The organism is Nitrosospira multiformis ATCC 25196 (genome assembly GCF_000196355.1).
Taxonomy (GTDB): domain Bacteria; phylum Pseudomonadota; class Gammaproteobacteria; order Burkholderiales; family Nitrosomonadaceae; genus Nitrosospira; species Nitrosospira multiformis.
The window spans coordinates 1-114,952 of sequence record NC_007614.1 but is presented as its reverse complement, the minus strand read 5'-3'; the positions used below and the strand labels follow the sequence as shown (position 1 = coordinate 114,952).

At 54.6% G+C, this 114,952-nt stretch carries 108 protein-coding genes, 2 tRNA genes and 2 pseudogenes (1 of these 112 cut by a window edge); 52 read left to right on the top strand and 60 right to left on the bottom strand.

Translation table 11 applies throughout. The features are described from left to right. Positions 1-1,390 carry the 5' portion of a recombinase family protein gene (locus NMUL_RS00560; protein ID WP_011379471.1) on the bottom strand. It extends 245 nt beyond the left edge of the window, so only the first 1,390 of its 1,635 coding nucleotides appear in the window; the start codon lies at positions 1,388-1,390; its stop codon lies beyond the left edge, outside the window. Between the two features lie 27 nt (positions 1,391-1,417). Here NMUL_RS00560 and NMUL_RS00555 point away from each other — a divergent pair. Then, positions 1,418-2,287 (top strand): annotated as a pseudogene (locus NMUL_RS00555) (YifB family Mg chelatase-like AAA ATPase); the annotation flags it as partial. A 107-nt stretch (positions 2,288-2,394) separates the two neighbouring features. Here the strand turns inward: NMUL_RS00555 and NMUL_RS00550 are convergent. The 3 genes from NMUL_RS00550 to NMUL_RS00540 all read right to left on the bottom strand — a co-directional run bounded on the left by NMUL_RS00550 (position 2,395) and on the right by NMUL_RS00540 (position 5,928). After that, positions 2,395-3,213 (bottom strand): DUF445 domain-containing protein, encoded by an 819-nt coding sequence (locus tag NMUL_RS00550; protein WP_011379469.1) that lies wholly within the window; start codon positions 3,211-3,213, stop codon positions 2,395-2,397. A gap of 543 nt (positions 3,214-3,756) precedes the next feature. Next, positions 3,757-5,229: an SEL1-like repeat protein gene (locus NMUL_RS00545; RefSeq protein ID WP_238529839.1), complete on the bottom strand. Its 1,473-nt coding sequence runs from the start codon at positions 5,227-5,229 to the stop codon at positions 3,757-3,759. 189 nt (positions 5,230-5,418) lie between these two features. Further along, entirely contained in the window at positions 5,419-5,928 is a 510-nt protein-coding gene (locus NMUL_RS00540) for a hypothetical protein (protein ID WP_011379467.1), read from the bottom strand. A 147-nt stretch (positions 5,929-6,075) separates the two neighbouring features. Between NMUL_RS00540 and NMUL_RS00535 the strand changes: the two genes are divergently transcribed. Further along, on the top strand, positions 6,076-6,861 hold the full coding sequence (locus NMUL_RS00535; protein WP_011379466.1) for a polyamine aminopropyltransferase: 786 nt from the start codon (positions 6,076-6,078) through the stop codon (positions 6,859-6,861). A gap of 156 nt (positions 6,862-7,017) precedes the next feature. Here NMUL_RS00535 and NMUL_RS00530 read toward each other — a convergent pair whose 3' ends face one another. Further along, a complete protein-coding gene (locus NMUL_RS00530; protein ID WP_011379465.1) occupies positions 7,018-7,836 on the bottom strand; it encodes an SDR family NAD(P)-dependent oxidoreductase in 819 nt (272 codons plus the stop codon). Between the two features lie 129 nt (positions 7,837-7,965). Between NMUL_RS00530 and NMUL_RS16440 the strand changes: the two genes are divergently transcribed. After that, positions 7,966-8,097, top strand: coding sequence for a hypothetical protein (locus NMUL_RS16440; RefSeq protein WP_256326994.1), 132 nt, complete (start codon positions 7,966-7,968; stop codon positions 8,095-8,097). Between the two features lie 84 nt (positions 8,098-8,181). Here the strand turns inward: NMUL_RS16440 and NMUL_RS00525 are convergent, their stop codons facing one another. Next, entirely contained in the window at positions 8,182-8,505 is a 324-nt protein-coding gene (locus NMUL_RS00525; protein ID WP_011379464.1) for a hypothetical protein, read from the bottom strand. Positions 8,506-9,179: 674 nt separating this feature from the next. Between NMUL_RS00525 and NMUL_RS00520 the strand changes: the two genes are divergently transcribed. Then, positions 9,180-9,368 carry a DUF3460 family protein gene (locus NMUL_RS00520; RefSeq protein ID WP_011379463.1) on the top strand — a complete coding sequence of 63 codons (189 nt, stop codon included), beginning with the start codon at positions 9,180-9,182 and terminating at the stop codon, positions 9,366-9,368. Positions 9,369-9,464: 96 nt separating this feature from the next. Here the strand turns inward: NMUL_RS00520 and NMUL_RS00515 are convergent, their stop codons facing one another. The 7 genes from NMUL_RS00515 to miaA form a co-directional block, all read right to left on the bottom strand. After that, on the bottom strand, positions 9,465-10,667 hold the full coding sequence (locus tag NMUL_RS00515; RefSeq protein ID WP_011379462.1) for an acetyl-CoA C-acyltransferase: 1,203 nt from the start codon (positions 10,665-10,667) through the stop codon (positions 9,465-9,467). A 160-nt stretch (positions 10,668-10,827) separates the two neighbouring features. Then, positions 10,828-13,380, bottom strand: coding sequence for a 3-hydroxyacyl-CoA dehydrogenase/enoyl-CoA hydratase family protein (locus NMUL_RS00510; protein WP_011379461.1), 2,553 nt, complete (start codon positions 13,378-13,380; stop codon positions 10,828-10,830). 27 nt (positions 13,381-13,407) lie between these two features. Next, on the bottom strand, positions 13,408-13,827 hold the full coding sequence (locus NMUL_RS00505; protein ID WP_011379460.1) for an acyl-CoA thioesterase: 420 nt from the start codon (positions 13,825-13,827) through the stop codon (positions 13,408-13,410). A gap of 65 nt (positions 13,828-13,892) precedes the next feature. Continuing rightward, the gene (locus NMUL_RS00500) at positions 13,893-15,884 is read right to left on the bottom strand and encodes an AMP-dependent synthetase/ligase (protein ID WP_011379459.1); all 1,992 of its coding nucleotides are present in this window, start codon (positions 15,882-15,884) and stop codon (positions 13,893-13,895) included. A gap of 7 nt (positions 15,885-15,891) precedes the next feature. Next, the gene (locus tag NMUL_RS00495; RefSeq protein WP_011379458.1) at positions 15,892-18,231 is read right to left on the bottom strand and encodes an acyl-CoA dehydrogenase; all 2,340 of its coding nucleotides are present in this window, start codon (positions 18,229-18,231) and stop codon (positions 15,892-15,894) included. Between the two features lie 65 nt (positions 18,232-18,296). After that, positions 18,297-18,656, bottom strand: coding sequence for a BON domain-containing protein (locus NMUL_RS00490; RefSeq protein ID WP_011379457.1), 360 nt, complete (start codon positions 18,654-18,656; stop codon positions 18,297-18,299). Positions 18,657-18,715: 59 nt separating this feature from the next. Then, positions 18,716-19,687: a tRNA (adenosine(37)-N6)-dimethylallyltransferase MiaA gene (gene miaA, locus NMUL_RS00485; protein WP_011379456.1), complete on the bottom strand. Its 972-nt coding sequence runs from the start codon at positions 19,685-19,687 to the stop codon at positions 18,716-18,718. 271 nt (positions 19,688-19,958) lie between these two features. On the opposite strand from miaA, the gene NMUL_RS00480 reads away from it, so the two are divergent. From NMUL_RS00480 to NMUL_RS00425, 12 genes are all read left to right on the top strand, one after another. Beyond that, a complete protein-coding gene (locus NMUL_RS00480) occupies positions 19,959-21,113 on the top strand; it encodes a 3-deoxy-7-phosphoheptulonate synthase (RefSeq protein WP_011379455.1) in 1,155 nt (384 codons plus the stop codon). A gap of 124 nt (positions 21,114-21,237) precedes the next feature. Then, the gene (locus tag NMUL_RS00475) at positions 21,238-22,233 is read left to right on the top strand and encodes a cobalamin-binding protein (RefSeq protein ID WP_011379454.1); all 996 of its coding nucleotides are present in this window, start codon (positions 21,238-21,240) and stop codon (positions 22,231-22,233) included. A 287-nt stretch (positions 22,234-22,520) separates the two neighbouring features. After that, the gene (gene ispH, locus NMUL_RS00470; protein ID WP_041352697.1) at positions 22,521-23,465 is read left to right on the top strand and encodes a 4-hydroxy-3-methylbut-2-enyl diphosphate reductase; all 945 of its coding nucleotides are present in this window, start codon (positions 22,521-22,523) and stop codon (positions 23,463-23,465) included. Between the two features lie 221 nt (positions 23,466-23,686). Continuing rightward, positions 23,687-24,211 carry a KdsC family phosphatase gene (locus NMUL_RS00465; protein WP_011379452.1) on the top strand — a complete coding sequence of 175 codons (525 nt, stop codon included), beginning with the start codon at positions 23,687-23,689 and terminating at the stop codon, positions 24,209-24,211. Continuing rightward, a complete protein-coding gene (gene lptC, locus NMUL_RS00460; protein WP_011379451.1) occupies positions 24,208-24,780 on the top strand; it encodes an LPS export ABC transporter periplasmic protein LptC in 573 nt (190 codons plus the stop codon). Before NMUL_RS00465 ends, lptC begins: the two co-directional genes overlap by 4 nt. Beyond that, the gene (lptA, locus tag NMUL_RS00455; protein ID WP_011379450.1) at positions 24,764-25,336 is read left to right on the top strand and encodes a lipopolysaccharide transport periplasmic protein LptA; all 573 of its coding nucleotides are present in this window, start codon (positions 24,764-24,766) and stop codon (positions 25,334-25,336) included. The genes lptC and lptA overlap by 17 nt, the downstream gene beginning before the upstream one ends. Positions 25,337-25,348: 12 nt before the next feature. Further along, positions 25,349-26,155: an LPS export ABC transporter ATP-binding protein gene (lptB, locus tag NMUL_RS00450; RefSeq protein ID WP_011379449.1), complete on the top strand. Its 807-nt coding sequence runs from the start codon at positions 25,349-25,351 to the stop codon at positions 26,153-26,155. A gap of 50 nt (positions 26,156-26,205) precedes the next feature. Next, the gene (locus NMUL_RS00445; protein ID WP_011379448.1) at positions 26,206-27,672 is read left to right on the top strand and encodes an RNA polymerase factor sigma-54; all 1,467 of its coding nucleotides are present in this window, start codon (positions 26,206-26,208) and stop codon (positions 27,670-27,672) included. Between the two features lie 26 nt (positions 27,673-27,698). After that, the gene (gene hpf / locus NMUL_RS00440) at positions 27,699-28,001 is read left to right on the top strand and encodes a ribosome hibernation-promoting factor, HPF/YfiA family (protein ID WP_011379447.1); all 303 of its coding nucleotides are present in this window, start codon (positions 27,699-27,701) and stop codon (positions 27,999-28,001) included. A 176-nt stretch (positions 28,002-28,177) separates the two neighbouring features. After that, positions 28,178-29,122, top strand: a complete 945-nt coding sequence (gene hprK, locus NMUL_RS00435; protein ID WP_011379446.1) for an HPr(Ser) kinase/phosphatase — start codon at positions 28,178-28,180, stop codon at positions 29,120-29,122. Positions 29,123-29,208: 86 nt separating this feature from the next. Beyond that, positions 29,209-30,048, top strand: coding sequence for an RNase adapter RapZ (gene rapZ, locus NMUL_RS00430; RefSeq protein WP_011379445.1), 840 nt, complete (start codon positions 29,209-29,211; stop codon positions 30,046-30,048). Positions 30,049-30,135: 87 nt separating this feature from the next. Then, entirely contained in the window at positions 30,136-30,771 is a 636-nt protein-coding gene (locus tag NMUL_RS00425) for a flavin prenyltransferase UbiX (protein ID WP_011379444.1), read from the top strand. A 31-nt stretch (positions 30,772-30,802) separates the two neighbouring features. On the opposite strand, the gene NMUL_RS00420 is transcribed toward NMUL_RS00425, so the two are convergent. From NMUL_RS00420 to NMUL_RS00400, 5 genes are all read right to left on the bottom strand, one after another. Then, positions 30,803-31,456 (bottom strand): 5-formyltetrahydrofolate cyclo-ligase, encoded by a 654-nt coding sequence (locus NMUL_RS00420; protein ID WP_011379443.1) that lies wholly within the window; start codon positions 31,454-31,456, stop codon positions 30,803-30,805. 23 nt (positions 31,457-31,479) lie between these two features. Beyond that, positions 31,480-32,631 (bottom strand): A/G-specific adenine glycosylase, encoded by a 1,152-nt coding sequence (gene mutY / locus NMUL_RS00415; RefSeq protein WP_011379442.1) that lies wholly within the window; start codon positions 32,629-32,631, stop codon positions 31,480-31,482. Beyond that, complete coding sequence (locus NMUL_RS00410) at positions 32,631-34,151, bottom strand: AsmA family protein (protein WP_011379441.1); 1,521 nt, start codon at positions 34,149-34,151, stop codon at positions 32,631-32,633. The genes mutY and NMUL_RS00410 overlap by 1 nt, the downstream gene beginning before the upstream one ends. 13 nt (positions 34,152-34,164) lie before the next feature. Beyond that, positions 34,165-34,238, bottom strand: a tRNA-Gly gene (locus tag NMUL_RS00405). Positions 34,239-34,515: 277 nt separating this feature from the next. After that, positions 34,516-35,427, bottom strand: a complete 912-nt coding sequence (locus tag NMUL_RS00400) for an ion transporter (RefSeq protein WP_011379440.1) — start codon at positions 35,425-35,427, stop codon at positions 34,516-34,518. Between the two features lie 121 nt (positions 35,428-35,548). On the opposite strand from NMUL_RS00400, the gene NMUL_RS00395 reads away from it, so the two are divergent. Then, positions 35,549-35,884: an ion channel gene (locus NMUL_RS00395; protein WP_011379439.1), complete on the top strand. Its 336-nt coding sequence runs from the start codon at positions 35,549-35,551 to the stop codon at positions 35,882-35,884. A 165-nt stretch (positions 35,885-36,049) separates the two neighbouring features. Here NMUL_RS00395 and NMUL_RS16655 read toward each other — a convergent pair whose 3' ends face one another. Beyond that, complete coding sequence (locus tag NMUL_RS16655; RefSeq protein ID WP_473229997.1) at positions 36,050-36,358, bottom strand: four-helix bundle copper-binding protein; 309 nt, start codon at positions 36,356-36,358, stop codon at positions 36,050-36,052. A 374-nt stretch (positions 36,359-36,732) separates the two neighbouring features. Between NMUL_RS16655 and NMUL_RS00385 the strand changes: the two genes are divergently transcribed. Further along, a complete protein-coding gene (locus tag NMUL_RS00385; protein WP_011379437.1) occupies positions 36,733-37,245 on the top strand; it encodes an HPP family protein in 513 nt (170 codons plus the stop codon). A 232-nt stretch (positions 37,246-37,477) separates the two neighbouring features. Here the strand turns inward: NMUL_RS00385 and NMUL_RS00380 are convergent, their stop codons facing one another. Next, positions 37,478-37,873 (bottom strand): hypothetical protein, encoded by a 396-nt coding sequence (locus NMUL_RS00380; protein ID WP_041352692.1) that lies wholly within the window; start codon positions 37,871-37,873, stop codon positions 37,478-37,480. 422 nt (positions 37,874-38,295) lie between these two features. Between NMUL_RS00380 and thiS the strand changes: the two genes are divergently transcribed. The 3 genes from thiS to trmB are packed head-to-tail and all read left to right on the top strand — an operon-like array spanning position 38,296 to position 40,077. Next, a complete protein-coding gene (gene thiS, locus NMUL_RS15115; RefSeq protein WP_041352691.1) occupies positions 38,296-38,538 on the top strand; it encodes a sulfur carrier protein ThiS in 243 nt (80 codons plus the stop codon). Positions 38,539-38,541: 3 nt separating this feature from the next. Next, positions 38,542-39,336, top strand: coding sequence for a thiazole synthase (locus NMUL_RS00370; RefSeq protein ID WP_011379434.1), 795 nt, complete (start codon positions 38,542-38,544; stop codon positions 39,334-39,336). A 51-nt stretch (positions 39,337-39,387) separates the two neighbouring features. Continuing rightward, positions 39,388-40,077: a tRNA (guanosine(46)-N7)-methyltransferase TrmB gene (gene trmB, locus NMUL_RS00365; RefSeq protein WP_011379433.1), complete on the top strand. Its 690-nt coding sequence runs from the start codon at positions 39,388-39,390 to the stop codon at positions 40,075-40,077. 6 nt (positions 40,078-40,083) lie between these two features. On the opposite strand, the gene hemW is transcribed toward trmB, so the two are convergent. The 3 genes from hemW to rph all read right to left on the bottom strand — a co-directional run bounded on the left by hemW (position 40,084) and on the right by rph (position 42,733). Continuing rightward, a complete protein-coding gene (gene hemW / locus NMUL_RS00360) occupies positions 40,084-41,310 on the bottom strand; it encodes a radical SAM family heme chaperone HemW (RefSeq protein WP_011379432.1) in 1,227 nt (408 codons plus the stop codon). Positions 41,311-41,414: 104 nt separating this feature from the next. After that, positions 41,415-42,008 carry an RdgB/HAM1 family non-canonical purine NTP pyrophosphatase gene (gene rdgB, locus NMUL_RS00355; RefSeq protein ID WP_011379431.1) on the bottom strand — a complete coding sequence of 198 codons (594 nt, stop codon included), beginning with the start codon at positions 42,006-42,008 and terminating at the stop codon, positions 41,415-41,417. An 8-nt stretch (positions 42,009-42,016) separates the two neighbouring features. Next, a complete protein-coding gene (gene rph, locus NMUL_RS00350) occupies positions 42,017-42,733 on the bottom strand; it encodes a ribonuclease PH (protein ID WP_011379430.1) in 717 nt (238 codons plus the stop codon). A 210-nt stretch (positions 42,734-42,943) separates the two neighbouring features. Between rph and NMUL_RS00345 the strand changes: the two genes are divergently transcribed. From NMUL_RS00345 to NMUL_RS00285, 13 genes are all read left to right on the top strand, one after another. Beyond that, positions 42,944-43,798, top strand: coding sequence for a YicC/YloC family endoribonuclease (locus NMUL_RS00345; RefSeq protein WP_041352690.1), 855 nt, complete (start codon positions 42,944-42,946; stop codon positions 43,796-43,798). 252 nt (positions 43,799-44,050) lie between these two features. After that, positions 44,051-45,313 (top strand): tyrosine-type recombinase/integrase, encoded by a 1,263-nt coding sequence (locus tag NMUL_RS00340; protein ID WP_011379428.1) that lies wholly within the window; start codon positions 44,051-44,053, stop codon positions 45,311-45,313. A 100-nt stretch (positions 45,314-45,413) separates the two neighbouring features. Continuing rightward, on the top strand, positions 45,414-46,037 hold the full coding sequence (locus tag NMUL_RS00335) for a hypothetical protein (RefSeq protein ID WP_011379427.1): 624 nt from the start codon (positions 45,414-45,416) through the stop codon (positions 46,035-46,037). A 112-nt stretch (positions 46,038-46,149) separates the two neighbouring features. Then, on the top strand, positions 46,150-46,404 hold the full coding sequence (locus NMUL_RS00330) for a helix-turn-helix transcriptional regulator (RefSeq protein WP_011379426.1): 255 nt from the start codon (positions 46,150-46,152) through the stop codon (positions 46,402-46,404). Beyond that, entirely contained in the window at positions 46,401-46,634 is a 234-nt protein-coding gene (locus NMUL_RS00325) for a hypothetical protein (RefSeq protein WP_041352301.1), read from the top strand. Before NMUL_RS00330 ends, NMUL_RS00325 begins: the two co-directional genes overlap by 4 nt. A 287-nt stretch (positions 46,635-46,921) precedes the next feature. Further along, the gene (locus tag NMUL_RS00320; protein WP_041352300.1) at positions 46,922-47,353 is read left to right on the top strand and encodes a hypothetical protein; all 432 of its coding nucleotides are present in this window, start codon (positions 46,922-46,924) and stop codon (positions 47,351-47,353) included. After that, positions 47,346-47,621 (top strand): hypothetical protein, encoded by a 276-nt coding sequence (locus tag NMUL_RS00315; protein ID WP_011379425.1) that lies wholly within the window; start codon positions 47,346-47,348, stop codon positions 47,619-47,621. Before NMUL_RS00320 ends, NMUL_RS00315 begins: the two co-directional genes overlap by 8 nt. Continuing rightward, complete coding sequence (locus NMUL_RS00310; RefSeq protein ID WP_011379424.1) at positions 47,618-48,043, top strand: hypothetical protein; 426 nt, start codon at positions 47,618-47,620, stop codon at positions 48,041-48,043. Before NMUL_RS00315 ends, NMUL_RS00310 begins: the two co-directional genes overlap by 4 nt. Then, on the top strand, positions 48,030-49,424 hold the full coding sequence (locus NMUL_RS00305; RefSeq protein ID WP_011379423.1) for a DUF3987 domain-containing protein: 1,395 nt from the start codon (positions 48,030-48,032) through the stop codon (positions 49,422-49,424). Before NMUL_RS00310 ends, NMUL_RS00305 begins: the two co-directional genes overlap by 14 nt. Before the next feature lie 523 nt (positions 49,425-49,947). Continuing rightward, positions 49,948-50,688 carry a hypothetical protein gene (locus tag NMUL_RS00300; protein WP_041352299.1) on the top strand — a complete coding sequence of 247 codons (741 nt, stop codon included), beginning with the start codon at positions 49,948-49,950 and terminating at the stop codon, positions 50,686-50,688. Beyond that, positions 50,685-51,650 carry a S49 family peptidase gene (locus NMUL_RS00295; protein ID WP_011379421.1) on the top strand — a complete coding sequence of 322 codons (966 nt, stop codon included), beginning with the start codon at positions 50,685-50,687 and terminating at the stop codon, positions 51,648-51,650. Before NMUL_RS00300 ends, NMUL_RS00295 begins: the two co-directional genes overlap by 4 nt. A gap of 42 nt (positions 51,651-51,692) precedes the next feature. Beyond that, complete coding sequence (locus NMUL_RS00290; RefSeq protein WP_011379420.1) at positions 51,693-52,298, top strand: hypothetical protein; 606 nt, start codon at positions 51,693-51,695, stop codon at positions 52,296-52,298. Positions 52,299-52,500: 202 nt separating this feature from the next. Next, complete coding sequence (locus tag NMUL_RS00285) at positions 52,501-52,842, top strand: hypothetical protein (RefSeq protein WP_041352298.1); 342 nt, start codon at positions 52,501-52,503, stop codon at positions 52,840-52,842. Here the strand turns inward: NMUL_RS00285 and NMUL_RS00280 are convergent. Then, a protein-coding gene (locus NMUL_RS00280) for an IS3-like element ISNmu3 family transposase (RefSeq protein WP_148235530.1) occupies positions 52,802-54,054 on the bottom strand; the annotation gives its coding sequence in 2 pieces (ribosomal slippage) (positions 52,802-53,700 and positions 53,700-54,054; 1,254 coding nt in all). The two genes, NMUL_RS00285 and NMUL_RS00280, sit on opposite strands and share 41 nt — an antisense overlap. 444 nt (positions 54,055-54,498) lie before the next feature. Between NMUL_RS00280 and trxC the strand changes: the two genes are divergently transcribed. The 5 genes from trxC (at position 54,499) to NMUL_RS00250 (ending at position 59,284) form a co-directional block, all read left to right on the top strand. Further along, entirely contained in the window at positions 54,499-54,939 is a 441-nt protein-coding gene (gene trxC, locus NMUL_RS00270) for a thioredoxin TrxC (protein WP_011379417.1), read from the top strand. Between the two features lie 172 nt (positions 54,940-55,111). After that, positions 55,112-55,744, top strand: a complete 633-nt coding sequence (gene gmk / locus NMUL_RS00265; protein ID WP_011379416.1) for a guanylate kinase — start codon at positions 55,112-55,114, stop codon at positions 55,742-55,744. 182 nt (positions 55,745-55,926) lie between these two features. Next, positions 55,927-56,133: a DNA-directed RNA polymerase subunit omega gene (rpoZ, locus tag NMUL_RS00260; protein WP_011379415.1), complete on the top strand. Its 207-nt coding sequence runs from the start codon at positions 55,927-55,929 to the stop codon at positions 56,131-56,133. 133 nt (positions 56,134-56,266) lie between these two features. Continuing rightward, on the top strand, positions 56,267-58,414 hold the full coding sequence (locus tag NMUL_RS00255; RefSeq protein WP_011379414.1) for a RelA/SpoT family protein: 2,148 nt from the start codon (positions 56,267-56,269) through the stop codon (positions 58,412-58,414). Between the two features lie 171 nt (positions 58,415-58,585). Beyond that, positions 58,586-59,284 carry an SOS response-associated peptidase gene (locus tag NMUL_RS00250; protein WP_011379413.1) on the top strand — a complete coding sequence of 233 codons (699 nt, stop codon included), beginning with the start codon at positions 58,586-58,588 and terminating at the stop codon, positions 59,282-59,284. A 17-nt stretch (positions 59,285-59,301) separates the two neighbouring features. Here the strand turns inward: NMUL_RS00250 and NMUL_RS00245 are convergent, their stop codons facing one another. From NMUL_RS00245 to metH, 3 genes and pseudogenes are all read right to left on the bottom strand, one after another. After that, positions 59,302-60,111, bottom strand: coding sequence for a hypothetical protein (locus NMUL_RS00245; RefSeq protein WP_011379412.1), 810 nt, complete (start codon positions 60,109-60,111; stop codon positions 59,302-59,304). A gap of 96 nt (positions 60,112-60,207) precedes the next feature. Beyond that, a pseudogene (locus tag NMUL_RS15110) lies at positions 60,208-60,950 on the bottom strand (IS5 family transposase). Between the two features lie 135 nt (positions 60,951-61,085). Next, positions 61,086-64,856, bottom strand: a complete 3,771-nt coding sequence (metH, locus tag NMUL_RS00230) for a methionine synthase (protein ID WP_419185219.1) — start codon at positions 64,854-64,856, stop codon at positions 61,086-61,088. A 267-nt stretch (positions 64,857-65,123) separates the two neighbouring features. On the opposite strand from metH, the gene NMUL_RS00225 reads away from it, so the two are divergent. Next, positions 65,124-65,810 (top strand): PEP-CTERM sorting domain-containing protein, encoded by a 687-nt coding sequence (locus tag NMUL_RS00225; RefSeq protein ID WP_011379408.1) that lies wholly within the window; start codon positions 65,124-65,126, stop codon positions 65,808-65,810. A 212-nt stretch (positions 65,811-66,022) separates the two neighbouring features. Here NMUL_RS00225 and NMUL_RS00220 read toward each other — a convergent pair whose 3' ends face one another. The 3 genes from NMUL_RS00220 to NMUL_RS00210 all read right to left on the bottom strand — a co-directional run bounded on the left by NMUL_RS00220 (position 66,023) and on the right by NMUL_RS00210 (position 71,082). Next, positions 66,023-69,151, bottom strand: a complete 3,129-nt coding sequence (locus NMUL_RS00220) for an efflux RND transporter permease subunit (protein ID WP_011379407.1) — start codon at positions 69,149-69,151, stop codon at positions 66,023-66,025. A 9-nt stretch (positions 69,152-69,160) separates the two neighbouring features. Next, complete coding sequence (locus NMUL_RS00215; protein WP_011379406.1) at positions 69,161-70,336, bottom strand: efflux RND transporter periplasmic adaptor subunit; 1,176 nt, start codon at positions 70,334-70,336, stop codon at positions 69,161-69,163. A 167-nt stretch (positions 70,337-70,503) separates the two neighbouring features. Beyond that, complete coding sequence (locus NMUL_RS00210) at positions 70,504-71,082, bottom strand: TetR/AcrR family transcriptional regulator (protein ID WP_011379405.1); 579 nt, start codon at positions 71,080-71,082, stop codon at positions 70,504-70,506. A gap of 197 nt (positions 71,083-71,279) precedes the next feature. Here NMUL_RS00210 and NMUL_RS00205 point away from each other — a divergent pair, with 197 nt between their 5' ends. Both NMUL_RS00205 and NMUL_RS00200 read left to right on the top strand, forming a co-directional pair. Beyond that, entirely contained in the window at positions 71,280-71,633 is a 354-nt protein-coding gene (locus tag NMUL_RS00205) for a bleomycin resistance protein (protein ID WP_041352297.1), read from the top strand. A 315-nt stretch (positions 71,634-71,948) separates the two neighbouring features. Continuing rightward, positions 71,949-73,034: a DNA topoisomerase IB gene (locus NMUL_RS00200; RefSeq protein ID WP_011379403.1), complete on the top strand. Its 1,086-nt coding sequence runs from the start codon at positions 71,949-71,951 to the stop codon at positions 73,032-73,034. A gap of 4 nt (positions 73,035-73,038) precedes the next feature. Here the strand turns inward: NMUL_RS00200 and NMUL_RS00195 are convergent, their stop codons facing one another. After that, positions 73,039-75,039, bottom strand: coding sequence for an FAD-dependent oxidoreductase (locus tag NMUL_RS00195; RefSeq protein ID WP_238529837.1), 2,001 nt, complete (start codon positions 75,037-75,039; stop codon positions 73,039-73,041). Between the two features lie 374 nt (positions 75,040-75,413). Here NMUL_RS00195 and NMUL_RS00190 point away from each other — a divergent pair, with 374 nt between their 5' ends. Continuing rightward, positions 75,414-78,536, top strand: coding sequence for a cation-translocating P-type ATPase (locus NMUL_RS00190; protein WP_011379401.1), 3,123 nt, complete (start codon positions 75,414-75,416; stop codon positions 78,534-78,536). Further along, positions 78,533-79,723, top strand: coding sequence for a methionine adenosyltransferase (gene metK, locus NMUL_RS00185; RefSeq protein ID WP_011379400.1), 1,191 nt, complete (start codon positions 78,533-78,535; stop codon positions 79,721-79,723). The genes NMUL_RS00190 and metK overlap by 4 nt, the downstream gene beginning before the upstream one ends. A gap of 45 nt (positions 79,724-79,768) precedes the next feature. Here metK and NMUL_RS00180 read toward each other — a convergent pair whose 3' ends face one another. The 4 genes from NMUL_RS00180 to NMUL_RS15105 form a co-directional block, all read right to left on the bottom strand. Then, positions 79,769-80,128, bottom strand: a complete 360-nt coding sequence (locus NMUL_RS00180; RefSeq protein ID WP_011379399.1) for an HMA2 domain-containing protein — start codon at positions 80,126-80,128, stop codon at positions 79,769-79,771. A 273-nt stretch (positions 80,129-80,401) separates the two neighbouring features. Continuing rightward, entirely contained in the window at positions 80,402-81,238 is an 837-nt protein-coding gene (locus NMUL_RS00175; RefSeq protein WP_011379398.1) for a hypothetical protein, read from the bottom strand. A gap of 192 nt (positions 81,239-81,430) precedes the next feature. Beyond that, positions 81,431-81,943, bottom strand: a complete 513-nt coding sequence (locus NMUL_RS00170) for an HMA2 domain-containing protein (protein WP_011379397.1) — start codon at positions 81,941-81,943, stop codon at positions 81,431-81,433. Beyond that, positions 81,940-82,425, bottom strand: a complete 486-nt coding sequence (locus tag NMUL_RS15105; RefSeq protein ID WP_011379396.1) for a DUF5132 domain-containing protein — start codon at positions 82,423-82,425, stop codon at positions 81,940-81,942. Before NMUL_RS15105 ends, NMUL_RS00170 begins: the two co-directional genes overlap by 4 nt. Positions 82,426-82,828: 403 nt before the next feature. Here NMUL_RS15105 and NMUL_RS00160 point away from each other — a divergent pair, with 403 nt between their 5' ends. After that, positions 82,829-84,106 carry a DUF445 domain-containing protein gene (locus NMUL_RS00160; protein WP_011379394.1) on the top strand — a complete coding sequence of 426 codons (1,278 nt, stop codon included), beginning with the start codon at positions 82,829-82,831 and terminating at the stop codon, positions 84,104-84,106. 125 nt (positions 84,107-84,231) lie between these two features. Here the strand turns inward: NMUL_RS00160 and NMUL_RS00155 are convergent, their stop codons facing one another. Next, positions 84,232-84,411 carry a hypothetical protein gene (locus NMUL_RS00155; RefSeq protein WP_041352677.1) on the bottom strand — a complete coding sequence of 60 codons (180 nt, stop codon included), beginning with the start codon at positions 84,409-84,411 and terminating at the stop codon, positions 84,232-84,234. A 205-nt stretch (positions 84,412-84,616) separates the two neighbouring features. Here NMUL_RS00155 and NMUL_RS00150 point away from each other — a divergent pair, with 205 nt between their 5' ends. Next, positions 84,617-85,075 carry a surface antigen protein gene (locus tag NMUL_RS00150; protein WP_011379392.1) on the top strand — a complete coding sequence of 153 codons (459 nt, stop codon included), beginning with the start codon at positions 84,617-84,619 and terminating at the stop codon, positions 85,073-85,075. Between the two features lie 1,011 nt (positions 85,076-86,086). Here the strand turns inward: NMUL_RS00150 and NMUL_RS00140 are convergent. Both NMUL_RS00140 and NMUL_RS00135 read right to left on the bottom strand, forming a co-directional pair. Continuing rightward, on the bottom strand, positions 86,087-86,713 hold the full coding sequence (locus tag NMUL_RS00140; RefSeq protein ID WP_146063211.1) for a hypothetical protein: 627 nt from the start codon (positions 86,711-86,713) through the stop codon (positions 86,087-86,089). Between the two features lie 793 nt (positions 86,714-87,506). Further along, positions 87,507-87,582, bottom strand: a tRNA-Arg gene (locus NMUL_RS00135). Positions 87,583-87,614: 32 nt separating this feature from the next. Between NMUL_RS00135 and NMUL_RS00130 the strand changes: the two genes are divergently transcribed. The 3 genes from NMUL_RS00130 to NMUL_RS00125 all read left to right on the top strand — a co-directional run bounded on the left by NMUL_RS00130 (position 87,615) and on the right by NMUL_RS00125 (position 90,029). Next, positions 87,615-88,850: an MFS transporter gene (locus NMUL_RS00130; RefSeq protein WP_011379390.1), complete on the top strand. Its 1,236-nt coding sequence runs from the start codon at positions 87,615-87,617 to the stop codon at positions 88,848-88,850. A 473-nt stretch (positions 88,851-89,323) separates the two neighbouring features. Continuing rightward, positions 89,324-89,485 carry a hypothetical protein gene (locus NMUL_RS15860; RefSeq protein ID WP_167535539.1) on the top strand — a complete coding sequence of 54 codons (162 nt, stop codon included), beginning with the start codon at positions 89,324-89,326 and terminating at the stop codon, positions 89,483-89,485. 148 nt (positions 89,486-89,633) lie between these two features. Further along, entirely contained in the window at positions 89,634-90,029 is a 396-nt protein-coding gene (locus NMUL_RS00125) for a TraR/DksA family transcriptional regulator (RefSeq protein WP_011379389.1), read from the top strand. A 30-nt stretch (positions 90,030-90,059) separates the two neighbouring features. Here the strand turns inward: NMUL_RS00125 and NMUL_RS00120 are convergent, their stop codons facing one another. The 8 genes from NMUL_RS00120 to NMUL_RS00085 form a co-directional block, all read right to left on the bottom strand. Beyond that, positions 90,060-90,695: a Smr/MutS family protein gene (locus NMUL_RS00120; protein WP_011379388.1), complete on the bottom strand. Its 636-nt coding sequence runs from the start codon at positions 90,693-90,695 to the stop codon at positions 90,060-90,062. A 154-nt stretch (positions 90,696-90,849) separates the two neighbouring features. Beyond that, positions 90,850-91,800, bottom strand: a complete 951-nt coding sequence (trxB, locus tag NMUL_RS00115; protein WP_011379387.1) for a thioredoxin-disulfide reductase — start codon at positions 91,798-91,800, stop codon at positions 90,850-90,852. A 40-nt stretch (positions 91,801-91,840) separates the two neighbouring features. After that, positions 91,841-94,429, bottom strand: a complete 2,589-nt coding sequence (alaS, locus tag NMUL_RS00110; RefSeq protein WP_011379386.1) for an alanine--tRNA ligase — start codon at positions 94,427-94,429, stop codon at positions 91,841-91,843. Positions 94,430-94,435: 6 nt separating this feature from the next. Then, entirely contained in the window at positions 94,436-94,876 is a 441-nt protein-coding gene (locus NMUL_RS00105) for a hypothetical protein (protein WP_181020110.1), read from the bottom strand. Between the two features lie 8 nt (positions 94,877-94,884). Beyond that, entirely contained in the window at positions 94,885-95,337 is a 453-nt protein-coding gene (gene recX, locus NMUL_RS00100; protein WP_011379384.1) for a recombination regulator RecX, read from the bottom strand. 67 nt (positions 95,338-95,404) lie between these two features. Then, positions 95,405-96,424: a recombinase RecA gene (gene recA, locus NMUL_RS00095; RefSeq protein WP_011379383.1), complete on the bottom strand. Its 1,020-nt coding sequence runs from the start codon at positions 96,422-96,424 to the stop codon at positions 95,405-95,407. 142 nt (positions 96,425-96,566) lie between these two features. Next, positions 96,567-96,797 (bottom strand): tetratricopeptide repeat protein, encoded by a 231-nt coding sequence (locus tag NMUL_RS00090; RefSeq protein WP_041352295.1) that lies wholly within the window; start codon positions 96,795-96,797, stop codon positions 96,567-96,569. Then, complete coding sequence (locus tag NMUL_RS00085; protein ID WP_011379381.1) at positions 96,779-98,002, bottom strand: tetratricopeptide repeat-containing S1 family peptidase; 1,224 nt, start codon at positions 98,000-98,002, stop codon at positions 96,779-96,781. The genes NMUL_RS00090 and NMUL_RS00085 overlap by 19 nt, the downstream gene beginning before the upstream one ends. 152 nt (positions 98,003-98,154) lie before the next feature. Here NMUL_RS00085 and NMUL_RS00080 point away from each other — a divergent pair, with 152 nt between their 5' ends. Further along, on the top strand, positions 98,155-98,802 hold the full coding sequence (locus tag NMUL_RS00080) for a TIGR00645 family protein (protein ID WP_011379380.1): 648 nt from the start codon (positions 98,155-98,157) through the stop codon (positions 98,800-98,802). 11 nt (positions 98,803-98,813) lie between these two features. Here NMUL_RS00080 and NMUL_RS00075 read toward each other — a convergent pair whose 3' ends face one another. The 7 genes from NMUL_RS00075 to NMUL_RS00045 all read right to left on the bottom strand — a co-directional run bounded on the left by NMUL_RS00075 (position 98,814) and on the right by NMUL_RS00045 (position 104,041). Further along, positions 98,814-99,323 carry a CinA family protein gene (locus NMUL_RS00075; RefSeq protein WP_011379379.1) on the bottom strand — a complete coding sequence of 170 codons (510 nt, stop codon included), beginning with the start codon at positions 99,321-99,323 and terminating at the stop codon, positions 98,814-98,816. Positions 99,324-99,398: 75 nt separating this feature from the next. Continuing rightward, the gene (locus tag NMUL_RS00070) at positions 99,399-100,031 is read right to left on the bottom strand and encodes a phosphatidylglycerophosphatase A family protein (RefSeq protein WP_011379378.1); all 633 of its coding nucleotides are present in this window, start codon (positions 100,029-100,031) and stop codon (positions 99,399-99,401) included. Further along, a complete protein-coding gene (thiL, locus tag NMUL_RS00065) occupies positions 100,012-101,037 on the bottom strand; it encodes a thiamine-phosphate kinase (protein ID WP_011379377.1) in 1,026 nt (341 codons plus the stop codon). The genes NMUL_RS00070 and thiL overlap by 20 nt, the downstream gene beginning before the upstream one ends. Positions 101,038-101,098: 61 nt before the next feature. Further along, entirely contained in the window at positions 101,099-101,575 is a 477-nt protein-coding gene (gene nusB / locus NMUL_RS00060) for a transcription antitermination factor NusB (protein WP_011379376.1), read from the bottom strand. 110 nt (positions 101,576-101,685) lie between these two features. Continuing rightward, a complete protein-coding gene (gene ribH / locus NMUL_RS00055) occupies positions 101,686-102,168 on the bottom strand; it encodes a 6,7-dimethyl-8-ribityllumazine synthase (protein WP_011379375.1) in 483 nt (160 codons plus the stop codon). 116 nt (positions 102,169-102,284) lie between these two features. Next, positions 102,285-103,418 carry a bifunctional 3,4-dihydroxy-2-butanone-4-phosphate synthase/GTP cyclohydrolase II gene (gene ribBA, locus NMUL_RS00050; protein WP_011379374.1) on the bottom strand — a complete coding sequence of 378 codons (1,134 nt, stop codon included), beginning with the start codon at positions 103,416-103,418 and terminating at the stop codon, positions 102,285-102,287. Next, positions 103,415-104,041, bottom strand: coding sequence for a riboflavin synthase (locus NMUL_RS00045; RefSeq protein ID WP_011379373.1), 627 nt, complete (start codon positions 104,039-104,041; stop codon positions 103,415-103,417). The genes ribBA and NMUL_RS00045 overlap by 4 nt, the downstream gene beginning before the upstream one ends. Positions 104,042-104,236: 195 nt before the next feature. Here NMUL_RS00045 and NMUL_RS00040 point away from each other — a divergent pair, with 195 nt between their 5' ends. Continuing rightward, on the top strand, positions 104,237-105,502 hold the full coding sequence (locus tag NMUL_RS00040; protein WP_011379372.1) for an ATP-binding protein: 1,266 nt from the start codon (positions 104,237-104,239) through the stop codon (positions 105,500-105,502). After that, positions 105,499-106,062: a response regulator transcription factor gene (locus NMUL_RS00035; protein ID WP_011379371.1), complete on the top strand. Its 564-nt coding sequence runs from the start codon at positions 105,499-105,501 to the stop codon at positions 106,060-106,062. The genes NMUL_RS00040 and NMUL_RS00035 overlap by 4 nt, the downstream gene beginning before the upstream one ends. A gap of 86 nt (positions 106,063-106,148) precedes the next feature. On the opposite strand, the gene ribD is transcribed toward NMUL_RS00035, so the two are convergent. The 7 genes from ribD to dnaA all read right to left on the bottom strand — a co-directional run bounded on the left by ribD (position 106,149) and on the right by dnaA (position 114,884). Next, entirely contained in the window at positions 106,149-107,249 is a 1,101-nt protein-coding gene (gene ribD / locus NMUL_RS00030) for a bifunctional diaminohydroxyphosphoribosylaminopyrimidine deaminase/5-amino-6-(5-phosphoribosylamino)uracil reductase RibD (protein WP_011379370.1), read from the bottom strand. Between the two features lie 114 nt (positions 107,250-107,363). Further along, entirely contained in the window at positions 107,364-107,843 is a 480-nt protein-coding gene (gene nrdR / locus NMUL_RS00025; protein ID WP_011379369.1) for a transcriptional regulator NrdR, read from the bottom strand. Further along, complete coding sequence (locus NMUL_RS15855) at positions 107,840-108,001, bottom strand: hypothetical protein (protein WP_167535538.1); 162 nt, start codon at positions 107,999-108,001, stop codon at positions 107,840-107,842. The genes nrdR and NMUL_RS15855 overlap by 4 nt, the downstream gene beginning before the upstream one ends. Further along, a complete protein-coding gene (gene glyA, locus NMUL_RS00020) occupies positions 107,973-109,223 on the bottom strand; it encodes a serine hydroxymethyltransferase (protein ID WP_011379368.1) in 1,251 nt (416 codons plus the stop codon). Before glyA ends, NMUL_RS15855 begins: the two co-directional genes overlap by 29 nt. Before the next feature lie 140 nt (positions 109,224-109,363). Next, positions 109,364-111,796, bottom strand: coding sequence for a DNA topoisomerase (ATP-hydrolyzing) subunit B (gene gyrB, locus NMUL_RS00015; RefSeq protein WP_011379367.1), 2,433 nt, complete (start codon positions 111,794-111,796; stop codon positions 109,364-109,366). Positions 111,797-112,124: 328 nt separating this feature from the next. Further along, the gene (dnaN, locus tag NMUL_RS00010) at positions 112,125-113,234 is read right to left on the bottom strand and encodes a DNA polymerase III subunit beta (RefSeq protein WP_011379366.1); all 1,110 of its coding nucleotides are present in this window, start codon (positions 113,232-113,234) and stop codon (positions 112,125-112,127) included. A gap of 219 nt (positions 113,235-113,453) precedes the next feature. Then, a complete protein-coding gene (gene dnaA, locus NMUL_RS00005) occupies positions 113,454-114,884 on the bottom strand; it encodes a chromosomal replication initiator protein DnaA (protein WP_011379365.1) in 1,431 nt (476 codons plus the stop codon). Positions 114,885-114,952 lie beyond the last annotated feature (68 nt).

Below are 114,952 nucleotides of genomic sequence, written 5' to 3'. Positions count from 1 at the left end.
GAGTCTCCTTTAATTCTTTTGTATGAAGGAGGCTTTGCTGACTTTTGAATACTTCTAATTCCTTCTCTTTGCTTGAAATACATTTTTTTTTCTCGTTAATATCACTCTCAAGCTGATTGATCAGCTTCACATACCTGAATCGAGATTGTTCATTCAACTCTTGAGCCGCTGACATTTCAATAGCTTGATCCATTTTTGACTCAAGCTCTTTTTGCTCTACCTGTAATGCAAATAGCTCTTTCTCGATGTCAAAACCTGCAGATTTGTTGCCCAGTAATTCGCTGAAATCAACCTCGTATAAATGCTTGAATATCGCATCTTCTACTAGAGGGAGTTTCCATTCGCGCATTTCACACCCAGCCCCTGCCAAATGATTTTGGCAAACAAGCCATTTACCACCTTTTGGCGGTACACCCCGATTTCTAACGCTCATTTTTGAACCGCAGTTACCGCAATAAACCAGACCGGAGAATAGATTTGAAAAATTTATCCCCTTTCTGCCGCTGCCAGTCTTATTTCTTCTGTCACGCGCGGCCCAAGCTAAGTGGAACTCAGTAGCCGAAATTATGGCCGGATAGTAATTTTCGATCACTTTTCCTACTGGTATACGTTGACCGCTCTCCCGTGAATTAGGCTGAAATTCCCCCAACACCGCTCTGTTCGATAAAATTTTGTTCACGTACGACTTCTGCCAAAATTGAGCATCACCAAAAACAGGGATATTGTGACGATTAAGGTATCTCGAAATCGACCATGTTCCGCTTGTCTTTGCGCAGAGCTCAAAAATGAGTCTAACTACCCTTGCACGCTCTTCGATTACCTCAAATTTTTCACTCTCTGAAGAGTAAGTTAACCAAGCTGGACAACGTGATGTTATCGGCTTCTTCTGCGCGTTGTCTCTTTTATTGTTCCAAACTGATAGACCTCGTTTAGACTTAGTTACAGATTCCTCATTTGCTCTGGTCATTATTCCAATAGTTAGAAAAAGCTGCCCAGGGTTTACCCTTACTGAATCTCTCGTATACCGCTGATTGTCAGACAGCGTTATGATCTCGATACCCTTGTTTAAAATATTGGTAAACAACGAGAATGCATCAAGGACGTCCGCACGGGATAACCGATCGAAGCTTTCGATTAAGAGAATGCTATTAGCGTCAATCTTCCCATCGTTAAGATGCTCAAGAAAAACTGAAAGAACCCCCCTTCTAGAGTTAGCACCTTTGAATCCGGACACGCCGATATCTCTCAAATCTTTCCCATCTAACGTCTCGATCAACTCTAGACCGTGAGCCTTGGCGTATTTTTCTGAGGCTTCACGTTGTCTCCGAAGACTATCTCCACTGAGCTGTTTATCTGTGGACATTCGAATGTATGAATAGGCTTTTCGCATGGCTCATCAATTATATAATAGATAATAGGACACAATGTCCTGATGGTCGGCCCTCCCGGTACCGGTAAGTCCATGCTGGCGGCACGTCTCCCCGGCATCCTGCCTGCCATGTCCGAAGAGGAAGCACTCGAATCGGCAGCAATGCAGTCCCTCGGAAGTAGCGGGTTCAGCGTTGCCAACTGGAAGCGGCGTCCCTATCGTTCCCCGCACCACACGGCTTCGGGCGTTGCTCTTGTCGGAGGCGGCAGCAATCCCCGTCCCGGGGAGATTTCACTGGCAGCGAACGGGGTATTGTTTCTGGATGAATTGCCCGAGTTCGATCGCAAGGTATTGGAGGTATTGCGCGAACCTCTGGAATCGGGACGCATCACGATTTCGCGGGCGGCACGACAGGCGGAATTTCCCGCACGCTTCCAACTGGTTGCAGCCATGAACCCCTGTCTTTGCGGCTACCTCGGACATTTCAGCGGAAAATGCCGCTGCACGTCTGACCAAGTGGCGCGCTACCGTGGAAAGATCTCCGGCCCCCTCCTGGACCGAATCGATATACAGATCGAAGTGCCCGCTCCGCCTCAAGAGGACCTGATGCGGCAGGCGCAGGGGGAATCCAGCGAAATCATCCAGAGGCGCGTGCAGGCCGCTTATCAGCGGCAACTGGAGCGCCAGGGAAGGGCGAATGCCTATCTGGCGGTAAAGGATATCGACAAATACTGTATTCCGGACAAGCCGGGGGAGAACCTGCTCGGACAGGCTATCAGCCGTCTAAATCTTTCCCCCCGGGCTTACCATCGCATTCTGAAAGTCGCGCGCACGATTGCTGATTTAGCCGCAAGCCCAGGAATTACCGGCGCCCACATTGCTGAAGCGGTGCAGTACCGGAAAATGGATCGGAACTAGAATCGCTCGTGACTGCTCTGCATCTGCTCGTCGCGCCTTTCTGCACGCGCAGGACCGGTCGGGACAGCAGGATGAGCCGGAGGAAGGATGTTTGTAGCGGCTGGAGATCAAGCGAACAGGTGGGCGATGGTGTAGATCGCCAGGCCTGCCAGTCCGCCTATCAGCGTGCCATTGATGCGGATGTACTGCAGGTCCTCGCCCACCTGCCGCTCGATGCGGTGCGTCACTGTCTGCGTGTCCCACTCCCGCACGGTGTCGGCAATCAGCCTGCCCACATCGCGCTGGTGAGACTGCACCGCTTCCACCAGCACCTCCCGCATCCAGTTATTGAGCCGCTCCCGCAAACCACGGTCCTCAAGTACAGTATCGGTGCCCGACTGTATGAGGCCCCGCATCCACCCCCTGATTGCCGAGTCCTCGCTGTCGATGTCCTCGCGCATCCCGTTGCGGAGGTCGCGCCAGACTCCGTCCGCGTAGTCCCGCAAGGCCGGATGCTCCAGCAGCTTGCGGGTGTGGGCGGCAACCTGCTCGCGATACTCGGGTGAAGTAGCCAGGTCGGAGGCAAGCTTGCCGATGGCAGCATCCAGTCGCAAGCGCAGGGGGTGGGCAGGGTCGCGCGCGATCTCCGCCACCACCTCGCGCAGGGCTGCCACCACGCTTTCCCCCACCTTCTCATCCATCGAAAGCCGCTGCCAGAACCAGGCTGTGTTTTCGCGCACCCGCTGACGGATACGGGATTCGTTCGCGGTCACATATTCATCAGCCTCGCGCAACAGCTTGTCCAGCAGCCGCTGGTGCCGCTTTTCCGCAGTGAGCATCCTCACCGCCTCCCCGAGCAAAGGGCCAAGATCGATGCGCCCCGCTTTTTCCAGCACCCCGGCCGAAACGAAATGCTGCACATGGCGCTCGTCCACCGAATCCAGCAAAGCAGCGCCGTCGCCAGACGCCCCATCCGGTTATCGGCCACGACTGGCTCTACAGGCCGCACTTCCCGATTCCTGGCTGGCGATTCCAACGGAGGCACCCGCTCGATGACTGGAGATATTATAAAAGTCTTGGTTTCAAAGCGCTTTCTGAGTCGGCTTGAGTCGTTCTGAATCCAAAGTACACTTTACCGATTGCAGTGGTCAAGACGTTTTTGCCACACCGGTGAGAGCGGCGGTAAGCGCAGCCGCACGAGGAGGTCGATATCGGCACGACTCCGTCAGCAGCGTGCGCGGCGTCCTCCCCGCGTGCAGAAGGAGTGAAGGATGTCAGTGCTCCTGTCCGCCCTTGCTCCTATCCTGCCTCCCGCTCCTCCTGTGACAGCTGATCGGGGGGCCTCCAGAGCAAAGGGAACCGAGGACGGAGAGCTGAAAACGAGCAGGAAGCGAAGGCGGGAATGATTATTCAATACGAGCAGAAAACTGTTCGTTCCGCGGGGAAGCAGCTGATGGAAGCGGAAAGGAGAGGGAGTAACGGTAACAGAATTACCGTTGGTGTGCTCTTGCCCATTCATCCGCCTCCCGTCGCGCATCGGCGATTTGCATCGGTGTCATCAGCTTTTCCATCAGTTCGCGATTCTCTTTGGCATCCTCGTAGCCGCCGGCGCTGGCGATGCTGAACCACTTGTCGGCTTCCACATAATCCTGCTTCACGCCATTGCCGTTGTAATACAGCACGCCGAGATTGGTCTGGGCGCCCGCATGCCCCTGCTCCGCGGCCTTCAGGTACCAGGCTAGCGCCTGCGCGTAATCTTGCGGCACTCCCTGCCCGCTGTCATACTTCACGCCCACGCTGTATTGTGCCCGTGCATAGCCTTGCTCTGCCGCCTTGCGATACCAGGCTACTGCCTGTTGTGGATCCTTTTCGATGCCCCGTCCCGTGTCATACCTTACCCCCAGGTTATATTGCGCATCCGGGTCTCCTTGCTCGGCCGCCTGTCGATACCATGATACCGCCTGCCGCTCATCCCTAATGACGCCTTTACCCGTCGCATACATCACGCCCAGATTGAACTGGGCAGGAGCATAGCCCTGCTCGGCCGCCTTGCGGTACCATGCCGCTGCTTCGTAAGCGTCCTCCGGAATACCGAGCCCTTTGGCATTTGCCACCCCGAGTTTGAACTGGGCCCGCGCATATCCCTGATCGGCCGCCTGGCGATACAAGGACGCTGCCTGCCGATAATCCTGCGTGACTCCTTCTCCCGTGGCGAACATCATGCCGAGATTGAACTGTGCATCCGTGTTCCCCTGCTCAGCAGCCTTGCGGTACCAGGAGGCGGCTTCCTGGTTGCTCTGCGCTACTCCCCGGCCCTTGGCGTAGAGCACGCCAAGAGCATATTGCGCTTCGCCATACCCTTGCTCGGCTGCCTTGCGATACCAGGATACAGCCTGATGGTCATCCTGCTCGACCCCCTGCCCCTTGAGATACATGAATCCCATGATTGCCTGCGCAGGTGCGTGTCCCTGCTCCGCAGCTTTCAGATACCAGGAGAGGGCGTGCCGATAATCCTTTTCCACGCCCTGGCCTTTTGCATACATTACCCCGAGATTGTATTGCGCCACCGCATATCCGCTGTCGGCTGCTCGGAAATACCAGAACATTGCCTGTTGATAATCCTGCGGGACGCCCTGGCCTTTCAGATACATATACCCCAGCATGGATTGTGCCGGTGCGTCCCCTTGCTCCGCCGCCCTGCGATACCACTTGGCGGCTTGCTCATGATCCTGTGGCACGCCGCGGCCCCGTGAATACAGCACGCCCAGATTGAACTGGGCGTCAGCATTTCCTGCATTGGCCGCTTTCCGGAAAGATTGCATTGCCTTGGTATAGTCCTTGCTGAGGACGAACTTCATCCCATCCTCGAAATCCCCCGCGATAGCCAGGGAGGCGAACAACATCAATACCGGGGCAGCCGTTACGAACCCGGATGTTGCCACTGATTTGGATAGATGCATCATTTTCACTTTCAATTCCCGATTCCATATTGCCCGCGCATTCTACCCGGCGCGCCCCTGAAGTTACAGGTGTTGCGGCATCCGCAATTTTCATTCGCGAGGTTGTTTTTTTCTTATGCGCGTTTCGAGGGAAAAATCAAAAAAGCCGGTTTATGTTTTTATGCAGCCATCCTCCAGCTTTTTCAGCAGGAGTTATTCGGGACCCGCGCAGGCTTCCAGCGTCTCCCACGCAATCCGGCTTTCATATTTCCTCCCACTGACGGTGGCAAATGCCGTAGCATTATCCGTTCGTTTCAAGGTGAGGACGAAAGAATAATCGGGATCCACTTCCTTGTCAGCATTGCTGCCGGGTTTGCCGGGATGGATCAGGGGAGTGGGCGGGCCGTAGCTGATCACTGCATCGGGATTGGAAGGCGAGTTGCGCGCATAGGTGCCTGCGAGTGCACCTTCAGGATAGGCGTAGATTTCCATTGCAGCAATATCCCGGTAGCTGAAAACCTGATATTGCAGGGTGCGGATCATCCATCGACTATCGGATTGAAGCTGGTCGACGGTGCAGCGGGCAAGTGCAGCGAGATTTCCGCTGACCTTTCCTCCATGAGTAAACGCGGACTCTTCCCAGCCGAGGCCAGCGCACGCCGCCAGCAGGGTCCCGCCCAAAGAAAAAACCAGAACCGTGATCCGTTTGATGCCTGGCTGCAAAACTCCTCCCCTTCGACAGGAACCCCGGCTGAATTACATCATGCCAATATCCGCCCAATCTAAACCTAGGCCAAAAAGAACAGCTTGTAAAGCTTGTCCGTGGCAACGGCAGAGGCAACAGCAACGGGATAAGGAAAGGCTCCTTTCATGAATCGATTTCTGAAACGCGGACGGCAGGCAAACGCCAGCAGAAATCCAGCCCTCGCAGACCCGGCACTCGTTCACCTAAGTGAAGAGTACGGTATCCGCTCACTTCATCTGGGAAGCAGCATGGTCCAGAGCGCAATGCGCATCGCTGCCCCGAATGAATTGCAGCTTGCCTATACCCAATGCATGATGTGTTTTCTGCTGTTTTGCCCACGACCCAAAAATGTTCTCATGATCGGGTTGGGAGGGGGCTCGCTGACGAAATTTGTTTACTGGCAACTGCCAACGGTTAATACGACCGTGATCGAAATCAACCCCCAGGTGGTTGCGGTCGCGCGCAGTCAATTCTATGTGCCGGCTGACGACGAGCGCCTGGAGGTGCTGATCGCGGAAGGCAGTGAATACATTGCTGCCCATCCAGACAGCACGGACATTCTGATGGTCGATGGTTTCGACGATGGCAGGCAAGTAGCTTCTCTATGCACGCAGGCTTTTTATGATCAGGCAAGTGAAGCATTGACGAGAAATGGCGTGCTGGTTGTCAACCTGCTCAGCCGCGACGGAAGAGTTCATGAATATCTCGCGCGTCTTGAAAACAGTTTCGCTGGGCGTATAACCACCATACTGGCAGAGCCTTACGGCAATCTGATCGTGTTCGCTTTCAAGCATGCGCCGACAAGGGCCGCCTGGGAAGAACTGCCAGCAACGGCAAAGATGCTGGAAAAAGAATTTTCCCTGCCATTCTCAAAGTTCGCTCAAAAACTACCCCATCGCAGACCTTTTTAAACCTGGATGGCATTTCCTGATCCCCGGAGAGGCATGGATAAAGGACGGTTAAAGCATGGTCGCCATTCTTGATTGGTTGTAGTGACTGTTAGTGAGTAATAGGGATGCCTTCAACAACAATGAGCGTCCGGGACTTCCAGTTGTTAAAGCAGTTTCTTATCTCGAAAACTTCATCTGAAGCCTTACCGCCCAGGCGAAGATTCGCGCGCCTAATAGCCATCTCGCAATAACGGACATCTTGGAATCCAGGGGCAGCGCATGTCTTACAGGAGGGGACGCGGTGGCAGCGTCCAGTACGGCCTTTGCAATGAGCTCGGGCCCAGGCGCCTCGGGCTCGTCAGCTACGAGGTTTCGCATGCCTGAGAGAAGATTTTTGTACTCAGGAGGATGAGAGATGGTCTCCAGCAATCTGAACTCTTTGGGAACAAACTCCGTCTTAATCAAGCCAGGTGCAATCAGCACCACATCGATTCCAAACTCCATGACCTCTCCCCGGACTGCATCGGTTAGCGCTTCAATAGCATATTTTGACGCCGAATACCAACCAAAACCGGGTACGGATATCCTGCTCAACACCGAAACAATGTTGACGATACAGCCCGATTTTTGGTTTCTCATGTGCGGCAGCACTGCCTGCATAAACCGGGCATAGCCGAAAAGATTGACTTCGAGTTGATAGCGGGCAGCTTCCAGGGGAACGCACTCCACCGCCCCAAGTTGGCTAATCCCAGCATTATTTACCAGCAGGTCGATCCGGCTCTTGGTCGATATAACGTACCCTATGGCCTTTCGAACAGCTTCATCATCCGTAACATCCAGGATAATTGGTTCAATCCGCTCAGAGCGGATCTGTTCGAGTCTGTACTTCCGCCGCGCTATGGCAAATACATAATATCCATTTTGAGCAAGAAGCTCCGCTGTTGCTCTTCCGATACCGCTGGATGCGCCAGTTACCAATGCAATCCCCTGGTTCATGATTCGCTCCTATCGACTTCTTGGTATTCCTATGCGTGGCTCCGCACGGTTGTTTAGTTAAGCCTGCTTTAATCTTCGCGTCAGCTAAAACCGTAGAAATCGCCAACTACTATATATGAGTTTTCATTTATGAAGGAAAAGACGGGAATACGGGATTCCCAGGAAAGGAATGCCTTGCTGAGTGAAAGGGGTAATCTGAAAATGACCGGTCAGCACATGCGTATGTTCGTGGCAATACCGCTTGGTTTTACCAGTCCTTGAGTTCTTTGGGATTGCCTTTCCTTACCGGAAACACGATGGTCGAGGTATAGGCCGAAGGATAAGATTCATTCCGAAAATCCTGCGCTAAAAGCTGGCGGAAGTCGGCGTAATAAATATTTCCTTGTCATGCAGCTTGTCCGCGTCGCAGGGCAGTGCAAGAGCAGGAACGTCGAGACCCTGGAGCGTAACCCGCACGGGCTTGCCCGACTTATTCCTCGCCGGCTCAACCTTGATATTCAGGCCGACGTGGGCTTTCCAGCGGGAGGCAAAAGCATTCAATTCCTCATATAACTGCCCGGCAGCGCCGGCAGCAGGACGATCGGGGAAATTATTCAGAGTGGCGCAGGCAGCCAGGCTCACCAGCGCTATGAATATGCCCACAGCAAAACGGGAACTATCGGATGTCATTTTTCATTTCCTCCAAGTGACTCATAACGGGTCGAGCACAAATTGGTGCTTGTTCACCGCCTCTTCCATCAGAACGGGCAGGAATCGGCATTACCTGGCTGTAAGTCAAGTCGTTATCTAGGCAGCTTTTGCTCTAACACACCGATAAGGCGGAGGGCAGGGTACTACCAGAAGGGTGAGAATGAGGATCAAGGGGCTATGCCCACGCTTGGTCCGGTACTGTTTTCCCAAAGCACTACGAATTCAGGAAAACCGCGAGTTCTTCTTCGTGCACGTAAGGGGCTAAAGAACCGTAGGTTTCCCGAGGATCGGAGGCCAGATTGGAAATAGCTTTATCCCATGCGCGTGATGTAGCCCTCTTTGGCTCACATATACACGCGCATTCAAACATGGATCACTCCTATGTAATGAGACTTGCCTTGCATACAGTACCGGGGATTTGTTACAGCCTTTATATAAAGGCGGCAGCAGTTTCTGATCAGGGTTACGGGTATATCCTGTCCTGGCCTGTGAATAGCGAGAAAGGTAGGCGTAGCTGTAATAGCGATCCTGCCATTTATCATCGCATTTTCCCCGTCTCACATAGATCTTCCCTGATGCGAAGCAGCGGGATTTGTGGTAAAGTTTTCAGGGAGTTGTAACTGGAGAATGGAAGAAAAAAGTAAGGAAGGACCATGGCGAAATTTTACGAATCCGATCACACCCGGTTCATGCGTGAACTGTTCGAGAAAAATCCGAAATTGCCGGAGGACCAGAGGGAAGCGCGCGCAATCTGGTGGGACAAAAAGCTGGACCCGGAAGAGCGCCGGCGTTTCAAGGAATCCGCGGTGCCGCAAAAGGCTTACGTCTATTTCGGAAAATAGACATCCCGCCCGGGAGCCTGGAAGCTTTTCCGGGCACCCCCCGTCCGTAAATTTCCAGTACGGCGGGAAGAAGCGACCGAAAGCGGTTGAAACACGTTACATGGCTTCGAACACCCCTGCTGCACCCATTCCGGTGCCCACGCACATGGTCACCATGCCATACTTCTGATGGTGCCGGCGCAAGCCATGCAGCAGCGTCGCAACGCGAATGGCACCGGTGGCGCCCAACGGATGGCCGAGCGCAATGGCTCCCCCGAGTGGATTAACCTTCTGCCGGTCCAATCCGAGATCATTGATGACTGCAAGGCTTTGTGCGGCAAAAGCCTCGTTCAGCTCGATCCAGTCGAGATCGTCCTGTTTCAGGCCTACCTGCTTCAGTACCTTCGGTATTGCCTTCACTGGACCGATGCCCATGATTTCCGGGGGCACCCCCGCTACCGAATAGCCGAGAAAGCGCCCCATCGGGGTCAGGTTGAACCGCTTCAATGCGCCTTCGCTTGCCAGCACCACCGCACCTGCGCCATCGGACATCTGCGAACTGTTACCCGCTGTCACCGTACCATGGGCTGCAAACACCGGCTTGAGCCTGGAAAGAACTTCCGGGTTCGTACCCGGTCGGGGGCCTTCATCGGTATCCCGAACCACTGCCACATCGCGTATTTCATGGGAAGCAATATCGGGTCGCTTTTCCACTACGGTATAGGGGGCAATTTCCTGCTCGAATTCCCCCGTCTCGATTGCTTTCAGCGCCCTTGTGTGGCTCGTCGTCGCAAACTCGTCCTGAGCCTCGCGGCTGACTTGCCACCGCTGCGCGACTTTTTCCCCGGTAATACCCATGCCATAGGCGATCGCCACGTTTTCATCGCGCAGGAATATGGCCGGATCCAAAGCCGGCTTGTTGCCTGACATAGGTACCATGCTCATGCTCTCGGTGCCGGCCGCTATGATCACATCGGCCTCTCCCAACCGGATACGGTCGGCGGCAAGCGCCACGGTCTGCAATCCCGATGCACAGAAACGGTTCACTGTCATTCCGGGCACGCTGTTCGGCAACCCCGCCAGCAGGAGCGAGATGCGTGCGACGTTCAATCCCTGCTCCGCCTCCGGCATGGCGCAACCTGCTATCACATCCTCGATGGCAGCAGGGTCAAGGCCTTCGCACTGATTAACGGCAGTCTTCAATACGTGGGCGAGCATGTCGTCGGGGCGCACGGTCTTGAACATTCCGCGCGGCGCCTTGCCTACCGGTGTGCGGACGGCAGATACAATGTAAGCCTCGCTGGTTTGCTTCGTTGTCATGATGAATTTCCTTTACGCTGATTCACAATAAAAACGATGATGGCTTTGACCGCCCTCGGCTTCCCTGCCGCACTACTGAGAACTGCTTTCGTTGCCTTTTTCGTTCTTATCTGCGTTGTTCTTTTTGATCAGCTGTAAGTCGTTAAGTTGCGAGCTTTCCTCAGTTCCTGAGGGGTTTTCCTGTTTTCAAGGTATGCTCGATGCGTGCCTGGGTCTTTTCGGTTGCCAGCAGTTCGATAAACGCATCCCGTTCGAGTTCCAGGAACCATTCCTCATCGACCAGGCTTCCGGGAGTGAGTTCGCCCCCGCACATCACCGAGGCAATCTTGGTGCCAACCAGAAAGTCATGATCCGAGATGAAATTGCCTTCATGCATGTTAACCAGCATGCCTTTGATGTTCGCGATGCCGGTTGCGCCGGCAACCGGGATACGGCGCGCTCTCAGCGGAGGGCGATAGCCCGCCTCCGCCATTGCCACCGCAAGCGCCTTGGCAATATAAAGCAGTTCAAACCGGTTCATCACGATTTCGTCGGCACGCCGCAGATATCCCAGCTCCTTGGCTTCCTCCGCACTTTTCGACACTTGCGCCGTGGCCACGCTTTGAAAGTAATTTTTCAGTACGGGAAAAGGATCGCCGTCTTTCGCCTTCTGCGCTGCGCGCAGCGCCAGCTCCTTGCAGCCTCCTCCCGCTGGCAGCAATCCGACGCCCGCTTCCACCAGTCCGATATAACTCTCTAAGGTAGCGACCGCACGGTCACAATGCATGACGAATTCGCATCCGCCGCCCAGCGCAAGGCCATCCACGGCTGCAACCGTTGGAATCATCGAATAGCGCAACGCCTGCGAAGTCTGCTGGAATTGCGCAATCATCGCTTCCACTTCCGCCAGCTTTCCCGCCATCAGGGCATCCGCAAGATTGAGCTTGCGCGCAGCCTTGAGTACGGCGGATTGCGCCGTTTTCTTGAATTTCTTCGCCAGTACGTTGAGAGCTGAAGGAGGTTCTTCGTTCTTCAAGCGCTCGGTTGCCTTCTTCAGGTTGGCGCCAGCAGAAAAGGGGGGCTCGGTCTGCCAGATTATCAGGGCACGCCAGTTACGTTCAGCTTCGTCTATCGCCTGTTGAATTCCATCCAGCACGTCACTACCGATAGTGTGCATCTTGCTCTTGAAGCTGAGTATGGCAATGCCGTCGTCGCCCTTTTCCGTGCGACCCCCTGCTTCAGCCTTTTCCGGCATGCTCCACATCCGCACCGCCTGGGTTTCAAATACGGTCTGGCCGTATTGGGGTTCTTCGCTCAGCAGCCGGTCGGGAAACAGTTGCCGCCGGTATACCGGTAGCAAGGAGCGTAGCCGAAAACTCTTGCTCGAAGGCGCGTAAGAACCGGGCTTCCTGTGTACTCCCTGTATGTCCGGGTTGACTGCCTGCGCCGGACTTTGCCCCAATTCGTGTACCCACTCGGGCAGCGAAACATTGCTCATACTCTTTCCAGCAGCAATATCTTCGCTGATCCATCCGCTGATCTCGCCCCATCCGGCGGCCTGCCAGGTTTCAAACGGACCCTGGGTCCAGCCGAAGCCCCAGCGCATGGCAAAATCGAGGTCACGGGCATTGTCCGCTATTTCCTCGAGATGGACCGCACAGTAATGAAACAGGTCGCGAAACACCGCCCACAGGAACTGAGCTTGCGGATGAGGACTGGCGCGTAGGGCTCCCAGTTTACCGGCAGGGCTTTTGTCTTTGAGCAGCTCCGCTATGTCAGGGTCCGCCTTGCCCGCCGAGAGCACGTATTCGTTTCGCGCAATATCCAGCACGTGAATATCCTTGCCTGTTTTCTGATATACCCCTCGCTTCGTCTTCTGGCCGAGCGCGCCTTTGCCTATCAGGCCTTGCAACCAGGGGGGCACTGCATAGTATTCGTGCCAAGGGTCATCCGGCAGCATTTCGCGCATGGTATTGATCACGTGGGCAAGAATATCCAGTCCCACCAAGTCGGCAGTACGGAAAGTCGCACTTTTCGGACGCCCAATGAGGGAACCGGTCAAAGCGTCCACCACATCGAATCCAAGCCCGAACTCGCTTGCGTGATGCATGGTGGCAAGCATGGAAAATACACCAATCCGGTTGGCAATAAAATTGGGCGTATCTTTCGCGCGGACGACACCCTTGCCCAGGGAAGTGACCAGGAAAGCTTCCAGGTCGTCGAGCATGGCGCTATCACTGGTTGTACAGGGAATCAATTCCACCAGGTGCATGTAGCGCGGCGGATTGAAAAAATGGATACCGCAGAAACGGTGGCGCAGGGTTTCAGGAAACACCTGCGCCAGTTGATTGATGGACAGCCCCGATGTGTTGCTGGCGAAAATTGTGCGTTCCCCCAGATACGGCGCTATTTTTGCATACAGCCCCGTTTTCAGATCCATGCGCTCCGCAATTGCTTCGATTACAAGATCGCACTCCCCAAGCAGTTCAAGGTTCTGGTCGTAGTTCGCTGGCTGTATGAATGTCCCTCTGGCTGTGCTCGACAGCGGTTGGGGCTCCTGCTTTTTAAGATTTTCGATTGCCTTGACTACATTCGCATTGGGATCCTCTCCGGCGGAAAGCTCGAATAAGAGGGTTTCAACGTTCGCATTGATCAGATGGGCTGCAATCTGCGCTCCCATGACTCCTGCGCCGAGAACGGCGGCCTTGCGCACGGTGAATCCAGAATTATTCACTTTTGCCTCCAATACGATATGTCCACATCACCCGGGAGGAACCACGCGCGGCTTGCGATGCTCATCGACCGCAACATAGGTTAGCACCGCCTCCGTCACCCGATAGCATATTTCCTTGTCGCCCTGCCGTAATCCGCGCTGCGCATACACGACCACATCCACCGTGATGGAAGTCCGTCCAATCCGGACGATATCGGCATAGAAGCTTACGACATCGCCGACGAATACCGGTTGCTTGAATACGAAGGAATTCACGGCCACGGTTACGACGCGACCGCGAGCCCGGCGGATGGCGGGAAGGCTGCCGGCAATATCCACTTGCGCCATGATCCAGCCCCCGAATACGTCTCCCGCATAATTCGTATCCGTAGGCATCGGTACCAGCCGCAGCACCGGATCGGAACCCTCAGGCAGCGATACCTGAGATTCAGTGTCACTGTCTGTCATTTTTCATGATTTCAACTGTTCACTCTACCGTGAATTTTTCGGCATTGCAGGGAATGATCTGCTCATTACTTCGTGTAGAGCCTGTCCACCTCGCTTTTGTAGTGGTTCTGCACATAAGTGCGCCGCAGTTTCAACGTCGGGGTCAACATCTGATTCTCGACTGTCCACGGCTCGGCCACCACGGCAATGCGATATATTTTGGCATAACCCGGAAATCCTTTGATCTGATAAGCGATCCGTTCCAGCAGGATTTCTTCGAACTTCGGATCGCCCCCTAGACGGCGCCAGTTCCGGTCGAGATGGTATTCGTCAGCCATGCTTTCCCAATTTCCGGAGTTGAGAACTGCCAGCACCGCTAAATGAGGACGTCCCTCGCCAACCACCATGACCTGTTCAAATAACGGATCGCGTAGAATCGCCGCTTCCATGTTGGCAGGTGGAATCTTTTCCCCGGTCGACATGACAATGATTTCCTTTACCCGGCCGGTAATGGCGATATGCCCGGCCTCATCGATTTCCGCGATATCGCCCGAATTGAGCCACCCGTCCGGGGTCATTACCGCTCGCGTGGCCTCCTCATTGTTCCAGTAGCCGAGCATGACGTTGGGTCCGCGAATAAGCAAGGCATTCTGCTCGCCGAGCTTCACTTCCACCCCTGGAATAGGCCGTCCGACACTCGCCGGAACATTGTCCTCGATCGTATTGCAGCAAACCACCGGGCTGCTTTCCGTCATACCGTAGCCCTGGAGGATGGGCAGGCCCAGGCCGATAAATATGCGGGAAACCTCGCTCGATAATGCGGCTCCGCCGCTCATTGCTGCGCGCAGCCGCCCTCCCAGTTTGCTCATCACCTTCTTTGCCACCAGTATTTCCAGCAACGGCCACAGCGCATGGGAAAAATGCTTCTCGGCGCGCCCCTGCTGATACTCGAACCGGTTATACCCGATCTCGACTGCAAGGTCGAACAGCCTGCGGCTCAGCAGGGGCCCCTCCGCCAGCTTGGCGCGAATGCCGGCATATACGCGCTCATATATTCGGGGCACCGAAACGAGGATGGTCGGCCGGATGATCAGCAGATCCTCCTGCAACTGGGGAATCGAGCGCGCATACGCCACTGTCGAGCCCCGCATCATCGGCACGTAATAACCGGCAGTCCGTTCAAATGTGTGGGACAGCGGTAAAAAGGAGAGCAGCACGTCGCTTTCTTCGATCGGTACGACCTGCAGGCAGCTATGGGCATTGGTCAGTATATTATGATGGCTGAGCATCACGCCCTTGGGATGCCCGGATGTACCCGATGTATAAATGATGGTAGCCAGCTGGTGCGGGTCACGTGCGAGGACACGGCTGGGCGGGACTTCTTCCGGAGCCTGATGCTCCGGCTCCGCAGGAAGCTGATAGAGGGGTTCCACGCTTGGCAACGACTCGGTCGGTCTTTCGCCGGGGAACCACTCCGGCAGCCAGTCATGCAGCGCAAGCACGAGCTCGTTTCCTCTATGACCCTGCCTGACGCTGCCCTGGATAATGATGACGCGTACAAGCCCTGTCATCTGGTCACGCACTTCCGAGAAAGCAAGCCACTGCCCCAGTTCCTCCAGCAGAAGTACCTTGACGCCTGCATCCTGAAGGATATAAGCCGCATTATCCGGGCGATCAGTGGGATAGAGCGGCACTACCACCAGCCCAAGCCTCAGCGCAGCCTGTTCGAACATTACCCATTCCGGGCAGTTTCTTAACATTATCCCGACGCGGTCACCCGGTTTAAGCTTTTCCTTCGATAGCGCAATCACCCAGTGTGCAATGCGCTCATCCATTCGCGCCCAGGAAAGATCACGCCACTTGCCGCTCGATCGATCATAATCCCGATAGGCTATCGCTTCGGGCGTGCGGCGCACCCGCTCGCGGAACAATCCATCCAGAGTTCCCGCAGTTTCCACCGGAATGATGCCCGCCATGTCCTGTCTTCCAGATGTTGTAGGGATTTCCGCGTCGCTGGGCGTCGCTGCCGGAGATAATGCCGATCGAACCTGCTGCCGGCTGGCGGAGACATTATTCATATAGTGCTCATGCGTTGATTGGCGAAGCAGCTTCAGCTGCCGCGTCCGATCTCGAGCCGAAGTCAGAAGGAAAATCGTCCACCATGATCACGCGGCGGCGCAAGGCTCCCATTTTTTTCAATATTTCCAGTTCCGTAGACGTAATGACTCTTTGCTTCAGGGCAGCCGCGATACTCTCTTCTTCCTGCGCGGGAATCTGCCCGCTCTTTATCGCCGTACGCAGCTTGGCTTCCGTTGCCTCACAGGACACTGCATGCTGCAGTGCCTGTTCCAGAATATTCAGCGGCTCGTCTTTGGCTGTGGGTATGTAAATACCGGCAGTGAGGCGATCACGCGCGTCGCCGGGCGCCAGCATCAATGTCGCAATTTTTTGTTCCAGCTCGTCCGGGGGCGGAGAGAACGGTTTGCCCAGCGGAAACACCATGAATCGCAATACGCGTCGTGTGAATCCGGTAGCGGGAAAATTATCCAGTACCCCATCGAAGGCCTGTTGCACGCGATACAACGCATCCTGCATGGACCAATGCAGCAGCGGCAAGTCAGAAGGGGGTCGGCGATCATCGTTAAAGCGTTTCAGCACAGCGGAGCATAAATAGAGAAGGCTTAGAATATCGCCCAGGCGTGCGGATAAACGCTCCCTGCGTTTGAGCGACCCGCCCAGAACCAGAAGGGAGATATCAGCGAGAAAGGCGAAAGAGGCCGAGCAACGCGTCAGCTGGCTGTAGTAATCCTGTACTTCCGGATCCGTGTTCAACGGCGCCTTCGCAAACCTGCCGCCGGTAAGACCGTGCATGAGCGATCGCAAACCATTGCCGACCGTAAAGACAAAATGCCCGGCCAGAGCCTTGTCGAATTCCACCAGCCCCCGCTTCGTGTCCAAGTCTCCGGCGGCACGGATTTCCTTCAGCAGGTATGGATGGCAGCGTATCGCGCCCTGACCGAAAATGATCATGTTTCGCGTGAGGATGTTGGCGCCTTCCACAGTGATGCTGACCGGAATCTGCTGATAGTTGCGCCCCAGGTAGTTGCCCGGCCCCAGGCAGATGCCCTTGCCTCCATGCACATCCATTGCATCATTGATCACCTCGCGTCCCCGCTCAGTGAGATGGTATTTGACAATGGCGGAGATCACGGAAGGCTTTTGCCCGAGATCCACCGCTCCCGCAGTCATCATTCGCGCCGCATCCATCATGTAGGTATGACCCCCGATGCGTGCAAGCGCTTCTTCGACACCCTCAAAAAATCCGATAGGCTGTTTGAACTGCACCCGTACTCTGCTGTAAGCGCCCGTTGCGCGTGTGGCCAGCTTGGCTCCGCCAGTGCTGGTGGCGGGCAGGGAGATGGAGCGGCCGGCAGCAAGGCAGTTCATCAGCATGCGCCAGCCTCGTCCTACCCCCTCGATCCCCCCGATCACATACTCCATGGGGATGAAAACGTCCTTTCCAGAATTGGGGCCGTTCTGAAAGGCGGCATCGAGCGGAAAATGGCGGCGACCGATCTCCACACCCGGCGTATCAGTGGGAATCAGCGCCAGGGTGATGCCAAGATCCCTCTGCCCACCCAGGAGTCCATCCGGATCATGGAGCTTGAATGCAAGTCCAAGGAGGGTCGCGACCGGGCCGAGCGTGATGTAGCGCTTCTCCCAGGTCACGCGCATGCCCAGCACCTTCTCATTACCGTTGAACGTGCCATAACATACGATGGCCGAATCGGGAATGGCGCTTGCATCCGAACCTGCTTCAGGTCCCGTGAGCCCGAAACACGGCACCTCCAATCCCTTCGCCAGCCGCGGAAGATAGTAACTCTTCTGCTCTTCCGTGCCATATTGCAGCAGCAGTTCAGAGGGACCCAGCGAATTCGGCACCATTACGGTCACTGCAGCGGTACCACTGCGTGAACTGATTTTCAGGATGACCTCGGAGTGCGCGAACGCGGAAAAGCCGAGCCCCCCGTACTCCTTGGGAATAATCATGCCAAAAAAACCCTTGTCCTTGATGAACTGCCATACGTGGGGCGGCAGATCATGCAATTCCCGCGTGATCTGCCATTCATCCAGCATCGCGCACAGTTCTTCCACAGGACCGTCCAGAAAGGCTTTTTCTTCCGCCTGCAGCTTGGGCTTGGGGAATGCCAGCAGCTTGCTCCAGTCCGGTCTGCCGCTGAACAGCTCTGCCTCCCACCATACCGTGCCGGCATCCAGCGCTTCCTGCTCGGTTTGCGAGATATGGGGCAGAATCTTACGGAAGATTTTCAGCAGGCGGCTGGAAATGAGGATGCGGCGCACCTGCGGTACGAAAATGATGACGCCGGCAACTAAAATCAGCGTCAGAAGCAGAGATGAGATCAAGGCAATTTTCCTTGGTAGGTTTGTGACACCTGTAAAAAACCGGCTCCCTATACTCGTGCAGCTTCTCAGCCGTCACCCGGAGCGGGGGTACCGCGAACATTCATCTTGTTATCCACTTTCTTCACTCCTTCAACCATCCACGCGAGCATGTTGACACGATCCAGTTGAGCCTGGTTATCCGCAAAACCGCTCAGCATTACCGTTCCATTATGCGCTTCCACCCGGATGTCGAGATGCCGGACCTCCGGATCCAATTTCAAGGCGCCCTGTATCGAACTGTTGAGAGTGCTGTCATCCACAACCGCCTGGGGTTCCGGCGTCTTCCATGATTCATGCACCTTCTCTTCTTGTCCGCAACCCGCCAGGGAGAGGGCGCCTGCGAGGGCGACGGCTGCTAAGGCTATGGGTTTATATCTATCGATCATTTTATTTTTCCTGGTCAGAATAAAAAATACCAATCTCGCGCTGATTAAATAATTACCGATTATGAAACCTCTGTAAACTTCAATCCAGTGTTGAGGAGGTATGTTTTCACCTGTTCAGGCAGATTTTCTTGCAGGCAGTCGAATTCTCTGGTTTCTTTCATGGAACGAAGCCAGGTGAGTTGGCGTTTCGCCAATTGCCGGGTAGCGGCCAACGCCATTTCCCGCATTCGCAATGCGTCGGTTGCGTTTTCCAGATGCATCCACACCTGCCGGTAACCCACGCACCGCATCGAAGGGTTCTCATCACTGAGATAGAATTTATCACGGATTGCCCGCACCTCATCAATTAATCCATGCTTCAGCATTTGCTCGAAACGACATGCGATGCGCTGGTGCAGGGCCTGACGGTTGCCGGGAACGAGCGCAATCTTGACAACTTCGTAAGGTAGTGAAACATTTTTCGGCTTCCTCAGTGTTTCCGACATGGGTTTGCCGGTGAGATAGAACACTTCCAGCGCACGCTGTATGCGCTGGCTGTCGGTTGGTTTGATGCGTTCCGCGCTGACGGAGTCCAGCCGGAACAACTCCTGGTGCATCGCGGGCCAGCCGCTTTTTCGGGCTTTGGCTTCAATCGCAGCGCGCACGTCGCTGTCCGCGGAAGGAAGTTCCGAAAGCCCCTCAAGGAGCGTCTTGAAATAGAGCATCGTGCCGCCCGCCAGAAGCGGAATACTGCCCCGGTCCGCAATCTCCCGCATTGTGCGCAGCGCGTCAGTGCGGAACCGGGCAGCAGAATAATGCTCATGCGGATCGATCAGATCGATGAGATGATGAGGCGTGGCCGCCAGCGCTTCCGGGCCTGGTTTCGCGGTGCCGATATTCATGTGGCGATAGACCTGCGCGGAATCCACGCTGATGATCTCCACCGGAAGATAACGTGCGATATGCAGCGCGAGGGCGCTTTTCCCGCTTGCCGTCGGCCCCATCAGAAAAATTGCAGGCGGATAAGGGGAATAGCCCGTTTTTTTTTTCATTCCGGGTTCTTCTGCCCTGTTCGGTCACGATAGCCGGGAAAAGGCTATCCCTATGGTAATTGCCTGTGTCGTGGATCAACCTCTATATTTTCGCCAAAGCGCTTCGTACAGTTCCCGGTTTGCGTTGCGAGTGATTCGGGATTGAAATCTGTTTTATTCAAGGGATTAAACGCGATATTCGATTGAATGACAAGCATTGGTTTTTTCGGTTAGAATCCGTTCCTTGACTTGGCGCCCAAGCCCTCCCCGTTGCCCAAACCGATTCTATTTTATGATTCTTGTACTTAGCCCGGATACCGGACCTGAAAGTCCCGACTACAAGCAGTTATTGGCATATCTTGCCAATATGCCGGGAATATCCACTCGAGTGCGCACCGAGGTCGGCAGCGAGCAGACGCTCACCGAAGTGTACCTGATCGGGAACACCAAGGCGCTGTTGGTCGAGGATATGCAAAACCTGCCGTGTGTAGAGCAGGTTGTTCGGATCTCGGAGGAGTATCGTGTTCTTGGCCGGCACAAGGATGATCACCGGCCTACTTATTTCGATTATAACGGAGTGCGTTTCGGTCAGGATACCCTGAATGTTTTTGCCGGACTGTGCGCAGTAGATACGCTCGAGCACGTAGAACTGATGATGCAGGCGCTGCGGGACAACGGACAAGTGTGCACCCGCATGGGAGCCTACAAGCCCCGTACCAGCCCCTACTCGTTTCAGGGCCACGGCAAGGCCTGTTTACCCTACGTATTCGAACTGGCCGGAAAATATGGCATCCGGGTGATAGCCATGGAAATCACCCACGAATCTCACCTCGAGGAAATCTGTGATGCGCTTTATCGCACCGGCAATGCCACCGGGGTAATTCTGCAGATCGGCACGCGCAACACACAGAATTTCGAGTTGCTGAAAATAGTGGGACGCCAGCAGGATTTTCCGGTGCTGCTCAAGCGGGGTTTTGGTATTACCCTCGATGAATCTCTCAACGCTGCGGAATATCTGGCATCCGAGGGCAACCGTAAAGTCGTTTTCGGTCTGCGCGGCATGAAAACCAACATGGGGGATCCGCATCGCAATTTTGTCGATTTTGCCCATGTGCCAGTGGTCAAGCGACTGACGCGCATGCCGGTCTGCATTGATCCGTCGCATTCGGTCGGAATGAGAGCCGCGTCTCCGGATGGCATACTCGATATCATGCATGCAACGGTGCAGGGCGTCATCGCCGGCGCCAATATGATACTGGTGGATTTTCACCCCGCGCCGGGGAAAGCGTTGGTGGATGGACCCCAGGCGTTGCTGATGAGGGAATTGCCGCTTTTCCTGGAAGACGTGGCTATTGCACGGAAAGCTTATGAGCAGCGTGTTGCCCTTGCCCAGCGTTATCAGGAAGATACCGAGCCGGCGCTGCCTTCCTCGGTACAAAGCGCCTGAATTGCCAGTCTGAATTTCTTTTCGAATAGACACCAGGCACGCCGCGCCGCCAGCTGCCTCAGCTTCCCCTTTCTCATTCTTTCCAGTCCTTCTCCATGGACGTGCCGGAAGGGAGCAGCGTGACGTGATACGTCACGTCCTGATCCTGCTGTTCGCGTTGTTTACATCGGCTCTCATGGATTCCGGCAATGCTGGCGGCGTAATTCGACCGTCATCCTCCCCAGGTTTTGCCACTCCCGCAACAGGAACATGTTTATCGGGTTTTCCGACGACAGTGACGGACGATGACGGTCGCCGTGTTCGGATGACTCACGCTGCAATGCGCATCATTTCACTTTCACCCAACGTCACTGAACTGATATTTGCTGCTGGAGCTGGGAAAAAACTGGTTGGAGTCAGCAGGCACAGCAATTATCCGGATGCCGCAAAATCCATTCCCGACATAGGGGACTCATTCAGTCTGGATCTTGAGAGAATTGTCGCACTACAGCCCGATCTGCTGCTGGCCTGGCGCAGTGGCAATGCCAGAGCCGATATCGAGAAGCTGGAAAGACTTGGCCTGACTGTTTTTGCGACAGAAGCAGTCACGCTGGCCGATGTGTCGCGCCTGCTGCGAATTATCGGCACGCTGGCGGGAACATCAGGGCCGGCGGAACGGGCAGCGAAAGCCTATGAAGAGGAATTGCAGGGGATCCAGAGCAGCTACAGCAACCGGCCCAGGGTCAGCGTATTCCAGTTGATCTGGCATCAACCGCTGATGACGATAAACAACCAGCACCTCATCAGCGATGTCATCCAGATATGCGGTGGCACGAATGTGTTTGCGCGGGAATCTTCCCTGACGCCGGTGGTGTCCGGGGAAAACCTGCTGGAGGCGGACCCGGATGCCATCATCAGCAGCGTCTCACTGGAGCAGGACGAAAGCGCGCCCGCTGAAGTCAAGGCTTTCCTCCGACAGTTTTCGCCGCTCAGCGCGGTGAGGAATAACAATGTATTTTTTGTGCACCCCGATCTGATCCAACGGCAGACGACGCGTGTGTTGCGGGGCGCCCATCTGGTTTGCGAGCAGCTGGAATGCGTTCGTTCCCGCCGGAAAATCGTCCGCCTGCCTGATTCCTGATTTTCGTGCCCCCCCATGAGCCTGCACCGGCAGGCGCTCAGGAAAGCGGATTTGTCAATCAGGAGGATAAGAATTTCTCTTGAGAAAACAGATGAATGGTAAAATAAGTGTTTATGCTTTTGCCTTCCCCGGTCTGCATTAAATGCCTCACGATTTGTAGAATGACTGGCACTCGCAGGCATGCAGAGGTTATACAAAGGATTAAATTGAGGGTATAGGTCGAATGCTGACCGTACCGCCAGCGGTATTTGTGCTTGAATGAGGTGTATTTAATGGAAAACGGCGAAATGATCAAGGTATTGCTTGCAAACCCTCGCGGTTTCTGTGCAGGCGTGGACCGGGCAATCGAAATTGTCGAGCGTGCACTGAGCGTGCATGGCGCGCCGATCTATGTGCGCCACGAAGTGGTGCATAACCGTTTCGTAGTGGAGGATCTGGAAAAAAAGGGAGCAGTATTTGTCGAGAACCTCGATGAAGTTCCAGCCGGCAGCATTCTGATCTTCAGTGCTCACGGAGTTTCCCATGCGGTGCGACGCGAAGCCGAGGCGGGACAATTCAAGGTATTCGATGCCACCTGTCCGCTCGTGACCAAAGTCCACATTGAAGTGGCAAAGATGCGGGACCAGGGAAGAGAAATCATCATGATCGGCCATGCGGGACATCCGGAGGTGGAAGGTACCATGGGCCAGGCCGAGGGAGATGGTCCTTCCATGTATCTGGTGGAAACAGAAGAGGATGTCGAGAAACTGCAGGTGCAGGATCCGGCTCACCTGGCTTACGTGACCCAGACCACCTTGTCCGTGGATGATGCCAATCGGGTGATCCAGGCCCTGAAAGGCCGTTTCCCCAATATCCTCGGTCCCAAAAAGGATGATATCTGTTACGCCACCCAGAACCGGCAGGATGCGGTAAAAACGATGGTCAAGCAGTGCGATCTCGTGATTGTGGTGGGCTCGCCCAATAGCTCCAACTCCAACCGTCTGTGTGAAGTCGCGAGAAATGCCGGCGTGGACGCGTACATGCTGGACCGGGCGGAACAATTGCAGGAAGCCTGGCTGAAAGGCAAAATGCGGATCGGTATTACCGCGGGGGCATCGGCGCCGGAAGTGCTTGTACAGGAAGTCATCTCGCGACTCAGACAAATCGTGTCAGAGCAAGCGGAAAGGGAAGTGGTGGTGGAAGAGCTGAGAGGAGTGGTAGAGTCAGTGGTGTTCCCATTGCCAAGAAACTGATCACGGCTTTTCATCGGATAGTTTTACTTCCTTAGATCGGAAACACCTTGCTTCCGTCCATCAGTGCCCGCTCGGGCTGACGCGGCAACCTCACAACGACACAGCGGGTAGCTGCGGTATTCATCTCCTACTTCTCACCGAGTTTCGGCATTCATACGCATGCAGGGTGCTCCAGAGTTTTTACAAGTTCATTCGATCCGACTGTTTCAACCCATAGCAAAATGCAACACATATACGAAAAGGCAAGAAAGATCACGATGGTTATCTTCGATGTGGATGGCGTGCTCACGGACGGGAGCCTCTATCTCACGGACGGAGGTGAGGAAATCAAAGCGTTCAACAGCCAGGATGGCCATGGCCTGAAAATGCTCAAGGCCACGGGAGTCAAGGTGGCGCTTATCACTGGCCGTCAGTCCCGCTGTGTGGATTTGAAGGCAAAGGACTGGGGCGTTACCCTCGTCTATCAAGGCGCAAAAAACAAGCTTCCCGCATTCGAGGCCTTGCTTGAGGACCAGCACCTGGATGCCTCCGCCTGTGCATACGTGGGAGATGATCTGATCGATCTGCCGATCCTGCTGCGCTGCGGTCTTGCCATCTCTGTACCTGCCGCCCCTGCCCTCGTGAAAAAGCACGCGCACTATATCACCCGTCTGGAAGGAGGGCGAGGGGCGGCGCGCGAGATCTGCGAAATGATAATGCAGGCGCAGGACACGCTGGACGCGCATCTTGCGACTTATCTCACATGATGGGTCACCTTCGCTTCGGATTCCTTTTCGTTATAGTAGCCCTGTTTGCATCATTGCTAACCCTGCTGAATCAGGACGGGCCCACACCTTTGCTTGCGCCGGAGAGCATATCGGTACGGGCGCCTGACTATGTTGTGGAAGATTTTTCTGCCATTCGCACGGATGAGAACGACGCGGGATACAAAATGCTTCTCGGAAAAAAAATGGTGCATTATCCCGACGATGATTCGGCTGAGCTGGAACAACCCCGCTTAATTACTATCGAACCCGGTAAACCTTCAGTACAACTGCAGGCGGATAATGCGAAGATGTCTGCCGAGGGCGAAGACATTTATTTGAGTGGCAATGTGGTGATCGTCCGAAACGCGGGTAAAGGCCGCGGTGAAACAATCTTGACAACCAGTCTGCTGCATCTCATTCCGGACCAGGACATTGCGCGAACGGACAAGCCCGTGGAGATAACTGAAACAAACGCCACTATCAGAGCGATTGGAATGGAAATGAACAATCGTACGGGCCACACGGAATTGTTGTCGCAGGTAAAGGTCGTGCATGACAAGAAACGCTAGGTTCTCTTTTACTGCTCCCATGAAACCCCTATCTGTCGCTTTTCTCGCTGTAATGCTCTTCAGCGCACCGGTTCGGGCCGAGCGGGCCGACAGCGAGAAGCCTGTGCATCTGGAGGCCGACCGTGCCACCGTGCAGGATGCCAACAAGCTGGCTACCTTTATCGGCAATGTCGTACTGACACAGGGAACACTGATTATTCGCGCGGATAAGATGACAGTGAAGGAAGACGCCAACGGTTTTCAATATGCCACTGCATTCGGCAATCTTGCCAGTTTTCGCCAGAAGCGCGATGGCAAGGATGAATACGTGGAGGGCTGGAGCGAGCGTATGGAATACGATGGCAAGGCCGACAAGGTTCAGCTTTTCAAGAAAGCAAGGTTGAGGCGCGGAAAGGATGAAGTTCATGGGGATTATATTTCCTATGACGCAGTCAACGAATTCTTCCAGGTAAATGGCGAGGGTGGAACGAGCACCCAAACCCATTCGGAGGGCAGGGTGCGAGCGGTGATACAGCCCAAAAAGAAGGAGCCCAAACCCGAGGCAGACAATTCATAAACGAACATCATTATGGAACTTCCCCTCTCTTCAGCCCGCGGCCATGCCGATCATGCTTCCCAAGCCCCCGAAGCTCCCCTGGTTTCCTCAGGAAAGAGAAGTGAATTCAGGGCGGAAAATCTGAAAAAAAGCTACAAGTCGCGCACGGTGGTGCATGATGTTTCTCTTTCGGTTAAAAGCGGAGAGGTTGTCGGCTTGCTGGGTCCCAATGGCGCAGGCAAGACCACCTGTTTTTACATGATGGTGGGCCTTGTCCCGCTGGATGGGGGCAGCATCGTCCTCGATGAGCTTGACCTCAGCCAGATGCCCATGCATGAGCGCGCGCGCCTTGGTTTGAGTTATCTGCCACAGGAAGCTTCGATTTTCAGGCGACTCTCGGTAGCCGACAATATTCGCGCTGTACTGGAATTGAAAAACCATGGGGCTGACGAGATGCAGCAGCATCTCGACAATTTACTGCATGATCTGCATATCAGTCATATACGCAACAGTCCGGCCATCAGTTTATCGGGCGGGGAACGTCGGCGCGTCGAAATTGCCCGTGCGCTGGCGACAGGACCCCATTTCATCTTGCTGGACGAGCCGTTTGCCGGAGTGGATCCCATTGCCGTGCTGGACATCCAGAAAATTATCCGCTTTCTGAAGGAGCGGGGCATCGGTGTGCTGATCACCGACCATAATGTACGGGAAACATTAGGAATCTGTGACCATGCCTTTATCATAAGCGACGGCAGGGTGCTGGCGAGCGGCAGTCCAGACGAAATCATTTATAATGAAAACGTGAGAAAAGTCTATCTGGGAGAACATTTCCGCCTTTGAAAATAAAGCTTCGCCTTACCTGAAATCGGCTTTATCGTTGTTTTTCCAATATGAAACCAACTCTTCAAGTCAAGCTGTCGCAACATCTGGCGCTTACGCCGCAATTGCAGCAGTCCATCCGGTTATTGCAACTCTCCACGATAGAGTTGAACCAGGAAATAGAGCGCATCGTACAGGAGAATCCCCTTCTGGAACTTGATGACAGCCTCGGCAACGACAGTACCGATTATCATAGCCTCATACCGGAGGAGTTGGCCGCACCGTTGCCAAACGAGCTGGAGGTTGCCGAGGAAAGCCTCCCTATTCTCTCCGTCGAAGCAGAAACCGATGTGAAGCAACCGCTTGACGAGCGGGAGTGGCCGCCGGATGACAGCGTTTTTCGGCCCTACCGGGACGATGAGGACGAACGTGATATTCCACAGCAAGCGGTGGAACCTCCGAATCTCCGTGCCCACCTCAACTCGCAACTCAGCCTGAGCCAGATCTCCCAGCGGGATAGAAAGATCACCGGATTACTGATCGACAGCCTGGATGATGATGGCTATCTTGTCCAGGACCTGGAAGAATTGGTCGATCTGTTGCCCGCCGAGCTGTCAATAGATATCGACGACCTGCACATTGCCCTCGAACATTTGCAGCACTTGGATCCCCCCGGCATCGGTGCGCGCAACTTGAGAGAATGCCTCGTCATGCAACTGCAGGCGCTCCCACCCGATACGCCCTATCTGGAGCAGGCATTGGCGCTGGTGAACAACCATCTTGAAAGTCTGGCATCCCGGGACTTTGGCGCCATCAAGCGGGTGCTGCACTGCAACGACGACTGTCTTCGCTCTGTCCAGCAGATGATAACGCGACTGAATCCGAGACCGGCCACGGCCTTCAGCTCCACAGTCGCCTGCTACATCGTGCCCGACGTCATCGTGACCAAAGTCGGCGGTTCCTGGGTAGCCAGCCTTAATCCGGAAGCCATGCCGCGTCTCAGGATCAACCGGCTCTATGCGGAGATCCTGAAAGGATGCAATGACGACTCTACCCGTCGGCTGATCAGCCAATTGCAGGAAGCAAAATGGCTGGTAAAGAACGTACAACAGCGTTTCAACACCATCCTCAAGGCATCGGCAGCCATTGTGGAACGCCAGCAGCAGTTTTTCGAGCATGGAGCAGTTGCGATGCGTCCGATGATACTGCGGGAAATCGCCGACGTGCTGAATCTGCACGAGTCCACCATTTCGCGGGTTACCACGCAGAAATTCATGCGCACGCCGCGCGGCATTTTCGAATTGAAGTATTTTTTTGGGAGCCACGTATCAACGGATAGTGGTGGCGCTTGCTCCGCCACTGCCATTCGCGCGCTGATCAAGCAAATGATCAGTGAGGAAAACTCGAGGAAGCCGCTCAGCGACAGTCAGATCTCGGAGGTCCTGGGGCAGCAGGGTATCATGGTTGCTCGCCGTACCGTAGCAAAATATCGGGAGTCCTTGCAAATTCCTTCCGTCAATCTTCGGAAATCGTTTTAACCACAGTCATTTCATAGGAGCCACAAATGAACATCCATGTCACAGGTCGGCAGGTCGAAATCACCCCTCCATTGCGCGAGTATGTTGTTTCCAAATTGAGCCGCATCACTCAACGTTTCGACCAGATTGTGGATATCACTGTGACCCTTTCCGTGGAAAAGTTGGAGCACAAGGCGGAGGCGCTGGCGCGAGTCCCTGGCAACGATATTTTTGTCGAGGCGGACAGCACGGACATGTACGCTTCCATAGATGATCTCGTTGATAAACTCGAGCGCCAGCTGGTCCGCCGCAAGGAGAAAAATGAAAGCCAACGCACGGATACCGTTTAAGAAATTCCGGATCAGGGCAATTTGAACCAAAGATCAGGTGGAGCAACGATAAAGGGCTCTGCACCAATACGGGCTCAGCACCGCTTCTCGCTCCGAAACCGTGAATTTGTTTCGGCACTCCCGGGAAGAAGCTCATGATTTTTCCCAATCCTGATAATCAGGAGGCATTCAACCAGATGGTCGGAATCGACGCCAGACAGCTTTTCGAGGAAAAACGCCAGAAACTGGGTCTCACCTGGGAAGCAGGGCGGGATGGAGGCGACAGAAGTCTCGATAATGAAGCGATCGCGCGTTCGACGCAGGGGATGATCGGACACCTCAATTTCATCCATCCCAACTGGATTCAGGTATTGAGCGAAACCGAGGCCGAATATCTCAACGCGCTCGATCCTGCTTCCCTCGAACAACATATGCGCAGGCTTGCCGAAAGCGATATGCTATGCATCATTGTTACGGCGGGCGCATGTGTTCCGGATTCCATAAAGTCCCTGGCGGATTCCACGCGTACCCCTCTCTTCTGTACACCCTACTCCAGTCTCGAGATCCTCTGGATATTACGCCCCTATCTCGGACGGGTCCTTGCTCCTTCCTGCAGCAGGCATGGCGTATTGCTCGACGTTCTTGGGCTCGGCGTAATGATTACCGGCGAGAGCAGTGTCGGCAAGAGCGAATTGGCGCTGGAACTGGTGAGCCGCGGACATGGATTGGTGGCGGATGATGTGGTGGAGCTCTATCGCATTGCACCGGAAACGCTCGAAGGGCGCTGCCCACCCATGCTGCGCGATTTTCTCGAAGTGCGGGGACTGGGAATGCTGAATATTCGAACGATTTTTGGCGAAGCGGCGGTACGGCGCAAAAAAAACATGAAACTCATCGTTCACTTGCAGAAACCCAACAGCGCTGATCTCAATGCAATGGAACGGCTGCCGATCAATGATGTCACTGAGAATATCCTGGATGTCAACATCCGGAAAGTCATCATTCCGGTTGCCGCCGGCCGAAACCTCGCTGTCCTGGTAGAAGCGGCGGTACGAAACTATGTTTTGCAGTTACGCGGCATAGACAGCGGTCAGGAATTTTTCGCGCGCCATCAACAGGAACTCGAGAACGGGCAAACATAACACGTGGGCGAAAACAGAGTTAAAACCTTCTCGTCCCTCCCTGCCTTTCTGCTCACGGATATTCTCATCCGGTACGATTTGAATCTATGCAGGTGATCGTCATCAGCGGCCTGTCAGGCTCCGGCAAGAGCATCGCGCTTACCGTTCTGGAAGATAACGGCTACTATTGCGTTGACAACCTTCCGGCCAACCTGCTGCTGGAGGTGACGGTTTATTTGAAGCAATCCGGCCATGAGCGCGTCGCCGTCAGCATTGACGCCAGAAGCCGCGAAACCTTGCATCTCTTGCCACAACGGTTGGCCGACTTGAGGCGGCAGAAAATGGATATCCATCTGTTGTTTCTCGACACCAAAACGGATACGCTGTTGAAGCGTTTTTCCGAAACTCGCCGCCGTCACCCACTCAGTGACAATCAATCCACCCTGCCGGAATGCATAGAGATGGAACGCGAGATGTTGCGTGAAATTCATGATCTGGCGAACCGCATCGATACCAGTGACTTGAGCGCGAGCTCGCTGCGAGCCTGGATAAGGGATTTCATCGGGCTGGAACCCGGTCGCCTGACGCTGCTGTTCCAATCTTTTGGCTTCAAGCACGGCATCCCGCTGGATTCCGATATGGTGTTCGATGTTCGCTGCCTTCCCAATCCCCACTATGAGGCCCTTCTGCGACCTTTGACGGGAAAGGATGGCGCCGTGATCGAATACATGGACGCAAACAGCAGCGTGAATCGCATGTTCGAGGATATCCGCCGATTCGTCGATGACTGGTTGCCCTGTTTCATCCGCGATAACCGCAATTACCTCACGGTAGCGATCGGCTGCACTGGAGGACGGCATCGTTCCGTTTATTTCGTGGAGCGGTTGGCACGTTATTTTACGGAAAACAACCAGGTTCTGGTACGGCATCGGGAATTGAATGCATAAAAAGCCATTCTCCCCCTGTAACATTGCAACCCTTTCGGCGAACAGGGCATTCCCGGTCGGCGCCGATTCCTTATCTATTTCCAGACATTGAATTCCCGCGCCAGTACATCAAAAACTGTCACGCTTGCTTTTACCGGGGCATCCGGCATGCCCTATGGCATGCGTTTGCTGGAACTGTTGCTCGCAGCCGGCACTCGCGTCTACCTGATGTATTCCCAGGCAGCGCAGATCGTAGCTCATCAGGAAATGGAGCTGGTATTGCCTTCCCGTGCCAGGGAAGCGGAGGAGCTGTTGCGCCGGCGTTTCAGTACTGAACAGGGCCAGTTACGCGTGTTCGGACGGGAGGATTGGTTGGCTCCGGTTGCCTCCGGCTCCAACCCGGCTGACGCAATGGTGGTTTGCCCCTGCACCATGGGTACGCTTGCTGCAATTGCCGCAGGAATGAGTCAAAAGCTGATCGAACGTTCAGCGGACGTAATGCTGAAGGAAAACCGGAAGCTCATCCTCGTACCCCGGGAGACTCCCTTTTCCGCCATTCACCTCGAAAATATGCTGAAGCTGGCGCGTAGCGGCGCAATAATCCTGCCGCCCAATCCCGGCTTCTATCACCACCCGCGGGACATCCACGGCATGGTGGATTTTGTAGTGGCGCGTATCCTCGATCATGTGGGAGTCGCTCATACGCTCATGCCGCGCTGGGGCGAAGAAAGTACGGTGGATTGAATTCGACTCGGCGAATTTTCGTGCCGATGAACTATCCTTGGGTCTCCTTGATTTCTCCTGCCCTCGCGGTAAGAATATCGGGGCATTGGCCAGCAGAAACGGGTTTCAATCCCGTGCGGGTTGCATGATAAATTCCCGCCTCGGTGACAACGAAATCCATGGGAATATCATGTGCGTGAGGGTGCAAACTTTCCAGGCGAAGAATTTCGAACGCAACACCGATAGCGAGCGGACGGGGCTTCATGACGGCTAGCGTACGATCGAAATAACCGCTGCCGTACCCCAGGCGAAAGCCAAATTTGTCGAAACCGATCATGGGGATGATCAGGGCATCCACTGTTACCAGATCGGTATTGTCTGGTACCGGAATATCATAGGCGCCGATTTTCATGGGGGCTTCCTGCCACCACTTGCGGAAACGGAGGGGCTCATGTTTATTCACTACCTCGGGGAGTGCAAGCGTGGCGCCCCTGGTCTGGAAAAAAAACATGAGCGGACGGGGATCATATTCGCCTCGATGAGGCCAGCAAAACCCCACAGTACGTGTCCGTAGCGCGAGAAAGCCTTGTTTCAGCAGCTCGGTGATGGCAGCGCTCCAGCGAAGATGGTCGGCTTCGCCTATGCATTCCCTGGCCGCCATCAGTTCCGCGCGCTGGTGCCTTCTCCAGTCCTTCCAGTTATTCATCACTCTTTCGAATATATACCCGGTCAGTTATCTGTCATAGCCGGAATTTCAAGCGGCTCTGTCTGAGATGCATATTGTAGAAGCACTTTCCTCACGGGGGAGGGAATGGCAGCTTTCAGCGCATCCTCCGGCATCCTCCATACACAGGGACGCCGGGGCTGCGATAAGACCTCCGGTGTCAAATGATCCGGCGGGCGGGAAATGACCTGCAGGATGAGCGGATAAATCCGCAATCTGAAGTGGGTAAAGGTGTGAGTGAGCGCTTCCATCTGTGACATCGGCCGCACATTTATCCCGAAACGCAGGCAGTATTCAATCACATTCTCATTCATCCCCATCTCCGGCAAGCTCCATAGGGCGCCCCAGATCCCCGTGCTCGGCCGTTTTTCCAAGAGGATTTTGCCCTGTGCCACCGCCAGCAGCAGCACCGCTTCCCTTTCCGGCAATATCTTCCTCGGCCGAGGGGTGGGCAGGCTGCCGGCGCGGTTATCCCTGAATGCAACACACTCCAGCCGAAGCGGGCATGAGCCGCACATGGGACGAGCGCGGATGCAGATAGTCGCACCCAGGTCCATCAGCGCCTGGGTATAGCCCTCGATATCGCGTTCAATCGGGCTCTCATCTCCCTTTGGCAGCAATGCTTCCGCTTTTTGCCATAGCTGCGCTTCCACCTGCTTTTCACCCGGGTAACCCTCGATTCCGAAGCAACGCGAAAGAATGCGTTTTACATTGCCGTCGAGGATCGCGGCTCGCTTTCCGAATGCAAACACCGCAATTGCCGCAGCGGTGGAGCGGCCGATTCCCGGAAGCTGACGAATGATGGCAACCTCCTCGGGAAAAATCCCGCCATGCTCTCCCACAATCCGCTGCGCCGCTTTATGCAGATTCCTCGCACGCGAGTAGTAACCCAACCCGCTCCACTGTACCATTACCTCATCCAGCGGTGCAGAGGCAAGGCTTTGTATGTCGGGGAAGCATTGCAGAAATCGCCGGTAATAGGGAATAACTGTCCCCACCTGCGTTTGCTGCAGCATGATTTCCGAGAGCCAGATGGAATAGGCGTCACGCGTGTTCTGCCAAGGCAGATGGTGTCGGCCATGCTCGCGCTGCCAGCGGATGAGTCTGGTGGCGAAAGAATTCGCAATAGAATCCGAAATATCTCCTCCCGCGCTCATCAGGGCCGTATGTGCACTCTGACCCTTGATGCCGTGAAGTCACCCGCCTTCAATACGCCTACGCGAACCGACCCTTCCAGGTTCAAGCCCTCCAGATCATCCAGCACGTTTAATTCGAATGAGCGCTCCGGGTGGCCGGCTTTTTGTCGCTGCTGCCCATCTTGCTGTCGCGCCGAAAAACGGTCCAGGTTCAGCTCATCGATATCCGCTTCAAAAGCGAGGCGGGGCGGAATGAAGCCACTTGCCGAAAATATCACCGTGATATTGCTGTCTGCCAAGGTGCCGTTCAGCTTTGTCCACGCCTTGCCGGCCGAGCCGTCCAGGGAGGCGCTGCCGAAGAGGCTTCCTTGAATGCCATTCGCGGGAAGGCTTGCACCCTTCGCCTCGATTTCTGCTTTCAATTCTGGCAGCCCCAGCCAAGGCGCCTGGATATTGCCGCCAAGTGGCGAGGAAAAATGGGCCTTTATAATCCGGCCTTCGCTTTCTGATTCCAGATCGGCCGAGAACACCTCACTCCGGAACTCCGCCAGGGTACCCTGTATCGACGAAAGAGAAAACTTTCCGCGGGTCAGACTATGGGACCTGTTAATTTGTGCCACTCCCAAAACCTTATCCGCGATCACTTTCTGTCCCTTCAAGCCCAGATGGACGGCATTCACCCCAATATTAAAACTGCTGTCAACGTTCCTTATTCCGACATCGAAGGTGAATTCATCGGCACCCAATTCCCCTCCTTCCTCCAAAAAGCTGGCAGAAAAATTTCCGCGCGACTGGATGAGCAATCGGCCTGTACCCGGAAGCTGCGCCTCGGCAGCGAGATTCATCCCGTTGAGTGCGAAATACTGTCTTTCTGCGTTCAAAGTCAGGTGAAAACGTACACGGGTTGCTATATCGACTTCAGCATGTTCAGGAAGCGCTATGTTAAACGCCAATTCCACTTTGCTGCGAATTGCATCCTCCTCCGAATCTGCTCGTTCGTCCGCCCGGTCAGCTTCCAGTCCAATGTTCCTGAATACGAAATGCGTATCGCTGCCTTCGTCGCGGAAGGCGAGCAGAGTTTTTTCCATATGCACCCGCCCTATATCGAATCGGAAGCGTTCCCGTTGTTCCTCGCTCCTGATCAGATCATCGATGTTGGTGCTGCCATCGGAAAAACGGATCAGATTGGCCTTCAGCCCCGTAATGCTGATTTCATTCAGCACCAGCTCCTTTCGAAGCAATGGCAGGATTTCGAGAGAAACGTGAACCTTCTCTATGGTCGCGAATTCTTCGTCCCTGTTATGTTCACTAAGGAAAAGCCCGCTGAGTTTCAAGCCAGGACTGGGAAAGAACACAAGCGTAATGGGACCATCGAGCCTGAGCATCCGCTCCTTTTTCTCTTTCACGAGGCGGATGATCTCCGGTTTGTATGCATTGGGATCAAAAATGACAAAAATATAAATGATGCCGCCCAGCAGCAGAATCGTTAACCCGGCAAAGAGGAAGAAGGCCCATCTGGTACAGTGGGGGTAGCGGTTCATAGGCGGGAAGAAATGGAGCGGGTGAAGGGAATCGAACCCTCGTCGTAAGCTTGGGAAGCTTCTGCTCTGCCATTGAGCTACACCCGCCGCATAGGTGCGGATTATACGGAAACTAAGCCATAAATGGCAGTGGCGGCTCCTTATTCGAAACCAGGTTCTTCATTGGGACACACCGGCTCCTGCCCGTTGGCTGCCTTGACGGCCTCGCGTTAGTCTTTTGCATCCTCTTCACATACAGCACAGTCACCCATCATGCCGTTTATCCGGTCAACGTTCGAGTACAGAAAGCACACCTACGTAAGAAGTCAAGCCGCTTCATCATGGCTGAACCCCCTCTGACTACCATCGCTGGCGCGCTAACCCTCTATTGATCGCGAGCGAACAAGGGAAGTTTCGCTCCACAATTGCGGCAAAACCTTGCGTTCTCTTCCAGGCCTGTTGTCAGGCAGACAGGGCAGGTCCGGGTGTTTGGCGGTCTTTTCATCGCGAACCGTTGAGCGGTCATTTCAGAAGTGATAATTCCGGTTGGAACAGCAAGGATACTCCACCCGACCAGCATGGTGACTGACGTAATGGCGCGCCCCAGATCAGTTTGAGGGGTAATATCGCCAAACCCGACGGTTGTGACCGCTGTAATGGCGAAATAGACCGATGTGGGAATACTGCTGAACGGAGAATGCGGACCTCCTTCTATTACATACAGCAGGGTGCCATTCAAAATCACCACGATCGCTACCACAGACAGGAAAATCAGGATCTTGCGCCTGCTGGCCATGATTGCGCTGCCCAACACCGAATACTCCTCCACGTACGCGGTAAGCTTCAGAAGGCGAAACATTCGCAGCAACCGCAGTAGGCGAAGATCGACTAACGCATGCAGTTCCGGTATGAAAAAAGCAGCATATGTTGGAAGGATTGCAAGAAGATCCACTATCCCAAAAAAACTCCTGGCATATCGCAGAGGATGTTTTACGCACCACAGCCGGGCGATGTATTCGATCGTAAACGCAACAGTGAAAAACCACTCCAGAGCATTCAGGATTCCCCCATACCGGTAGTTAATCCCGGAAACGCTATCGAGCATCACCACGACCACGCTTAGCAGAATGGCGGCGATGAGCGAAAAATCGAACCTTCGTCCAGCCCGGGTCTCGGCTTCGAAGATAATTACGAAGAGACGGTCACGAAAGCCGGATTCCGGCTTCCCGAAATACGCGGCAACATCGCTTCTTGAGATCGGTCGTGGCGCAACGTTCTCCTGTTCCTGTTTTTTCATAAATAAGTCTTAAAGAGTAAAAGGCATTCAAGCTGTTACCGGTCTCATGTGCCTACTTCAATTTCTCTTTGTCCAATGCCCCCTTCATGGATAATGAAAAATTCAGGCATACGAGTGACCCATGAATGAACATGCTGCCCACCTCGTGATTCTGGGCATATCCGGAATGATCGTAGCGATCTGTGTAATGCTCCATTATGAAGCACTGCGTTTTCTTGGCCGCACGTTGGGAGCGCATGTACATAAACGCATTGGCGTATTGCTGGTAATGATGGGGCTATTGATCGCCCATTTTCTCGAGGTGTGGGTTTTTGCCGTTGCCTACATGTTTGTGGAGCATGAGATGGGGTTTGGCCGAATCGCAGGTATCACAACCGGGGACATTTTCGATTATTTTTATTATTCATCTATCTCCTACACCACAGTCGGTTTCGGGGATTTGGTACCTGTGGGATAAACCGGAATCAGAATGCGCCCCCTTTCCGTACATCAAGATTAATGTACAGGGATATCGCCAGTGGATCAGCACTGGCGATCCTTACGTCATGATCAGTCGCAACAGATGACGCAGAGTTCTGCGCTAAAGAGGAGCATCCTCCGAGGAAAGAAGAAATCGGGCTTGCTACAAATCATCTGCGGGAACACGCTGCTGCGCCCCGGTGCCCTGGTTAGCATAGGAGCCAGCCATCTGGCGGCAGCTCTCGGCACACTCACGGCAGATTCTGGCGCACTCTTCCATGTCACCTACCTGTTCGCAACTCCTGGCACAGGCTTCGCAGGCTTCAGCGCAGACTCCGCAGAGCTGGCTGCTTAAAGTGGAGTTGCTCAGCATGAAATTGGCCGAGGTCTGACAGATCTCGGCACAGTTCCACATAAGCCTCATATGGTCCGGAGAAACGTGTTTGCCGCCCGACTCCAGACAGTGGGTCATCGCTTCGTGCAGGCACGTTTGATGGCATCGATTACAGGCATCGATGCATGATTGCATTTTGGGATCGGTAGTATGGGTCATCGCGGAGCCTCCTTTAAAGTGGATAAGCAAAAAGCAAGCGAAATCATGATCCTGTTACTATGAAAAGTCCGTACGGTGACAAACGGACCATCAGGGCCAACCGCTGGAAAAGCAGTACACGTGTTGACCAAAGGATCAGGACAGCCATTTTTCCCGAAAATAGAGGATAGGTTCTCAGGAGCCCGAGTATCTGGGCCGAACAAGCCGATCAGTTTTCTTAATTTCCCTGATCTTTTATATTAGGATAATCCTCAGGAGGATTGGGGGAATTTGCTTTTGAGCGGACATAAACAGTGCAACGTTCAGCTATAGCTCGTCTATTGTGGTGCGGGCTTGGCGCTGCAGCGGGTGTCGCAGTGGCCTTGTTCCTTGCCTCGCCGCCTGCCTCGCCGTTCTTTCTTGCTTCGCTAGGCGGTTCTGCCGTATTTTTATTTGGCCTTACCCGCGCGCCGGCAGCACAGCCCCGGGCACTCTTTGGCGGTCACCTTGGGGGCGCTCTCATTGGTATTGTCTGCTATCAGCTCTGCGGCGATTCGCTATGGGTCTATGCCCTCGCTCAGGTATTGGCCTTGTGGTATATGCTCCTCACCAGGACAGTACACCCTCCAGCCGGGGCCAATCCGATGATCATGATTCACGCTCACTCCAGTCTGACTGGGCTTTGGGAGCCGGTTTTCATTGGGGTATTTAGCCTGGCTGTCGTGGCAGCTGTTTGGAGTCGTCTCTACCCGGGACTCTCGCACTATCCTGTTTCCTGGCTCGATCAATCCCCTCCCTCCTTGTTTTGGGGAGGGTGGAACGAATAGCCTGCGGATGCATTGGGGCTGGTAGCAAAAGAGACGCGGGGGTGGGCCGTAGAGCGAAAGGACTGCCGTCAATCCGCCATTTGGGCCCTTACTGCTTCTGATACAATCCCATCAATTCCGCGGAGGCGATCATGGGGCCTTGCACCCCCTCCACGCCTAGCTTTAGGGGCTCGAGATCCGGCAATACTCCAGTCGGCGGGGATTCACTGCCGAGCTCCTGGGGCAATCCAGCTCAATGTAACGCTATCGAAGCAATATAATCGCGTTTTGCCGGTTGCGATGCCATCCTATGGTGAAAGGCAGCTTGGGTGGCTTTCTCTGCCGCCCGTTTGTATTTTTGCACTAGAATGGCGTGAGACTGGAAATCCTGCCCGTGCCTCCCGTAGGAAGGGCTTTTGTCCTCGTGATACTGGAGCCGTTTCTCGTGTTCCGCTGCTATTTCCAACAGTTTCCTGGCCCGGCTTTCATACCGCCTGGCAAGCTCGTCGTGGTCGATGGAAGTTCTGATAATTTGCCCGGCCATGCTCGCATTATCATTCCTTGCTTCAAGCGTACTGGTCTCGGCGCAGGAGGCAAGCAGACCCAGCATGGATAGGGATGTTAAAAACTTCCTTATTTCTTTTTCCATGATAGGCAGGCTCCAATGAAATGGGTGAAGTGAAAGCCGCTCCATCCTGAGGCGGCCATCCATAGGAACATTGTACCCAGTATTACTATAAATAAAAGTCACAGGTTTTGATTGTTATCATAATTTTTTACTTATGATTGTGTCCGACAGCGGTCAGCATCCTCAGGGGCACAACAGTGCCTTGCAGCTTCGCCCCAGGATTTCTGGCTTTGACCGTCGCTATACATCCGGGCACAACCGCACAACCGTCGCAGCAATCTCCTCGGGCCTTCCCATTCTTCCGACCAGTTCTTGCACAGCTGATGAAACATCGGGTTGCGCAGGAGTCGACTAGGAGGTGGCTGGACCGTATAATTCAAATTATAAAATACGCATATTGTCAAAAGCTGAGACGGCATTTTTGCCAAGCGACTCTTTGGAAAATGATACAACTTATAGTCAATGGCCAATCCCAACTTGTCCCTTCTCCAGATTCGGGAACCGATTCAGGGACAACGAATGACGCAAGGTTAAATATCAGGCAATTACTGGAGCACATGGGGTTGCAGGGCAAGCGGATCGCGGTCGAGCGCAACGGTGAAATCGTACCGCGCAGCCAGTTCGATCAGCCGATGCTTGCAAGCGGCGACAAGCTTGAAATTGTCGTTGCCGTAGGTGGAGGGTAGCCCATGGACAAACTTGTCATCGCAGGTAAAGCTTATTCCTCACGCCTCCTGGTGGGTACCGGAAAATATAGGGATTTTGACGAGACCCGCACCGCCGTGGACGCCAGCGGCGCAGAAATCATTACCGTGGCTATCCGCAGAACGAATCTCGGCCAGAACCCGGAAGAGCCCAGTCTGCTGGATGTGCTGCCGCCATCGGAATATACGCTGTTACCCAATACAGCCGGATGCTATACGGTGGAGGATGCAGTAAGAACCTTGCGCCTTGCGCGCGAATTGCTGGACGGTCATACCCTGGTGAAGCTGGAGGTCCTGGGTGATCCGAAAACACTCTATCCCAACATCGTTGAAACCCTCAAGGCAGCCGAGATTCTGATCAAGGAGGGTTTCCAGGTCATGGTCTATACCTCGGATGACCCTATTGCCGCCAGGCAGCTGGAAGAGATCGGCTGCGTCGCGATCATGCCGCTGGCATCCCTGATCGGTTCGGGCATGGGTATCCTCAATCCATGGAACCTGCAGATCATCATCGAAAATGCCAAAGTCCCGGTCATTGTGGATGCTGGTGTGGGTACGGCATCGGATGCGGCGATTGCAATGGAACTGGGGTGTGACGGCGTGCTCATGAACACGGCCATTGCTGCCGCGCAAAATCCGGTGCTGATGGCATCAGCGATGAAAAAAGCGGTTGAAGCGGGGCGCGAAGCGTATCTCGCTGGCCGGATGCCGAAAAAGCTGTACAGTGCAAGTCCCAGCTCCCCGGTGGAGGGAGTTATCGGCAACATGTCGGGGAAATAAGGACCGGGAAAGATTTCGTATTCCCCCACCTGTCCTTTCCAGGCATATCAAATGGTTGAACATTCTCCCCATCGTCCCATCCGCAGCTTCGTTCTTCGCCAGGGACGCCTTTCAAACGCGCAGCGGCGTGCCCATGAAACATTGATGCCGAAATACGGCATCCCTTATTCCGGGAAACTGCTTGACCTGGCCATTATCTTCAGCAGAAGTGCGCCCAAATTCCTGGAAATCGGCTTCGGCATGGGCGAAACCACGGCGCTGATCGCCCAAGCGCATCCGCAAAACGATTATCTTGCCGCTGAAGTCCATACGCCCGGCATGGGCAGCCTGCTCAAGCAAGTGGAAGAACTCGAGCTTACGAATATACGCGTCATCCAGCACGATGCGGTTGATGTCCTGCAACACGCTTTGCCCCCTGAGTGCCTCGACGGGGTGCACGTTTTCTTTCCCGACCCGTGGCCCAAGGCACGCCATCACAAGCGCCGGCTGATACAAGCCGAATTCGTTGACCTGCTTTGCAGCCGCCTGAAACCCGGCGGCTATATCCATGTGGCGACCGACTGGGAGGATTATGCGGAGCAAATACTGGAAGTATTGAGCGGCGAGCCGCACTTGAGCAATACCGCAGTTGGTTATGCGCCACGGCCGGAATATCGTCCCCTCACAAAGTTCGAGCAGCGGGGTCTGCGGCTCGGACACGAGGTCTGGGATGTGATATTCCGGAAAAAACAGGGCGCCTGAAGAGGTTTATACGCGGCTTTGCCCGGGAAGGAAAATCTGCAGCAAATCGTTCAAAAAACGCCTGCCTGCGAAAGTAGGCGCAATACGCTGAAAATCCCGCGTTATCAACTGCCGCCGTTCCGCCTCGTCGAGCTGGCGCTGGATGTGAGTGAGAGCCAGTCCTGTGCGTTCAATGAACATTTGCGGTGCAAACCCGTCGGTCAGGCGTAGTGCGTTCATCACGAATTCAAACGCGCGATCATTCCGTCCTACTTCGTGCTGCTCCATGACAGGGGGCTCAGATGCCATTTCAGGGACCGATTTGATCAGATACTCCTTCGGCTGCCTGTACCGCATCTGGCGCACTATCCTGTCCCGAAAGCTTATTTTGCTGTGCGCTCCGGCCCCGATCCCCAGATAATCTCCAAACAGCCAGTAGTTCATGTTGTGACGGGATTCCCGGCCAGGTCGGGCAAAGGCCGATGTTTCATAATTTGCATAACCTTCCCGCGCGAGCGTTTGTTCGATCATTGCCTGCATGTCCGCCGTCAGCTCATCATCGGGCAGGGAGGGTGGATAACGATGAAACAATGTATTGGGTTCCAGCGCCAGATGATAGGCGGAAATATGCTGCACGCCATGAGCAATCGCTGTCTCGATATCCTCCCGCGCTTCTTCCAGCGTCTGGTTCGGCAGCCCATACATCAGGTCGAGATTGATGTTGTCGAAGTTCTTTTGCGCGATTTCGATCGCACGACGAGCGTCCTTGCCGTCATGTATGCGGCCCAGTGATGCAAGGTGACGGGCGTTGAAACTCTGAATGCCGATGGAGAGGCGATTGATGCCGGCAGCCTGGAAATCCGCAAATCTTTGTGCCTCGAACGTTCCGGGATTGGCCTCCAGCGTTATTTCAGCCAAGTGCTCAAGCGGCAGCAAGGCCCTGACGGCAGCAAGAATTCCATCGATGGAATGAGGACTGAACAGGCTCGGCGTTCCACCCCCGAAAAAAATACTGATGACCTTGCGCCCCCATATCTGGGGCAGTGAAGCTTCCAGGTCGCGGATGAGGGCGGCTACATACTCGGCCTCCGGCATGCCGCCACTCCGGTCTCGAACTTCATACGAGTTGAAATCGCAATAGGGGCATTTTTTCATGCACCAGGGAATGTGAATGTAAAGGCTCAGCGGGGGCAGAGACTTCAGCTGGAGGGTCTGGGAACCGAGAATCGCTGCGGGAGAAATAATTGCTGTCATGATGAATTGAAGAGACAAGCAAAAGGAACCATTGTTTCAGCAATGATTGGAATTGTCTTTCTCTTCTGCTCGGAACGCTGAGTAGGCGGTAGCAAGCGGTCAAATCAGGGTTGTTCCTGCCTGATCCTCTCGACGAGTTGGGCGAGTGCTTTTCCCCGGTGGCTGATCCGGTTTTTTTGCTCCATCGGCAGTTCTGCGGCTGTTTTGTCGAGGTTTGCCAGAAAAAAATAGGGATCGTAACCGAAGCCGCCATTCCCACGGGGATTCAGCAAAATTTCTCCATGCCAGCTTCCGTCGGCAATAATGGGTCGCGGATCTTCGGGATGCCGTAGCAGCGCTATGACGCAGTAATAGTACGCCCGGCGATCACTCTGGTTTTGCAGCGCCTCGACCAGCCTCTGGTTGTTGCGTTCATCCGATTTCGGTTCTCCCGCATAACGCGCAGATAAGATACCGGGCTTTCCGCCAAGGATATTGACACAAATGCCGGAATCATCGGCGAGTGCCGGCAACCCGGTATTTTTGCTGGCATGGCGTGCCTTGGCAAGCGCATTCTCAACGAAAGTGCAATGAGGTTCCTCAGCTTCGGGAAAATCGAAAGCCGACTGGGGCAGCACCTCGATTCCCAGAGGTTCCAGCAAGAGGCGAATTTCTCGCAGTTTGCCGGCATTATTGCTGGCAATGACCAATTTTTGCATATCCGGCTTTATCTGTTCAATGCGTTTTTCTGAGCTGCGATCAGTTCCCGTATTCCCTGTTGCGCCAGGTCCAGCATCATATCCAAATCGTTCCGGCTGAAAGGCATGCCTTCGGCCGTCCCCTGCATTTCCACCAGACCAAGGTCGTCCGTCATGACGATGTTCATGTCTGTATCGCAGCGCGAATCTTCCAGATAATCGAGGTCCAGCATCGGCACGCCTTCGTAGACGCCCACTGAAACCGCGGCAACGTGCCCGGTGATCGGCGTGGCCTCTATCGCCTGCTTGCGCAGCAGCGTTCCTATCGCATCATGCACTGCTACAAATGCACCCGTGATGCTCGCCGTGCGAGTACCTCCATCAGCCTGGATCACATCGCAATCCACCTGAATGGTTCGCTCGCCCAGCTTTGTCAAATCCATTACCGAACGCAAAGCGCGCCCGATCAGCCGCTGAATTTCCATCGTCCTGCCGGACTGTTTGCCTTTGGCGGCTTCGCGCTGCATACGTTCATTAGTGGAACGCGGCAACATCCCGTATTCTGCCGTGAGCCAACCCTGTCCCTTGCCCCGTAGAAAAAGGGGTACTTTCTCATCCACGCTCGCAGTACAGATTATGCGGGTATCCCCACATTCGATCAGCACTGAACCTTCCGCGTGGCGGGTGTAATGCCGGGTAATCTGAACGGAGCGAAGTTGATCCGGGCGGCGTTTACTGGGACGCATAAGTTGTACTATATCCTTCACTATTAACTGATCGGTGATATATCACCGGATAAGACGAACGATGCATACCGCTTTTCCACTGCACGGAAACACCAACTCGTTTCCTTTATATGCAGCAACGATATGCGATAATGCCTGGGCCCACAATTTTAACGCATCAAGGACCTTCGAGTGGATGATCGAGTGGACAAGTTAGCCAAGATCTACAGCATGACCGGCTATGCCGTAGTCGCGAAGGAACTCCCGCAAGGATCGTTGAATCTCGAGCTTCGCTCGGTCAACAGCCGTTATCTCGATATCCAGTTTCGCCTTCCCGACGAATTCCGCATGCTGGAAACCGCAATGCGCGAATTTCTGACCACCCGCCTCAAGCGTGGAAAAATCGAATGCCGCGTCAGTTTTTCCCGGATTACACCTGCGGAAGATTTGCAGCATATTAATGCGGATTTGTTGCAAAAACTGCTGGAACTGGACCGTACCGTCAGGGCGGTATTGCCCGAGGCTCGGGGCCTGGCGGTGGCAGATGTCCTTCGTTGGCCCGGAATATTGGCGACGGAATCCTCCTCCGCCGAGAACTTTTTCGGGCCATGCATGGACTTGATGCATGCGGCAGTGGACGAACTGGCCGCTGCCCGTGGGCGCGAAGGTGCAAAACTTAAAGCTATTTTGCTGGACCGCCTGGGCAATATGCGCCGGCTCGCATCCGAAGTCAGTCCATCCATTCCTGCCTTGCTGGCGACATTTCAGGAAAAGCTCAAGGCTAGACTGCGTGAAGCCATGATAAATTGCGACGACGAGCGCATCCGCCAGGAATTGACATTGTTCGCCAGCAAGATCGATGTGGATGAGGAACTGTCGCGCCTTCAGGCACACTTCGATGAAGTGGAGCGCGTTCTGGAGAAAGGCGGAGCGATCGGCAAGCGACTGGATTTTTTGATGCAGGAACTCAACCGGGAAGCCAATACCATCGGCGCGAAATCGGTGGATGCGGAAGTGTCGAAAATTTCGGTGGAACTCAAGGTTTTGATCGAGCAAATGCGGGAACAGGTGCAAAACATTGAGTGATATTTCACAGAGACTCAGGCAGTCTCAAATTTTCCTCATAACTTCCTCAAAGCCGCTATTCATGCGGCTTTTTTCATTTCAGTTCATTGCAATTCATTTCCGGAAAGCGCAATATTTCCGGGTACATATAAGGGTACATACGCTGAAATTATCAGGTTTTTACGTGTACCCAGCGAGAAGCCCGATACAGGCGGGTTTACGTGATATGCCGGGTACCCCTAAAAAAACTTAAATCCTGAACAGTGAGTAGAGATGGCTAAGCTAACAGACATGGAGATCCGCAACTGGATCAAGGCGGGCGAACGGTTTGAAGGCCGTGCTGTAGGTGGTGGCCTATATCTGAGTTTTCGTGAAGGTTATGCCATTCCTATCTGGCGTTTCAGATACCGTTTTTGTGGCAAGCGCCGCGTTATGAATATTGGCAGTTACGGTACGCTATCCCTGGCGGATGCCAGGGATGAAGCCAAGAAGCTGTCCGCTCGCGTTGCTTTGGGCTACGACGTGGCCGGAGAAAAACAGCAGCGCAAGGGCGAAGCCATTGCCAGGATAGAAGCGGAGAAGAATGCGTACACCGTGGCGCAGCTGGCCGACGAATATTTTGAAAGGATGATTGCAGGGCGATGGAAGCACCCAAACATCGTACGATCCAGGATCGAGAAAGACATCAAGCCCGCGATTGGCAGCTTGAAGGTTGAGGATGTAAAGCCCAGGCATATTGATGATGTGCTCAAGGCTGTAATGAAACGGGGTGCGCCTTCCATAGCGAACGATACACTGCGCTGGCTTAAGCGCATGTTCAACTATGCTATCAAGCGCCACATCATCGAATACAATCCCGCGGCTGCATTTGATCCAGGTGACGCTGGCGGCAAGGAGAAAAGCCGGACGCGCTGGTTGACCAGCGAGGAGCTGGTCACGCTCTTTGAAGCAATGCGGCAAGCACCTGGTTTCAGTGTGGAGAACGGCTTGAGCATCAAACTGCTATTACTGCTTGCGGTGCGAAAGGGTGAGCTGATCGGCGCCAGGTGGTCTGAGTTCGACCTGGATAAAGCTGTCTGGTATCTGCCTGCCGAACGCACGAAAACCGAATCTGCCATTGACATACCCTTGCCTCCGATTGCAGTAGAGTGGCTGCGCGAGTTGCAGCGCCTGGCGGGTGTTAGCAAGTGGGTGTTGCCGGCTCGCAAGATGCAGGATCGGATGATTCCACATATTGCGGAAAGCACGCTGAGCGTGGCTCTGGCAAAGATCAAGCACGGCCTGGAACCCTTCACTATCCATGATCTACGCCGTACTGCGCGTACGCATTTCGAAGCCCTGGGCGTTGCCCCTCACATTGCCGAGCGTTGCCTGAATCACAAGATCAAGGGGATCGAGGGCATCTATAACCGGCACGACTACTTTGAAGAACGCAAGGCGGCACTGGAGGCCTGGGCGGGACTGTTGCTCCAGATCGAGCGGGGCGAGGCTGATAAGGTTGTGCCGATCAGGCGTGCCGTAGCAACAAAACAATAAACTGTTAAGCCACCCCTATCCAGGCCAGGAGAAAAACGGAAACCTTCACCGCCTGGGGTGGCAACCAATTTGAAGGGATACGCTTGGAAGGAAGTGGGAAATGAGCAGCTGGGATAAGAAAAGTTGGGATATGTTGGAAGTGCGAGAAATGGCGCGACGAGATCTGGCTGATTTTATACCGCCAAATTTATACAACACCAATAAAGTGACCATCAGCGAAATTGACTGCAAGATTGGCAAGAAATTGAACCTGTCCTCTGAACCCGAGCACATAAACATGACCACCAGGCAGCGCAGGGCTGCAAGTGTGCTGTGGAAGTTAGGATTATGTGGGTTTGCTGCTTGGAAAATTCAACATACTGAAGAGGAAGGATTACGGGAATCGATGAAAGAAAGACTTGCCGTTCTGGAAGCTGATTTACCTCATTTCATAAAAAGCTATGTGGAATGCATTTCGGAGGAAGAACGCAAGCTTTTGTCAATATTTACGGTAAACGATACAGGCCAGCAAGATAATCTTCCAGACAGTGCGAGAACGAGCTTGTTAAAAATAGTGCTTGGGATAGCAGTAAAAAAGTATAAGTACGATCCCGAAGCAAAGAAGAGTGCCGTACCCGGGGTGATCAAGCGGGATCTTGAAATAGTTGGCATTAAAATCAGTGAGGAAACGGTACTCGCATACCTGAGAGAAGCAGCAACAAGAATTCCCTTCAAAGGCGCATAAGTCCTCGTATCAAAACCGAATCGGCTTTAAATTAAACCGATCGGACAAAGCTCTATCCCAAGCCGGTAGATTTCTCCTTGTTCATTCAGAACATATCAAGGAGAAACCTACCATGCCTCAACAGAGCAAAAGGGTAAAGCAGGAAGACGTTATTCCTGATGCCCTCAAGCACTTCGATTCACTCCCCGATTCTGCCAACGTTCGCCAGCCAGTTTTAAAGGGGCTTCTCAACTGCTCCGATGCCACGGTCTGGCGGCGCGTGAATGACGGCACTCTCCCGCAGCCCACCAAGCTGGGCAGGATGACATTCTGGAACGTTGGCAAACTCAGAAAAGTACTGGCTTCGCTGCAAGGGACAGCACAATGAGCGGCCCTGAGATCGATTACAACAAGCTGCGGGCTGATGGTCTTGAGTATGCCAGCAACCAGCTTTGGGAGGCAGCACAGGTCATAGCTGGCGAGCTTGGCCTACGGGAATCACCAGAGGAAATAATCAAAAAGCATCCCGTACTTGTTGTCGGAATAGCCTTGTTGGCTCATTTGGATGAGCGGGCTGAAGAACGTCGCATCTTGAAAGGTGCTGGCAATGGTGATTAGCCCCTGCCAGCCCTTGACATTCGCATTCGCTCGGGCTTATCCTTTGCTTGCCACTGCAAATTCAGTGGTCGAGATTGGCGTCTCGGTACAAAGGCGGACACAACCGCCTCTTGGCGGTTTTTTTATTTTACGTCCGTTGTACGGCAAGCCCTTTTTACGGGCGGGTCGTGTGGGGAGCCTTCGGGCTCGCCGGTTCCTTTGTCCGGTACGCCAACTCGCACGATTCCGCCCACCCGATTGGCGTCGGGGAAGCGGAGAACATCAACCGCTTACAAAGGAGTCTTGCTATGCCTAAGGCATTCAAGGGTGCGTCCGCGCCACATCTCAAAGCTGTTCAACCTCTCCCTGCCAAATCAATCCGGTCCCGCAGCGACCTTTCTTTCGCGGCCCCGGATGAACACGATCTTCTGCGCATTTGGCGTGTCCCCCACGATCCAGAAGGGTACTGGCACGAGGGTGTTGATATCGGGTTGCAATATTTCGCAGAAATTGTCGCGCTCGCCGAAGTTGACGAATACGAGGCCTGCTTAGCCCTGGAGTACGTTTTTAATGACGTCGGTTGGAAATCAACCGGATGGGGGATTGAATGCGGGTTCTCAAAAGCCCTGGCTGCCGTTGCCATTGTGGGACTTCGTGCACTTCGAGCTGGAGCTACGCCCTATGACAGGGATTCTGAAAGTGCTCCTACGTTGACCTCAAAGGAGGTGCAACATGGCTAGGCAAAACGCACAAGTAGTAGCGCTTCAAGCGTCTACCACCAACAAACTCATTGAAGCACAGGACATGCTCTGCGAGGCCACCTACGTGGCTGAGTTCCTGAGCGGAGCGCTCTCCAATAGAGCAGAGCTCGAGAGCAGGCTCGAGTTATCCGCCCCGGAGGCATATGGTTTTATCTACACGCTTCAAAACCTGATAAAGCAAATCGAAAAGGCTAGCGCGCTGCTGGATGAGCATGACGCTGAGCAGCAGAAGGCAGGTGGCTCATGAGCGCCTCTACCCTTTTGAACCGCCTGGACGGAGTGAAACAAACCGGGAGAGGTCGCTGGATAGCACGCTGCCCAGCTCATCGGGATAAACGGCCCTCTCTCGCGATTAGAGAACTGGACGATGGGCGCGTGCTCCTGCATGACTTCGCGGGATGCGAAACCTCCAATGTTCTCGCGGCAGTAGGACTCTCCCTCGAAGATTTGTTTCCAGAGCGTCAGGAAGGTTACAGCGGCCAGAAAGAGCGGAAACCATTTTATGCAAGCGACATTTTGCGCTGTCTGGCATTCGAAGCACTCCTGGTATCGATAGCGGCACTGAATGTAGCCAAAGGCGTGGAGCTTTCAGAGGAAGACAGAAAGCGCCTCCTGGTGGCTGCTTCACGATTGCAAAGGGCGACCGAGGTGTGCAATGGCGATTCGTGACGATACCCAAAGCATTGAGCGCGGCGCTGTTGCCCTCGATAAGGTGGCAGCGAAGGCGAGCGCGAGCAAGCTGCCGGGGCCACAACTGGTTGAAACTCACACTCCCTTGGCGCCGCCGCGCATGCATGAGGATGGTTTCCCCCCTCTTGTTCATAAGTTCGTCGAAGCAGCATGCTCCAACAGCGAAGCGCATCCGGTGGCCGTGGCGTCGAACGTCCTGGCCTTCTTCTGTGCGATGACTGGCCGCTCCATTTTCCAGAAGATCGGAGATGCTTCGATTCACTGCCGCGCCTTCCAGATCATTGTTGGAAAGAGCGGCAAGGCCAGAAAGGGCACGGCGGAAACCACGGTACGTGAGATATTCCGCCGCGCAGATGAAATCCTTAGAAAACGACAAGGAAACAATGACCGCCTGCGGATTCACGCTGGCGGTCTTTCCACTGGTGAAGGGGTGGCATGGGCGATACGGGACCCGCGCGAGGCTGACGACAACGGCAAAGGGGCCGATGCTGGCGTGGCGGATAAGCGCCTGCTGGTGATTGAAAGCGAAATGGACAACACGCTCTCGCAGCTGCGCCGCGACAACAACACACTGTCGGCAACCATACGCAATCTCTTCGATGGCCGGGATATGGAGCCGCTTACCAAGACCAATCAGACCAAGGCCACGCGGCCTCATGTCGTTATCCTGGGCCACATCACCAGCCATGAGCTGCGCGAAAAATCGACGGATAACGAGGTGGCAAACGGGCTGCTGAATCGATTCATGATGCTGTACGTGTATCGCCCTAAGCTGGTGCCTCTGCCTGAGCCCACACCTGAAGAAACACTGAGCCTGCTGGCGGCGCGCGTAGCTGATGCAGTAATGGCAGCAACAGGAGGTGACCTCCACGGGAACAACACCCGGGAAGTTCGTCTGAGCGATGCTGCACGCGAGTTGTGGATAGAGCAGTACCCACGCCTTACCCGGGACAGGGACGGCAAAGGAGGGAGCCTGCTGGCGCGATCTGAGATGTATGCGCGAATGCTCGCCATGATCTTTGCTGCAATGGATGGAAGACTTGAGATCGAGCCATGCGATCTTTGGGCGGCGATTGCCTGGGTGGAGTACTGGCACGCTAGCGTCACCTACATCTTCAACTGTCAGGATGATGAAGGCGGCATTGATCCTTTCGTTGCCGAGGTGCTGTCCTTAATCACTTCCAATCCTGGCATCACCCTCACAGCCTTGCAGGATCACTGGAACCGCAAGCATATCAAGCAGGTGAAGCATGCGCTTGAGGTGTTGCTCAACCTTGCGCCTCCACTGGCGGAGGAACGCAAGGATAGCGCCTCAGGCGGGAGACCGGCATTGAGATATTACGCTTATAAGAAAGGGTGAAATAAGTGAAGAAAGCCTATTCATGCGGTATTCAAAGGAATATTAACGGTGAAAAAAGGGTGAAAAAAGGTGAAATAACTATAAATAATATAAATCACTTTATATATAAATCACCCTTTTTTCACTTATTTCACTTTTACCAATCTGGCTCAAACCCAATAACCACGCCTTTCTTCACTTATTTCACTTATTTCACCCTAGGTATGTATATGTGTGGGATGGGCAGAACTGGACGGGGTTGCCAGCCAGAATTCACGGGTCCTTCCAGGAGGTTTTTTAGATGCGGCACGAACGACCCCAAAAAAGCGCTAGTGACTTTGAACTCATGGGGTGGTCGGTTCGGAGTGGTCTATGTGGTCAATAGGGTGGTCATTGGAGAGATTTACCAATGAGTGCGTCACACATCGAAGCAAATCATTGGAGGCAACTGGCAACGGGAGGTGAAACCCCACCAGGTAGACAGTGTGGACTTCCACCCGATATAGAGGAACACATCCGTGCGCTTACCGCACCTGATAGCGAATTGGTTCCTGCGGAAACTCTTCTGTGGGTTAGAGCCAAATTCCGTGAATACGTGAATGGGAAGCGCACGCTCGATGAAGTGATGAATCTTGCGCCTTCAGCGGCTCAACGTAATTGGCGAACTGTTGATAGATTCGAAGCACGGAATACCTGGCTCGTGCGTGCGTTTGAATTGATTGATGAACCTACCGATCACAAGCGCCGGCTTGAATTGAGCAAGCAAATTGACATCTTCCAGGAGGTCTTCTGGCCTCAGCTGGAGGAGCGCACGCTTCCGCCGGAAGATATGACTCCTTTTCGGCGTGCATTGTTCTTTGCCTTCAAGTTCGGTGGGGGCATGGTGCCTCGTGACTGGCGACAGCTGAGGAAGATAGTGCAGGAACATGCCGCAGCTTCATGCACCTCTTCCATCTTGTTGCACCTCCATGCCGATACGTACGATCAACCTCGATCGACTACTGCGATCAATCCCTCAACTCATATAGGAAAATCGTACATGGATATTTTGGGAAAACTAGCTGTTCTCACACTTCACGCTTGGGGCAGCTCAGAAGAGCTCCAGGCAAGACATGATCATGATCTTAGTGACTATCATGGCCGCATCCTTCGCCAAGCCATGGATTGCGATGATGAAAAAGGTGAACTGCCGCCTTTGATTACTGACGTGCTCAGCCAGGAGCAGATCGAAAACGCGCTTAGATCAGCCGGATTGCATATGTCTACGGATGCGAAAAGCTTATGAGTCTTCATACTGAACTCTTTGGCCGCCCCTGGGCATTGCACAAGGAAACTTTTGAAAGCCTGATCCGAAACGCACACGCTGCCGGTCCAGGCCTCAAGTTTCCGGCATCCCAACGCAAAAGTGTTTCGCAGGACGGCGTGGCAGTTATCGATATCACTGGCCCTATCACGCCACGCGCAAGCTTCCTCAGTCTGCTCTTTGGCGGCACAGATGTGGAAACCATCCAGCAGGACCTGAGCGCTGCCTTGGCTGACTCGTCCGTTAACAAGATCGTATTGAACATTGATTCGCCTGGAGGCGTGGTATCCGGAGTATCTCCGCTGGCGGACCAAATATTCTCGGCTCGATCCATCAAGCCAATAGAGTCTTTTGTTTCCGGAATGGGAGCTTCCGCTGCTTACTGGCTGGCAGCCGCTACCAGTCACATCACAATTTCCGATACAGCTCTGGTAGGCAGCATCGGGGTGGTTGGCACAGCCATTGATGACAAGGCGCGCCAGCAAATGCAGGGAGTCATTTTTCATCAGATCGTTTCTTCCAATGCACCCAAGAAAAGACCTGATCCGGCGACCCCTGAGGGGCTCCAGGTCCTGCAGAAAGAAATCGACAGTCTTGCCAGTGTATTTACCGCGAAGGTTGCACGGTATCGCGGAGTTAATGAAATGAAGGTCAACTCCGACTTCGGGCAAGGCGGGGTATTGGTTGGCGTTGAGGCAGTAAGGGCGGGACTGGCTGACGCCATTGGCACGTTTGAAAGTACCCTGGTTTCGTCTGGCGCAATGCCCAGCGCAGCCAGGGCAACGAAAAAGGAGGAGCAAATATCTATGTCCCTGGAAGAATCCTGCGCTGCCCAGTGGCGCAATGATCCGCAGATTCGTGAGGAATTCGTGACACTCGAGGGCTTCACGGCCTACACGCGCGCAGCTGCGGCAGGCAGCGTCAAGATATTACGTCGCGTGTAAGCGGTGGGTAAACAAACCTGAAAAGACAAAGGAATATCGATAATGTTTGATTGGTTAAAAGTAAAAAGCACTTTGGAAGACGCTCGTAACGAGTGCCAAAAGATGCGGGCAACAATAGGGAAGAATAAGCTCCGGATCGAGGAACTCAAAAACCTCCCTCCGCCTCGCGAAGAACTGGCGGATCTGCTTGCTGCCCGTATGGATCGGATTGCAGACCGCTATCCGCAAAAGTTGGCAGAAGCGGTGAAGCTTGTCACTAAAAATCCTTGCCACGGCAAAGACGCGGGTTGCAACTATGTCGGAGACAGAGGGAAAGTGGGGGGGCTTAAAATCCTGACAGCATGCGAACACGACCATCATGAAGCTACTGTATATGACCTCGAAGTAGCATTATTTTGGATGCTGGGCGACCAGCTAAAGGCAGGCCTGCGGAAAGCGGTACAAGAAATGGAATACCCGACCATTGTTGGACCTGCGATGCCAAAACGGATGACAGAAATAAATAATCTTATGGCCGAAAATACCAGTCTCCAAGCACAAATTGACCAGATCGAGACCGGGCTAACTGATGCTGGAGTGGTGCACACCGCTGTACAATCGCAAAAACCAGCTCGAAAGGGGGATACAGGAGTGTATCCACCTTTTTAACTAAAGCAGCTTAAACGCACCAGGTATAAGTAACCCCCTCATCTTAAAAAATGAGGGGGTTTTTGTTTGTCCAGGGAAAAGTGCAGACGTCTGCAAAAGTGCAGGTAGTTCACAAAAAAATTTCTAGTTCGCATTGACATGTCATAATGATATTTGCATACTAGGAGGTAGCCTTTTGGCCTATTTAACTAAGGAGAATTAAATGTTATCGCTTGATTGGTTTACCCTTGCTCGTGTGGCGTTGCTATATGATCTTCTCGGTGCATTGATCCTTGTTTGGGGGTTTGCTTCACAGGGGGAACAAGAGTATTCGGAAGCCGACGCGTTTTACAAGGAGGACGACCTTAAAAAGGTGGTCGCAACTAAGGTGGATTCTATCGTTGGCCTAAGTTTTATAGTGATGGGATTCTTTGGCCAACTTGTTGGCTCAGATAACGCTGTCTCAACCGCTTTTTTATCTTCTCAGGTGTATGTAATGTTTGCCCTCATTGGAGTTGCCCCTATTAAACCGGACAGGATGCGGTTAGTAACTGGCTGCGGATGAATTGTCTTGGCGACTTCATCTTCAGCCCCTTGTGAGGATGGAATTCATTGTAATCCTCGAACCATTGGTCAAGCTGCGCCATTACGGTTTTTGCGTCGGGACGATCATGGACATAGACGTAATCCCGCTTGAAGGTTTTGACGAAGGCCTCGGCCATACCGTTGGATTCGGGACTTCTGACGGGAGTAAAACAGCTGATGAAGCCCATATCCTTTGCAAAAGCAGTTGTCTCGCTGGCGGTGTAACAGCTGCCATTGTCGCTGAGCCACTCCACCCTGTGTGGGAGCAGGTCAACGGTGCCGAAGCGCCGCTCAACGGATTCAGTCATCAGATCGCGCACCATTTCCCCAGTAATGCCGCCAGTGGTGGCAACATGGCTGATGACTTCACGATCACAGCAATCCAGGGCGAAGGCAACACGCACTACTTGCCCATTCCAGCAGGGAATCTCAAAACCATCCGAACACCAGCGCAAATTGGAACGCAAGGTAATGACCTTGCCTTCATGAGACAGCACGCGCTGTTTGCCCGTATATCGGGCCAGCAGCAGGCCATTCTGGCGCATGATGCGATAGACCCGCTTGTGATTGACAGCAGGCTTGCCCATTCTCTCCAGTTTGCGGTTAAGGAGAGCGCAAATCCTTCTGTATCCGTAGGTCGCGCGGCAATCCACAATTTCGCGGATCAAGGGCAACAGCCAGGCATCATCAGCCTTGTTGTAGCGGCAACGAAAAGACTTTTCCTGCGGCTTCATCCGTTCCACAAGACGGGAGCGCGCCACACCCATGGTGTCTGCAATGGCCTTCATGGCAAATCGTCCGGTGGCAGCAAGGGCATGCGCGAGATCAGTTTTTTTTCATGCGCAAGCTTCACCGCTTCCGTGAGAATCTCGTTCTCCAGGGTTTTCTTGCCCAGAACCCGCTCCAACTCCCGGATCCGCTTCTTCAACTCTTTCACCTCGGCCGCAGACACTACCGCATCATCGCTACGAACAGCTTCCTTGCCTCCTTCAGTCATGAGCTTCCTCCAGCGAAATAACAAGCTCGGAGCAATACCATATTTTCGCGCCACATACGAGACACTCATGCCCGGCAAGCGGGATTCCTCAACAGCTTTTAATTTCTCACCCAGGCTCCAGCGCCTGCGGCGCTCGATCCCGGTGACGATTTCAATACGATCCAAACCTGAAGCACTATGCATAGCACCAGGCATATGCCTATCTCCTATCATCAGTGCATCTGTGTCCGGTTCAATTGGGGGCTACTACACTCATATTCTTGATGGGTGTAGGTGTGCCCTATTTGTTCCTCCGGAAACTCGTCTTTCGACGTTATTTGCTTTATATTGAAAAGGGCAAATCTGGTGGCTAATTCGTAGTGAACTGGATAAGGTGTGTACCCCCGTGTGTACCCATAGCAAAGATTGAGTATCTTAAAGCTAGTATCCATGAGCACCTGGGCTGTATAGTTCTAGTTCAGGTGCAATATCGAATAGCCGCAGGAAAATCGGTAGTTGAATGTATAAATAACATTGGTCATGTTTTTTGCCGCTACCGCGTGACTCCCCGCCGCAAATAGTCATCGTCCTGGATTGAAAACGGAAGTACCCGGTTTACCGGCTATTATTGGAATTATTGGATGATATGTGTAAATTCTTATGAGTGATTCCCTGCATCTCGTCTGCCCTCATTGTCACTCGATTAACCGTGTCCCCACTGCGCGCCTCGGCGAGCAGCCCAACTGCGGACAATGCCATCAGCCGATATTCGCCGGCCAGCCATTGGAATTAACCGGTTCAACCTTCGCACGCTACATTAATAAAAACGATGTTCCAGTGCTGGTCGATTTCTGGGCACCGTGGTGCGGACCCTGCAAAATGATGGCGCCAGCCTTCAAAGAAGCGGCGGCTCTGCTTGAGCCCCATGTTCGCCTCGCGAAGGTGAATACCGATGTGGAACAAACAGTCGGCGCGCAGTATCGCATTCGCAGTATTCCGACACTCATCCTGTTCAAGGACGGCCGGGAACTTGCGCGCCAGGCGGGCGCAATGACAACACAGGATATCGTGCGCTGGACGCGATCCCAGGCTTTGGGCTAGGCGAAGGGATAGAGGCGGGTAAAATCCTGAAACTCGTTGAGTTGTGGAAGCTGTTACACTCTGCTTTCGACCCTTGACCGGGCGGAAGCCTTCGGAAAGAGCGCGAGGCAATCAGAAACAAAAACCGTAACACTCACGTATTGCTGAAGAGGGATTTCAACAGGCCTGACCAATGACTACAACGCCGGGTACTCTCTATATCATCAGCGCGCCGTCGGGAGCTGGCAAGACCAGTCTGGTCAAGGCCCTGCTGCAAACGGGTATCGACCTCAGCCTGTCTATTTCATACACCTCACGGCAGCCTCGCCCCGAAGAAATGGACGGACGCGATTATCATTTCGTAACGCGCCAAGTATTCGAGCAGAAACTGCAAGAGGACGAGTTCCTGGAAAGCGCGGAACTCTACGGGAATTTCTACGGCACTTCGAAAAAATGGATCAATGAAACCATGACGTCGGGGCGCGACATTCTGCTGGAAATAGACAGTCAGGGGGCGCGTCAAGTGCGGGCGGTTTTCCCCGTGGCGGTGGGCATTTTTGTTTTGCCGCCATCACTCGAAGTACTGGAAATGCGCTTGCGCCAGCGAGCCCAGGACAGCCTCGAAGCGATCAGCCGCCGGCTGGCGGCGGCGCGTGAGGAGTTGAGTCATGCGGGAGAGTATAACTACATCATCATCAACGACAAGCTGGACAGGGCGTTGCAGGACCTGAAATGTATCATACAGGCGGAGCGCCTGAAAACGGCAAAGCAGCTTGTCCGCCACCATGGTCTGCTGGCGCAGCTTACCCGCACGTCCGTTTTATAAACCGCACAAGCACGCGGACATACCCACCTCTGCCTCCCCCGAAAGTTTCATAGAACCATCAGCGGTAGCAACAGCCTATACCTTTGTCGTGTAAAATGAAGTGCTTGAAATGCCCTCCGGGTTGCCTTTCCACAACCAGACACTCTATACTGTAATTTCCTTATATCCTGGTAAAGGAAATCATGGCACGCATCACTGTTGACGACTGTCTGAAAAAAATTCCCAATCGCTTCGATATGACCCTCGTTGCAACCATTCGGGCGCGCCAACTTTCAGTGGGCGGAAGCCCGATGGTGGAACCGGCGCGGGATAAACCGACCGTGATTGCGCTGCGGGAAATTTCACAAGGCCTGGTTGGAACGGATATCCTCACGACTGGCCCAATTTAGGTGTTCAAGTGCTACCGGTAAGGAAAAAAACCGGTTTCATCGCGTAACAAGTAGACTGACGATCAATCATCAAGTGAGGATACCGCTGCCATTCCGGAACGTATGTTAATGGAATGAAATGAAGGAAATGACGATGCAGGCGCGAGGTCTGTCCAGTTCTTCTGCTACTTTGCCCGAGGCGAGTTTCCTTTTTCACGAACTCTCCAGCTATCTCACGCGGGAAGACGTATCCGAGCTTCAGAACGCCTATCTCTTCAGTCAGAGCGCCCACTCGGGCCAATTCCGCCAATCCGGCGAACCTTATATCTCTCATCCCCTGGCAGTAGCCAGCATCCTGGGCAAACTGCGCCTCGACAGCCAGACGCTGGCGGCAGCGCTGCTGCACGACGTGATGGAAGATACGCACGTTTCCAAAGCTGAGATCGGGGATCGCTTTGGCAAGTCGGTCGCCGAACTGGTGGACGGTGTTTCCAAGCTGGACAAGATCGAATTCCAGAGCCACGCGGATGCGCAGGCGGAGAATTTCCGCAAAATGCTGCTGGCAATGGCGCGGGATGTGCGCGTCATTCTCATCAAGCTGGCGGATCGGTTGCACAATATGCGCACCCTGGAGGCCATGCGGCCGGAGAAAAAGCGGCGCATCGCCCGTGAAACCATGGAGATCTACGCGCCTATTGCCAATCGGCTTGGGCTCAACAATATTTACCATGAATTACAGGACTTAAGCTTCCGTTATCTGTATCCGAGGCGCTATCGGGTTCTGACCAACGCCACCAGGGCGGCGCGCGGAAACCGCCGCGAAATGGTGACGAAAATCCTCGAGACTATGAAGCAGCGCCTGAAGACCGCAGGGTTGGATGCGGAAGTAACCGGCCGCGAGAAACAGCTCTACAGCATCTACAAGAAGATGGTGGAGAAGCATCTTTCGTTTTCCGAGATTCTGGATATCTATGGTTTTCGCGTCATCGTAAAGGATGTGGCCTCGTGCTACATCGCGCTGGGCGCACTGCACAGCCTCTACAATCCCATTCCCGGGAAATTCAAGGATTACATCGCCATCCCCAAGGCCAACGGCTACCAGTCCCTGCACAGCACCTTATGGGGGCCTTACGGCACGCCGATCGAAATCCAGATCCGGACACCGGAAATGCACCGGATTGCAGAGGCCGGCGTTGCCTCGCACTGGCTCTACAAGAGCTCCGACGCGGATCTGAACGATTTGAACATGAAAACCCATCAGTGGTTGCAGAGCCTGCTCGAAACCATGAGTGATTCCACCGATTCGCTGGAATTTCTGGAACACATCAAGGTTGACCTGTTTCCCGGCGAGGTCTACGTCTTTACGCCCCAGGGCGAGATACTGGCACTGCCCAAGGGGTCGACTGCGGTGGATTTCGCCTATGCGGTGCATACGGACATCGGCGATTGTTGTGTTGCGGCAAAAATAAACGGGGAGAATGCGCCGCTGCGCACAGTGCTCAGAAGCGGAGACCGTGTGGAAATTGTAACCGCCTCCCATGCCAAGCCTAATCCGGCGTGGCTGAATTACGTCGTTACCGGCAAGGCGCGCTCGCATATCCGGCGTTTTCTCAAGACCATGCAATACGAGGAATCGGCGAAGCTCGGGGAGCGTCTGTTGAATCAGGCATTCGCCACGCTCAAGGTCGATCCGCAGACAATCAGCGAGGCGCAGTGGGAAAAACTGACGCGTGAAAGCGGCGCCAAATCCAGAACCGATTTGCTGGCGGATATGGGCCTGGGTAAGCATTTACCGGCAGTGATTGCACGGCGGCTTGCGGCTTCACCCGGCGAATCCACTCTCGGGGCGAGCGGAGCTACGGATGTCATCACGATACTCGGTACCGAGGGCATGGCCGTACAATTTGCCAGGTGCTGCCGGCCTATTCCCGGTGACCCGGTTATAGCGTTTATCAAGAAAGATCAGGGGCTCGTAATCCATACCGATGACTGTCCGGCAGTAACCAAAAACAAGGGCAGTTCGGACAATTGGCTGGATGTGGCCTGGGGCAAGGACATCGACCGGCAGTTCGAAGTGGGTATCAAGCTGATGGTGGCCAACCAGCGAGGAGTACTCGCCAGGGTGGCGGCAGCCATCGCTGATGCGGATTCCAATATCGATAATGTCGCCATGGAGGGCGATGGCGCATATACCAATATGAATTTCGTCTTGCAGGTACGCAATCGTCATCATCTGGCACAAGTGATTCGCAGTTTGAGGCGGATTCCTGAAGTGGCGAAGATCAGCCGCGTGAAGGAGTGACAGGAACGGCGAGCAAGCTTGTTTCTCCCCCGGACACCCATAACGGGGCGAGGATTGAAGCCCCTATGAAGGCGAGGCAGGGGAAGTCATGAACCCAAGGGGCAGAATGTTTGCCAAGCGGCCGGATGCAATATGAAAAAAGTATGACCTGTCTCGAAAGGATAGCTGAAAATGTGTGGCCGCTACGGCTTGAACCATCCTGATCCTGTATTGGCGGAGTGGTACCGCGCTTCATTCATGCCGGAACTGAAACCCCGCTACAACATTGCGCCCACCATGGAAATACTCGCCATACGCGATACTGACAGCGGCCGCATGGGCTCCATGATGCGCTGGGGCCTCATTCCTTACTGGATCAAGGATGTGAAGAAGCTGCCGGTATTGAATAATGCCAGGGCAGAAACGGTAGCCGAAAAACCTGCGTTCAGACAGCCCTTCCGCCAGCGGCGCTGCCTGATCCCCGCTTCCGGGTTCTTCGAATGGAAAACGGAGAGCCGGCGCAAGCAGCCGTACTTTATATCCAGCCGCGACGGCGCACCATTTTCATTCGCCGGCATATACGAAACCTGGGTCACCGATACGGGAGAAGCAAAAGAAAGTTGCGCCATCATCACGACCGGGTGCAATGCGCTGATGCAGCCGATCCATGATCGGATGCCGGTCATACTTCCCGAGGATGCCTGGGATACATGGCTTGACCCGGACCTGAGGAGGAATGAGATCCTGCTATCCCTGCTCAAGCCCTGTGATGAGAACAGGATGCAGGCATGGCCTGTAACCCAGGCAGTGGGCAAGGTAGTGAATCAGGGGGAAGAATTGTTTCGTCCGTTGATTTCAGAACAAGAGGGAGACTTTTTTGGCGCAAATTAAAATTAAAAATAATCAGATTATCGGCTCTTACATGATAGAGAATGGATTTCCTGAACTCTTCCTGCATCCCACACCTTCGCGAGCTCACGCTCCAAAGCAGAATGCTGCATTCTGTGCGCATTATCGCTAATATGATGGGCATAACGCTTGGCAGCCTCGATCCATACCAGAACCGAGGCGATGCCATGGAGTTCCAAGCGAAAATCCTTTGCGTACACAACCGCCGCATGAGTTATTTCCCCTAGAAGTTCCTTTTGGTCAGCATCGGTAAACGCGTCTTTAAGAGCGCTTTCAAGCATTCTGCGGAACCGGGAAGTCTTACTGAGTTCTTCAACCTGATGCTCATCAAATCGTCTTGATAGCGTATATCCACTCGGCTTGCCCGCTGCCTGGCGTAAATCCCCAACCCTCGTCCAGCGATCATAAATTTCGTACACTCTTTGATGGAAAGTAATGAGCTGATCCGGAAACTTCAGTGCTTCGATGTTTCCGAAATAACCTTCAGGACGGGGGAGCCAAGTCGAGCGCTCTGCACGAAGACTATGAAGAAACGATACGTAAGCATGTGTTTTAATCCCGAACGTATCGTAGAATCCGGTAAATGGAATAAGGGGTTGCGGAATTCGAGTACTGTATGCAAGCGCTTCTACTTCTTGCGCCAGCTTGGATACTTTTTCACAGTACTCATCATTCCACTCAGACTCCAAGCCTGCTGAGATTGGGCATTCATCCAATAACCCGACCAATCTTTCGAGGTTCCGAATCAGTTGGCCCAGTTGTTCAAGAGTGCTTTTCGTAATCGCGCCCAACACCGAGTTTGCATCCATCGCAACCTTCCAGCGTTCGTGCTCGAACCTCTCGCTTTCAGCCGAATCAAAGCAGCCGGTCTTATCGGTATTCGATGTGGCGTTACTAGAGCGTGTTCACAGTAGCCAGATGTAGGCGCAAGCCAGATGCAAGAAAGCATTGAAGCGGTTGGCGAGTTTGTCGTAGCGGGTCGCGAGGCGACGAAATTGTTTGAGCCGATTGAAGAATCGCTCCACCAGGTTACGCGCTTTGTACCGCTCCCGATCGAACTCGCGCGAGGCGCATCGGTTGCTCCGAGACGGGATGACGGCCTCAGCCCCCGTCTCGGTGATCACTGCGACGAACACGTGGCTGTCGTATCCCTTGTCGGCGACAACTGCATCAGTCTTGATGGAATTGATCAGTGCGGGCCCTTGTGTAATGTCGGCTACTTGGCCACCGGTGAGGATCAGGCGCAATGGATTGCCCAAGGCATCCACGCATGCATGGATCTTGGTAGTCAGCCCACCACGCGAGCGGCCGATCGCCTGATCGCTACCGTTTTTTTTGACGCGCCAGCCGAGTGCTGGTGCGCACGCACGACGGTTGAGTCGATGAATAGCTCTTCCAGATCGGCCTCGCCCTGGAGCGCTTCGGCAACACGCGACCACACGCCGTTGGCTTCCCAGCGCGCGAAGCGCACATACACCGAATGCCAGTTCCCAAACTTCGGCGGCAGGTCGCGCCAGGGGTTTCCAACCCGCGCCGTGTATAGCACCGCCTCAACGAACAACCGGTTATCCGCCGCTCGCCCTCCCTTGTCGGTTGGCTTGCCCGGCAATAGTCCCGAAATACGAGCCCACTGCGCATCGCTCAACATGTCCCGATCCATGACCCACATCCAAATTCCGGATGTAAACACAAATCAACTACTGTGAACAGGCCCTAAGCATGACTTCATTTTTTTTGCTTTGTTTAGCATTGCCGAACATCGCATTCTCCATCTTTCATACGGCTATCTTTCATACGCCAGAACAGGTGCCAGCCACGTCTCCGTTTCTTCCATCGTCCAGCCCTTGCGCCTTGCGTAATCCTCCACCTGATCCTTGCCGATCTTGCCAACTGCGAAATATCTGGCTTCCGGGTGGGAAAAGTAAAAGCCTGATACCGCGGCTGTGGGTACCATGGCAAAGGATTCAGTCACGATGATGCCAGCATTTTCAGGCGCTTTCAGCATTTCAAACAAAGGGCCCTTCTCGGTGTGATCCGGGCAGGCCGGGTAGCCGGGCGCCGGGCGAATGCCCTGATATTCTTCCGCAACCAGCTGCTCGTTGCTCAGGTTTTCATCTTTGACAAAGCCCCAGAATTCACGCCGTATCCGCCAGTGCATGTGTTCCGCAAAGGCTTCTGCCAGACGATCCGCCAGCGCTTTCAGGATAATTGCGCTGTAATCATCATGCGCCTCCTCGAACACCTTTAACTTTGCCTCGATGCCCATTCCCGCAGTCACCGCGAACGCGCCGATGGTATCGGTAATGCCGCTTTCCCTGGGGGCAATGAAATCCGCCAGGCACAGATTGGGCTTGCCGTCCGGTTTCATGGTCTGCTGGCGCAGGTTATGAAAGGTCATCGCTACCCGCTCGCGGGCTTTGTCCGTATAGATTTCGATATCGTCACTGTTGACTGTATTGGCTGGAAACAGGCCGAATACGGCATTTGCTGTAAGCCATTTCTGCTCCACGATCTTTTTCAGCATCACTTGCGCATCGCGGTAGAGATTGCTGGCGGCCTCGCCGACCACCTCATCCTCCAGAATGGCTGGGAAACGTCCCGACAGCTCCCATGCCTGAAAGAACGGCGTCCAGTCTATGAAGGGCACCAGTTTTTCCAGCGGATAGTTTCGCAAGGACCTCAAACCGGTAAAGCCGGGGGAAGGAGGGGAGTAGGTCTCCCAATCCGTTTTGAATGCGTTCTTGCGGGCGTCTGCAATGGATAGCATCGGCGCCGGCCCTTTCTTGTTTTTATGCTGCGCCCGTACCCTCTCATACTCGGTCTGGATTTGCTGAATATAGTCCGCCCGTAAATCCTCCGACAGCAGATTGCTGCATACGCCGACCGCGCGGCTGGCATCCGGCACCCATACGGTAACACCACTGTATTTGGGCGCCACCTTCACCGCCGTGTGCACGCGCGAGGTGGTGGCTCCGCCAATCAATAGCGGAATGGTAAAACCTTCGCGCTCCATCTCCTTTGCCACATGCGCCATTTCTTCCAGGGAGGGCGTAATCAAGCCGGACAAGCCGATCATGTCGGCATTTTCGCGTCTGGCAGTCTCCAGAATTTGGGCACTGGGGACCATCACCCCCATGTTCACTACTTCATAATTGTTGCACTGAAGCACCACGGTGACGATATTTTTGCCTATGTCATGCACATCGCCCTTGACGGTGGCAATGACGATCTTGCCCTTGGGTTTGGAATCCCCCGACAACTTCTTTTCCGCCTCGATGAAGGGCAGGAGGTGCGCCACCGCCTGTTTCATCACGCGCGCCGATTTCACCACCTGGGGCAGGAACATCTTGCCCGAGCCGAACAGATCGCCGACGACATTCATCCCGTTCATCAGCGGGCCTTCGATCACCTGAATCGGCCGTCCACCCTGTGCGGCTATTTCCTGCCGGGCTGCCTCGGTATCTTCCACGATATAGGTGGTAATTCCCTTGACCAGGGCATGCGTCAGCCGCTCCTGCAGCGAACCGTTTCGCCACGCAAGGTCTTCGGTGCTTTCCTTGCTTTGTCCCTTGAAGCTCTCGGCAAACTCCACGAGGCGCTCGGTGGCGGTAGTCTCTCCGTCTCCCGGAACGGGGCGGTTGAGCAATACATCCTCGACTCGCTCCAGCAGGTCCTTGGGGATATCGGAATAAACGCCGAGCTGACCAGCGTTCACGATGCCCATCGTCATCCCGGCGCGAACGGCATGGTAGAGAAAGGCAGTATGGATCGCTTCCCGCACGGGCTCATTGCCGCGGAAGGAGAAGGAAACATTTGAAACGCCGCCGCTCACCTTCGCATACGGCAGCTTTTCCTTGATGGCGCGGGTCGCTTCGATGAAATCCACGCCGTAATTATTGTGTTCTTCTATCCCGGTAGCGATTGCAAAGATATTCGGATCAAAGATGATGTCCTCAGGGGGGAAACCAACCTGATCAACAAGAATACGGTAGCAGCGCGCGCAAATCTCCACCTTGCGCGCCAAGGTGTCCGCCTGCCCGGTCTCGTCGAACGCCATCACGATGACCGCAGCGCCATAACGCCGGGCGAGTTTCGCATGTTCGATGAATTCGGCTTCACCTTCCTTGAGGCTGATGGAGTTGATGATAGGCTTGCCCTGCACGCACTTCAGCCCGGCTTCAATGACCGACCACTTGCTGGAGTCGATCATGATCGGCACACGGCTGATATCCGGCTCCGCAGCGACGAGGTTCAGGAAAGTAACCATCGCCTTCTGCGAATCGAGCATCGCCTCGTCCATGTTGATGTCGATGATCTGCGCCCCATTCTCGACCTGGCTGCGTCCGACGCTCAGTGCTTCCGCATAGTTGTTGCCGAGTATCAGGCGGGCAAAGGCTTTCGAACCGGTGACGTTGGTCCGCTCCCCGACGTTTACAAACAGGGAGTCATCACCGATGTTGAGCGGTTCAAGACCGGAAAGACGAAGCTTCTTTGGAACATCCGGCACGACCCGAGGTGGGATACTCCCTACGGCGTCTGCAATGGCTTTGATATGCGCAGGCGTGGTGCCGCAGCAACCGCCGACGATATTCACAAAACCGGCTTGCGCATACCCTTTGATCAATCCGGCAGTATATTCCGGGGATTCGTCATAGCCCGTCTCCGCCAGCGGATTGGGCAAGCCCGCGTTGGGGTGAGCACTCACATACACGCCTGCAACCCTGGAAAGCTCCTCGACGTAGGGGCGCATCAGCTCCGCCCCCAAGGCGCAGTTGAGGCCTACGGACAACGGACGGGCATGAGATACGGAGTTCCAGAATGCTTCCGGCGTCTGGCCGGAAAGCGTGCGTCCCGAAGCATCCGTTATCGTGGCCGAAATCATGATGGGAACACGTACCTGATGGGTTTCGAAATACCGGTCTATGGCAAACAGTGCCGCTTTCGCATTGAGGGTATCGAATATGGTTTCCACCAGCAGAATATCAGCTCCGCCGTCCAGCAGGCCGCGAATGGATTCGGAATAATCCTCCACCAGCTGGTCGAATGTGATGCCGCGGAAGCCGGGGTCGTTCACGTCGGGAGAAATCGAAGCGGTTTTGGTGGTCGGTCCCAGCACGCCCGCGACAAAGCGCGGCTTCTCTGGCGTCTTTGCTTCCATCGCTTGGGCTGCTTCCTTTGCCAGCCGGGCCCCGGCAAAGTTCAGCTCATACACCAGGTCCTGCATGTGGTAGTCGCCCATCGAGGCCGCGGTGGAATTGAAAGTGTTGGTTTCGACAATGTCTGCGCCTGCCTCCAGATAGGCTTCATGAATGGAACGGATCACCTGCGGCTGGGTGAGCGTCAGGAGATCGTTGTTGCCCCGGAGGTCATGCGGAAAATCGGCAAAGCGCTCCCCGCGATAGTCCTTTTCGCCAAGCTTATGGCTCTGAATCATGGTGCCCATGGCACCATCGAGCAGCAGGATGCGGCGAGCCAGCAGATCTTCCAGTAATTTGATGCGAGGGTGTTCGTTCATGGCAATACCAAAATTCGGGTGGAGCCTGGATTCTATCATGCCCTTCTCCACCATTCCCTCCGGCAGGCTCATGACAACCAACCGGCTGAGATGAGTATCTTGATAGCGGCAATGACGACTTCTGTCCGGATAAGGCGGGAATTCGATGGGAGCGGAACGTCATTAGACGAGTATTAGAGCAAGGCTGTCTCCCCGCTCCCATCGCCTTGTACCAAAGTACAGGGTGTACTTAAGTCCAATAGGAATCCGATGTGATGTAGATAAGATGGCACCAGGTTCTATTTTTTCACTATCCATGGGGGTAAGGTGAACAGATTTTTTCGCGACGCAATTGCATCTGGAGTATTGCTCTCTGCAATATCGGCTGCTCAGGCAACACCTATTTATATGACCGCCGATTTCTCCGGTGGAATTCTCACCACTAACGGGTTGGCTAACAGCCTGGGCTTGCAGCAGACCAGTACATGCAGCGGTTGCGCTGCTGGCAGCGTTAGCGGAAAAGTATTATTCGATCAAAGCCTCATCCCCGGGAGTGGTACCGGTACTGTGAACATTGCGCTCGCAGCAGTTACCGGCGCCTCGAACAGCACCATTTTCGACATAGACTTTGGAAGTCGACCGTTGGGTTTCGAGTTCGGAAATGGGGATGTGCTGGGTGGCCCATCCATACAATTCAATAATGGCGTGTTCAACGGGTTTTTCTTCGTGAAAGATTTTGTGGCCGATGGAAAAACCTACGAACTCAGCATGCAGGGTGCGAACTGGACCATGAATTGGTTAAAAAGCAATTCCTCTTCGCAGCTTGTTGCCGCAGGGTACCTGAACGTGGGTAATCAGGGGCTGACGAGCCAGGCATATTTTGACCCCTCACTGCCAGCTACGGAGCTGCCGAATAACAGAATTCCGGAGCCCACAGTTCTTGCGCTTGTCATGGTCGGCATGTTAGGTATTTTTATGACTCGCCGGCATAAACAGACGTACGCAGCTGCGTAACCAAGGCAGTTTCCAGCTTACTTATCGACGTTCATATAACGGTTAGTGGCGACCCCCTGATCAACCTCATTATCTTTACCGATGAACTCTGCAGCGGTAACAGTGTGAGGGGACACGGTCAGGGGGAAGCACGGTCAAATCCCGTCCTATACCCATATCTTTCGTTTCTCGACCAGCAAAAGACCGGATGTTGATTCGAGGCCAAATTTATCCTACAGCTTGGGGCGGGCCAACTTGCGCAAAGCCACGTAGAAAACCGGGGTAAGGAACAATCCGAATAGAGTCACACCGAGCATCCCGGCAAAGACAGTTATACCCGTTGCGTAGCGCACCTCGCTACCTGCACCCTGACTGAGCACTAGGGGAACAGATCCAGCGATGAAGGCGATCGAAGTCATCACAATCGGCCGAAGTCGAAGGCGGCAGGCTTCCAGTGCGGCTTCGATGGTATCCTTGCCCTGAATCTCCAGTTCTCGTGCAAACTCAACGATCAGGATGGCATTCTTGCATGCCAGACCCATCAGTACGACCAGTCCCACCTGTACGAATATATTGTTGTCCCCGCCTGTGAGCCAGATCCCGAAAAGCGCGGCGCACATGCATACCGGCACGATCAGGATGACTGCCAAGGGTAATGTCCAGCTCTCATAGAGGGCGGCCAGCACCAGAAAGGCCAGCATGATCGATAATGGGAAGACGATGACTGCCGCGTTGCCCTGGGTGACCTGCTGATAGCTCAAGTCGGTCCATTCCAGGGTAATGCCGGGGGGCAGTACCTCCGTAGCAATTTCCGATAGCTTGGCGATGACTTGTCCCGAGGAAAGTACGCGGGGATCCGCATCCCCGATAAGGTCGGCAGCGGGATAACCGTTGTAGCGGATGACGGGATCCGGACCAAAAGTATGTTGAATCGTCACCATCGACCCTAGCGGAACCATTTCTCCTCGACTATTGCGTGTATACAGATTGTTGATGTCTTCAGCATTCTGGCGGAAAGCTGCATCCGCCTGTGCCATCACCCGATAGACGCGACCGTATAGATTGAAATCGTTGATGTAGAAGGATCCAAGGTAGACCTGCAACGTATTGAAGAGGTCCGTCAAATTTACTCCCTGGGCCTTGGCTTTGACCCGATCCACCTTGACCTCAAGTTGCGGGACGTTGGCCTGGTATGAGCTGACAGGAAAAGTCATGCCTGGCGTCTGCGCAATCGCGTTCTGGAATTTTGTGGTTGCGCTTTGCAACGCCCCATATCCCAGACCGCCGCGATCGACCAAATAGAGCGAATAGCCCGACCCATTGCCCAGTCCTTGAATAGGCGGAGGCAGTAATGCATAGGCTTGCCCGTCCTTGATGTCGGCAAGCCTGGCATTCAGTTCAGCGGTGATGGATTCTGCGGAACGCCGGCGTTGATCAAAAGGCTTGAGGATAACGTAGGAGGCCGCCTGATTGGGCGTGTTGACTGACTGCAACGCATTCATGCCAACATAGCTTTCGGTCATTTCCACGCCTTCGATACTGCTGGCAAGGTCGTTTAATTGACGTGTGACGGCGTCAGTACGGGCAAGCGAAGCGCCCTCCGGCAATTTGGCGCCTGCAAAGAGGTAGAGCTTGTCCTGATTTGGAATAAAGCCGGTCGGCACGATATGGAATAGCATGACTGTTGCGAGCAATAGTCCTGCATAGACGGTAAACACCCTGCCGCGCTGGCCCAGTGTTCGGGCTACCGTGCTCTGGTATTTGCCGGAGCTGCGAAGAAACAGCCGATTGAACGGATGGAACAACCATCCCAGGCTGCGCTCGAGCACTCGGGTAGGCGCATCCTTCGGAGCATCATGTCCTCTGAGCAGTTTTGCCGCCAGTGCCGGGGACAGTGTGAGCGAATTGATCGCGGAAATGACGGTGGATATGGCGATGGTGACGGCAAACTGCTTGTAGAACTCCCCCGTGACACCGCTCAGGAAGGCCATGGGCACGAACACGGCGCATAGCACCAGCGCAATGGCGATGATCGGACCGGAGACTTCCTTCATGGCCTGGTGTGCTGCCGCGAGAGGACTCAGACCTTCCTCGATATTGCGCTCAACGTTCTCCACGACGACGATCGCATCGTCGACGACAATCCCCACTGCCAGGACCAGTCCGAACAATGTCAGCGTATTGATGGAATATCCGAGAAGGTAGAGCCAGGCAAACGTGCCGATAATCGAGACCGGCACCGCAATCAGGGGGATGATCGATGCGCGCCAAGTCTGCAGAAAGAGAATGACCACCAGCACGACCAGGAAGACCGCTTCGATCAGTGTTTGACCCACGGCCCGGATGGAATCCCGGACAAAAACATTGGGGTCCCACACCACCCGATACTCGATACCCGGAGGAAAGCTTGCTGCAAGTTCTTCAAACTTGGCATAGACCGTCCTGGCCACCTCCAGGGAGTTCGCGCCGGGAGTCAGAAAAATTCCGGCGCTAGTGCTGCCCCTGTTATCGATCATGGCATGGAGCGTGTAATCGCTGGAGCCGAGCTCGACGCGCCCAACATCCGCCAGGCGGACCAATTGGCCATCATCGGCACTTTTCAGGACAATGTCGCCGAATTCCTGCTCGCTGCGAAGCCGTCCACGAACATTGATCGGAACGAGGAAATCCGCGCTCCTGGGTGATGGCTGGGCGCCCAGTTGACCTGCGGATACCTGAACGTTCTGCTCGCGAACGGCATCCACCACATCGCTGGCTGTCAAGCCACGTGCGGCGAGCTTGTTCGGGTCGAGCCACAGGCGCATCGCATAATCGCCTTCCCCGTACAATCCGACGTTGCCAACCCCCTTCAGGCGCGAAAGCTGGTCCTTGATATTCAGCGTCATATAGTTGCGCAGATAGACCGCGTCGTAGCGACCGTCGGGTGAAGAAAGATTCACGTACATGAGCGGAGTCGGGGATTGCTTCTGCGTGGTTACGCCATACTGGCGTACGTCGTTGGGCAGACGGGACAGGGCTTGGGCGACGCGATTCTGTACGCGGACGGCCGCGGTATCGGGATCGATGCCGGGCGTGAAGGTGATCGTCACTTGCAGGCTTCCATCGGAGCCCGCAACGGACTTCATATACATGATGCCTTCGACGCTGTTGATCGCTTCTTCCAGGGGAACGGCGATTGAATCCGCGATCTCTTTGGGATTGGCGCCGTGATACATTGCACGCACAACCACGCTTGGAGGCACCACTTCCGGATACTCGCCCGCAGGCAGGAGCGGGATGGCGATGAGTCCCGCCGCGAAAATAACGATCGAAAGAACGATGGCAAATATGGGACGGTCGATGAAGAACCTGGAAAAGTCCATACCGTTCCCTTATTCCGTTGCTTTCAGGAGCGTAGAGGGGGGAATAGCCGCTCTCGTTTCCATGGCGACGTGCTGGGGCTTTACGGTCATCCCGTCGTGAAAGATCTTCTGCGCGCCGATGACGATGATCTTGTCCGTCGTGTCGAGGCCGGACTGTACGATACGGAGGCCATCCACCTGCCGACCCAATGTGATGTTCTTGCGGAGCGCCTTGTTGCCCTCCCCCAATACATAGACATATTTGCGGTCCTGGTCGGTCAGGATGGCTTTATCGTCGATCAGGAGTGCATGCAACACATCGCCGCCTTGCAGCTGCACTCGAGCGTGAAGACCAGGTGTCAGCGCCCGGTCGGCGTTCGCAACGACAGCGCGGACACGAATTGTTCCCGTTGCGGGATTGAGTTGATTGTCGAAGAAATCTACAGTCCCGTGATGCGAAAAACCTTCCTCATTGGCCAGACGGATGCGGACCGGATAAACATTGCTCTCGCGATCGTTCTTGCGCGCGAATTCCTTGTAGCGCAGGAAGTTATGTTCATCGCAGTCGAAGTACACGTACATCGGATCCTGCGAGACCAGGGTTGTCAGGATCGACTGGTCAGCCTGCGCAAGATTGCCGGCAGTCAGGTATGCTCGCCCCACGCGGCCTGCGATCGGTGCTCGAACCTCGGTAAAATTGAGGTTGAGCTTGGCTGTGGCTACAGCGGCTTCCGCTGCGCGCACCTCGGCAATCGTCTGGTTCAACTCCGTTTGCCTGCCGTTGAATTCTTCGCGCGACATGGCCTGTGCTGCGAACAGTGCCTGCGCGTGCTCAGTCCTGCTTTGGGCGAGATTTGCAGCCGCCCGCGCATGTTCGAGCTGCGCCTGCGCACTCTGGAGTGCGTTGCGGTACGGACGGGGATCGATGACAAAGAGAAGATCGCCAGGTTTGACCTCGCTACCCTCCTTATAGGCAACCCGATCGATGTAGCCACTGACCCGAGGACGCAACTCTACAGTCGGGACCGCACGGACACGTCCATTGAATTCGTCCCATGCTCGCACGGAGCGCGACAGGACGTCCGCAACCGCAACATCGGGTGGGGGCGGCTCGACCGAAGTGCTGGATTCCGTATTGCTGCATGCGGCAAGGAAGATTGTCGAGAGAGCAATGAAAATGGTCGTAATAAGGTTTATGAAACGCATGTCTCCGGGGAAAGGAAGTTGATCCGGCCTTCTTCGGCGGCTTTTAGCACGTACGCCTGACAGTACCTGCTTCAAACGACTTGACGGGAGGCCAGCATAATGAAGAAACGGCTTTAGCGGGGCCCGGAATAATGGCGGATCCGAGGCCTGACGTTGCAATGACTGAGTTATGGTTTTCTTGTCATCTCGATCAATTGGGAATGCAGATGCAGTGCTTCGCGTTTGGTCGCCACCCGTTCCTCCTCATCGAGCAGGCCTGCCAGCCAAAGTCCGTCAACGGCATAACGGGCCAGCCGCATTTCGGGGGCGGAATCAGTATCCCGGTGTTGTTCCAGGCTCTGTTCCAGCCACTGCGTCCACCGTTTCTTCAAGCCGGGCTCGGTCAGCATCGCCATCATGAGGGCCGCCCACTGAATGAAATCATCCTTCTCGATCAGCTCCAGCGTCGCGGTGATGTAAGCGCGGGTAAAGCAGCCGGATGGTTCAGGGTCGAGCTTCATTGCCTGCTTGATGCTCGTATCGAAGGCTTGCAGGCGCTCGCTGAAGATTTCCTCGATAAGCGCCTGCTTGGTTGAAAAGTGATGCAGCAACCCTCCCTTGGTTACGTCTGCCGCATCCGCCACCGCTTGTAGTGTCAAACCCGCCACACCTTGCTCCACACAGAGACGGGCACCGTTATCCAGTAACCTGCGACGAACGAGAGCGGGCTGCTTCTTGCGTTGATTGCGTTGATTAGCATTGGTCATCTTTAAAATGATACCATCTGGACGGTATCTTTTAAATAAACATCCAGCAGGGATTTCAAGAATACTCTCAGGTTATCTTAGGAACCGTTCGCTATCCGCCCCTTCTTTCTCGCCTGTTACGGAATCTCTGACGCCACATGGGAGAGTGAGAAGCGATAGCGTTCAAGTGTATGTCAGAAACAGCAAAGGAATTTATATTGAACCAGACAGTTATACCGCAACTGCGGATAATCAGCGCCACTGTTAGCCTGCCGTTTTATGTGGAGGGCTTGGGCTTCAGCGTTGATTGGAAGCATCAGTTCGAGCCAGGCTTTCCTCTATTTATACAATTGACCAGGAAAGATCAGGTTATTTTTCTGACGGAACATACTGGAGACTGTCAGGGGGGTGGCGCGATCTACTTCATAGTTCCCAATGTTGACAACTGCTATGGTGAATTTACTGGTCGAGGCATTACCACTATTGAAGCGCCCCAAGACACTCCATGGGGGACCCGAGAAATGGTGGTAACAGATCCGGACGGTAACCGTTTGAGATTCGTAACGCACTGACCCCATCGCCCCCTTGGAAATTCCAACCTACCAGATAAGGAATATGCGAACGCTTTGAGCAATCACCGAGGTGATGCCTCGCTTAAATATCTCCATAAATGAAGAAAACCAGTCAGGACAGATAAAGTTTTCTTCCTGGTTTTTACCCTTCCAAAAGGATGGAACCGGAAGGCTATCATTGCTGTCGATAGAAGCGTATCCAGTCTGCTGCTTGGCAGTACCCTGGCGCCTGACCTTCGAATCCCCTGTTTTTCGTTTTCCAAACTGCTTGACATACTGACTTTGTTACAACCAGCCTGCGACAGGAGTAACCATATGTCATTCTCTCCGAATAAGGAGGAGTTGCGGCCCCAGGCGGTGGAAATTCTGGCGGCGCAAGCGGCGGCCGCGGGGTTGATCTATGTCTCCGGCGATGAGCCTGGGATCAGAAGGTTGGCCTCCGGCGAGGGATTTCGTTATGTCGGTCCGGATGAAAAGCCCTTGAGTGATAAGGGCGAGCTTGAGCGCATTGCCCGGCTCGCCATTCCTCCCGCTTATACCGACGTCTGGATTTGCCCTCATCCTCTGGGCCACTTGCAGGCCACCGGACTGGATGCGCGCAGCCGCAAGCAGTACCGCTACCATTCCGATTGGCGCGCGGTGCGGGACAGCATCAAATTTGACCGCATGGTGGAATTCGGCGAAGCTTTACCTCAACTGCGTGAGCGTGTACACCTTGATCTGAAAAAACGAGGTTTGCCGCAAAAAAAGGTTGTTGCTGCAATAGTGAGACTGCTTGATACGACGCAAGTGCGCATCGGTAACCTGTCTTACGCCCGCGATAACCACAGTTTCGGACTTACAACCCTGCGCAAGCGGCATCTTGCCTTCATCAACCCCAGGCGCGCATTATTGAAATTCCGGGGCAAGAGCCGGGTCGAGCACGAAGTCACGATCGGTGACAGGCGCATCATCACCATTATCCGGGCTTGCCAAGAGCTGAGGGGCCAGCATCTTTTCCAGTACCTGGATGAGAGCGGCAAGCGACGGCCGGTCGGAGCGGAGCAGGTAAACGCCTACCTCCACGAAGTCATGGAAGCCGAATTTACCGCGAAGGATTTCCGAACATGGAGCGGAACCTTGCGGGCGTTCGAAATCATGCTCAATACGCCGTTGCCTGAATTCCCGACCAAGCGCGCTCTCAAGGCCGGCATCGTTGCGGCGATACGGCAAGTCGCGGAAGATCTGCGCAATACCCCTGCCGTCTGCCGGAAATCCTACATCAATCCGGCGGTGTTTTCTGCCTGGCAGAAAGGCGATCTTCATCGCTGCGTGCAGGAAATGGAAGAAGCGGCGCATGCCGCCCATGACCCGCTCGAGTCTGCCGTGCTGTCTTTTCTGCGGAAACAAAAGACTGGATAAAAACTCAGCTTTTTCCCGGCTCCTGCTGTTCCTCTATCACAACCAGCACGCGCTGCGCTGATCGCAGCGCGCCTTCAATAAATCCCTGGTAGTCAGAAAATGCTTCTCCGCAAACATGCAGGTTGTTTTGCCCGGTTTCCTGCTCCTCTTGTTCGAGAGAAAATGCCTCGAGAAACTCGATATGCTCCCGGGACTTTACACCCGGACGCCACCCGTGCGCTGCGGCGCCGAAAGGCTCCTTTCCCCAGTCGCGCATCCCGCAGGCGAGAAGGCGGCCCGTGGTAAAGTCATGGTGCTCATAATCCCTGGCAAACTGCACGAAACGCTGCCATAGGCGAGCCGATCCGGGCTTGATTTCGATGATCGAACCGCACGTCGGGGAAGGTTTTTTCTCCAGGAACCAGATCCTGGCGGCATCCTGATAGTCGACCTGCGGCCCCTCCGGTTGCTCGGGACCTTTGGAATTATTGCCGGATTCGCTTCTGAGATAATCGGACCAGAATGTGATTGCCGGGCGATCGGTATAAATCATGATCAACCCTTTTGTCCGGTCCCTGCTTTTCACATACAGCAACTCGCGGGTTGGTATGTCGGACGCATGGCGGTTGAGAGACCGGTTGTCTTCCCACCAGGGTTTCTCGATGACGAAAAAACATTTCAGTAGCGGAAGGCAAACGACCGCATTGAATGCTTCGTGAAGCTTGCCTTTTGGATGTTCCCCATTCCATGACATTTCCTCGAGCGGACGCTTCGGCAGGGCAAAAATGACTCTTCGTGCGCACACAAGCTCGACCTCATCCTCATTCTGCACGGTAAGGGCAACCAGCGCATCATCCCGTCTTTCTACGCTCACCACCCTCGAGCCTTTCGCGATTTTCAGACGAGGAGATTGGTGACTGTTCTGGTGCTTCCGCAAGACTTCCAGCAGGTTCCAGATTATCCTGCTCATCCCTCCGCGTATGCCTCGAAGCGAACCTGTGCTTCGAATTGCCCTGAGCCAGAAGATGATCCACTCGGCGGCATTCAGATTTTCGTGGACAAAGTGATAGTAACTTCCCCAATCCCTGATCTTGACCACCGCATAATGGCTCAAGACGTCGCTGAGGACGTTCCAGAATCCCAGGTCCCATAACGGCTGGTCCCTGAACCGCGCATGCTCCCGAATCGTTACGAAGTCAGGATCGGTAAGGTACTGTATCCATTCGAGCAGCTCTCCCTTCCAGTAATGGCGATAAAAGAACTGCGCGCTGTGCAATTTTCTCCATTGTTCATTGGCGGCTTCCGTACACCAGGGATTCGAAGCCGGGCCGTCGAATTTCGGACCTTGGACGAGCTCGAAGATGCGCCTGAGAGCGAGTATCATCAGGTCAAAAGGAGTTTTCTGCTGTGCTTCCTCCTCCTGAAGGGTGAAGCGAGGCGCCATCGGATCTTCGGAGGTGTACGAAGAGAACGGCACGAGGTCATCCAGGCTTTCTTCCTCCCCCGGGTCAGGCTCCCTGATTCCAAGATCGTCGAGCAATCCCTGCAATAAAATCTGGTCCCGCGGTTCGATTCTCATGGGCCCGAATTCCGCGCGGAAGTATTCGATATCGGTCAGCTTTTCGACATCCTTGCCATCCACATTCCTGAATGATTTTTCTGTCGGACCTTTGAATGGAGACTGTTTACCCGTTTGCGGGTCAGGGGGAGCAAGGCAACCGTTATCGATGTTCCAGTTACACGGGTCCCATGTATCTTCAAAACCGATCTTCTTTCCATTTTCCTCACTGCTTCTCAGCAGGGACCACGTTTCGATGCGCCCGCCAAACCGGTCGGAAGCTTCCAGAAGGAGAATGCTCCTGATATCGAGCGAGCCGCTCCGGACTTTCTTGATAAGCTCGTGGCAGCAATAGAGTCCGGCAATACCGCCGCCGACAATTACCAGATCATTTATTTCCGATTTCTGTGTATGGGATGTATTGCCCGGCATTTTTTCTCCCGTTACCCCGGTGACCTCGTGCTTCAAGGAGCTTGCGAAACCTGGTGGAACCCGAATCTGATGCCTTGAGGCATCAGGCACAGTGCCTGAGCTTGAATTATAAGGATAGAAGATCGCGGAATGGAAACAGAAATCAGTAATCCCGCTGCTTCAGAATACAAGGTGCGCTGATTGGCGGCGAAGTGCATCAAAGAGCCGGCACAGCTTGCTGAGAATGTCGTTTTAACCTAAAAAGAAGAAGTCTCCAATCGTTCGAGATATCGAGGCGAGGAAGTTGTAGTCTTTTGGAAATACTACTGATCGCCTTGGCGGCAAGGTCGGTGATTATATGTTTGTCCTGAGCATCGCGTAGCATATTCCGTAGCAGCGAAACGTCATGTAACCACATAACTCCTACGAGGATGTCTCTACTTTTCGACCAGATGCAACGCCCTTCTTTCTTCGGGACAGGTGCGACTGAAGCCGAGCCTCCCGAACCGGTGCGCATCGTTCATGCAGCTGTGGGGGGCCGCGCAAGGCTTAAGGTACGGGGTTTGTATCGATCGGAGTCCGTCAGGCGTAAGCTCGAGTCTGCCCTGCCGAGGCATGATGCGATCAGACATGCTTCCGCGAACATTCTCACGGGCCGGGTATTGATCGTTTTTGATCCGGCACGCGACCTTGAAGAAATCAAGACCTGGTTGGAGCAACTGCTGTTGGAGGCCGGGCATGAAATCATTCCCGGGAACCCGGTAGACGATGGCCGTTTTTTGCGTGCCTCCGGACGTCCTGCTTCTCCCGTCATTTCTTCTGATCCCGATTCAGTTCTTCTACAGGATCGTAAAAATTGGCATGCCTTGCCTGGCGATACCGTGGTGGCTGCGCTTGAAACTTCCATGGAATTCGGTCTTAGCCAAGCTTCCGTGGAGCGGAAGCTTGGCTATTTCGGGGTCAATAGCCTACCGGAGACGCCGCCCCGTTCCGGGCTGAGCATTTTTCTGGGGCAGTTTAAAAGCCTGCCTGTGGCTTTACTCGGTGTATCCGCTGTCCTTTCCGCAGCCACTGGAGGACTGCTCGATGCGGCCGTGATCCTCGGAGTCGTTTTGATCAACGCGGGTACGGGCTATGTTGCCGAGTCTCAATCGGAGCGAACGATTAATGCGCTCGGACATGTGGCCGAGCAGAACGCAATGGTCATCCGCGATGCACGGCTTCTGGAGGTGCCGGCCAAGTCCCTGGTGCCGGGCGACATCCTGGTGCTGACACCCGGGGCTCGGGTAGCTGCTGATGGCAGGGTGCTCGAGTCGCGCAATCTGATGATGGATGAATCCATGCTTACCGGAGAAAGCCTTCCGGTGGCGAAGAGAGTGAGCCCGTTGGACAAGCCGGAGGTCTCTCTCGCAGACCGGCTTAACATGGTATACATGGGTACGGTGGTAACGGGGGGCAGCGGCCTCTCAGTAGTGGTTTCGACCGGCCGGTATACCGAGATCGGCATGATTCAATCGCTTGTAGGTGAAACGCGCCCTCCGGAAACACCTATGCAGCGCCAGCTTGCGATCCTGGGGAATCAGATGGTGTTGCTGTCCCTGGGCATTTGCGGAGCCATGTTTCTGATCGGGCTGGTCCGTGGTCACGCTTGGCTGCAAATGTTGAAAACCTCCATTTCCCTTGCCGTGGCCGCTGTCCCGGAAGGCCTGCCCACCGTGGCAACGACCACTCTCGCCTTGGGTATCCGGACAATGAACCGTCACAAGGTGCTGGTGCGACGCCTCGATGCAGTGGAAACCTTGGGCGCAGTACAGGTAATCTGCCTGGACAAAACCGGAACGCTCACTCTCAACCGTATGTCTGTCCTGGCCCTGTACAGCGGAGGACGCCGCATTACAGTGGATAGTGATGTGTTTTACGATGCGGGTATAAGAATCAATCCCTATCAGAGCGATGAATTGTTGCGGCTCCTCCATGTGGCTGTTCTTTGCAACGAAGTGGAACTGAACGGGGAGAAAGGCAACTATCTGCTCAAGGGATCCCCAACAGAAAGCGCATTGATGCACCTTGCGCTGGCGGCAGGCGTTTCAGTTGAGGCGCTTCGTCGGCGCTATCCCAGAGAGCAAGTCGAATACCGTACCGAAACCCGGAACTACATGAGCACGACCCATAGCGCGCAAGGGGAGGGAAAGCTCGTGGCTGTCAAGGGTAATCCGGTCGAGGTGCTGGAAATGTGTCGGTGGTGGTTGAAGGACGGCGCGCGTTTACCCCTCACGCAGGCGGAGCGAACGGTCATACTCATGGAAAATGACCGCATGGCGGCAGAAGCGCTGCGTGTGCTGGGATTTGCCTACGTCGAACCGAGACAAGCCGATCAATCTTCAGCGGATGAACTCATCTGGCTGGGAATGACGGGAATGGCAGATCCCCTGCGGCAGGGGATGAAGGAACTCATCGCCTTGTTTCATCAGGCCGGGATAGACACGGTGATGATAACCGGTGATCAGAGCGGCACTGCATATGCGATAGGGAAGGAACTTGGGTTATCCGGCGGCAGCGAACTCGACATTCTCGATTCCACCCGGCTTGATCAACTTGATGCAGAGGTCCTGGCTGGGCTTGCCCAAAAGGTCAATATCTTCTCCCGCGTCAGCCCGGCCAACAAGCTGCAAATCGTGCAGGCACTGCAGCGCGGGGGCAAAATCGCCGCGATGACGGGCGACGGCATCAATGACGGGCCCGCCCTCAAGGCCGCGGACATTGGCGTCGCCATGGGCGGCACCGGCACGGAGGTGGCGCGCAGCGTGGCCGACGTTATACTGGAAGACGATAATCTCAGCACCATGATTGTGGCCGTCTCGGAAGGCAGGACGATTTACAATAATATTCGCAAATCGATTCATTTCCTTACCGCCACCAATCTGTCCGAGATCATGCTGATGCTCGGCTCTATAGGGACAGGACTGGGTACTCCGCTCACCACCAGTCACTTGCTGTGGATCAACCTGGTAACCGATGTCTTCCCCGGGCTGGCGCTTGCTGTGGAGCCGCCCGAGCCGGATGTGCTGCGGCAGCCCCCGCGAGACCCGGCGGAACCCATTGTAGGTCCCGCCGACTTCAAGCGCTACGGGCTGGAGTCGCTGGCAATGGCTGCGGGGTCAATGGGCGGTTATGGCTATGCCATGACACGTTATGGCGGAGGGCAGAAGGCCAGCACGATTGCCTTCATGACCCTGACGATGGGGCAGTTGCTTCACGCATATAGTTGCCGTTCGGATCATATCGGCATATTCAGCCACGAGACGCTCCGCTCCAATCGCTATCTCGATCTGGCGATCGGTGGAACGGCCTTGCTCCAATGGGCTACGGTGCTGGTGCCAGGCGTCCGCAGTCTGCTGGGTAATACCCCGATAGGCCCACTCGATGTGGCGGCGATAGGCGCAGGTTCTGTACTGCCTTTTTTCCTGAATGAAGCAACCAAAGAGACTGCCTTCAAAGGCAAGCGACGTAAAGAGCCGCTATCTCTACCACCAGCGCCGCAGGAGTATGGATGATGAAACAGAATTTCATGTTCACCTCCGAATCTGTAACCGAAGGGCATCCGGATAAGCTTTGCGATCAAGTGAGCGATGCGTTGGTCGACCGCTTTCTGCAGCAAGACCCCTTTTCGAAGGTGATAGCGGAGTGCGCAGTATCCACGGGAATACTTTTTATCGCAGCCCGCTTCGCTTCGTCGGCTTCTGTCGACATCCCCGAGGTTGCGCGCCGGGTTATACACCAGCTTGGCTACGAGCAAGCGGATTTCAATGCAAGAGATTGCACGATCATGACGAGCCTGAGCGAACTGCCGGCACCGTCTTATCCGTTCATAGATGAGAGGGAAATGAATGAGGAAGAGCTGGAATCCGTTACTGCCAAGAACCAGGCCAATGTATTCGGCTTTGCCTGTAATCAGAGCTCGGCCTTTATGCCGCTGCCCATCTCGCTTTCGCATAAACTGGCGCGTCGGCTTACGGCCGCACGTTTTCAGAAGCAGATCCCCTATCTTGCGCCCGATGGAAAAACGCAGGTAGGGGTGGAATATCGCGAAGGCAGACCGTATCGCATTCATTCCATCACCATCATTGCCGCTCAGCAGAAGACCGCCATGCGCGGCCTCGCACCGCTGCGCGATGATCTCAACGCGCATGTGATTGAGCCGGTTTTCGCAACGGAGACGCTGCGGCCCGACTCCCGCACCCATATTTTCATCAATCCGGAAGGGCTGGTCGCCGACGGAGGACCGTCGCTACATTCCGGCTTGACTGGCCGCAAGAACGCAGTGGATACATACGGTGAATATTCCCGGCATTCGGAATCCGCGCTTTCCGGCAAGGACCCTTCTCGTATCGATCGCGTGGGAGCGTATGCAGCGCGCTACGCGGCCAAGAATGTAGTCGCCGCCGGCCTCGCCCAGGCATGCGAGGTACATCTGGCGTATTCGATAGGAATATCGAGGCCGGTAAGCGTGCAGGCGGATACTTTTGGTACAGGGAGCGTTCCTGATACCGAAATAACGGCGCGTATTCTCGACCAGTTTGATTTCCGCCCTGCCGGGATCATCCGCGCCTTTAATTTGCGCTATCAGCCTCAACTATTTCGCGGTTTGTTTTACCGCAAGCTTGCGGTTTACGGGCAGGTGGGACGGATGGATATCGGATTGCCGTGGGAGAACACGGACAAGGCTGCATTGCTGCGCTAGGCTGGATATTGGGTGGGTCAACGCATCTCGAGCGATATGCCCAGCTCAGATCAGTGCTGCGACCAGAGCCACAGCCGACCGTTCCAATGCAGTTTCCACGAGTTTCTGCACGAAAATATCCACGACCTTCGGCGTTCCCCGAGTTCCGTTCGCGGATTCGGATAGAGTGCCGATATGCTGGATATATCCGAGGTCCTGCAGGGAATTTAAAATCGACGTGGAGCTTACGAGACATTTGTCATACCTGATCACGACACTGCCTGTGACAATGCTGGCTTCAATCTGAAGAATACCATTTACCCCTTCCAAGTACGATTTCAACTGCCGGGCACCGGGCTCGTTTTTTTTGAGGAGCGGCGTATTGACACGCAATCTGCCCGGGACATGGTGGATATAGTGAGCCATGATTTACCTCCATTAAGGTATCTTTCTCATGGAGGTATTTAAGCGGGACTTTGTTACAAGGTGATGAAACGGAGCGAGTACTGAGTCATGAAATGGAAATTCACGACCACCGATTGAATGAACTGGTTGCCGAAGCCACGGTGCACTTGTTTACACGGAATGTTGCGGTGTCGAGGTGTCGGATGTAGCGGAAGGATTGTGCAAGAGTTGAGCCTGCAGGATGATGGAATAGAACAGGGCTGAGGCGCCCGAGTGGTATTGCCCTGATAACGATTACGTGGGCTTTTTGCTCTCCGGAGGAGAGACATATTCTGGCGGATTGGTACGCTCCGTGGGAGCAGTATATTCTCCAGGAGAAACGCGGTCCTCCGGGTGATATGACTTTAGCATTGCGGCGCCTGCCACGTCCTTTACACCCTCCACAACACTCATGAGAATGTCGCGCACGCTCGCGACAGCGGTGGTGCCAATATCGCCTATCCCTCCAGCTGCCGCGTTTACGGTCGCCCTGACCATCTCTACGACATTGCCTCCCGTCTCCCTCGTTCCCTCTGCCACGCCGTCCACCGTTCGCTTGGCAACCAGCAACGTGTCACCCCCCGCGTCAGCAGCACCGCGGACTGCGGCCTTTACGGTTTCTGTTGCGGCCGTGATAACGTCGCCCCCCACATCGGACACGCCCATTACCACCCCCTTGGCAACGCTTTTTGTGGAAAGCGCCAGGCCGGTCCCTACGTCTTCGGTGGCGGCAAGAGCACCCTTGACGACATCCCTTGTTATATCGACTGCTTCCGCACCGACTGCCCCTGTTGCTCTCAACGTATTGGATACGGTATTGCGCACCAGGCTTACGATATCAGATTCAATTTCATCGATGCCTCTCAAGCTGCTGGCAATGCCTGTTTTTACGGTGCGGCCAGCCTCTCCCATCGCGCGCTCAGCATCCGAGCGATAGGGATGTGTCGTTCCCACATATCCCTCATCTCCCGGGGGTGTTTCACCACGGGCATACCTTGCTTCCTCGGGAGTCTCTATATTATTATCGGTCCACTTTTTTTCCTCGGGGTGCGGCTTTCCCCCTCCGTGCCTGCCTGATCTAGGGGTCTTCATTTCGATTCCTCCTCGTATAGTTACGATTTCCTTGCCATGCGATATAAATGCTTTCACTTCTGCCGTTTATTACCGCTTCGACACAGAATCCCGTGGTGGACTCTTGCAACCCCTTGGCTCGCTCAGAATTTTTGCAACAGATTTTTAGTCTTGCGAGATTTTCGGAAATCATCATTCAATCATTTCCAAAATCTAGGATTCTTCGGACAACTTGGTTTCAAGGAAGGAATGTTCTTGGTTATCGTCGTTCGTCGCAGGAAGAATGAAGTACGCGTACCAGAATGCCGCTATCGCCGGGATCGCTATATTGCCCCTGATTACCTGCACGATGCCCATACCCATCATTCCCAGGAATATCAATCGCCGGATATCTGGTTTCTTTCCAGATTTTGGATATGGTTTACGTTCGACGTTCCTGATGTCATCGACGATTGAAGGACCAACTGCAGGGGCTGAGGTTTCATTCTTTCCGAGCTGAAGTAACCCATGTTCCGCGATATAGCGCCACAGAACCGGATCCTCCACCTTATGGATGACGAGCGCTGTGCCCGTCCGCGAATTCGTCACTACCGCTCCAACCCCTGGGCACTCCGCCAGTTCTTTTTGCAGCGTCTCAAAGTACGCAGTATCGCCGCGCCTTTCGTCGATCTTTATCCGCTTCCTGCCCGGCAGAGAGTGGACCACCCGCGCAAGTGGCGCCATCATTCCCCCTTGGTTGGCGGTCGATCCTGCGCTTCTTCATGGCGCTGACTACCCCGATTCGCCTGCATAGCGGGTTGCGTGAGGAGACTTTCCGGTGCCTTATCGGCTTCGCCTGGCGGACTTGCGGCCGGGGTGGCCGAACTTTGGCCGGCGACAGAGTCCGGTCTGGGCTGGGGGGGTGGTGAGGCAGTCCTCCCTTGCGCACTACCGGCCTGAACTGCCGAGGCACCCGCCGCCACATCTTCCACCGCACCCGCTTCCATCTCCGACTTGACCTCTGCCATGAGGTCATCCACCGTTTCGCTCAATTCGGCAAATGATTCACGTCCTTTCTCATACAGAAGGACGCTACCCTTGATAGCAGCCTTGGTAGCGGGCCTGACGAGGCGGGCAAGAAATGGAAGCAGCACTGGCGCGAGCAGTGTCGCCCCTACGCCTGCCGCCAAGCCCGTGATCAGGTTGCTCTTGAAGTTTTCGGATGCCATGATTTTTCACCTTGCTTCCGGGAGGCCAAAATAAATTTATAGATAATTTTTGTTTTTTTTCAAGCGCTGCCACAAAAATTTAATATTCTTGAAGCCATTCCATTCCCGGATGAGAACTATTAGAGAAGCGTGCATTCCAGCGCTGAAATAGCATGGGACTTACGGGGATACAAACGGGGCACAATCCTCCAATCGGGGGAAATTTCGTACGGCTGCCCTTCCTTTTCTTTCTTCAAGCGGCATTTCCGGGTATGGCTTTCGGGTAGGCACGTCGATCAGGAAATCCGGAAAACGAAAAAATATCTTGACTACACGGTTTTGCAGCATGTACTTTCAATTCACCTCGCTCAAAAAAGCCTTGAGAAATGAGTAGCTTTTATTCCTGAACATTCAGTTTCAACGAATGCAGCCTATCGAATCGTCAGCCTCGAGTCGCCACACGAGCTCTCTGAAGCGATCACTTGCCGATAACCGGATGGGGCGTCTGGCGACGGCGCTGCTGATGGTGATGCTTGCGGTTCTCGTTCTGACCAACATATTTCTTCCGGTTCATCCCGCGATGGGCTACGTTCGCGCTTTTGCCGAAGCTGCGGTAGTGGGCGCGCTGGCGGACTGGTTTGCCATAACGGCGTTATTCCGCCAGCCCCTCGGCCTGCCCATTCCCCACACTGCAATCATTCCGCGTAACAAGGATCGCATCGGGGAATCGCTGGGACGCTTCGTGGAGAGCAACTTTGCTTCTCCCGAAGTGGTTGCCGCCAAGCTTGCGCCTGTGGATTTGTCCGGGAAACTGGCAACGTGGCTGTGCGGGGAGGCGCGTACCGACCTGCTGGCGGATTATGTGACGCACCTGATTCCGGAATTGCTGGATTCGGTGGACGAGCGCCATGTGCAGCATTTCGTTTCGGCCGGGGTGCTGGAAAAAGCGGGGCGCATCGATCTTGGCCCTTTGCTCGGGGAGGCGGTGAGGATGCTCACTGCGGAAAAGCGGCACCAGCGGCTGCTGGACAAGCTGTTGCGCGAGGCTGATGAATATGTGACCGCGAACGAATCCCGTATCCGTCAGCGGGTGCGCGAAAACACAGCCTGGTTCTGGCAGCGGCTTTCGATGGATGAGAAGGTGGGGGAAAGCGTGGTGGCAGCCCTGCGCGAGGTGGTGGCGGAGATCGCGCGCGACCCTGCCCACCCCCTGCGCTTGCGACTGGATGCTGCCATCGGCAAGCTTGCCTCCGACCTGGCTACTTCACCCGAGTATCGCGAGCAGGTTGCCGCCCACACCCGCAAGCTGCTGGAGCATCCGGCCTTGCGGGACTACGCGGACGGAGTCTGGCGCGACCTCCGCAACGGGATGCGCGAGGACATCGACAGCGAGGACTCGGCAATCAGGGGGTGGATGCGGGGCCTCATACAGTCGGGCACCGATACTGTACTTGAGGACCGTGGTTTGCGGGAGCGGCTCAATAACTGGATGCGGGAGGTGCTGGTGGAAGCGGTGCAGTCTCACCAGCGCGATGTGGGCAGGCTGATTGCCGACACCGTGCGGGAGTGGGACACGCAGACAGTGACGCACCGCATCGAGCGGCAGGTGGGCGAGGACCTGCAGTACATCCGCATCAATGGCACGCTGATAGGCGGACTGGCAGGCCTGGCGATCTACACCATCGCCCACCTGTTCGCTTGATCTCCAGCCGCTACAAACATCCTTCCTCCGGCTCATTCCCGTGAGAGAGATGACCTCACGGGAGAATATGGAGATCTTCAAAGGTGCGCGAGCGTAAGCAATACGGGCGCAATATTTCTACACTCTTATTTCGATGTCTGACTGCTTTTCTCTTTTGTGATGGGATTCTGCAGCGTATAACCCTTCTCTTTCATCTTGTAGCCGCCGTAAGCACCGGCACCTCCCGCCAAGAGATACCAGCAACCCGAGAGTGCGGGAAGAATGGCCAGCAGAGTAACGAGGTTTATTATTTTCCTGAATTTCATTGCAGTCTGGGAATAAGAGGAAAATAATAATTGTCGCAGAAAGTCGCCCCACAGAAAACAGAACAGGCGCGCCATCCTCGCGTCTTCTTTTTCGTTAATAACACAATGAGATGCAAAAGGATCCCGGCAAGTATAACTGCATTGCGGCCCCATGTTACTTGTACAATGTCGAATCCAGCCTGAAGCAAAATTTGGAGGTAAGGTCATGAATCAAACGTCGATTTCAGCTGCATGGGCAAAGCGCTTGCTGCTCCTGGCCCTGGTTGCGCTCCTGTCAGCATGCCAGTCCACCGAAACGAGGCGTGCCGGCGGCTTGATCGGCAGCGTTGCCGGTTCCATTGGTGGCGGCTATCTTGGCAGCTACCTGGGTGGGGGAACCGCGGGCCGTATATTGGGTGCTGTGGCTGGCGGTGTGGGCGGATATTATCTGGGTGCGGAAATCGGAGGACGTCTCGGCCAGGAAGATCAGCGCCGCATGGCTCAGACTTCCCAGCGGGCGTATGAAACCAATCAGACCCAGACTTTCACCAATCCCGACAGCGGCGTGAGCGGGAGAGCCGAAGTCGTTGGCGTTGATGACAGCAGCAATTGCAAGACTATCCGCCAAACTGTCGTACTGAAAGATGGAAAAACTGTTACGGAGGATGTAAAAAGCTGCAAATAGGAAGGAAAAAAGGCCTCATACCGACTTTCTCCCCCATAAGGGAAAATAAGCAAGCGAACAGATCAGGTACGCATAAGGTCGTGCTTATAAATACACGAAGTGGGCGATATTGGAGCGTCCTCAAATCCGAAGCGATTCACCTGCGCTTCCGTTTTTTGCATGTGGCATGCAAAGAAACGCTTGGGCCTCGCGCGGATTGGCGCCGCGCCGGGCGCTCAAGAAGCCGCACGCGACTCCAGCGGTTTCCCGGGATAATCGACGATTGCTGCCCATGTTCCACTGGTCCCATATCCGAGGCCGAGGAATTCATGATCTCCGCTTCCCAGCGTGCCAGGAGCTTCTCTGCCCTATCATCACTTTCCGGCTCACCGCTCAAACCGGACAAATCGACCAAACCCCTTCCCATTCTCCCGCCCTCCAGTTTCGCCTGACCTGACGTAAAACAATTCTCTTACTTCCCCGGCACATTGTCTGTGCGGTTTGCCGCTTATCTTTGCCTTCCCACCGTTCAACGCCCCATGTACAAACCCGTTGACAGCCAATCAGAACCTCAAGACGCGTGATCAGACTTTCCTGGTGAGGTCCTTAATTAGAGAGTGGAAAAGCGGTTTCAGTTCGATCGGATGAAAGAAAATGAGGATTTTGTTGTTCTGGAATGCTGAATGGCGGATAGCAGCAAGTTTACCACCATCGATGATTCAACATCTGCCCCTCCGGGAAGAGGAAAGTGGTAAAAGGATACGGTCATCCGTGTGGACACTTTTCAGGAGAAGTCTTCGGGAGGGAATTTCCTCACCCTTCATCGAATTGCTACTCCTTGCACCGCCCCGACCGGCGGAAGCAGGGGGCAGGAAATTAGGCTATGGGAGGATATGTCATGAGGGCACCTCCTCACCCTGAGCGGTGCTCTTCGAAGCCAACACCGTGGACCACCCGGCAGGAACAGGATGCCGCAGTGGCCCCTTCAACCAAGCTCCAGTCAGAAAAATCTCAAGTGGAACTCGGCACTTATCACTTTTTAGATTTTGAAGCTTCGGACTTTGGGGTTTCGGGTTTTGAAGTTTCGGGTTTTGAAGTTTCAGGCTTAGGAGCTTCGGATTTCGGGGTTTCAGATTTTGAAGCTTCAGGCTTCGGGGTTTCGGATTTCGGGGTTTCAGGTTTTGAAGCTTCGGGCTTTGGAGTTTCCGTTTTCGGGGACTCCTGAGTGGGAAGCGCGATTAATTGGACGCGAACCGTAGCAGACTTCTCGAGTTCCTCTCTGTCTTGGCCTTTCTTGCTTGCGACTGCCGGAAGCTCAAGATTCAGTTGATAGCTTCCTTTGCTTGCTCGCCGTAGAACCGGATCTTTGCCGCCCGGCTCATTCAGTTTTACTTCCTTGCCATCCGGACCTATTAAAGTAGCCACCAGATCACTTGAACCCGATTTTGATATTTTTATCCGGTAATCCGAAGAATCGGCGGTGAGCAAACGAAGCTCCACGCGCGCGCTGGAGCTTACATCCGCGCTCGCCAACTTGTTGTTCGTGACATTTCCCAGGCATCCCCCCGTGTCACAAGGGAATTGCCTCGGATTGCTCTCTTGGCAGGTTATGAAATATCCACCGCGCGCGAAAGCCGCACTTTCCAGATTGACTTCCACCCCCAGTTCATTCAGCTTGTTTACGGAGGTTTTTGCACGTCCCTTGGCAAAACTTGTCTGCCTGTCCTGATTGCAGTGGCTCGCTTCCTTACCCAAAGCGCTTGCTCCGGCTTCTTTATCGTCGATTGCGAGCCGCGGCCCATCCTTGTTTGCCTGAACCAAAACCCGGTTATACGTCTTCGTGACGATTTCCACCGGTGCCCCTTTCGATTCCCCGTGTGACGGGACAGAAAACAGAGAAAATGGAGTGACGAGGATTAAAAGTTTTAGTTTTAGTGTTCTCATTTGTTATCGCCCAGTTTTTTATAGGTGCGTGATGAAAAGCATCATCGCAGGACGGCAGAGCTGTTCCTCCCGATCGTTTCGCCAAGAAGCGAAGCCGTGGTGTTCCAGTTTAGTACATTGCTTCAACGAATGGAATGCCGCTTTGGATTGCGAGCCCGATAATTCCCTAAAAATCAGGGGAAAAAAGAAGATAAATGATGCAAATATAGCCAATGAGACAATATAGGAAGCTGGAGAGTATAGTGATAGCATTAATGCCATTTTCATAAAATCACTGTCAACGTCAAAAACCCGATCAATTGTGTTTAAGTCTTTTGTTGGGTTATTAGCAGCAGAATCTTATCACCCGATACGCTGGTGACTACTGGACTAAAGTACACCTGAGTAACAGCTGGGCTATCTGATGCAGAAGATGGGGTATAAAAAGGCAGAGAAAAGAGGTATTACGGCGCGCGCAACCCTGACGTAATCAGGAAGTTATTTTAAAAGTATAACCTCCTGTTTTTATTGGCGCCCTGAACACGAATCGAACGTGTGACCTACCCCTTAGGAGGGGGTCGCTCTATCCACTGAGCTACCAGGGCGGTAACCGCGCATTTTACGCTAATATTCGGGTATGGAAAAACCTGATCAGATAGCGCTGCCCCAGCAACCTGTCCCCCGGAAAAAACTGCCCCCCACCGTGATCGTTCTCGGCCTGGTGAGTTTCTTCAACGATTTTGCTTCGGATATCGTCGTTCCACTCATTCCGATCCTGCTGGCGACGGTGCTGGCAGCGGGACCGATAGCGCTGGGATTGATCGAGGGTGTTGCGGATGCGGTGGCAAGTCTGCTCAAGCTGTGGGCGGGACGGCACTCGGATATCATGAGGGAACGGCGCAAGGGGCTTGCGGTCGCAGGATATACGCTTTCGAACATTACCCGCCCAATGCTCGGGCTGGCGGGCTCCTGGCTCGTGATTCTGGTATTGCGCAGCATCGACCGGGCAGGCAAGGGTTTGCGCAGCGCGCCGCGTGATGCGCTGGTTGCGGACGCGACGCCGCCGGGAATGCACGGCTACGCCTTCGGCTATCATCGCGCCATGGATAACGGCGGCGCCGTTGCAGGCAGCCTGGTGGCGGCGGCAGTGCTGGCATGGTCCGGCTTGAGCCTCACGGAAGTGATCCTCTGGTCCGCGGTTCCAGGCGTCATCGCCGTGCTGCTGCTCGGAGTCGGAGTGAAGGAGGATAAGGAGGATGCTGCCGGTCATCGTCCAGTTCCTCCCGAACTTCCCCCTTTGCGCTGGTCGCTCTTATCCCTCCCCATGCGGCGCTATCTTCTGGTGCTGATGCTGTTTACGTTTGCCCGCGCGTCGGAAACCTTCATCCTGCTGCTGGGACATCAGTTAGGGGTTGGAACCGTGGAATTACTGCTGCTGTGGGCGGCGCTGAGTCTCTGCAAAGCCGCGACCTCCATCTGGGGGGGGCAACTGGCGGACAGTCTGGGACGCGGGACGTTGATGCTGATAGGCTGGTCCACGTTTTCGCTTTCGTTCCTGATGCTGGGGCAGGTAGCGGGGAGTAGCGGATTATGGGCGGTAAGCATTTTTTACGGTTTATGCGCCGGCATGAGCGAGGGGGCGGAGCGCGCCATCATCAGCGATTACGCGCTGCCACGGGAACGGGGAACAGCTTTTGGCTGGTATCACCTGATGGTGGGGCTCGCGGCAATTCCCGCGGGGCTGCTGTTCGGATCGCTCTGGCAGTTTCAGAGTGCAGCCACGGCATTCTTTTTCGCGGGAGGACTGGCAGCGATAGCAGCGGTGCTGTTGCGGATGTGGGCGTTGCCGGTAAGAAAATTGAATCCGAACTGAAGGGTGAGCTTCGGAGAAGCTCTCAAGGCATCGAACAAGTGAGCCATACGTTTCATCAGTAGCCTGCGCTTTGCTCTACTCACCATACGTTTATTTGCTTTTCGAATAGAAGTTGTGTTGTCCTGAGCACAGTCGATTCCTTTGAAAAGTCCTACTATGCCTCCATTCGACCTTCGACAGGCATGCCCGCAGTCTGTTCGTCCCCTTTGACGGCTTGGTGGCGGCTTGTCCTGAACCGTTCGCTCCCCTTCGACAGTTTCAGGGCGAACGGGAGGCGAAGAATTCAGGATTCAAGTGCTCAAGACCTGCAGGAAGAAGAGGTGAGTACAATGCAAAGGGGTGCGCACAGTGCTGCTTACCCTTCTATAATTAATCCATTGCACTTAACATTGCCCTTATTGCAATGATGTGGAAACTGAGAGGCTTTCGCCAGATTTCGCTTTGCTCCATGCTCTAAAAAATTGGAGATACTCATGAAAACAGGGAAAATAGTTGCGGCGCTCACGGCGCTGGCCTTGGTTTTTTTGAGTCATATGGCAAATGCGGAGCCATCCGCTCCACTGAAAGCGGAGCAGCCCGCGCCGGATTTCAATCTGCCCGCGGTCAGGGATTTCCGTTTTCCCGGAAAAGACTGAGGGAGGATTTGCACCTTCGTTCGAGTCTGGACGCTGGTTTCCCCTGCCTTGCATGCAATTGCATTGTAAATTCGCTTGAGCAGGATATCTGTTTTCCTCTTTCCTGAGGGTTTGTCAGCCGGCAATCCCGAGCATAAAGGAATTTATCATGGCACAATTTACTGAAGAGCAATTGGCGCAGTTGAAGGAAGTTCTGCAACAACGCTACCTGCAACTGCGGGAAGAGGTCCGGGACGAACTGGAGAGTTCGGGCGATCAGCACTATGCCGATCTGGCAGGCAGTGTCGCTGATCCGGGGGATGCTTCTGTAGCGGATATGCTGGTGGACGTGGGGGCCAACCTCGTGGATCGCCAGGTGAACGAGATGCGCGAGGTGGAAGCGGCGCTAAAACGCCTGGCGGACCTGGATTACGGCGATTGTATCGACTGTGGCGGCGAAATAGGGTTCGACCGGCTCATGGTTTATCCCACTGCGCAACGTTGCGTACGCTGTCAGGAAGTGCATGAAAAGACTTACATGCACGAGAACAAACCTACCCTTTAAGCAGATCGTGTTAAGCAGCGCCCGGATATTTCACGGGGTTGCCGGCTGACTGTCCGAGAATATCCTGAGCAGCACGAGGACGGCGCCGCTGCCGCCCTCCGCCGGCCTCGCCTGGCAGAAAGCCAGCACATCCTCCCGTTGGAAGAGCCAGCCGCCAATCCGGGTTTTCAGAACGGGCTCCCGATTCTGCGATCCGAATCCCTTGCCGTGTATCACTCGCACGCAACGCTTCCCACTTTCGCCGCTCGCATCCAGGAACACCCCCAGCGCGAGCCGTGCTTCCTCCCGCGTAAGCCCGTGCAGGTCAAGCTGGGCCTCAATTTTCCAATAGCCTCGCCGCAGCCGGCGCAAGGTCTGGCGCGAGACCCCGGGGCGCAAAAAAGCCCACTCATCGCCAGGCTCCAGGGGGTGGCCATCGTCCGACAGGGCATCATGGACAGCAGGGCGTGCAGGTTGAAACTGAAGGGGGACAGGTGGCGGATGGCTGGCCGAAAGGATGACCTTATCGGTTGGGGCGAGGGGGGCGACGTCACGCATGGCAGCACGAAACACGGCAGCATCATTATCCCCGATGGATGCGCCGGTTCCCTCGCGTTTATCGCTCCCGGCAGCAGTTTCTGTGCGTGTGGTGGTATGGATGCCGGGCTTTCCTTCCCGTCTTCTCATCTCGGTCCCCGAGCAACTCCCTTCGGCCAATTCCCCTCGGGCCGTGGATAACGTGGATATCGACCGGGCTTGAAGGCTTGAAGGGGGGCGTGAATTGGCAAATTACGCATTGGCAAATTACGCGGAAGTCCTGTTCTGGTTGCCGCTCCCCGCCTCAGACCAGGACATCCAGATACTTTTCGGCATCCAGCGCAGCCATGCACCCGGTTCCCGCGCTGGTTACTGCCTGCCGGTAGATGTGATCCTGTACATCGCCCGCCGCAAAAACGCCGGGAATGCTGGTGGCCGTGGCATTGCCATGGATTCCCGCCTGCGTCATGATGTAACCGTTTTCCATTTTTAGCTGGCCCTGAAAAATATCGGTGTTCGGCTTATGGCCAATCGCGATGAACACCCCCTGCAAATCGATCGTTTTGGTCGAATCATCCAGAACGTTCTTTATGCGCATTCCGGTAACACCGCTCTCGTCGCCAAGCACTTCATCGAGCACGTAATGAAGCTCCAGCTTGATGTTGCCGTTTTTTACCTTGTCCATCAGCTTGTCTATCATGATTTTTTCTGAACGGAATTTATCGCGACGGTGAACGACAGTGACGCTGCGGGCAATATTGGAAAGATAAAGCGCCTCTTCTACCGCTGTGTTGCCGCCCCCTATCACGGCCACGTCCTGTCCCTTGTAGAAAAAGCCGTCGCAAGTGGCGCAGGCCGAAACTCCCTTGCCCATGTACGCTTCCTCCGAAGGCATTCCCAGATAGCGCGCAGAGGCGCCGGTTGCGATAATCAGGGCATCGCACGTATAAGTACCCTGATCACCGATCAGCGTAAAAGGTTTTTCCGAGAGCCGCGCTGTATGAATGTGATCGAAAATGATCTCGGTATCGAAACGTTCCGCATGCTTCTGAAAACGTTCCATCAGTTCCGGGCCTTGCACGCCCATCGCATCCGCAGGCCAATTGTCCACCTCGGTTGTGGTCATGAGCTGGCCTCCCTGTGCCAGGCCGGTGACGAGCATGGGTTTGAGGTTGGCCCGGGCGGCATAGACCGCAGCGGTATAACCGGCAGGACCGGAACCGAGGATGAGAAGGCGTGCGTGTTTACTAGTCATTCCTGATCGATATCTATTGAGGTTATTGGAGAGGACTTGCTTATAGGTGCTGCTCGACCCAGCTGGCGACACTTTCCAGGGCAGCGGGCAGACTATCGGGCACCGTTCCGCCTGCCTGCGCCAGGTCGGCGCGGCCGCCTCCTTTGCCGCCCACCTGCTGAGCTACAAAATTGACGAGATCGCCCGCCTTGAGCCTTGCCGTCAGATCGCTGGTCACCCCCGCGATCAGCTTGACCTTGCCATCTTCAACGGCAGCCAGCACTGTCACGCAGGATTTGAATTTATTCTTGAACTTGTCCACCGCTTCACGCAGGGTTTTCGGGTCCGCCTCTTCAAGACACACCGCCAGTACTTTGACGCCTTTTATCTCTCGCACCCGGTCAGCAAAGTCATCGCCTTGTGAACTGGCCAGTTTCGATTTCATGCGCCCCAGCTCCCTTTCCAGATGTTTCACGTTATCGAGAATCTGGGTAATGCGCGCAGCAGCGTCCTGCGGTTGCGCTTTCACCGCCGCGGCCACGCGCTGCAATTGCAGTTCCTGCTCCTGAATGTAAGTAAGCGCCCGCTCTCCGGTCACTGCTTCCACACGCCGCACTCCGGCGGCCACCCCGGATTCTGCCACGATCTTGAAGAGACCGATGTCGCCCGTGCGCTTGACATGAGTGCCGCCGCACAATTCGCGTGAAGTACCGATATCCAGTACGCGCACTTCGTCGCTATATTTCTCGCCGAACAGCATCATGGCGCCCGATTTCTTTGCATCCTCGATTGCCATCATGCGCGCTTCGGTCGCCGCATTGGCGAGAATTTCGGCATTCACCAGCATTTCCACCTTGCGGATTTCCGCGTCCGTCACGGGCTGGTTATGCGCAAAATCAAAGCGCGTTTTATTCGCATCCACCAAGGACCCTTTTTGCTGGACATGGTGACCCAATACTTCGCGCAGCGCCTTGTGCATAAGATGAGTGACCGAATGATTGCGCTCCGTTCGCGCCCGCGCGGCGCGATCGACTTCCGCCAGCACGGCGTCGCCTGTTGCCAGCCGTCCGCTGCGCAGCAATCCCTTATGACCGAACACGTCCGCCTGGATTTTCTGAGTGTCGGCAACGGCAAAGGTGCCGTTGGCAGCGAGCAGTTCACCGCTGTCCCCTACCTGGCCGCCAGACTCGGCATAGAAAGGGGTTTTATCAAGCACGATTACCGCCTCATCGCCCGCCTCGATAAACTCGACCCGGCTGCCCTCCTTATAGATAGCAAGAACCTGTCCTTCCTGTCGGAGGCTTTCGTATCCATGGAACGTCGTCGAAGGACCACTATAAGCAATGGCTTCCTGCATGATGAACTTGCTGGTGGTGCGTGCGCGCTCGCGCTGCTGCTCCATTGCCTGGTCAAACCCGGCCTCGTCTATGGCAATCCCGCGTTCCCGCGCAATGTCGGCGGTAAGGTCCAACGGAAAGCCGAAGGTATCGTAGAGACGGAACAGGGTTTCGCCATCCAGCATCCGGTCGCCACGCCGCAGCGCAGCTTCCAGCACCTGCATGCCGTTTTCCAGAGTTTCGGCAAAGCGCTCCTCTTCCTGCTTCAGTACCGCCGACACCCGCGTCTTTGCCTCCATCAGTTCCGGATAGGCCTGTCCCATGACGCTTGCCAGATCTTCCACCAGCTGATGGAAGAAAGGCTGTTTTTGTCCGAGCTTGTAACCATGGCGAATGGCGCGCCGGATAATGCGCCGCAGGACATAACCGCGACCTTCATTGCCCGGAATCACGCCATCGGCAATGAGAAAAGAACAGGCCCGGATATGGTCGGCAATGACATTGAGCGAACTGCTGGACAGATCGGTTGTATTGGTCGCTCGTGCCGCAGCCTTGATCAATTGCTGAAACAGGTCGATTTCGTAGTTGCTGTGAACCTGTTGCATCACGGCGGAGATACGCTCCAGGCCCATGCCGGTATCGACCGAGGGGCGCGGCAGCGGGTGCAAGGTGCCCGCACTGTCGCGGTTATATTGCATGAACACCAGATTCCAGATTTCCACGTAGCGGTCGCCGTCGGCATTCGGTGTTCCTGGCGGCCCGCCGGGGATTTCCGGACCATGGTCGTAAAAAATCTCGGAACAGGGGCCGCAGGGGCCGGTGTCACCCATCTGCCAAAAGTTGTCCTGAGTAGCGATGCGGGTAAAACGGGAAGAATCGATGCCCACCTCGTTCAGCCAGATATCGGCGGCCTCGTCATCCTCGGCATAAACCGTAATCCATAATCGCTCCCGGGGAATTTTCAGGATATCGGTGAGAAATTCCCAGGCGAACCTGATGGCGTTGCGCTTGAAGTAGTCGCCAAAGCTGAAGTTGCCCAGCATTTCGAAGAATGTGTGATGACGGGCGGTATAACCCACATTCTCCAGGTCGTTGTGCTTGCCGCCCGCGCGCACGCAGCGCTGCGCACTTGCCGCGCGCACGTAGGGACGTTTGTCCTGGCCGAGAAACACATCCTTGAACTGTACCATGCCGGCATTGGTGAACAGCAATGTCGGATCATTGCCAGGCACGAGGGGGCTGGACGGGACGATCGTATGACCGTGTGTCTCAAAGAATTCAAGAAATTTTTGGCGTACTTCGCTGCTTTTCATCTCGCTTCATTTAATCAGACGGGGCAGATTGCTTGCTGCCTGGCTTACTGTCCGGTTTATCCAATCCTTGATGGCCCATTCTTGCCTCTCTATTTCCGTTATCGTCGTTCCCAGAGGTTCGCCGTTTATGATTGCGAGATTTTGGACCTTCACCTTGACGCTCAGTTCTTGACCGCTTTTCGGCAAATCGTGATCAGTGAGGATAGCGATCTCCCCGCTTTCGTCTTTCAATATAAAAGACTTCATATCGATCAGCGGGATCCGCGTCAACTCCGTTACCACGCCATGAAACACGACCTCCTTCCCGTCAAAATTTGCAGGGGAGGTATTGACTTCGTTGATGGGTGTCGCGCGAAGACGGTCACAACTGCCCAGCAAAATCCCGAGAGCGGCCACGAGGAACACAGCTTGTAGAAATTGGGCCGTGCGCCGGGACAAACGAGACAAGTGATTTTTCAACCTTCTTCCTTATCGGGGTGTTGCAACACGCGGCGCACCACTTCCGGCCTGAATCCGCGCCCCAACAGAAACCGTGTCTGCCTGCCGAAGGCTTTCGCATCCGCAGGGATTGCGCCGAACTTTTTCCGCCATACTTCGTACGCGCTGCGCTGCTCGGCTTCCCTGAGATCAGGCAGGACCGCGGTGATCAAATTCTCTTCGATGCCTTTTTCGCGCAACTCCTGCAGGATTCGCAAACTGCCGAACCTGGCCTTGCGCATGTGCATTATCTGCTCGACCAGACGAGCCGCCGACAGAAATCCGCGCTGCTCGAGCCCATCCAGCACCGAGGAAAGTTCCTCCGGAGTTTCGGCATGAGGCGCAAGCTTTTTTTCCAGTTCCAGCCGGGAATGCTCACGCTTGGCCAGATAACCCAACGCCCGGGTTTTGAGACTCGGCGCGCGCGTCATGGCATCCTAGGAATCTACCTTCGGGATCTAGAAAGCGACGCCGCCACGTTTCCGCCGCTTGGCGCGCTCATTCCACGGGGGCAGGTTCGGCCGGGTTGGAAACTCCGACAGCCGCCCGGATTTTCGACTCGATCTCCATGGCAATGTCGCGATGCTCTTTCAGATACTCGCGCACGTTATCCTTGCCCTGGCCTATCTTGTCTCCCTTGTAGGCGTACCAGGCGCCGGATTTGTCAATCAGCTTGTGCTGCACCCCCAGCTCGATGATTTCGCCCTCGCGCGAAATGCCTTCACCGTAGAGAATATCGAATTCTGCCTGCCTGAAGGGGGGTGCCACCTTGTTCTTGACCACCTTCACCCGGGTCTCGCTGCCAATCACCTCTTCGCCCTTCTTGATGGAACCGGTGCGGCGGATATCGAGACGCACGGATGCGTAGAATTTCAGCGCATTGCCTCCGGTCGTGGTTTCGGGGCTGCCGAACATGACGCCGATTTTCATGCGTATCTGATTGATGAAGATTACCATGGTATTGCTGCGCTTGATGTTGCCGGTGAGCTTGCGCAACGCTTGCGACATCAGCCGGGCGTGAAGACCCATTTGCGGCTCGCCCATCTCACCCTCGATTTCCGCCCGCGGGGTGAGGGCTGCGACGGAATCCACAACCACCACATCGATCGAGCCGGAGCGCACCAGCATGTCGGCTATTTCCAACGCCTGCTCACCGTTATCCGGTTGCGAGATCAGCAAGTCCTGAACATTGACACCAAGTTTTTGCGCGTATTGCGAATCCAGTGCGTGTTCCGCATCGATGAATGCCGCCGTGCCGCCCATTCTTTGCATCTCCGCGATCACTTGCAGGGTGAGTGTCGTCTTGCCCGAGGATTCCGGCCCATAGATTTCCACAATCCGCCCGCGCGGCAGGCCACCCACTCCGAGCGCAATATCCAGGCCCAGCGAACCGGTGGAGATGACCTGCACGTCCTTGCCGACATCGCTTGCCCCCAGCCGCATGATCGAACCCTTGCCGAACTGCTTTTCGATCTGGGAAAGCGCCGCCGCCAATGCCTTGCTTCTGTTTTCGTCCATGAAATTTTTTCCTTTGAAGATGGGTCAATTATCGCATACGTGACCCCCGCGGGAAAGCAGGGGAAAAATGACAACGTGTTCAGCGGAAACATGTTTATCCGTGCTGGAAACATTCTTCTGCTCTAATGAACATCGGGGATGTTCATGGCAGGATATAAGTATTGAAATACCGTTCGGCCCTGGATGGATCCAGCTTGCGCAGCGTCTTGTAGATCTCGCGTATCCTGTCGCGCTCATCCAGAATGGCATAGTCCACCCCAAGGTTGTACCACGCATCCGCATTCTCCGGCTGAAGCACCACTGTTTTCCGGTATGCCTCAACCGCCTCGCCGTGCAGTTTCAACTCGTCATAGGTCACTCCCAGTTGTACCAAGCCCTGAAATTTTTCGGATCAATCCGGAGGGCGTGCCGGTAGGCATGAATGGTGTGCGCATATTTTTTGAGGTGATGGTAAGTATTGCCCAGATCGTACCAGGCCTCGCCATTATCGGGATCCAGGCGAACCGCATCCTCGTAGGCCTGGCTTGCGTTCTCGTAGTCTTTGAGATGCGCGTAAGCCATCCCCAGTTTATGCCAGGCATCGGCATAGCCCGCATGGTGACGAATGGCTTCCCGGTATGCGTTAACCGCCTGGGAATATTGCTTGAGATTGCAGGAAGCAATCCCCACGTTAAACCAGGCAGCAGCATTCGACGGGTCGCGCCCGGTCTCCTGCTGCGAGAGCTTCAACAACCTGCGCCAGTCGGCCTTCTTTTCCAGCGCCAGCGTTTGATTGAGCCAGACGAGCCCATGCCCTGGGTCCGCTGACTTTGGGTCCATTGGCCGGGGGGCTTGTGTCATTTTCGGGAGACTGTCAAGCCAATCGGACGGCAATACGAAAGCAAGCGATTCACCTTCTACACGTTGGGGCGAGAGAATTCCGACCAGCTGGCCTTGTTCGTCGAATAGTCCCCCGCCGCTGAAACCCGGCAGGAGGGGTGCCGAAATTCTCATGTAGCGGGACCCTGCGTAGGGGCGCATTACCGCCACCACGCCTTCGGCCAGGATCGGGTCACGTCGGTGTTCCTCCTGCAATCCGGTGACTTTGCTCCCATCGCACATCGGGCAGATCCTGTCGCGCCCGTTCCTTCTTTCCTCGTTTCTGTTTCCTTTCAACCTGCCGCCGAGCCTTGCATGAGGCAGACCGATTGCATTTACCGGCTGTCCCACCCTGAGCTTTTCTGCGCCACCTAAAGCAAGCGACGGAGCGTGCATACCAGCAACACGGAGGCGACAAAGATTGAGATGTGTCTGCGATGGTGCCGGCTTGGCCTTGAATATCCTTCCCGCCCAGCCCACTCGTGCGCTTTCTGCCTGGCGGGCGACATCGCAAGTAGTGATCACTTGGTCTGCGCCCAGCGCCACGCCACTGCCCTGAACAGCCAGTTCACCCCGTGCATTCAACATATCAATCGACACGATGCTCCCCCTTTCCTCCGTAAAAACCTGCTCCGGAGTTTTCGCGCTGGCTCCTGGCAAGAGCGGCAAAAACAAGGCCGACGCAAACACCAACAGCGCGAGGGAAGAAATCGCGGTCATGTTCGTATTCTTCTCTTATTCGGAAGGGGCATCGGCAGATCATAGTACATGGTATGTCGACAGACTGTCGAAACCCCATGAACGATGTGCGCAACGAAACAGCCGGCGTGTAAAATAGCGGCTATTTCTCACCGCAAAATCCACAGAATTGAATGAAAATCAACGAGGACTCTAACGATACCAACGATACCCCACTGCCCGTCTACTCCGGGAGATCAAGAAAGATCCAGCCGCTGGCATATTTCATATTTACCACACGCTGGCTGCAATTGCCCCTGTACCTTGGGCTGATTCTTGCGCAATGCGTCTACGTTTATCACTTCTGGGTGGAATTACTTGACCTGATCGGAGCAGTGATGGGTAACAAGGAGGCGCTGGAGCACACCCTGGATGCGGTTTCGATCGAGGGCGCCGCTCCACCCAAGAAGATCGGGGAAACGACGATCATGCTGGTCGTACTGGGTCTGATCGACGTGGTGATGATCTCCAACCTGCTCATCATGGTAATCATCGGAGGCTATGAGACTTTTGTCTCCCGCATGAATCTGGAAGGACACCCCGATCAGCCGGAATGGTTATCACATGTCAACGCAACGGTGCTGAAAGTCAAGCTTTCCACCGCTATTATCGGCATTTCTTCCATTCATCTGCTGAAGACATTCATCAACGCCAATGCATATGATGAGAAAACGATCCTGGCCCAGACCGGAATCCACATAGTTTTCCTGTTGTCCGCAATCGCAATTGCCTATAGTGACCGGCTGATGTCCCGTCCTGGCGGGCACGAGAGCGATCATTGAGCAACGGGGAGTTATGCGACGGCGGGCGGGATACTGTGTAGCAGATCGATCAGGCCTTGCAGCGCTCCCGATACGGATTGGCGCCTTATCTCCTCGCGGCTGCCGCTGAAATATCGGGTTTCGGCAAGCGCCATTCCCTCTTTCATTATCCAGGCAAAGCATACCATTCCGACCGGCTTTTCCTCGGTGCCGCCCTCCGGTCCGGCAATACCGGTTACTGATACCGCCACTTGGGCATGGCTGCGTGCAATCGCCCCCGCGGCCATTTCGGAGGCTGTCTGTTCCGATACCGAACCATACTGCTCGAGGGTCGCGTTACTCACGCCCAGCATTTCCTGTTTCGAAGCCGTAGCATAGGTAATGAAGCCGCGCTCATACCAGCCGGAACTCCCGGCGACTGAAGTAACGACCTGTCCCAGCCACCCCCCCGTACAGGATTCAGCCGTGACGAGCGTCAATTCCTGCTGGGCAAGCGCTGTTCCAACCCGCATCGCCAGGTCCTGAAGCATCATATCATCCATGTCGGTTGCTCCTCCTGATATCCATACTTGCTGGAAAAATGCCCGCTTCTGCGGCGGCCTATTAAAGCATGTTGGCTACCCGGTCACATAAGCCTTCCAGAAGGCCAGACACAAAAGCGTGAAGAAAGCTGCCAGCAGGTCGTCGAACATCACGCCGAATCCGCCACGCAGCTTTTTTTCGTAGTAACGGATAGGCGCCGGTTTGATTATATCGAACAAACGAAACAGCAGAAATGCGAATGCCTGCCACATCAGGCCCTTGGGTGTAAAGAACAGCACCAGCAGGAAAGCAGTGACCTCGTCCCAGACGATGCCGCCGTGGTCGGTATTCCTCAATGCCCGTCCTGTCACTTCGCAAGCCCAGATGCCGATACCGAACGCGGCAACAAGAAACAGGAGAAAACCGGGGGGATCGAAAATATATTCGAGTACCCAGAACAGGGGGAACGCGACCAGGGTAGCGGCTGTGCCGGGTGCCACGGGACTCAATCCGACGCCTCCGGCGAAGGCGATGAAATGTGCCACGCTGCCGCGAATGAATGTCTTGTCAGGTATGGGGCGTTCGATCCAGGGGGAAGGCAGGAGCGGAAGAGCCTCTCGTCGGGCTTCATCCCCCTTGTCGACGGAAGGCGGGAGCGTGGATTCCACCTCGAGAGGCCTGCGATCAGGCGAATTATCGCTCCGGTTGTCAGACTTGGAAATGGTCATAACCTTTGACCCTCGTAGTGACTGTTCTGCCTGCGGAATCGAGCACGACCAAGCCTGCCCCCTCCTCGATGCTGCCAATACGTGTTAACGGAATACCTTCCTCGCGCGAAAGCAGTTCCACCTTTATTCGCTCCGACTTCGGCACGGTAAAGCACAACTCATAATCGTCTCCCCCCGCAAGCAGGCATTCTATCGCAAGGGGGTGAGGAAAATGTTTCTCCATCGCTGCCGACCGGAGTATCCGATCGATTCTGACAACAGCCGCCACTCTTGAACACTCCAGAATATGTCCGAGGTCGGCCAGCAGACCGTCTGAAATATCGATGGCGCTATGGGCAAGGCCGATCAGACGCTGCCCCAGTTCCACACGGGGAATGGGCATCTCAAGCGCGGCCATAAGGAATTCCAACTCCGCAGCTTCCAATTCTGCGGCTTCCACTTCGCCCGGTTTCGGCATGATCTTTTTTTTTTGGTAAGCAAGCGCGAGAGCCGCATCCCCGAGGTAGCCCGAAACCCAGATATCATCCCCCGCCCTGGCGCCGCTGCGGCGCAAGGCTTTTCCTTCCGGCGCTTCGCCAATGATCGTCACGCAGATATTCAGGGGACCATTGGTGGTATCGCCGCCGATCAGATCAACCCGATGGACATGCGCAAGCGCAAAAAATCCGTCAGCAAACGCTCGCAGCCATGACTCATCCTTTTGTACTACTGATTCTGGCAGCGCCAGCGAAAGGGTTGCCCAACGGGGACGGGCACCCATTGCCGCCATATCGGAAAGATTCACTGCCAGAGATTTGTGGCCGAGCTTGTACGGATCCACATCTTCGAAAAAATGACGCCCGGAAACCAGCATGTCGCTCGAGATTGCCAGTTCCATCCCGGGTGCAGGCCGGATGAGCGCCGCATCGTCCCCTATACCCAACACTGTAGCCGGAGCGGAGCGGGTGAAAAAAGACCGGATGATGTCAAATTCCGACAGCACTTTACTTCCACCTACAAGATCCATTCATGCCGTCACTTCACGCCAGAAGCAGCGGAAATGGCTGGCGGCCCTGACACCCCCGCGGTCAAATCTTCGCCCCGATCTCGGCCGCCCTCAGCTTTACCGCCAATTTATCGAGCACGCCGTTGACATATTTATGGCCGTGCGTGCCGCCGTAGGCTTTGGCAAGTTCCACCGCTTCATTGATGACGGCCCGATACGGTATTTCCGGATGTCGCTCCAGCTCATAGGCACCAAGCAATAATATCGAAATCTCCACCGGGCTGAGTTCGTTGAACGGACGGTCGAGACAGGGCTGGATTTCCTTCTCGAGCTCAGGTGCTTGCATCAACACGCCATGGAGCAGGCGGGAGAAATATTCCTCGTCCGTTTTCGGGAACTCCTCCGTGTCCCGAAGCTGCGCTTCGATGGTACCGGCGCTTCCACCCGCTACGCACCACTGATACAACCCCTGCAATGCCAGTTCACGCGCCAGGCGCCGGCGGCTTTTTCGCGCAGTACCCCTTCCCTGTTTCTCCGCCCGTTTCTCCACTCGTTTCACTTCCCGCTTCCCACCTGATTCTGCATCGCGTTCTGCTTCTTTTTACCTGTCACACATTCGCTGATGGCGGCTTTATCCTGCCTTACTCTGCCACCCATTGCTCGAGTATTTCATTGCTCCATTTCATCGAGCGTTCTTTGCAGGTTGGCCATCTCAATCGCGACCCGCGCCGCTTCGGCACCCTTCTGGCTCATGCGCGCCAGCGCCTGGTCGTCGGTATTAGTCGTGAGTATGCCGTTGGCAATGGGAATGCCCGTATCCAGCTGCACGGTGGAAACCCCGTTGGTGGATTGCTCGGAAACGATTTCGAAATGGTATGTCTCTCCGCGTATGACTGCGCCCAGAGCGATCAGCGCATCGAACTGGTCGGTCAAGGCCATCTTTTGCAACGCCAAAGGGATTTCAAGCGCCCCGGGGACCGAAACCAGGACGACATTCCCTGCATCGACGCCCTGTTTCATCAATTCCTCCACGCACGCGCCCAGCAATCCCTCGCTTGCCTCGATATTAAAGCGGCTCATGACAATGCCAATGCTGAGATCCTCCCCGTTGAGATTAGGTTCGAGCTCAAGAATGTTTTCGTATCGTGCCATGTTCGCTCCTGTAACAAGATCTGGGTGCAAAGGTTGGAGAAACGTTCGAATATATCAGCCCGCCGCCTCTTATTCATTGGCGGATTGCAGGCTCAAATTGCGGGTTCAAAAAATTATCAACGGACCGCTTGGCGGCTTTCCGCCAGCCGGCTTTTATCTTCCGGCTCCAGATAGCCGGTGACTTCAAGTCCGAAGCCCGCCATGCTCGGCATTTTTCGGGGAACAGCCAGTAAGCGCATCTTCCTCACGTTGAGATCCTTGAGGATCTGCGCGCCAATACCATAATTGCGCAGGTCGGGCTTGGCGACCGGACGATGCGGCAGCTTTGCCGGCAACACCCTTTCCATCAGCCCGGACCCGCTTTCCCCGCAATGAAGCAGTACGATAACGCCGCGTCCCGCATCGCTGATGATGCGCAGGGCCTCGTTCAGATTCCAGGAGTGGGTATCATCCTCCAGATCGAGAAGGTCCATGACCGAAAGAGGCTCATGCACTCTTACCAGGGTTTCATCGTCGGGAGCGATAGCCCCCTTTACCAACGCCAGGTGGACAGTATTGACGGTTTTGTCCAGGTAGGCAACGAGCTGGAATCTGCCGTGCGCAGTCTGGAGGGGACGTTCTACAATCCGTTCCACCAGGCTTTCCGTACGGCTGCGATAATGGATGAGGTCGGCTATCGCACCTATCTTGAGTTGATGCTTTGCCGCAAACTCGACCAGATCGGGTAGGCGCGCCATGCTCCCGTCTTCATTCAGTATTTCGCAGATCACGGAGGCGGGGGTGAGTCCCGCCAGATGCGCCAGATCGCAACCAGCTTCCGTGTGGCCGGCGCGCACGAGCACGCCGCCGTTTTGCGCCATCAGGGGGAAAATATGCCCCGGCTGGACGATGTCATCCGGTTTTGCGCCCCGGTTCACGGCCACCTGTACCGTGCGTGCGCGGTCAGCAGCGGAAATGCCCGTGGTCACCCCGGTCGCGGCTTCGATGGAAACCGTGAAATTGGTGCCGAGCGGAGACCGGTTAGCCGCCACCATCAGAGGCAGGTTGAGCTGGCGGCAACGTTCCTCCATCAACGTCAGGCAGATCAGGCCGCGTCCGTACGTTGCCATGAAGTTGATGGCTGCCGGTGTAATGAAATCCGCCGCCAGAACCAGGTCCCCCTCGTTTTCGCGGTTTTCCTCATCGACGAGAATGACCATGCGGCCGGTCTTGATGTCAGCAATGATTTCCTGAATTGAACTGATGATCATGTCTGAACCGAGCTCTCGCTCCTGTGCTTGTCGTCCATCGCCAGTAGGAGGCGCTCCACGTAGCGTGCGAGCATATCCACTTCCACATTTACCCTGGCACCCGCTTTCAATTCTTTCAGTGTCGTTTCAGCTAGCGTATGAGGAATGAGGTTGATCTCCAATTCGTCACGCTCTACCCGGTTGACCGTCAAACTCACGCCATTCACCGTGATTGAACCTTTTTTAGCAATATATTTCAGCAGCGAATCCGGCAACCGGATCGCAAGCAGGCTGCTTTCACCCAGGGGCTGAAACTTTGTCACCTCTCCAACTCCGTCGACATGACCGCTGACGAGGTGCCCATCCAGCCCGTCCGACAGGCGCAGCGATTTTTCGAGATTAACCTTTCCGCCCGGTTTATCCAGTCCTTGCGTGCACTGCAATGTTTCGCCCGAGACATCTACAGATAACAGATTGTCTGCCAGCCCAGTAACGGTGAGGCATACGCCATTCACCGCGATGCTATCGCCGACTTTTGTCTCTGCCAGAGACAGCTTGCCGGGCGCAATGCGTAAGCTTAAGCCATTTTTCTGTGGATTGGCCGTCTTGATCTCGCCGACAGCCTCGACAATTCCTGTGAACATCGGGTCTTTCCTGCTTTCAAATATGCATAGCGATATTGTTCCTTTTTCCCTTTGCTTTGTAGGACCATGCGGCAATTTGCCGCATGGTCCTGCATGGCAATATACGCTAATGTTCGGGGATAATATAGCGAAGCCTTGGAGAAGCCCAGGGAAGTTCTCAAGGCTCCCCCGTGCACGAGAGAATCCGCGACGAAAATGCTTGTAAATCCCGGCCAGCCACCCCTCCGCAAGAATCTGCAACGTTTATTCCTGCTCCGGAATATCGTCATCGCGGCCCAGTGCCTGACCTTTGCACTGGCTTACTGGGGGCTCGAACTGGAATTGCCCTGGGCGGAAATGGTCGCGGTTGCGGTCTTGCTGGGGGTGGTGAACCTGGCGACCTGGATACGTCTCCATCGGAAATGGCCGGTTTCCAGCATGGAGTTCTTTGCACAACTCCTGGTGGACGTCCTTGCTTTAAGCACGCTGCTTTATCTCAGCGGCGGCTCGACCAATCCATTTATCTCGCTATACCTTCTGCCTCTGACTATTGCCGCGGCTGCGCTGCCATGGGCTTATACCTGGGTGATGGCTGCCATCACCATAAGTTGCTATACGCTGTTGCTGTTTTATTATGTGCCCCTGCCCCATAACCACGAAGAACATGGCAGCGAATTCATCATGCATGTGTCCGGGATGTGGCTGGCTTTCGTCCTGAGCACGGTATTGATCGCGTGGTTCGTTGTCAAGATGGGCATATCGATCCGCGAACGCGACAAGGACCTGGCGTTGGCGCGTGAGCAGGCATTGCGTAATGAGCAGATCATTGCGCTCGGAACGCTGGCCGCCGGCGCCGCGCATGAACTGGGCACCCCGCTGGCAACCATGGCGATAGTCACGGGGGAATTGCAGGACGAATATATCGACGATACCGAATTTCAAGGCAATATCAGAATTCTGCGGGATCAGATCGCGCACTGCAAGCGCACCCTGACGCAATTGCTGGCGGATGCGGGGCAGGCACGCGCCGAAGATGTCAGTGGCCAGACGGTCGATCTTTTTTTGCGCCAGGTTGTGGATAAATGGCAATTGATGCGGCCCTCTGCCCAGTTTACCTATCGCGGCAGCGGAGTGCAGCCGGCTCCCCAGATTCTGAACACGCAATTGCTGAGCCAGTCCATTTTGAATCTGTTGAATAATGCGGCGGACGCATCCTTGAAACACATCGAGATAGAAGTTACCTGGAGTCATCAGGAGCTGCATCTGCAGATACTCGATTATGGAGAAGGACTGAGAGGAGAGGCGGCCCAGCGCGCCGGCCAGCCCTTTTTCACCACCAAAACAAAAGGACAGGGTTTCGGCATCGGCCTGTTTCTGGCAAATGCAAACATCGAACGCTTTGGCGGCAAGGTACGCCTGACCAATCGTGAAGGCGGCGCCTGTACCCAAGTCATACTTCCTCTGATACAGCCATCGATATGACAACAACGTTACCCATGACAGAAGTGGATGATCGTCCCGCCTTGCTGATTGTGGATGATGACCAGACCTTTTGTACGGTTCTTGCCAATGCAATGACCAAACGCGGATTCACCGTCACCTGCGCGCATAACGTGGATCAGGCACTGGAGCTTGCGGAGGCCTGCGCCCCGGAGTATGCCGTTGTCGATCTCAGACTGCCCGGTCCTTCCGGATTATCCCTGGTCGAAAAGCTGAAAGCACTCGATCCCGGCACGCGTATCGTCATGCTGACAGGCTACGCCAGCATCGCTACCGCGGTCGAAGCCATCAAACTCGGCGCCACCCACTATCTCGCGAAGCCGGTCGACGTTCATGAAATCATGGCGGCGTTCGAGCGCACGACCGGGGATGCAGACGTGCAGATCAGCGCTCACCCCCTGTCCGTGGGGCGGCTTGAGTGGGAGTATATTCAGCGCGTACTCAACGAGAACAAGGGGAACGTTTCTGTAACGGCGCGCGTCCTTAACATGCACCGGCGGACATTGCAGCGGAAGCTCACCAAGTATCCCGCGAAAACATGAGCCGCTCCTTTCATTCTGCCACATCCCGAGAAAGTGTATGCTAACTTACATGAAGATTCAGCAAGAAATAAAAGAATCCATTCAAATTATGTAGCCATCCCGTCAGGGCCACGGGCAATAATGCGAATATCCTGCCCCACGGCGCGTACATTGTGGATCTTGAGGGCTCGCTTGTCTTCCAGATTCGAGAGTTCCGGTAATTTGAGCATGTCCCGCGCCGCATTCCCGATCAGACAGGGGGCAAGATAAATGACGAACTCATCCACCAAATCCGCCTGGATAAGCCCTCCATTCAAGCCGGATCCCGCCTCCACCAGCACTTCGTTTATTTCGAGATCCGCAAGCCGTCGCATCATAGCAGCCAGATCCACGTTGCCAGCGCTATCCGGCAACAGGATGACGTGCGCCCCCACGTCCCGTAACGCGACAATTTTGCCTTCACTGGCAGCAGCGGTAAAAACCAGTTCGCCTGCGCCTCGCAGCAATCCTGCATCCAGCGGTATATCCAGTCCCCTGTCCACCACTACCGGCATAGGTTGCCTGGAGGTATGGATATGGCGCACCGTGAGCTGCGGGTCATCGGCCAACACCGTACCAATGCCGGTCATTACCGCGCAGGAACGGGCGCGCCAGCGGTGCCCGTCCCGGCGTGCCGCCGCGCTCGTGATCCATTGACTGGACCCGTTGTTGAGCGCCGTCTTGCCATCGAGACTTGCCGCGATCTTGACCCTGACCCAGGGACGACCGCGGGTCATGCGCGAGACAAATCCGATATTCAAAGCTTTCGCTTCCGCTTCCATCAAGCCGGTTTTCACTTCTATCCCCGCCTCTTCCAGAAGGGCGCAGCCGCGACCGGCCACGAGGGGATTCGGGTCCTGCATGGCTGTAATGACTTTCGCGACACCTGCCTGAACCAGGGCATCGGCGCAGGGTGGAGTGCGGCCATAGTGACTGCACGGCTCCAGCGTGAGATAGGCAAGGGCGCCCCGGGCTGCCGGTCCGGCGGCAGCCAGTGCATTTATTTCCGCATGCGCTTCGCCAGCGCGTTCGTGCCAGCCCGTACCCACCACCTGTCCATCGCGTACCAGCACACAACCCACGCGGGGGTTCGGGCTTGTACTATAAAGCCCTTTTTCTGCAAGCCGCAGCGCCTGGGCCATGAAGCGGTAATCGGTTGGCGAGAACATTGGAAACTCCATTGTTCAGAGGCGAAACTGCAAATTCAGCGTGGAACTCAAGCGCAGACGCGGCGCTTGTGGGATCTGCCGGAAAAACACAATACAGAAGGTAAAACGTGTGAATCAGGGTTTGTCCGGTTCTTTCCTGCTATCTGATCCTTGCAGTTCCCGGATTGCATCGTCGAAATCGGCCGCCCCCTGAAAACTTCGATAGACAGAAGCAAAGCGAATGTACGCGACCTTGTCCAGTTTATAGAGTTCTCCCATCACCATCTCGCCAATCTTGTGCGAGGCGATCTCCCGTTCACCCAAGCTTAGCAGCTTCTGGACGACGCGATTCATTGCCGCTTCCACATCCTCTGCCGAAACCGGACGCTTGTGCAATGCGCGTACGAAACCGGTACGCAATTTTTCGCGATCGAACTCGGCGCGATTGCCATCCTGTTTTACGACCTGCGGCAACCGCAATTCCACGGTTTCATAAGTGGTGAAGCGTTTGTCACAGTGGGGGCAGCGCCGGCGGCGGCGTATCCTGTCGCCTTCCTCGCTCACCCTGGAGTCGATCACGCTCGTATCGGGCGTATGGCAGAAAGGACACTTCATGCGTCAACCTGGAACCGTTCGGCCGGCTTCAACCCTGGAGCCGAAGCAAATTGATCCAGCTTAAGATCGACCAGATCGACTATGCCGAGACGAGGAAGCGACGTCAGAATGCGCCGCTCCATTGCGCGATTACCCTTGGTAAACCGGAAATTTTGCACATAGCGCTTTTGCCTGGCGTGCAACCTCCGTGAGCACCGAGGAATCGGTCGGCGCTTCCAGTACATCAGCTATCAGATGAGCCAGTTGTTCGGATTCGAATTCGGCAAAGCCGCGGGTGGTGATGGCGGGAGAGCCGATTCGAATCCCACTGGTGACGAAGGGTTTCTGCGGGTCGTTGGGAATCGCATTTTTGTTGACGGTGATATGCGCCACTTCCAGCGATTCGGCGGCCTGCTTGCCGGTAATATACTTGGGGCGGAGGTCCACCAGAAACATGTGGCAGTCGGTGCGCCCCGAGACGATGCGCAATCCGCGCTCCTGCAACACTTTCGCCATTACGCGCGCATTGTCGATTACCTGTTCCTGGTAGTCCTTGAACTCCTGGCTGGCGGCTTCCTTGAAGGCTACTGCCTTGGCGGCAATGACATGCATCAACGGCCCCCCCTGGGTTTGCGGGAAAATAGCGGAATTGAGCGCTTTTTCATGCTCGGCCCTGGCCATGATGATCCCGCCCCGCGGACCGCGCAGCGTCTTGTGGGTGGTGCTCGTGACGAAATCGGCGATGCCGACGGGATTGGGATAGTATCCTGCCGCAACCAGTCCCGCATAATGCGCCATATCCACGAACAGATAGGCCCCTATATCGTCGGCAATCTTACGGAAGCGCTTCCAGTCTATCACCAGCGAGTAAGCCGAAGCCCCTGCCACGATCAGCTTGGGCTTATGCTCGTGCGCCAGGCGCGCAACCTCGTCATAGTCCAGCTCTTCGGTATCAGAACGAAGGCCATAGGAAACGGCATTGAAAATCTTGCCGCTGAGATTGACCGAAGCGCCATGTGTCAGATGCCCGCCATGCGCGAGCGACATCCCCAGCAGAGTATCTCCCGGCTTCAAGGCGGTCAGATAGACTGCCGCGTTGGCCTGTGAGCCCGAATGCGGCTGGACGTTGACATACTCCGCGTCGAACAGCGCCCTTACCCGGTCGATTGCCAGCTGTTCCACGACATCCACATACTCGCAGCCGCCGTAGTAGCGCTTGCCGGGATAACCCTCGGCATACTTGTTAGTCAGCACCGAGCCCTGCGCTTGCATCACTGCAGGACTTGCATAATTCTCCGAAGCAATCAGCTCGATATATTCTTCCTGGCGCTGCATCTCGCCTTTGATGGCTTGCCAGAGATCGGGGTCGACGGTTTCGAGAGTATTGTATGAGGACAGCATGTTGTTAAAACCTGTGAATAATTTTTATTGAAAAACTGGGAGTTTACCATCTAAAGATGCGGATTGCGTCAAGACGCCATCTATGAGGCGAAGTAGCAGTGCCATCTTCACGTATTGGTTCGAGGCAATTGACGCATCAGTTAAACATCAAGATTCCTCACTCCCAGCGCGTTGTTCTCGATGAACGCACGCCGAGGTTCCACGATATCGCCCATCAGGGTGGTGAAAATCTCATCCGCGGCGATACTGTCCTCGATCTGGGCACGCAGCAGAAGGCGAACCTTCGGGTCCATGGTCGTTTCCCAGAGTTGAGCCGGATTCATTTCGCCCAGACCTTTGTAACGTTGAGTGCCGATGCCTTTTTTGACTTCCTCCAGCAGCCAGTCGAGTGCTTGCTTGAAGTCGCTTACTGCCTGTTTCTTCTCGCCGCGTTGCACATAAGCTGCCGGCCCGATCAGGCCGTCGAGCACCTCGGCGGTTTGCCTGATTTGCGCATAGTCACCGCTTTGCAGAAAATCCTGGTCGATGTAGCTGTAGCGAACGTTGCCGTGATGCATGCGAGAGATTTTCAGCCGGTACTCTTCCGTGGCGACGTCATACTTGGGTACGATGGTGATATTTGGTGCATTGACCTGTGCCGCCAGACGAACCGCACTTTCGGTTGCGAGCTCCTCATTACTTAGATCGATGTCGGAATGGCGTAACAACGCATGCATGACTTCGCTATCGATCAGCGAACTCATGCGCTCGATCACGGCTTCCGCCAGGAGATATTCATTTGCGATATTTTCCAGCGTTTCTCCAGTCAGCGGCGATTTTCCCTCTCCCGTATGCAGTTCCGCCTCCGTCAACGCCAGGCCCAGCAGATATTGCTTGAGCTCGTGATCGTCCTTGACGTAGCGTTCCTGCTTGCCGTGCTTGATCTTGTACAACGGCGGCTGGGCGATGAAGATATGGCCGCGCTCGATCAGTTCCGGCATCTGTCGGTAAAAGAAAGTAAGCAGCAAGGTGCGGATATGCGAGCCATCCACGTCGGCATCAGTCATGATGATGATGCGGTGATAGCGCAATTTGTCAGGGTTATACTCGTCCTTGCCGATACCGGTACCAAGCGCCGTGATGAGGGATGCAATTTCCTGCGAGGAAATCAGCTTGTCAAAACGGGCTTTTTCCACATTGAGGATTTTTCCTTTCAGCGGCATGATGGCCTGGAACTTGCGGTCGCGTCCCTGCTTGGCCGAGCCGCCGGCGGAATCGCCCTCCACCAGATAAAGCTCGGACAGAGCCGGATCCTTCTCCTGGCAATCCGCCAGCTTTCCGGGTAAACCCATGCCATCCAGCACACCTTTGCGCCGCGTCAATTCCCGCGCCTTGCGCGCTGCCTCGCGCGCTCTGGCCGCTTCGATGATCTTGCCGCAGATGATTTTCGCATCGACCGGATGCTCCATGAGGAATTCCGCCAATTTGAGCGATACGATTTCTTCCACTACCGGCCGCACTTCCGACGAGACGAGCTTTTCCTTGGTTTGGGATGAAAACTTGGGTTCGAACAGCTTGACTGACAAAACACATGACAGACCCTCGCGCATGTCGTCGCCCGAGGTTTCGATTTTGGCTTTTTTTGCGAGATCGCTTTTTTCGATGTAATTGTTCAGGGTGCGCGTCATGGCAGCGCGCAAACCCGTGAGATGAGTACCGCCATCCTTTTGCGGAATATTGTTTGTAAAGCACAGCACCTGCTCGGTATAGCTGTCATTCCATTGCATGGAGACTTCCACCGCAATGCGGTCTTTTTCTCCCGCTGCATAGAAGATATTGGGATGAAGCACCGACTTGGTGCGATTGACATACTCGACAAAACTCTTGACCCCACCCACAAAGGCAAATGTTTCTTCCTTGGCGTTGCGTTGGTCTATGAGATGGATTTTGACACCATTGTTGAGAAAGGAAAGTTCCCGCAGCCGCTTGGCAAATATGTCGTAGTGGTATTCGATATCTCCGAATATTTCCTTGCTCGCCAGAAAATGTACTTCGGTGCCACGTCGTTCAGTCTTTCCGGTCGTAGCCAGCGGCCCCACCGGCACGCCCATGCGGAACTCGATCTGATGGATCTTTCCATCCCGACGGATGGAAAGGCGTAACCATTCCGACAGAGCATTCACGACCGAGACGCCAACGCCGTGCAAGCCGCCTGATACCTTGTATGAATCTGAATCGAACTTACCTCCGGCGTGGAGTTCGGTCATGACGATTTCAGCAGCGGAACGCTTGAGCTCGTCATCCTGCTTTATGCCTGTCGGAATGCCGCGACCATTGTCCTGGACCGTAACCGAGTTGTCGGGGTGGATAATGACCGAAATCTCATCACAGTAACCGGCCAGCGCCTCGTCAATCGCATTATCCAATACCTCGAATACCATATGGTGCAGGCCGGTGCCGTCGCTGGTATCGCCAATGTACATACCGGGACGCTTGCGCACCGCATCGAGCCCTTTCAGGATCTTGATGCTGTCCGAGCCATAGTCGGCGGAGCTTTTGCTTTTTTGCTGCCGGGAACGCTCTTTTTCGTTCATTGCTATCTTCAGTTGTTTCAGTTATTTGAAACGAAATATCCACTCCCTTCCACACTGACGGATTCGCAATGACTTTATTGCAAATCCTGCTGACTGCTATCGGGAAACATCTAGAGCAAACGCTACGGAGAGCCGGTTTTCACTCACCTGTGGGATCAGGGCTCAGGAAGCCACTCAGGGAAGGCTCAAGGAAACTCAACAAAGATCGTAGCTGAGTCTGCAATACAGGAAAATGCCGTGCAGTAATCAAAGGATTATACCATAACCGACCGAGGGACGCTTTTGCCCCTGTGAAGCTGCAAAGCCTGTGAATGACCTGACATTTACCTCATATGCGCATGGGCATGACCACATATTTGAAACTGTCGTTACCTGGAATGGTAATCAACGCACTGCTGTTGGCATCGCCAAATGCACACGTTACTGTTTCACTGTCCGCATTGTTCAGCACATCAAGCAGATAAGTAATGTTGAAGCCGATGTCGAGACCGTCTCCATTGTATTGAAGTTCCAGTTCTTCCTGCGCTTCTTCCTGTTCGCTGTTATTGCAGACGATTCGAAGATTGTCGGCGGTAAGGATGAGACGGACTCCGCGAAATTTTTCATTGGACAGGATTGCAGCGCGTTGCAGTGTCTGAAGTAGTAACAGACGGTTTATGTCGAATTGCTTCTGATAGCCGGTGGGAATGACGCGGTTATAGTCCGGAAATTTTCCATCGACCACTTTGGATACCAGAACGACATTGGAGAAGGTAAAACGCACCTGGTTCTGAAGAACCTCTATGGTTACCGGGTCCTCGGTTTCATTCAATAGCCGGGATAATTCGAGCACCACTTTGCGAGGAAGAATGACTTCCTTTCTTTCCAATGATGTCTCGAGCATCATCAGGGCGAATGCCAACCGATGGCCATCGGTGGCAACCACTTTCAGTTGATTGTTTTCCAGCAATAACAGCAGCCCATTCAGGTAGTAGCGAATGTCCTGGTGAGCCATGGCATACTGTACCATCGCCAAGAGATGCTTCAGTTCCTTCTGCTGGACCTTGACTGTTCCCTGCGTTTCATTACTTTCGGGGAATTTTGGAAAATCTTCAGCAGGAAGTGTTTGCAGATTGAAGCGACTTTTTCCCGCCTTGGCCTGAAGACGACTATCGTTCGTTTCCAACGTCACCCGCATTTTCTCGGGGAGTGCGCGCAATATATCCTGAAGCTTTTTTGCAGCAACCGTTACCGAGTATTCCTCCCTCACCTTGCCCCCATCCGTGGTGGAGGTAGTAATCTGGATTTCAAGATCGGTCGCGATAAACGAAATGTTTTCCTGCTTGCGCTCGATGAGTACGTTGGAGAGGATGGGTAAGGTATGACGTCGCTCGACAATACCGGTAACCGTTTGCAAAGGCTTGAGCAGTGTATCCCTGTCGGCTTCTATCAGTTTCATTTTCTAATTGTAAAGCTAGTAATAGTTAATAAGAAATGGCGAAATCCGGTAAAAGTAGGGAAATTCGCCTGATATCAGCATATTAGGCTATTTTGTATTTCTGTATCAATAAGGTATGGACTGTGGATAGTTTGTGAGCAGAATTAAAGTCTAAATAAAAGCGATGAGTTATCCCCAATTCATCCTGATGTTAACTTCAGTTTTTTGTTCAGCTTGTGATTAGCCGCGGAGAATGTGCAGTAAGGTATTGAAGTCACGATTGACGGCAGGATCGGAAGCGCGCAATTCGGCAATCTTCCGATATCCATGCAGTACGGTGGTATGATCCCGACCCCCGAAAGCTTCCCCGATATCGGGCAGGCTCAGAGGAGTGAGTTCCTTGGAGATGGCCATGGCCATTTGGCGGGGGCGGGCAACAACCCGCGACCGCTTTTTGGAGTACATTTCGGCGACCTTGATCTTGTAGTAATCCGCCACTGTTTTTTGAATGTTTTCAATGGAGATTTGCCGGTTCTGTACCGCCAGTAGATCTTTCAATGCTTCCCGTGCCAAATCCAGCGTCAGGGCATGACCGGTGAAGCGTGAGTAAGCAACCACTCTTTTCAAAGCGCCCTCCAGTTCGCGTACGTTGGAGCGAATGTGTTTTGCGATGAAAAAGGCGACGCTTTCATCCAGAATGATATCTTCCATCAACGCTTTCTTCAGGAGAATCGCGACACGCATTTCCAGTTCAGGAGGTTCCACCGCTACTGTCAAGCCCCACCCGAAACGCGAAATCAACCGTTCTTCCATGCCCGCGATTTCCTTCGGGTAAGAGTCGCAGGTGATGATGACTTGCTTATGCGCTTCGATCAGGGCGTTGAAGGCATAGAAAAACTCTTCCTGCGTACGGTTTTTTCCCCCAAAAAACTGGATATCGTCGATCAGCAGCAGGTCCAGCGAATGATAGTAGCGCTTGAATTCATCGAATGCCTTATGTTGGTAAGCCCTTACTACGTCTGAAACGTATTGCTCCGAGTGAATGTAGCGAACCTTGGCAGCCGGATTTTGCTCCACAACGAAATTGCCGATCGCTTGAATCAGGTGGGTTTTTCCCAATCCTACCCCCCCGTAGATGAAGAAGGGGTTATAAGCAACGCCGGGACGTTCCGCAACCTGAATAGCCCCGGCCCGTGCCAGCTGGTTTGCCTTTCCTGTGACGAAAGTGTTGAAGGTGAAAGAGGGATTCAGTCGGGTTGGATTTTTTTCCTGTTTTTCCTTCGCATCCTTTGTATCTTTCGTATCCTTCGGGGCCTTTTGCGCTGATTCTGTCGGCGCATCGAACACCGCAGTAATCGAATGGGAAGCCGTGCCGTTATTCCTCCCAGTCGAGGGGGACGCGCTGGCCGGAATTTGTCCGGCTAGCTCCAACTGCAGCTGAACCGGACGCGCGAAGTGGTTTTCCGCCATCTGCGTGATGTCGCTTAAAAAGTTGTCCTTTACCCACTGGAGGACAAAACGGTTGGGTGCGATCAGCCTGAGGGCGGGCTCGGGCGAGTCGTCCGACAGTTGCAGGCGCAGGGGTTTGATCCAGGTATTGAATTGCTGCGCGCTCAGTTCATTTTCAAAATATTCGAGACAGGCAAGCCAAAAGGTATCCGGTGCAAGCATGATATTAATGACTCGTTGGGGAAGGAACGGAAGTTGCGAGCGAGGTGAGCGGAATATTCTAGACCGTT

What these genes read in the sequence shown, in the direction of transcription:
- NMUL_RS00245 (WP_011379412.1), bottom strand. Translation starts at nt 60,111, where the DNA reads ATGGATGCAAACTCGGTGTTGGGCGCGATTACGAAAAGCACTCTTGAA.
- NMUL_RS00420 (WP_011379443.1), bottom strand. Translation starts at nt 31,456, where the DNA reads ATGAATAACTGGAAGGACTGGAGAAGGCACCAGCGCGCGGAACTGATG.
- nrdR (WP_011379369.1), bottom strand. Translation starts at nt 107,843, where the DNA reads ATGAAGTGTCCTTTCTGCCATACGCCCGATACGAGCGTGATCGACTCC.
- NMUL_RS00525 (WP_011379464.1), bottom strand. Translation starts at nt 8,505, where the DNA reads ATGACATCCGATAGTTCCCGTTTTGCTGTGGGCATATTCATAGCGCTG.
- NMUL_RS00080 (WP_011379380.1), top strand. Translation starts at nt 98,155, where the DNA reads ATGAAAATCAACGAGGACTCTAACGATACCAACGATACCCCACTGCCC.
- NMUL_RS00400 (WP_011379440.1), bottom strand. Translation starts at nt 35,427, where the DNA reads ATGAAAAAACAGGAACAGGAGAACGTTGCGCCACGACCGATCTCAAGA.
- NMUL_RS15860 (WP_167535539.1), top strand. Translation starts at nt 89,324, where the DNA reads ATGAAAACAGGGAAAATAGTTGCGGCGCTCACGGCGCTGGCCTTGGTT.
- NMUL_RS00290 (WP_011379420.1), top strand. Translation starts at nt 51,693, where the DNA reads ATGTTTGATTGGTTAAAAGTAAAAAGCACTTTGGAAGACGCTCGTAAC.
- NMUL_RS00255 (WP_011379414.1), top strand. Translation starts at nt 56,267, where the DNA reads ATGCAGGCGCGAGGTCTGTCCAGTTCTTCTGCTACTTTGCCCGAGGCG.
- NMUL_RS00320 (WP_041352300.1), top strand. Translation starts at nt 46,922, where the DNA reads ATGCCTAAGGCATTCAAGGGTGCGTCCGCGCCACATCTCAAAGCTGTT.
- trxB (WP_011379387.1), bottom strand. Translation starts at nt 91,800, where the DNA reads ATGACTAGTAAACACGCACGCCTTCTCATCCTCGGTTCCGGTCCTGCC.
- rph (WP_011379430.1), bottom strand. Translation starts at nt 42,733, where the DNA reads ATGCGTCCCAGTAAACGCCGCCCGGATCAACTTCGCTCCGTTCAGATT.
- NMUL_RS00130 (WP_011379390.1), top strand. Translation starts at nt 87,615, where the DNA reads ATGGAAAAACCTGATCAGATAGCGCTGCCCCAGCAACCTGTCCCCCGG.
- hemW (WP_011379432.1), bottom strand. Translation starts at nt 41,310, where the DNA reads ATGACAGCAATTATTTCTCCCGCAGCGATTCTCGGTTCCCAGACCCTC.
- NMUL_RS00120 (WP_011379388.1), bottom strand. Translation starts at nt 90,695, where the DNA reads ATGAGAAGACGGGAAGGAAAGCCCGGCATCCATACCACCACACGCACA.
- NMUL_RS00445 (WP_011379448.1), top strand. Translation starts at nt 26,206, where the DNA reads ATGAAACCAACTCTTCAAGTCAAGCTGTCGCAACATCTGGCGCTTACG.
- alaS (WP_011379386.1), bottom strand. Translation starts at nt 94,429, where the DNA reads ATGAAAAGCAGCGAAGTACGCCAAAAATTTCTTGAATTCTTTGAGACA.
- NMUL_RS00125 (WP_011379389.1), top strand. Translation starts at nt 89,634, where the DNA reads ATGGCACAATTTACTGAAGAGCAATTGGCGCAGTTGAAGGAAGTTCTG.
- recX (WP_011379384.1), bottom strand. Translation starts at nt 95,337, where the DNA reads ATGACGCGCGCGCCGAGTCTCAAAACCCGGGCGTTGGGTTATCTGGCC.
- NMUL_RS00340 (WP_011379428.1), top strand. Translation starts at nt 44,051, where the DNA reads ATGGCTAAGCTAACAGACATGGAGATCCGCAACTGGATCAAGGCGGGC.
- mutY (WP_011379442.1), bottom strand. Translation starts at nt 32,631, where the DNA reads ATGAGCGCGGGAGGAGATATTTCGGATTCTATTGCGAATTCTTTCGCC.
- NMUL_RS00155 (WP_041352677.1), bottom strand. Translation starts at nt 84,411, where the DNA reads ATGAAATTCAGGAAAATAATAAACCTCGTTACTCTGCTGGCCATTCTT.
- NMUL_RS00315 (WP_011379425.1), top strand. Translation starts at nt 47,346, where the DNA reads ATGGCTAGGCAAAACGCACAAGTAGTAGCGCTTCAAGCGTCTACCACC.
- ribD (WP_011379370.1), bottom strand. Translation starts at nt 107,249, where the DNA reads ATGTTCTCGCCAACCGATTACCGCTTCATGGCCCAGGCGCTGCGGCTT.
- lptC (WP_011379451.1), top strand. Translation starts at nt 24,208, where the DNA reads ATGATGGGTCACCTTCGCTTCGGATTCCTTTTCGTTATAGTAGCCCTG.
- thiL (WP_011379377.1), bottom strand. Translation starts at nt 101,037, where the DNA reads ATGGATCTTGTAGGTGGAAGTAAAGTGCTGTCGGAATTTGACATCATC.
- NMUL_RS00480 (WP_011379455.1), top strand. Translation starts at nt 19,959, where the DNA reads ATGATTCTTGTACTTAGCCCGGATACCGGACCTGAAAGTCCCGACTAC.
- rapZ (WP_011379445.1), top strand. Translation starts at nt 29,209, where the DNA reads ATGCAGGTGATCGTCATCAGCGGCCTGTCAGGCTCCGGCAAGAGCATC.
- NMUL_RS00490 (WP_011379457.1), bottom strand. Translation starts at nt 18,656, where the DNA reads ATGATCGATAGATATAAACCCATAGCCTTAGCAGCCGTCGCCCTCGCA.
- ribBA (WP_011379374.1), bottom strand. Translation starts at nt 103,418, where the DNA reads ATGATCATCAGTTCAATTCAGGAAATCATTGCTGACATCAAGACCGGC.
- ispH (WP_041352697.1), top strand. Translation starts at nt 22,521, where the DNA reads ATGATCAAGGTATTGCTTGCAAACCCTCGCGGTTTCTGTGCAGGCGTG.
- NMUL_RS00310 (WP_011379424.1), top strand. Translation starts at nt 47,618, where the DNA reads ATGAGCGCCTCTACCCTTTTGAACCGCCTGGACGGAGTGAAACAAACC.
- NMUL_RS00505 (WP_011379460.1), bottom strand. Translation starts at nt 13,827, where the DNA reads ATGACAGACAGTGACACTGAATCTCAGGTATCGCTGCCTGAGGGTTCC.
- gmk (WP_011379416.1), top strand. Translation starts at nt 55,112, where the DNA reads ATGACTACAACGCCGGGTACTCTCTATATCATCAGCGCGCCGTCGGGA.
- NMUL_RS00285 (WP_041352298.1), top strand. Translation starts at nt 52,501, where the DNA reads ATGTTATCGCTTGATTGGTTTACCCTTGCTCGTGTGGCGTTGCTATAT.
- ribH (WP_011379375.1), bottom strand. Translation starts at nt 102,168, where the DNA reads ATGGCACGATACGAAAACATTCTTGAGCTCGAACCTAATCTCAACGGG.
- NMUL_RS00335 (WP_011379427.1), top strand. Translation starts at nt 45,414, where the DNA reads ATGAGCAGCTGGGATAAGAAAAGTTGGGATATGTTGGAAGTGCGAGAA.
- NMUL_RS00345 (WP_041352690.1), top strand. Translation starts at nt 42,944, where the DNA reads ATGACCGGCTATGCCGTAGTCGCGAAGGAACTCCCGCAAGGATCGTTG.
- glyA (WP_011379368.1), bottom strand. Translation starts at nt 109,223, where the DNA reads ATGCTGTCCTCATACAATACTCTCGAAACCGTCGACCCCGATCTCTGG.
- gyrB (WP_011379367.1), bottom strand. Translation starts at nt 111,796, where the DNA reads ATGAACGAAAAAGAGCGTTCCCGGCAGCAAAAAAGCAAAAGCTCCGCC.
- NMUL_RS00545 (WP_238529839.1), bottom strand. Translation starts at nt 5,229, where the DNA reads ATGATGCATCTATCCAAATCAGTGGCAACATCCGGGTTCGTAACGGCT.
- NMUL_RS00190 (WP_011379401.1), top strand. Translation starts at nt 75,414, where the DNA reads ATGTCTCTACTTTTCGACCAGATGCAACGCCCTTCTTTCTTCGGGACA.
- NMUL_RS00520 (WP_011379463.1), top strand. Translation starts at nt 9,180, where the DNA reads ATGGCGAAATTTTACGAATCCGATCACACCCGGTTCATGCGTGAACTG.
- NMUL_RS00175 (WP_011379398.1), bottom strand. Translation starts at nt 81,238, where the DNA reads ATGAAGACCCCTAGATCAGGCAGGCACGGAGGGGGAAAGCCGCACCCC.
- NMUL_RS00325 (WP_041352301.1), top strand. Translation starts at nt 46,401, where the DNA reads ATGAGCGGCCCTGAGATCGATTACAACAAGCTGCGGGCTGATGGTCTT.
- NMUL_RS16655 (WP_473229997.1), bottom strand. Translation starts at nt 36,358, where the DNA reads ATGACCCACTGTCTGGAGTCGGGCGGCAAACACGTTTCTCCGGACCAT.
- NMUL_RS00210 (WP_011379405.1), bottom strand. Translation starts at nt 71,082, where the DNA reads ATGACCAATGCTAATCAACGCAATCAACGCAAGAAGCAGCCCGCTCTC.
- NMUL_RS00395 (WP_011379439.1), top strand. Translation starts at nt 35,549, where the DNA reads ATGAATGAACATGCTGCCCACCTCGTGATTCTGGGCATATCCGGAATG.
- NMUL_RS00045 (WP_011379373.1), bottom strand. Translation starts at nt 104,041, where the DNA reads ATGTTCACAGGAATTGTCGAGGCTGTCGGCGAGATCAAGACGGCCAAT.
- rdgB (WP_011379431.1), bottom strand. Translation starts at nt 42,008, where the DNA reads ATGCAAAAATTGGTCATTGCCAGCAATAATGCCGGCAAACTGCGAGAA.
- miaA (WP_011379456.1), bottom strand. Translation starts at nt 19,687, where the DNA reads ATGAAAAAAAAAACGGGCTATTCCCCTTATCCGCCTGCAATTTTTCTG.
- NMUL_RS16440 (WP_256326994.1), top strand. Translation starts at nt 7,966, where the DNA reads ATGAAGGAAAAGACGGGAATACGGGATTCCCAGGAAAGGAATGCCTTG.
- NMUL_RS00170 (WP_011379397.1), bottom strand. Translation starts at nt 81,943, where the DNA reads ATGATGGCGCCACTTGCGCGGGTGGTCCACTCTCTGCCGGGCAGGAAG.
- NMUL_RS00200 (WP_011379403.1), top strand. Translation starts at nt 71,949, where the DNA reads ATGTCATTCTCTCCGAATAAGGAGGAGTTGCGGCCCCAGGCGGTGGAA.
- NMUL_RS00215 (WP_011379406.1), bottom strand. Translation starts at nt 70,336, where the DNA reads ATGCGTTTCATAAACCTTATTACGACCATTTTCATTGCTCTCTCGACA.
- trmB (WP_011379433.1), top strand. Translation starts at nt 39,388, where the DNA reads ATGGTTGAACATTCTCCCCATCGTCCCATCCGCAGCTTCGTTCTTCGC.
- NMUL_RS00070 (WP_011379378.1), bottom strand. Translation starts at nt 100,031, where the DNA reads ATGACCATTTCCAAGTCTGACAACCGGAGCGATAATTCGCCTGATCGC.
- NMUL_RS00220 (WP_011379407.1), bottom strand. Translation starts at nt 69,151, where the DNA reads ATGGACTTTTCCAGGTTCTTCATCGACCGTCCCATATTTGCCATCGTT.
- NMUL_RS15105 (WP_011379396.1), bottom strand. Translation starts at nt 82,425, where the DNA reads ATGGCATCCGAAAACTTCAAGAGCAACCTGATCACGGGCTTGGCGGCA.
- lptA (WP_011379450.1), top strand. Translation starts at nt 24,764, where the DNA reads ATGACAAGAAACGCTAGGTTCTCTTTTACTGCTCCCATGAAACCCCTA.
- hprK (WP_011379446.1), top strand. Translation starts at nt 28,178, where the DNA reads ATGGTCGGAATCGACGCCAGACAGCTTTTCGAGGAAAAACGCCAGAAA.
- trxC (WP_011379417.1), top strand. Translation starts at nt 54,499, where the DNA reads ATGAGTGATTCCCTGCATCTCGTCTGCCCTCATTGTCACTCGATTAAC.
- recA (WP_011379383.1), bottom strand. Translation starts at nt 96,424, where the DNA reads ATGGACGAAAACAGAAGCAAGGCATTGGCGGCGGCGCTTTCCCAGATC.
- metH (WP_419185219.1), bottom strand. Translation starts at nt 64,856, where the DNA reads ATGATAGAATCCAGGCTCCACCCGAATTTTGGTATTGCCATGAACGAA.
- NMUL_RS00410 (WP_011379441.1), bottom strand. Translation starts at nt 34,151, where the DNA reads ATGAACCGCTACCCCCACTGTACCAGATGGGCCTTCTTCCTCTTTGCC.
- NMUL_RS00035 (WP_011379371.1), top strand. Translation starts at nt 105,499, where the DNA reads ATGACAACAACGTTACCCATGACAGAAGTGGATGATCGTCCCGCCTTG.
- NMUL_RS00535 (WP_011379466.1), top strand. Translation starts at nt 6,076, where the DNA reads ATGAATCGATTTCTGAAACGCGGACGGCAGGCAAACGCCAGCAGAAAT.
- NMUL_RS00150 (WP_011379392.1), top strand. Translation starts at nt 84,617, where the DNA reads ATGAATCAAACGTCGATTTCAGCTGCATGGGCAAAGCGCTTGCTGCTC.
- NMUL_RS00530 (WP_011379465.1), bottom strand. Translation starts at nt 7,836, where the DNA reads ATGAACCAGGGGATTGCATTGGTAACTGGCGCATCCAGCGGTATCGGA.
- dnaN (WP_011379366.1), bottom strand. Translation starts at nt 113,234, where the DNA reads ATGAAACTGATAGAAGCCGACAGGGATACACTGCTCAAGCCTTTGCAA.
- NMUL_RS00075 (WP_011379379.1), bottom strand. Translation starts at nt 99,323, where the DNA reads ATGGATGATATGATGCTTCAGGACCTGGCGATGCGGGTTGGAACAGCG.
- NMUL_RS00380 (WP_041352692.1), bottom strand. Translation starts at nt 37,873, where the DNA reads ATGGAAAAAGAAATAAGGAAGTTTTTAACATCCCTATCCATGCTGGGT.
- NMUL_RS00250 (WP_011379413.1), top strand. Translation starts at nt 58,586, where the DNA reads ATGTGTGGCCGCTACGGCTTGAACCATCCTGATCCTGTATTGGCGGAG.
- thiS (WP_041352691.1), top strand. Translation starts at nt 38,296, where the DNA reads ATGATACAACTTATAGTCAATGGCCAATCCCAACTTGTCCCTTCTCCA.
- NMUL_RS00465 (WP_011379452.1), top strand. Translation starts at nt 23,687, where the DNA reads ATGCAACACATATACGAAAAGGCAAGAAAGATCACGATGGTTATCTTC.
- lptB (WP_011379449.1), top strand. Translation starts at nt 25,349, where the DNA reads ATGGAACTTCCCCTCTCTTCAGCCCGCGGCCATGCCGATCATGCTTCC.
- NMUL_RS00160 (WP_011379394.1), top strand. Translation starts at nt 82,829, where the DNA reads ATGCAGCCTATCGAATCGTCAGCCTCGAGTCGCCACACGAGCTCTCTG.
- NMUL_RS00500 (WP_011379459.1), bottom strand. Translation starts at nt 15,884, where the DNA reads ATGAATAATGTCTCCGCCAGCCGGCAGCAGGTTCGATCGGCATTATCT.
- NMUL_RS00180 (WP_011379399.1), bottom strand. Translation starts at nt 80,128, where the DNA reads ATGGCTCACTATATCCACCATGTCCCGGGCAGATTGCGTGTCAATACG.
- NMUL_RS00330 (WP_011379426.1), top strand. Translation starts at nt 46,150, where the DNA reads ATGCCTCAACAGAGCAAAAGGGTAAAGCAGGAAGACGTTATTCCTGAT.
- NMUL_RS00370 (WP_011379434.1), top strand. Translation starts at nt 38,542, where the DNA reads ATGGACAAACTTGTCATCGCAGGTAAAGCTTATTCCTCACGCCTCCTG.
- rpoZ (WP_011379415.1), top strand. Translation starts at nt 55,927, where the DNA reads ATGGCACGCATCACTGTTGACGACTGTCTGAAAAAAATTCCCAATCGC.
- hpf (WP_011379447.1), top strand. Translation starts at nt 27,699, where the DNA reads ATGAACATCCATGTCACAGGTCGGCAGGTCGAAATCACCCCTCCATTG.
- NMUL_RS00040 (WP_011379372.1), top strand. Translation starts at nt 104,237, where the DNA reads ATGCTTGTAAATCCCGGCCAGCCACCCCTCCGCAAGAATCTGCAACGT.
- NMUL_RS00085 (WP_011379381.1), bottom strand. Translation starts at nt 98,002, where the DNA reads ATGACCGCGATTTCTTCCCTCGCGCTGTTGGTGTTTGCGTCGGCCTTG.
- NMUL_RS00295 (WP_011379421.1), top strand. Translation starts at nt 50,685, where the DNA reads ATGAGTCTTCATACTGAACTCTTTGGCCGCCCCTGGGCATTGCACAAG.
- dnaA (WP_011379365.1), bottom strand. Translation starts at nt 114,884, where the DNA reads ATGCTTGCACCGGATACCTTTTGGCTTGCCTGTCTCGAATATTTTGAA.
- NMUL_RS00305 (WP_011379423.1), top strand. Translation starts at nt 48,030, where the DNA reads ATGGCGATTCGTGACGATACCCAAAGCATTGAGCGCGGCGCTGTTGCC.
- metK (WP_011379400.1), top strand. Translation starts at nt 78,533, where the DNA reads ATGATGAAACAGAATTTCATGTTCACCTCCGAATCTGTAACCGAAGGG.
- NMUL_RS00515 (WP_011379462.1), bottom strand. Translation starts at nt 10,667, where the DNA reads ATGACAACGAAGCAAACCAGCGAGGCTTACATTGTATCTGCCGTCCGC.